Source organism: Streptomyces sp. MH60 (assembly GCF_002939385.1).
Classification (GTDB): domain Bacteria; phylum Actinomycetota; class Actinomycetes; order Streptomycetales; family Streptomycetaceae; genus Streptomyces.
This window is the reverse complement of sequence record NZ_MULI01000008.1, coordinates 52,075-156,949: the sequence shown is the minus strand read 5'-3', so window position 1 is coordinate 156,949 and position 104,875 is coordinate 52,075. Positions and strand designations below refer to the sequence as shown.

128 protein-coding genes (1 of these 128 cut by a window edge) are annotated in these 104,875 nt (G+C 68.9%); 30 read left to right on the top strand and 98 right to left on the bottom strand.

Features of this window, described 5'->3' with window-relative positions:
• The 25 genes from BZZ08_RS08975 to BZZ08_RS08855 form a co-directional block, all read right to left on the bottom strand.
• On the bottom strand, positions 1-236 hold a 236-nt coding region (locus BZZ08_RS08975; RefSeq protein ID WP_133169183.1), incomplete at its 3' end, for a hypothetical protein.
• Positions 236-544, bottom strand: a complete 309-nt coding sequence (locus BZZ08_RS08970) for a hypothetical protein (protein ID WP_104631634.1) — start codon at positions 542-544, stop codon at positions 236-238. The genes BZZ08_RS08975 and BZZ08_RS08970, both read right to left, overlap by 1 nt.
• 89 nt (positions 545-633) lie before the next feature.
• On the bottom strand, positions 634-1,056 hold the full coding sequence (locus tag BZZ08_RS08965; RefSeq protein WP_104631633.1) for a hypothetical protein: 423 nt from the start codon (positions 1,054-1,056) through the stop codon (positions 634-636).
• A 37-nt stretch (positions 1,057-1,093) separates the two neighbouring features.
• Complete coding sequence (locus BZZ08_RS08960; protein WP_104631632.1) at positions 1,094-1,420, bottom strand: hypothetical protein; 327 nt, start codon at positions 1,418-1,420, stop codon at positions 1,094-1,096.
• An 88-nt stretch (positions 1,421-1,508) separates the two neighbouring features.
• Positions 1,509-1,772, bottom strand: a complete 264-nt coding sequence (locus tag BZZ08_RS08955) for a hypothetical protein (protein ID WP_104631631.1) — start codon at positions 1,770-1,772, stop codon at positions 1,509-1,511.
• An 87-nt stretch (positions 1,773-1,859) separates the two neighbouring features.
• Positions 1,860-2,258 (bottom strand): hypothetical protein, encoded by a 399-nt coding sequence (locus tag BZZ08_RS08950; RefSeq protein ID WP_104631630.1) that lies wholly within the window; start codon positions 2,256-2,258, stop codon positions 1,860-1,862.
• Between the two features lie 90 nt (positions 2,259-2,348).
• Positions 2,349-3,440, bottom strand: a complete 1,092-nt coding sequence (locus tag BZZ08_RS08945; RefSeq protein WP_104631629.1) for a hypothetical protein — start codon at positions 3,438-3,440, stop codon at positions 2,349-2,351.
• A gap of 173 nt (positions 3,441-3,613) precedes the next feature.
• Positions 3,614-5,047, bottom strand: coding sequence for a hypothetical protein (locus tag BZZ08_RS39830; protein WP_104631628.1), 1,434 nt, complete (start codon positions 5,045-5,047; stop codon positions 3,614-3,616).
• A 296-nt stretch (positions 5,048-5,343) separates the two neighbouring features.
• A complete protein-coding gene (locus BZZ08_RS08935; protein ID WP_104631627.1) occupies positions 5,344-5,694 on the bottom strand; it encodes a hypothetical protein in 351 nt (116 codons plus the stop codon).
• Entirely contained in the window at positions 5,691-6,692 is a 1,002-nt protein-coding gene (locus BZZ08_RS08930) for a hypothetical protein (RefSeq protein ID WP_104631626.1), read from the bottom strand. The genes BZZ08_RS08935 and BZZ08_RS08930 overlap by 4 nt, the downstream gene beginning before the upstream one ends.
• A 74-nt stretch (positions 6,693-6,766) precedes the next feature.
• Entirely contained in the window at positions 6,767-7,138 is a 372-nt protein-coding gene (locus BZZ08_RS38805; RefSeq protein WP_104631625.1) for an NAD(+)--rifampin ADP-ribosyltransferase, read from the bottom strand.
• Between the two features lie 25 nt (positions 7,139-7,163).
• On the bottom strand, positions 7,164-7,472 hold the full coding sequence (locus tag BZZ08_RS38800) for a hypothetical protein (RefSeq protein WP_104631624.1): 309 nt from the start codon (positions 7,470-7,472) through the stop codon (positions 7,164-7,166).
• Positions 7,473-7,541: 69 nt separating this feature from the next.
• Positions 7,542-8,375, bottom strand: a complete 834-nt coding sequence (locus BZZ08_RS38795) for a hypothetical protein (protein WP_157953330.1) — start codon at positions 8,373-8,375, stop codon at positions 7,542-7,544.
• Between the two features lie 128 nt (positions 8,376-8,503).
• Entirely contained in the window at positions 8,504-9,691 is a 1,188-nt protein-coding gene (locus BZZ08_RS08910) for a hypothetical protein (protein ID WP_104631623.1), read from the bottom strand.
• Between the two features lie 143 nt (positions 9,692-9,834).
• Positions 9,835-11,886, bottom strand: a complete 2,052-nt coding sequence (locus BZZ08_RS08905) for a hypothetical protein (RefSeq protein ID WP_104631622.1) — start codon at positions 11,884-11,886, stop codon at positions 9,835-9,837.
• 260 nt (positions 11,887-12,146) lie between these two features.
• Positions 12,147-12,398, bottom strand: coding sequence for a hypothetical protein (locus BZZ08_RS08900; protein WP_133169182.1), 252 nt, complete (start codon positions 12,396-12,398; stop codon positions 12,147-12,149).
• A 47-nt stretch (positions 12,399-12,445) separates the two neighbouring features.
• Positions 12,446-12,850, bottom strand: coding sequence for a hypothetical protein (locus BZZ08_RS08895; RefSeq protein ID WP_104631620.1), 405 nt, complete (start codon positions 12,848-12,850; stop codon positions 12,446-12,448).
• Positions 12,851-12,953: 103 nt separating this feature from the next.
• On the bottom strand, positions 12,954-13,481 hold the full coding sequence (locus BZZ08_RS08890; protein WP_104631619.1) for a hypothetical protein: 528 nt from the start codon (positions 13,479-13,481) through the stop codon (positions 12,954-12,956).
• A gap of 35 nt (positions 13,482-13,516) precedes the next feature.
• Complete coding sequence (locus BZZ08_RS08885; protein WP_104631618.1) at positions 13,517-13,870, bottom strand: hypothetical protein; 354 nt, start codon at positions 13,868-13,870, stop codon at positions 13,517-13,519.
• A gap of 104 nt (positions 13,871-13,974) precedes the next feature.
• A complete protein-coding gene (locus tag BZZ08_RS08880) occupies positions 13,975-14,391 on the bottom strand; it encodes a hypothetical protein (protein WP_104631617.1) in 417 nt (138 codons plus the stop codon).
• Between the two features lie 104 nt (positions 14,392-14,495).
• A complete protein-coding gene (locus tag BZZ08_RS08875) occupies positions 14,496-15,122 on the bottom strand; it encodes a hypothetical protein (RefSeq protein ID WP_104631616.1) in 627 nt (208 codons plus the stop codon).
• A gap of 134 nt (positions 15,123-15,256) precedes the next feature.
• Positions 15,257-16,636, bottom strand: coding sequence for a hypothetical protein (locus BZZ08_RS08870; protein ID WP_104631615.1), 1,380 nt, complete (start codon positions 16,634-16,636; stop codon positions 15,257-15,259).
• A gap of 118 nt (positions 16,637-16,754) precedes the next feature.
• Positions 16,755-17,003, bottom strand: a complete 249-nt coding sequence (locus BZZ08_RS08865; RefSeq protein ID WP_104631614.1) for a hypothetical protein — start codon at positions 17,001-17,003, stop codon at positions 16,755-16,757.
• A complete protein-coding gene (locus BZZ08_RS08860; RefSeq protein WP_104631613.1) occupies positions 17,000-17,383 on the bottom strand; it encodes a hypothetical protein in 384 nt (127 codons plus the stop codon). Before BZZ08_RS08860 ends, BZZ08_RS08865 begins: the two co-directional genes overlap by 4 nt.
• Positions 17,380-18,480, bottom strand: a complete 1,101-nt coding sequence (locus tag BZZ08_RS08855; protein WP_104631612.1) for a hypothetical protein — start codon at positions 18,478-18,480, stop codon at positions 17,380-17,382. Before BZZ08_RS08855 ends, BZZ08_RS08860 begins: the two co-directional genes overlap by 4 nt.
• A gap of 195 nt (positions 18,481-18,675) precedes the next feature.
• Here BZZ08_RS08855 and BZZ08_RS08850 point away from each other — a divergent pair, with 195 nt between their 5' ends.
• The 7 genes from BZZ08_RS08850 to BZZ08_RS08820 are packed head-to-tail and all read left to right on the top strand — an operon-like array spanning position 18,676 to position 22,921.
• Positions 18,676-20,094 (top strand): hypothetical protein, encoded by a 1,419-nt coding sequence (locus BZZ08_RS08850; RefSeq protein WP_104631611.1) that lies wholly within the window; start codon positions 18,676-18,678, stop codon positions 20,092-20,094.
• Positions 20,091-20,327 (top strand): hypothetical protein, encoded by a 237-nt coding sequence (locus tag BZZ08_RS08845; RefSeq protein ID WP_104631610.1) that lies wholly within the window; start codon positions 20,091-20,093, stop codon positions 20,325-20,327. The genes BZZ08_RS08850 and BZZ08_RS08845 overlap by 4 nt, the downstream gene beginning before the upstream one ends.
• A 2-nt stretch (positions 20,328-20,329) precedes the next feature.
• Positions 20,330-20,959, top strand: a complete 630-nt coding sequence (locus BZZ08_RS08840) for a hypothetical protein (protein ID WP_104631609.1) — start codon at positions 20,330-20,332, stop codon at positions 20,957-20,959.
• Between the two features lie 2 nt (positions 20,960-20,961).
• A complete protein-coding gene (locus BZZ08_RS08835; RefSeq protein ID WP_133169181.1) occupies positions 20,962-21,456 on the top strand; it encodes a hypothetical protein in 495 nt (164 codons plus the stop codon).
• Positions 21,453-21,845 carry a hypothetical protein gene (locus BZZ08_RS08830; RefSeq protein WP_104631607.1) on the top strand — a complete coding sequence of 131 codons (393 nt, stop codon included), beginning with the start codon at positions 21,453-21,455 and terminating at the stop codon, positions 21,843-21,845. The genes BZZ08_RS08835 and BZZ08_RS08830 overlap by 4 nt, the downstream gene beginning before the upstream one ends.
• Before the next feature lie 3 nt (positions 21,846-21,848).
• Positions 21,849-22,724, top strand: a complete 876-nt coding sequence (locus tag BZZ08_RS08825) for a hypothetical protein (protein WP_104631606.1) — start codon at positions 21,849-21,851, stop codon at positions 22,722-22,724.
• Positions 22,721-22,921 (top strand): hypothetical protein, encoded by a 201-nt coding sequence (locus tag BZZ08_RS08820; protein WP_104631605.1) that lies wholly within the window; start codon positions 22,721-22,723, stop codon positions 22,919-22,921. Before BZZ08_RS08825 ends, BZZ08_RS08820 begins: the two co-directional genes overlap by 4 nt.
• On the opposite strand, the gene BZZ08_RS08815 is transcribed toward BZZ08_RS08820, so the two are convergent.
• On the bottom strand, positions 22,905-23,468 hold the full coding sequence (locus tag BZZ08_RS08815; protein WP_104631604.1) for an ATP-binding protein: 564 nt from the start codon (positions 23,466-23,468) through the stop codon (positions 22,905-22,907). The genes BZZ08_RS08820 and BZZ08_RS08815 overlap by 17 nt on opposite strands.
• 220 nt (positions 23,469-23,688) lie before the next feature.
• On the opposite strand from BZZ08_RS08815, the gene BZZ08_RS08810 reads away from it, so the two are divergent.
• Together BZZ08_RS08810 and BZZ08_RS08805 are read left to right on the top strand one after the other, a co-directional pair.
• Complete coding sequence (locus tag BZZ08_RS08810) at positions 23,689-24,555, top strand: helix-turn-helix domain-containing protein (protein ID WP_133169180.1); 867 nt, start codon at positions 23,689-23,691, stop codon at positions 24,553-24,555.
• A gap of 24 nt (positions 24,556-24,579) precedes the next feature.
• Entirely contained in the window at positions 24,580-24,777 is a 198-nt protein-coding gene (locus BZZ08_RS08805) for a DUF397 domain-containing protein (protein WP_104631602.1), read from the top strand.
• An 82-nt stretch (positions 24,778-24,859) separates the two neighbouring features.
• On the opposite strand, the gene BZZ08_RS08800 is transcribed toward BZZ08_RS08805, so the two are convergent.
• The 3 genes from BZZ08_RS08800 to BZZ08_RS08790 form a co-directional block, all read right to left on the bottom strand.
• A complete protein-coding gene (locus tag BZZ08_RS08800; protein WP_104631601.1) occupies positions 24,860-25,153 on the bottom strand; it encodes a hypothetical protein in 294 nt (97 codons plus the stop codon).
• Positions 25,154-26,143: 990 nt separating this feature from the next.
• A complete protein-coding gene (locus tag BZZ08_RS08795) occupies positions 26,144-26,401 on the bottom strand; it encodes a hypothetical protein (RefSeq protein WP_133169179.1) in 258 nt (85 codons plus the stop codon).
• Entirely contained in the window at positions 26,401-26,892 is a 492-nt protein-coding gene (locus BZZ08_RS08790; protein ID WP_104631599.1) for a hypothetical protein, read from the bottom strand. Before BZZ08_RS08790 ends, BZZ08_RS08795 begins: the two co-directional genes overlap by 1 nt.
• 173 nt (positions 26,893-27,065) lie before the next feature.
• Here BZZ08_RS08790 and BZZ08_RS08785 point away from each other — a divergent pair, with 173 nt between their 5' ends.
• The 7 genes from BZZ08_RS08785 (at position 27,066) to BZZ08_RS08750 (ending at position 31,047) form a co-directional block, all read left to right on the top strand.
• Positions 27,066-27,275, top strand: a complete 210-nt coding sequence (locus tag BZZ08_RS08785; RefSeq protein WP_104631598.1) for a hypothetical protein — start codon at positions 27,066-27,068, stop codon at positions 27,273-27,275.
• Between the two features lie 259 nt (positions 27,276-27,534).
• Entirely contained in the window at positions 27,535-27,828 is a 294-nt protein-coding gene (locus BZZ08_RS08775; RefSeq protein WP_104631596.1) for a hypothetical protein, read from the top strand.
• A complete protein-coding gene (locus BZZ08_RS08770) occupies positions 27,825-28,211 on the top strand; it encodes a hypothetical protein (protein ID WP_104631595.1) in 387 nt (128 codons plus the stop codon). Before BZZ08_RS08775 ends, BZZ08_RS08770 begins: the two co-directional genes overlap by 4 nt.
• Positions 28,208-28,807: an RNase H family protein gene (locus BZZ08_RS08765; RefSeq protein WP_157953329.1), complete on the top strand. Its 600-nt coding sequence runs from the start codon at positions 28,208-28,210 to the stop codon at positions 28,805-28,807. The genes BZZ08_RS08770 and BZZ08_RS08765 overlap by 4 nt, the downstream gene beginning before the upstream one ends.
• 20 nt (positions 28,808-28,827) lie before the next feature.
• Positions 28,828-29,778, top strand: a complete 951-nt coding sequence (locus BZZ08_RS08760; protein ID WP_104631593.1) for a tyrosine-type recombinase/integrase — start codon at positions 28,828-28,830, stop codon at positions 29,776-29,778.
• 9 nt (positions 29,779-29,787) lie between these two features.
• Complete coding sequence (locus BZZ08_RS08755) at positions 29,788-30,390, top strand: hypothetical protein (RefSeq protein ID WP_133169178.1); 603 nt, start codon at positions 29,788-29,790, stop codon at positions 30,388-30,390.
• Between the two features lie 57 nt (positions 30,391-30,447).
• A complete protein-coding gene (locus BZZ08_RS08750; RefSeq protein ID WP_104631591.1) occupies positions 30,448-31,047 on the top strand; it encodes a hypothetical protein in 600 nt (199 codons plus the stop codon).
• 57 nt (positions 31,048-31,104) lie between these two features.
• Here BZZ08_RS08750 and BZZ08_RS08745 read toward each other — a convergent pair whose 3' ends face one another.
• Positions 31,105-31,302 (bottom strand): hypothetical protein, encoded by a 198-nt coding sequence (locus BZZ08_RS08745; protein WP_104631590.1) that lies wholly within the window; start codon positions 31,300-31,302, stop codon positions 31,105-31,107.
• Positions 31,299-31,547: a hypothetical protein gene (locus BZZ08_RS08740; protein WP_104631589.1), complete on the bottom strand. Its 249-nt coding sequence runs from the start codon at positions 31,545-31,547 to the stop codon at positions 31,299-31,301. The genes BZZ08_RS08745 and BZZ08_RS08740 overlap by 4 nt, the downstream gene beginning before the upstream one ends.
• A gap of 217 nt (positions 31,548-31,764) precedes the next feature.
• On the opposite strand from BZZ08_RS08740, the gene BZZ08_RS08735 reads away from it, so the two are divergent.
• Together BZZ08_RS08735 and BZZ08_RS08730 are read left to right on the top strand one after the other, a co-directional pair.
• Positions 31,765-32,280 carry a hypothetical protein gene (locus BZZ08_RS08735; protein ID WP_241965410.1) on the top strand — a complete coding sequence of 172 codons (516 nt, stop codon included), beginning with the start codon at positions 31,765-31,767 and terminating at the stop codon, positions 32,278-32,280.
• A gap of 70 nt (positions 32,281-32,350) precedes the next feature.
• The gene (locus tag BZZ08_RS08730; protein ID WP_104631588.1) at positions 32,351-32,542 is read left to right on the top strand and encodes a hypothetical protein; all 192 of its coding nucleotides are present in this window, start codon (positions 32,351-32,353) and stop codon (positions 32,540-32,542) included.
• A 159-nt stretch (positions 32,543-32,701) separates the two neighbouring features.
• On the opposite strand, the gene BZZ08_RS08725 is transcribed toward BZZ08_RS08730, so the two are convergent.
• Positions 32,702-33,343 carry a cell envelope integrity protein TolA gene (locus tag BZZ08_RS08725; protein ID WP_133169177.1) on the bottom strand — a complete coding sequence of 214 codons (642 nt, stop codon included), beginning with the start codon at positions 33,341-33,343 and terminating at the stop codon, positions 32,702-32,704.
• Positions 33,344-33,669: 326 nt separating this feature from the next.
• Between BZZ08_RS08725 and BZZ08_RS08720 the strand changes: the two genes are divergently transcribed.
• The 5 genes from BZZ08_RS08720 to BZZ08_RS08700 all read left to right on the top strand — a co-directional run bounded on the left by BZZ08_RS08720 (position 33,670) and on the right by BZZ08_RS08700 (position 37,002).
• Positions 33,670-34,410, top strand: a complete 741-nt coding sequence (locus BZZ08_RS08720; protein WP_104631586.1) for a hypothetical protein — start codon at positions 33,670-33,672, stop codon at positions 34,408-34,410.
• Between the two features lie 42 nt (positions 34,411-34,452).
• Positions 34,453-35,295: a tyrosine-type recombinase/integrase gene (locus BZZ08_RS08715; RefSeq protein ID WP_104631585.1), complete on the top strand. Its 843-nt coding sequence runs from the start codon at positions 34,453-34,455 to the stop codon at positions 35,293-35,295.
• 547 nt (positions 35,296-35,842) lie between these two features.
• Positions 35,843-36,199 carry a hypothetical protein gene (locus BZZ08_RS08710; RefSeq protein WP_104631584.1) on the top strand — a complete coding sequence of 119 codons (357 nt, stop codon included), beginning with the start codon at positions 35,843-35,845 and terminating at the stop codon, positions 36,197-36,199.
• On the top strand, positions 36,196-36,525 hold the full coding sequence (locus BZZ08_RS08705) for a hypothetical protein (RefSeq protein ID WP_104631583.1): 330 nt from the start codon (positions 36,196-36,198) through the stop codon (positions 36,523-36,525). Before BZZ08_RS08710 ends, BZZ08_RS08705 begins: the two co-directional genes overlap by 4 nt.
• A 123-nt stretch (positions 36,526-36,648) precedes the next feature.
• Complete coding sequence (locus tag BZZ08_RS08700) at positions 36,649-37,002, top strand: hypothetical protein (RefSeq protein ID WP_104631582.1); 354 nt, start codon at positions 36,649-36,651, stop codon at positions 37,000-37,002.
• Between the two features lie 67 nt (positions 37,003-37,069).
• Here the strand turns inward: BZZ08_RS08700 and BZZ08_RS08695 are convergent, their stop codons facing one another.
• The 47 genes from BZZ08_RS08695 to BZZ08_RS08485 form a co-directional block, all read right to left on the bottom strand.
• On the bottom strand, positions 37,070-38,041 hold the full coding sequence (locus BZZ08_RS08695; RefSeq protein ID WP_104631581.1) for a DUF2637 domain-containing protein: 972 nt from the start codon (positions 38,039-38,041) through the stop codon (positions 37,070-37,072).
• A 106-nt stretch (positions 38,042-38,147) separates the two neighbouring features.
• Positions 38,148-38,606 carry a hypothetical protein gene (locus tag BZZ08_RS08690; protein ID WP_104631580.1) on the bottom strand — a complete coding sequence of 153 codons (459 nt, stop codon included), beginning with the start codon at positions 38,604-38,606 and terminating at the stop codon, positions 38,148-38,150.
• A 116-nt stretch (positions 38,607-38,722) separates the two neighbouring features.
• Entirely contained in the window at positions 38,723-39,481 is a 759-nt protein-coding gene (locus tag BZZ08_RS08685; protein WP_104631579.1) for a hypothetical protein, read from the bottom strand.
• A gap of 37 nt (positions 39,482-39,518) precedes the next feature.
• The gene (locus BZZ08_RS08680) at positions 39,519-41,039 is read right to left on the bottom strand and encodes a 2'-5' RNA ligase family protein (protein ID WP_157953328.1); all 1,521 of its coding nucleotides are present in this window, start codon (positions 41,037-41,039) and stop codon (positions 39,519-39,521) included.
• Between the two features lie 416 nt (positions 41,040-41,455).
• Positions 41,456-42,853 (bottom strand): GNAT family N-acetyltransferase, encoded by a 1,398-nt coding sequence (locus tag BZZ08_RS08675; RefSeq protein WP_104631577.1) that lies wholly within the window; start codon positions 42,851-42,853, stop codon positions 41,456-41,458.
• A gap of 263 nt (positions 42,854-43,116) precedes the next feature.
• Positions 43,117-45,315 carry a hypothetical protein gene (locus BZZ08_RS08670; RefSeq protein ID WP_104631576.1) on the bottom strand — a complete coding sequence of 733 codons (2,199 nt, stop codon included), beginning with the start codon at positions 45,313-45,315 and terminating at the stop codon, positions 43,117-43,119.
• A gap of 50 nt (positions 45,316-45,365) precedes the next feature.
• Positions 45,366-45,962 (bottom strand): hypothetical protein, encoded by a 597-nt coding sequence (locus BZZ08_RS08665; RefSeq protein ID WP_104631575.1) that lies wholly within the window; start codon positions 45,960-45,962, stop codon positions 45,366-45,368.
• Position 45,963: 1 nt separating this feature from the next.
• Complete coding sequence (locus BZZ08_RS08660; RefSeq protein ID WP_104631574.1) at positions 45,964-46,245, bottom strand: hypothetical protein; 282 nt, start codon at positions 46,243-46,245, stop codon at positions 45,964-45,966.
• A complete protein-coding gene (locus BZZ08_RS39825; RefSeq protein ID WP_274543258.1) occupies positions 46,242-46,376 on the bottom strand; it encodes a hypothetical protein in 135 nt (44 codons plus the stop codon). Before BZZ08_RS39825 ends, BZZ08_RS08660 begins: the two co-directional genes overlap by 4 nt.
• The gene (locus BZZ08_RS08655) at positions 46,376-46,852 is read right to left on the bottom strand and encodes a hypothetical protein (protein WP_104631573.1); all 477 of its coding nucleotides are present in this window, start codon (positions 46,850-46,852) and stop codon (positions 46,376-46,378) included. The genes BZZ08_RS39825 and BZZ08_RS08655 overlap by 1 nt, the downstream gene beginning before the upstream one ends.
• Before the next feature lie 25 nt (positions 46,853-46,877).
• Positions 46,878-47,516, bottom strand: a complete 639-nt coding sequence (locus tag BZZ08_RS08650) for a hypothetical protein (protein ID WP_104631572.1) — start codon at positions 47,514-47,516, stop codon at positions 46,878-46,880.
• A gap of 18 nt (positions 47,517-47,534) precedes the next feature.
• Entirely contained in the window at positions 47,535-48,524 is a 990-nt protein-coding gene (locus tag BZZ08_RS08645) for a hypothetical protein (RefSeq protein ID WP_104631571.1), read from the bottom strand.
• Positions 48,525-48,586: 62 nt separating this feature from the next.
• Entirely contained in the window at positions 48,587-49,237 is a 651-nt protein-coding gene (locus BZZ08_RS08640; protein ID WP_104631570.1) for a hypothetical protein, read from the bottom strand.
• Positions 49,234-49,527 carry a DUF7236 family protein gene (locus BZZ08_RS08635; protein WP_104631569.1) on the bottom strand — a complete coding sequence of 98 codons (294 nt, stop codon included), beginning with the start codon at positions 49,525-49,527 and terminating at the stop codon, positions 49,234-49,236. The genes BZZ08_RS08640 and BZZ08_RS08635 overlap by 4 nt, the downstream gene beginning before the upstream one ends.
• Positions 49,524-49,910 (bottom strand): sigma-70 region 4 domain-containing protein, encoded by a 387-nt coding sequence (locus BZZ08_RS08630; RefSeq protein ID WP_104631568.1) that lies wholly within the window; start codon positions 49,908-49,910, stop codon positions 49,524-49,526. The genes BZZ08_RS08635 and BZZ08_RS08630 overlap by 4 nt, the downstream gene beginning before the upstream one ends.
• Before the next feature lie 145 nt (positions 49,911-50,055).
• Positions 50,056-50,232, bottom strand: coding sequence for a hypothetical protein (locus BZZ08_RS38790; RefSeq protein ID WP_157953327.1), 177 nt, complete (start codon positions 50,230-50,232; stop codon positions 50,056-50,058).
• Complete coding sequence (locus tag BZZ08_RS08625; RefSeq protein ID WP_104631567.1) at positions 50,229-50,933, bottom strand: hypothetical protein; 705 nt, start codon at positions 50,931-50,933, stop codon at positions 50,229-50,231. The genes BZZ08_RS38790 and BZZ08_RS08625 overlap by 4 nt, the downstream gene beginning before the upstream one ends.
• On the bottom strand, positions 50,930-51,070 hold the full coding sequence (locus BZZ08_RS38785; RefSeq protein WP_157953326.1) for a hypothetical protein: 141 nt from the start codon (positions 51,068-51,070) through the stop codon (positions 50,930-50,932). The genes BZZ08_RS08625 and BZZ08_RS38785 overlap by 4 nt, the downstream gene beginning before the upstream one ends.
• The gene (locus BZZ08_RS08620) at positions 51,067-51,825 is read right to left on the bottom strand and encodes a hypothetical protein (protein WP_104631566.1); all 759 of its coding nucleotides are present in this window, start codon (positions 51,823-51,825) and stop codon (positions 51,067-51,069) included. Before BZZ08_RS08620 ends, BZZ08_RS38785 begins: the two co-directional genes overlap by 4 nt.
• Positions 51,826-51,827: 2 nt before the next feature.
• The gene (locus BZZ08_RS08615; RefSeq protein ID WP_104631565.1) at positions 51,828-52,397 is read right to left on the bottom strand and encodes a hypothetical protein; all 570 of its coding nucleotides are present in this window, start codon (positions 52,395-52,397) and stop codon (positions 51,828-51,830) included.
• Positions 52,394-53,242 (bottom strand): hypothetical protein, encoded by an 849-nt coding sequence (locus tag BZZ08_RS08610; protein WP_133169175.1) that lies wholly within the window; start codon positions 53,240-53,242, stop codon positions 52,394-52,396. The genes BZZ08_RS08615 and BZZ08_RS08610 overlap by 4 nt, the downstream gene beginning before the upstream one ends.
• Entirely contained in the window at positions 53,163-53,672 is a 510-nt protein-coding gene (locus BZZ08_RS08605; protein WP_104631563.1) for a hypothetical protein, read from the bottom strand. Before BZZ08_RS08605 ends, BZZ08_RS08610 begins: the two co-directional genes overlap by 80 nt.
• A gap of 12 nt (positions 53,673-53,684) precedes the next feature.
• On the bottom strand, positions 53,685-54,143 hold the full coding sequence (locus BZZ08_RS08600) for a hypothetical protein (protein ID WP_104631562.1): 459 nt from the start codon (positions 54,141-54,143) through the stop codon (positions 53,685-53,687).
• Complete coding sequence (locus BZZ08_RS08595; RefSeq protein WP_104631561.1) at positions 54,140-54,574, bottom strand: hypothetical protein; 435 nt, start codon at positions 54,572-54,574, stop codon at positions 54,140-54,142. The genes BZZ08_RS08600 and BZZ08_RS08595 overlap by 4 nt, the downstream gene beginning before the upstream one ends.
• Entirely contained in the window at positions 54,571-55,698 is a 1,128-nt protein-coding gene (locus BZZ08_RS08590; RefSeq protein ID WP_104631560.1) for a hypothetical protein, read from the bottom strand. Before BZZ08_RS08590 ends, BZZ08_RS08595 begins: the two co-directional genes overlap by 4 nt.
• Before the next feature lie 30 nt (positions 55,699-55,728).
• Complete coding sequence (locus BZZ08_RS38575; protein WP_133169174.1) at positions 55,729-55,935, bottom strand: hypothetical protein; 207 nt, start codon at positions 55,933-55,935, stop codon at positions 55,729-55,731.
• A gap of 74 nt (positions 55,936-56,009) precedes the next feature.
• Positions 56,010-56,624 (bottom strand): helix-turn-helix domain-containing protein, encoded by a 615-nt coding sequence (locus BZZ08_RS08585; protein WP_104631559.1) that lies wholly within the window; start codon positions 56,622-56,624, stop codon positions 56,010-56,012.
• Positions 56,625-56,641: 17 nt separating this feature from the next.
• Complete coding sequence (locus tag BZZ08_RS08580) at positions 56,642-57,109, bottom strand: hypothetical protein (RefSeq protein WP_104631558.1); 468 nt, start codon at positions 57,107-57,109, stop codon at positions 56,642-56,644.
• A gap of 22 nt (positions 57,110-57,131) precedes the next feature.
• Positions 57,132-57,710 (bottom strand): hypothetical protein, encoded by a 579-nt coding sequence (locus BZZ08_RS08575; RefSeq protein WP_198601364.1) that lies wholly within the window; start codon positions 57,708-57,710, stop codon positions 57,132-57,134.
• Positions 57,695-58,132, bottom strand: a complete 438-nt coding sequence (locus BZZ08_RS08570) for a hypothetical protein (protein ID WP_241965409.1) — start codon at positions 58,130-58,132, stop codon at positions 57,695-57,697. Before BZZ08_RS08570 ends, BZZ08_RS08575 begins: the two co-directional genes overlap by 16 nt.
• Positions 58,133-58,143: 11 nt before the next feature.
• A complete protein-coding gene (dnaE, locus tag BZZ08_RS08565; protein WP_157953325.1) occupies positions 58,144-61,836 on the bottom strand; it encodes a DNA polymerase III subunit alpha in 3,693 nt (1,230 codons plus the stop codon).
• Between the two features lie 136 nt (positions 61,837-61,972).
• A complete protein-coding gene (locus BZZ08_RS08560; protein WP_104631556.1) occupies positions 61,973-62,950 on the bottom strand; it encodes a hypothetical protein in 978 nt (325 codons plus the stop codon).
• Between the two features lie 36 nt (positions 62,951-62,986).
• Positions 62,987-63,733 (bottom strand): J domain-containing protein, encoded by a 747-nt coding sequence (locus tag BZZ08_RS08555; protein ID WP_104631555.1) that lies wholly within the window; start codon positions 63,731-63,733, stop codon positions 62,987-62,989.
• Between the two features lie 3 nt (positions 63,734-63,736).
• Positions 63,737-64,144 carry a hypothetical protein gene (locus BZZ08_RS08550; protein WP_133169173.1) on the bottom strand — a complete coding sequence of 136 codons (408 nt, stop codon included), beginning with the start codon at positions 64,142-64,144 and terminating at the stop codon, positions 63,737-63,739.
• Complete coding sequence (locus BZZ08_RS08545; protein WP_104631553.1) at positions 64,135-65,226, bottom strand: hypothetical protein; 1,092 nt, start codon at positions 65,224-65,226, stop codon at positions 64,135-64,137. Before BZZ08_RS08545 ends, BZZ08_RS08550 begins: the two co-directional genes overlap by 10 nt.
• Positions 65,216-65,515: a hypothetical protein gene (locus tag BZZ08_RS08540; RefSeq protein ID WP_104631552.1), complete on the bottom strand. Its 300-nt coding sequence runs from the start codon at positions 65,513-65,515 to the stop codon at positions 65,216-65,218. Before BZZ08_RS08540 ends, BZZ08_RS08545 begins: the two co-directional genes overlap by 11 nt.
• The gene (locus BZZ08_RS08535; RefSeq protein ID WP_104631551.1) at positions 65,512-66,081 is read right to left on the bottom strand and encodes a WhiB family transcriptional regulator; all 570 of its coding nucleotides are present in this window, start codon (positions 66,079-66,081) and stop codon (positions 65,512-65,514) included. Before BZZ08_RS08535 ends, BZZ08_RS08540 begins: the two co-directional genes overlap by 4 nt.
• Positions 66,078-66,350: a hypothetical protein gene (locus tag BZZ08_RS08530; RefSeq protein ID WP_104631550.1), complete on the bottom strand. Its 273-nt coding sequence runs from the start codon at positions 66,348-66,350 to the stop codon at positions 66,078-66,080. Before BZZ08_RS08530 ends, BZZ08_RS08535 begins: the two co-directional genes overlap by 4 nt.
• Positions 66,347-67,639 carry a DnaB-like helicase C-terminal domain-containing protein gene (locus BZZ08_RS08525; RefSeq protein ID WP_104631549.1) on the bottom strand — a complete coding sequence of 431 codons (1,293 nt, stop codon included), beginning with the start codon at positions 67,637-67,639 and terminating at the stop codon, positions 66,347-66,349. The genes BZZ08_RS08530 and BZZ08_RS08525 overlap by 4 nt, the downstream gene beginning before the upstream one ends.
• The gene (locus tag BZZ08_RS08520; RefSeq protein ID WP_133169172.1) at positions 67,629-68,276 is read right to left on the bottom strand and encodes a hypothetical protein; all 648 of its coding nucleotides are present in this window, start codon (positions 68,274-68,276) and stop codon (positions 67,629-67,631) included. The genes BZZ08_RS08525 and BZZ08_RS08520 overlap by 11 nt, the downstream gene beginning before the upstream one ends.
• Positions 68,273-69,133, bottom strand: coding sequence for an ATP-binding protein (locus tag BZZ08_RS08515; RefSeq protein ID WP_104631547.1), 861 nt, complete (start codon positions 69,131-69,133; stop codon positions 68,273-68,275). Before BZZ08_RS08515 ends, BZZ08_RS08520 begins: the two co-directional genes overlap by 4 nt.
• 45 nt (positions 69,134-69,178) lie before the next feature.
• The gene (locus tag BZZ08_RS08510) at positions 69,179-69,508 is read right to left on the bottom strand and encodes a hypothetical protein (RefSeq protein ID WP_104631546.1); all 330 of its coding nucleotides are present in this window, start codon (positions 69,506-69,508) and stop codon (positions 69,179-69,181) included.
• Complete coding sequence (locus BZZ08_RS08505; protein ID WP_133169171.1) at positions 69,501-69,857, bottom strand: hypothetical protein; 357 nt, start codon at positions 69,855-69,857, stop codon at positions 69,501-69,503. The genes BZZ08_RS08510 and BZZ08_RS08505 overlap by 8 nt, the downstream gene beginning before the upstream one ends.
• A 208-nt stretch (positions 69,858-70,065) precedes the next feature.
• Positions 70,066-70,944 carry a 5'-3' exonuclease gene (locus BZZ08_RS08500; RefSeq protein WP_104631544.1) on the bottom strand — a complete coding sequence of 293 codons (879 nt, stop codon included), beginning with the start codon at positions 70,942-70,944 and terminating at the stop codon, positions 70,066-70,068.
• Positions 70,944-71,435, bottom strand: coding sequence for a DUF7229 domain-containing protein (locus BZZ08_RS08495; RefSeq protein ID WP_133169170.1), 492 nt, complete (start codon positions 71,433-71,435; stop codon positions 70,944-70,946). The genes BZZ08_RS08500 and BZZ08_RS08495 overlap by 1 nt, the downstream gene beginning before the upstream one ends.
• 91 nt (positions 71,436-71,526) lie before the next feature.
• Positions 71,527-72,258: a hypothetical protein gene (locus tag BZZ08_RS08490; protein ID WP_104631542.1), complete on the bottom strand. Its 732-nt coding sequence runs from the start codon at positions 72,256-72,258 to the stop codon at positions 71,527-71,529.
• 91 nt (positions 72,259-72,349) lie between these two features.
• On the bottom strand, positions 72,350-74,455 hold the full coding sequence (locus BZZ08_RS08485; protein ID WP_104631541.1) for an ATP-dependent DNA helicase: 2,106 nt from the start codon (positions 74,453-74,455) through the stop codon (positions 72,350-72,352).
• Between the two features lie 1,014 nt (positions 74,456-75,469).
• Here BZZ08_RS08485 and BZZ08_RS08480 point away from each other — a divergent pair.
• Positions 75,470-76,672, top strand: coding sequence for a MarR family winged helix-turn-helix transcriptional regulator (locus BZZ08_RS08480; protein ID WP_133169169.1), 1,203 nt, complete (start codon positions 75,470-75,472; stop codon positions 76,670-76,672).
• Positions 76,673-76,764: 92 nt separating this feature from the next.
• On the top strand, positions 76,765-76,947 hold the full coding sequence (locus BZZ08_RS38570) for a hypothetical protein (protein ID WP_133169168.1): 183 nt from the start codon (positions 76,765-76,767) through the stop codon (positions 76,945-76,947).
• Positions 76,948-77,139: 192 nt separating this feature from the next.
• Here the strand turns inward: BZZ08_RS38570 and BZZ08_RS08475 are convergent, their stop codons facing one another.
• The 8 genes from BZZ08_RS08475 to BZZ08_RS08440 form a co-directional block, all read right to left on the bottom strand.
• The gene (locus tag BZZ08_RS08475; RefSeq protein WP_104631539.1) at positions 77,140-78,693 is read right to left on the bottom strand and encodes an SNF2-related protein; all 1,554 of its coding nucleotides are present in this window, start codon (positions 78,691-78,693) and stop codon (positions 77,140-77,142) included.
• Between the two features lie 94 nt (positions 78,694-78,787).
• Positions 78,788-80,383, bottom strand: a complete 1,596-nt coding sequence (locus tag BZZ08_RS08470) for a hypothetical protein (protein ID WP_104631538.1) — start codon at positions 80,381-80,383, stop codon at positions 78,788-78,790.
• Between the two features lie 9 nt (positions 80,384-80,392).
• Positions 80,393-81,700: a hypothetical protein gene (locus tag BZZ08_RS08465; RefSeq protein ID WP_104631537.1), complete on the bottom strand. Its 1,308-nt coding sequence runs from the start codon at positions 81,698-81,700 to the stop codon at positions 80,393-80,395.
• 7 nt (positions 81,701-81,707) lie between these two features.
• Positions 81,708-83,318: a hypothetical protein gene (locus BZZ08_RS39820; protein WP_133169167.1), complete on the bottom strand. Its 1,611-nt coding sequence runs from the start codon at positions 83,316-83,318 to the stop codon at positions 81,708-81,710.
• 59 nt (positions 83,319-83,377) lie between these two features.
• Positions 83,378-84,151, bottom strand: coding sequence for a hypothetical protein (locus BZZ08_RS08455; RefSeq protein WP_104631535.1), 774 nt, complete (start codon positions 84,149-84,151; stop codon positions 83,378-83,380).
• Between the two features lie 9 nt (positions 84,152-84,160).
• On the bottom strand, positions 84,161-88,339 hold the full coding sequence (locus BZZ08_RS08450) for a poly-gamma-glutamate hydrolase family protein (RefSeq protein ID WP_104631534.1): 4,179 nt from the start codon (positions 88,337-88,339) through the stop codon (positions 84,161-84,163).
• Between the two features lie 15 nt (positions 88,340-88,354).
• On the bottom strand, positions 88,355-89,692 hold the full coding sequence (locus tag BZZ08_RS08445; protein WP_104631533.1) for a DUF7297 family protein: 1,338 nt from the start codon (positions 89,690-89,692) through the stop codon (positions 88,355-88,357).
• Positions 89,692-91,542, bottom strand: a complete 1,851-nt coding sequence (locus BZZ08_RS08440; RefSeq protein WP_104631532.1) for a baseplate J/gp47 family protein — start codon at positions 91,540-91,542, stop codon at positions 89,692-89,694. Before BZZ08_RS08440 ends, BZZ08_RS08445 begins: the two co-directional genes overlap by 1 nt.
• A 202-nt stretch (positions 91,543-91,744) precedes the next feature.
• Between BZZ08_RS08440 and BZZ08_RS08435 the strand changes: the two genes are divergently transcribed.
• Entirely contained in the window at positions 91,745-92,146 is a 402-nt protein-coding gene (locus BZZ08_RS08435; protein WP_104631531.1) for a hypothetical protein, read from the top strand.
• On the opposite strand, the gene BZZ08_RS08430 is transcribed toward BZZ08_RS08435, so the two are convergent.
• On the bottom strand, positions 92,136-92,564 hold the full coding sequence (locus tag BZZ08_RS08430) for a hypothetical protein (protein WP_104631530.1): 429 nt from the start codon (positions 92,562-92,564) through the stop codon (positions 92,136-92,138). The genes BZZ08_RS08435 and BZZ08_RS08430 overlap by 11 nt on opposite strands.
• A 117-nt stretch (positions 92,565-92,681) precedes the next feature.
• Between BZZ08_RS08430 and BZZ08_RS08425 the strand changes: the two genes are divergently transcribed.
• Both BZZ08_RS08425 and BZZ08_RS08420 read left to right on the top strand, forming a co-directional pair.
• The gene (locus BZZ08_RS08425; RefSeq protein ID WP_104631529.1) at positions 92,682-93,476 is read left to right on the top strand and encodes a division plane positioning ATPase MipZ; all 795 of its coding nucleotides are present in this window, start codon (positions 92,682-92,684) and stop codon (positions 93,474-93,476) included.
• Positions 93,473-94,360 carry a hypothetical protein gene (locus BZZ08_RS08420; RefSeq protein WP_133169166.1) on the top strand — a complete coding sequence of 296 codons (888 nt, stop codon included), beginning with the start codon at positions 93,473-93,475 and terminating at the stop codon, positions 94,358-94,360. Before BZZ08_RS08425 ends, BZZ08_RS08420 begins: the two co-directional genes overlap by 4 nt.
• A gap of 82 nt (positions 94,361-94,442) precedes the next feature.
• Here the strand turns inward: BZZ08_RS08420 and BZZ08_RS08415 are convergent, their stop codons facing one another.
• The 9 genes from BZZ08_RS08415 to BZZ08_RS08375 all read right to left on the bottom strand — a co-directional run bounded on the left by BZZ08_RS08415 (position 94,443) and on the right by BZZ08_RS08375 (position 102,657).
• A complete protein-coding gene (locus BZZ08_RS08415) occupies positions 94,443-94,691 on the bottom strand; it encodes a hypothetical protein (RefSeq protein WP_104631527.1) in 249 nt (82 codons plus the stop codon).
• Entirely contained in the window at positions 94,691-97,171 is a 2,481-nt protein-coding gene (locus tag BZZ08_RS08410) for a C40 family peptidase (protein ID WP_104631526.1), read from the bottom strand. The genes BZZ08_RS08415 and BZZ08_RS08410 overlap by 1 nt, the downstream gene beginning before the upstream one ends.
• A 339-nt stretch (positions 97,172-97,510) precedes the next feature.
• On the bottom strand, positions 97,511-98,161 hold the full coding sequence (locus BZZ08_RS08405; RefSeq protein ID WP_104631525.1) for a hypothetical protein: 651 nt from the start codon (positions 98,159-98,161) through the stop codon (positions 97,511-97,513).
• A complete protein-coding gene (locus BZZ08_RS08400; protein WP_104631524.1) occupies positions 98,137-98,385 on the bottom strand; it encodes a hypothetical protein in 249 nt (82 codons plus the stop codon). Before BZZ08_RS08400 ends, BZZ08_RS08405 begins: the two co-directional genes overlap by 25 nt.
• Positions 98,386-99,039: a hypothetical protein gene (locus tag BZZ08_RS08395; RefSeq protein ID WP_104631523.1), complete on the bottom strand. Its 654-nt coding sequence runs from the start codon at positions 99,037-99,039 to the stop codon at positions 98,386-98,388. It lies immediately after the preceding gene.
• A gap of 3 nt (positions 99,040-99,042) precedes the next feature.
• Positions 99,043-101,286 (bottom strand): hypothetical protein, encoded by a 2,244-nt coding sequence (locus BZZ08_RS08390; RefSeq protein ID WP_133169165.1) that lies wholly within the window; start codon positions 101,284-101,286, stop codon positions 99,043-99,045.
• A complete protein-coding gene (locus tag BZZ08_RS08385) occupies positions 101,286-101,633 on the bottom strand; it encodes a hypothetical protein (RefSeq protein ID WP_104631521.1) in 348 nt (115 codons plus the stop codon). The genes BZZ08_RS08390 and BZZ08_RS08385 overlap by 1 nt, the downstream gene beginning before the upstream one ends.
• A 71-nt stretch (positions 101,634-101,704) precedes the next feature.
• Positions 101,705-102,223 (bottom strand): hypothetical protein, encoded by a 519-nt coding sequence (locus BZZ08_RS08380; RefSeq protein WP_104631520.1) that lies wholly within the window; start codon positions 102,221-102,223, stop codon positions 101,705-101,707.
• Between the two features lie 14 nt (positions 102,224-102,237).
• Positions 102,238-102,657, bottom strand: a complete 420-nt coding sequence (locus BZZ08_RS08375) for a hypothetical protein (protein ID WP_104631519.1) — start codon at positions 102,655-102,657, stop codon at positions 102,238-102,240.
• A 167-nt stretch (positions 102,658-102,824) separates the two neighbouring features.
• On the opposite strand from BZZ08_RS08375, the gene BZZ08_RS38565 reads away from it, so the two are divergent.
• Positions 102,825-103,112: a hypothetical protein gene (locus BZZ08_RS38565; RefSeq protein WP_133169164.1), complete on the top strand. Its 288-nt coding sequence runs from the start codon at positions 102,825-102,827 to the stop codon at positions 103,110-103,112.
• Positions 103,113-103,195: 83 nt separating this feature from the next.
• On the opposite strand, the gene BZZ08_RS08370 is transcribed toward BZZ08_RS38565, so the two are convergent.
• Positions 103,196-104,641, bottom strand: a complete 1,446-nt coding sequence (locus tag BZZ08_RS08370; protein WP_157953324.1) for a hypothetical protein — start codon at positions 104,639-104,641, stop codon at positions 103,196-103,198.
• Positions 104,642-104,871: 230 nt separating this feature from the next.
• Between BZZ08_RS08370 and BZZ08_RS08365 the strand changes: the two genes are divergently transcribed.
• Positions 104,872-104,875: the start of an HD domain-containing protein gene (locus tag BZZ08_RS08365; protein ID WP_104631517.1), read on the top strand. The gene runs 521 nt beyond the window's last position; the window shows 4 of its 525 coding nt (coding positions 1-4); the start codon lies at positions 104,872-104,874; the stop codon falls past the right edge of the window.

Below are 104,875 nucleotides of genomic sequence, written 5' to 3'. Positions count from 1 at the left end.
TCCCAGTCAATGCGGGTGTCGGCGTACCAGCCGTCCACGATGCTCACGGTCATGTTGACCAGTTCGGTGGTGACGTCGTCGGCGGTGCGCGGGGCGTAGTCGGCGCGGTCGGCGGCGGCCGGGGTGTAGCGGGCGCCGGTGGGGGTCTCGAAGGGGGGCGGGATGTCGGCGGGGTCGATGGGGTTGCCGTAGCCGGGCGAGTCGCCGAGGGGGCGGTACGGGCTGGTGTTGGTCATCAGGGGCGCTCCTGGGGTCGGTGGGCGAGGCGGCGCGCGGCTGCGCGCTGCTCCTCGTTCCAGCGGCGGGTGATGAACTCGGGGGCGGGGCGGCCGTTGCGCAGTGCGCGCAGCACGGTCGTGGTGTCGGCGTGGCCGCGTTCGTACCGTTCCAGTGCGCCGCGCCAGTCGGCGAGGATCTGAGCAGCGCCGCGCGGGGTGAGTCCGCCCCGGCTGGAGTCGGCCAACTGTCGGGCCGCCTCCTCGGGGGACAGCTCCTCGGCGTCCACGGCGCGGCCGTAGAACTCAATGTCGTTGATCAGGGCCATGGTGGGCGCTCCGTGGTCGTGTGGCGGGCTGGCGGGGTCGGGGAGCGCCCGGCGGTCGGCGGGATGCCGCCGGGCGTTCCTGGGGGCTGTCAGGGGGTCGGGATGGTGTGCTGGGGGAGGCGGGCGACGTACTGACGTCCGGCGCTGCGCAGGTTGTTGGCGACCGGCGTCACGGGGACGTCGGCGCCGCAGCCGGGACAGGTGACGTGCTCGCCCTCGGTGTACGGGCCGGGGTCGGGCTTGTCGTCGTCGGGGGCGAAGAGGAGGTTGGTTCCCTCGTGCCATCGGTCCACGGTGCCGCCGCTCTTGGGGCACGGCTTGGCGGCGGGGGCGGTGCTGATCATGTATCCCTCCATGGCCCACTGCTGAGCGGCGGCCATGATCGTTTCCTCGGCGTCGGTGAGGTTGAGGGTGCGGTCGTGGACGTCGGCAAGGGTGGCGGCGACGACGGTGCGCAGGCGCTCGCGGGATGCGGCGCGGGCGTCGGTCTCGGTGGTGGTCGGCGTGCTCATGGCGGGCGCTCCAGTGGTCGTGTGGCGGGCGGTCGGGTCAGGCGTTGTCGCGCCACTCGTGCACGGTGGTGACGTGCACGGGGCGGTCGGTGTGGCCAAGCCACGCGGCGGCGGCGCGTGCTGCTTGGTCGGGGGTGGCGCGGAGGACCGTGTGACTGTCGGCGGGGTCGTAGTCGTTGACCGCGTCGAGGGTGGCGCGGCGGGTGCCGCCGGTGATGTGCCACTGGGGTTCGCGGTCGTTGGAGGGGGCGCGGTCGGCGGGGGTGATGACGTTCATGAGCCCGGTGAGGCGGGTGCCGTCGCGGCGGGTCCAGACGATCTCCACGCGGACGGGCGCGGGGATGGTGTCGGCGGTGACGGTCACGGCGGGCTCCAGGGCGTCTAGGGCGGGCTGGCGGGCGGTCGGTGGGCGCCGGGGCCGGTGGGGTCGGCCCCGGCGCTCCTGGGGGCTGTCAGGCGTTGACGCGGAAGCGGGGGCGGCGCGGCGGGGTCACGTCGTCCCGCATGCCCTCGGCGCGCAGGGCGAGCATGTCGGCGGCGCGGTCGGAGCGGTCGGCGGCGGCGCGGATCTTGCCGGAGCGGTTGACGTCCTGGGCGGGGCTCATGCTGAGTTCAAACCGGAGGGCGGATGCGATGCTGCGGCGCTGGCTGATCAGGGCGGCGTCGGTGTGGTAGCGCATTTCCTCGGTCCATCCGTTCGGCTGGAACATGCTCATGGGGCGCTCCCTGGGGTGTGTGCGGGCTGGCGGGTGGTGGGTGGCGCCGCGCCCCTCCGTCGGCGTGGGAGGGGCGCAGCGGGGCTGTCAGGCGGTGTGGCGGGTGAGGTGGCGGCGGGCGGCGGTGATCATGTCGGGGATGGTGGCGGGGTCGTGGTCTCCGGCCTGCCAGTCGAGGAGCCACTGTCCGGGGGTGAGGCGGTAGTCGTCGGTCAGGTCGGGGTCGGTCTCGGCGGGGGTGGGGAGGCGGAAGACGTCGACCGCGTACGCGTAGTGCTCGCCGGGCTGGCGGCTGGCGACGATCAGGGTGGTGTCGGTGGCGTGGACGTCGGTGATTTCGGCGTGGGGGGTGCCGATGAGGGTAAGGGCGGTGCGGGCGGCGGCGTGGGCGCGGTTGCGGGCTTCGATGTCGTACAGCTCCTGGGCGCAGCCGGGGCAGGTGCGCATGAAGCGTCCGGCGGTGGGGTGGCGGCGGCAGGTCATCATGCGGGGCGCTCCAGGGGGTCTGGGTGGGTGTGTGGCGGGTTGTGGGGGCCCGGCCGGGGTGACGGTCCGGCCGGGCCCGTGTGGGGCTGCCTAGCGGCGGGTGAGGCGGTGCGCGCCGGTCTGCTCGATGGTGACGGGGCCGGTGTATCCGGCGTGGCGGGCGCAGTCGGCGGCCAGGGCGTCCAGGCCCCAGGTGCGGGCGACGCGGCGGGCGGGGCCCGCGTCGGCGGTGGGGTCGTGGGCGACGTGGTCGGCGAGGGCGCCCCGGGCGGGCGTGGCGTGCTCAATGTGGGTGACCTTGTAGGTGGCGCCGTTGGGGAAGGTCATCGTGCCGTTGTGGTGGCCCGCTACCGTCTCGGACCACTCGACGTGGGCGACGACGGGGGCGGTGATGGTGCGGGGGGTGTGGGTGTCGTCGTCGGCGGGCTCCTCGGTCTCCTGGGCGGCCGTGGCGGGCTGCTGGGGGGCCTGCTGCGCCTGGTGGGCGGTGAGGGCGGCGCGGAGTTCGCGGCGGGCGGTGGTGGCGCGCTGCTTGACGGTGTGGGCGGCGTCAAGGTCGCGCTGCGCGGCGGCGGTCTGGTCGGCGCCTGCGGTTTCGTCGTTGGCGTCGTCGTAGGCGGCGTCGGCAAGGGTCTCGGCGTACTCAGTGATCGTTTTCAGGATGTCGGGGTTGCTGGTGATGATCTTGGCGGACCGGCCCTGGGCGGTCTTGCGGGTGGCGGCTGCTTCGTAGGCGAGGCGCAGCGCCTTGCAGTCGGGGTCGGCGTCGTCGTGCCCGAGGGCGAGGCTGGTGCCGTCGAACCAGGCGCAGAAGGGGGCGGGGAGGGTGATGGACACGGTGGGCGTGGTGTCGGGCACGGGGGTCTCTTCCTGGGCGGCGGGGGCGGGGGTGCGGCGGATGTCGGCCATGGCGCAGTAGGCGTAGTCGTCGGGCAGGTAGCTGTAGTCGGCGCAGGTGGCCGTGTAGGTGAGGGTGTAGCGGCCGTCGAGGGCGGTTGCGATCTTGCGGTATGCGTCGAGGTCGCGGTCGTTGTCGCCGTAGTTGAGGGTGATGACCGGGCCGGTGCCCTCGTCGATGACGTCCCAGCCGTGGGCGGCGCTGCGGTGCTGCTTGCCGAGGATGCGGCCGATCATGCGGGATACGTCGCTCTTGCGGAGGGGGCGGCGGGTGGTGGTGGTCATCGTGGGCTCCTCGGTGCGTTCTCGGCGGGGCAGGGCCCCAGCCTAATGCATATGGATATGCATGGGGGCGGGAAGGGCCCAAACAAATCAAGTCGACGGAATCCGCAGCCACAGGGGCGCACCACAACGAAATCCGTGGCACGCCCCCTACGGGCAGACAACTAAATCCGCACCTACACCCACGCCGGGCGCAGCACCCGCACCCCACCCCCACGCCCCACCAGACGAATACCGCCACGCCCGTCCGTCTCCACACGGCGACCAAACCCACACACGAAAGCCGCCACGGCCGCCCGCACCTCCTCCACGCCCGCCACGTACCCCGTCGGCCCCGGCTCCACGTCGTCCCACACCGTAGTGAGCGTCTCCGCATACCCCCGGGCGCCACCGCCCACCAGCGCCCACGCAACAGCCTGCCCGTCCGCCTCACTACGGTCCGGCGTCCCCGCCGTGTGCAGCGCCCACACGCCCCCCTCAGCGCCCTCCCGGCACTCCTGCGACTCCACGGCCACCGACGACGCTCCCGGGCGCTCCACGGCCCCCTGGGACGCCTCCCGCTGCTGCCGCGCGTCGTACATACGGAAGAACTGTCCCGCACGCCACAACGCCTCCGCCGGACCGTTGCCGTTCGCCACGTCCTCACGCGTGATCCCGCCGTACTGCTGCCCCTCACCCTCCACGACCGCCGGGGCGCTCACGGACTCCTGCTGCGCCCCCACGGCCGGAAGCGCCACCCGCTCACCCGTCCACCCGTCCACAACCGCCAGACCATGCACACGGATGCACGCACGGCACGCGTTCACCTGAGTACCCGACCCCTCCCGCACCGCCGTGAACGTCTCCACCGGCGCACAGCAGTCGTACGAGCACCCACCACACGCGTGCACATCGCACTGCGCCACGCTCGGACGCCCCTCGCGCTGCTGCGCCTCAGCCGCGTTCACGGAGACAAGGGCGCGCGGCACCGCAGCACCGTAGCCGTCACGAAAGATCCCGTCCCAACCCTCGTACCATCGCACGCCGTTCCGATCGGTGATGATCTCCCGCTCACGCCTGCCCGCCTCCACCTCACGGTTCAGCGCGTCCAACTCCGCAACGATGCGCCCCACACCGACCGCCGGGCGCTCCTCGGTCGGCTGCGCCTCCACGGCCGCCGGGGTCGGCTCCACCCACGCCCCGTCATCGATCAGCGACGCGTACGACGACATGACCACCTGGTACCAGCGTTCCGTGTACCGCCCGAACCCTTCCTCACGGGCGGTCTCGTCCGCGTTGTCCCCAGCGCTCATGTAGGCACCGTGGGAACGGTCGGCGTGACGGAACTGACGCTCAGCGTCCAGAAACATCACGTCGTGCGCGGTCTCGTGCACGGTGCCGTCCAGCTTGGCCAGGTACGCCCGGCCCGCGTCCGTGATCACGCAGTACGTCAGCGCATGGACGCTACGCCCCAGCTCGCTCCCGTGCTTCCAGTCGGCCAGCCCACGGCCCACCAGACCCTCGTGAGTGCGCTTGTCGGCGCTCACCTCCACGATGCCGTCCTCGTTGTCCAGGGCGGTACGCAGCGCTTCGACCTGGCGGGGGGTCGGCTTGCGCTTGATCTCGATCATTCGGTGCTCCTCGTTGCTGCTGTCGTTCTTGGCGGGTACTCCCGCGACCCTAATGCATATCGATATGCATTGGAAGCCGAACGGCCAAGATCCTTCCCCCGGCCCCCGCCACACCCCCGCCGCTGCGCCCCGTCGGCCGCCCCCTCGTGCACGCACGCGAGGCAGCGCAGGCCCGGCCCGCATTCGCACCCGTCTCCAGGGTGGTGGACTCACCCGATATCTGTACCAACCACTACATAAAGGCAGGGGCGGGATCGCTGTCCTGCCCCTGCCTCCACTGCTCTGCTGCCCCTGGGTTATCCCACCGTGAGACCCGCCATGCGCACGGCCCGTTCCTGATGCTTCCTGATCTCCTCAGGACTCCAGGCCACCATCCCCGTCACCCTCACGTCCCTCACGCGCACGATGCACCCGGCGACCCCGTAGCCGCTCACGTACTCCGCCTCATCCTGGGTGCAGAACACGAGCCGCTCCCTGTCCGGGCCGGTGCGCTGCTGAGTCTCGTAGAGCAGCTCTCCGAGGATGTCTGCGAACGGGGAGCGCTGGCCCCCTGGCGGCTCCGGCGGCGCCATACGCTTCAGCCATCCGTCCACGCGGTACGTGTGCCCCTCGTGTTCGAAGGTGGCCCCCGCGTCTGGAGCGCTCATCCCTCGTGCACCGTCTTCCCGTTCACGCTGAACTCCACCGGCATCGTGTCGTCCTCGACGGTCTCCACGCTCACGATCAGCTTCCCGGCGTCGCGGTAGGTGTACACGTGCGCCGTGCCAATCTCCACGGCCGGGCGAGTGTTCTCGTCGTGGGGATCCTGCGGGAGGAAGCGCGCGTTGAGGTTGGCGCGGGTCTCGTCGTCGGCCCCCTCGGGCGCGTGGTCGCCGTAGCCGTCCCACGGGGCGGGCAGGCACTCGATACCCCCGTCGGTCAGGATGCGGTCCATGAGATTCCACGCGGCGGCGAACGTGCTCCCCTCGGGCAGCTCCCCCACGTGGGCGCGGAGCACCTCCAAGAGGTCGTCGGTCCCCATTTCGCCCAGGGGCGTGGCGTCGTCGGCGGGCGCGAGCATGGACACCACCTCATCCGTGGTCATGAGACGTTCGGAGACCTGCTCGCGGTACCGGCCGGGCGCGGGGGCCTGGCGGTCGGTGTACGCGTCCCACACGGCGGGCGTGGTGGCGTCGGTCCGGTAGACAACCGTCCACCCCGGCGTGACGACGTGATCCACACTGGTCAGGGGGTTCAGTCCGGCGGCGGCCAGTGCCCGGTACAGAGCAGTCATGGCGCTGTCGCGCATGTGGCGCTGCTTGTTGCCGGGCGTGGCGTCCACGTCGTGGCGCTCGATGATCTCCTGCAAGTCGATACCGCAAATCGCGTGAGCGATGTCGAAGTCGCCGATCGCGTCGGTGTAGTCGGGGTCCGTCTGGTGGAGTCCGATGAACTCGTTCCCAGAGATGGAGATCCCCCGGGGGAGCGCCTCATCGATGGCAGTGCGGTAGTCGGCGGCGATCCGGTCGAACGCGCCCGACTCCTCCATGCGCTCCAGCCAATCGCGCGGGCCGCCGGACACGGCGTCGGCGATGCTGGCTTCCACGCTCACGTTGTCTCGGTCACCGTGGTTGACCCACGAGCCGTAGCCGGTAGTGATGTTCATGGTCTGTGTCTCCTCGGCGGGATGATGATGCGGTGTGGTGGTGACTGGTCTAGCGGACGGGTCTGACAGCGGGCCTACTGCCAGTCGGCGGGGGCAAGCCGCCTCACGACAGTGAGCGGGTGAACGCTCTTGTACTCCTCGCCGCTGTAGCCGATGGTGAAGTCCCCCGTGGGCTCCACGACGTACACGTGGCCGCCGCTCTGTCTGGCGTAGGCGGCGGCGACGTCCAAGCGCGTGGTGAAGTGGACGTAGCGGCTCCTGGGCCCCTCGTCGCCCCACGGGTTGGTGCGGCGCCCGGCGGTGAGTTGTGCGCCCTCACGGAGCCGTCGGCCGCCCCCGTGGTACAGCGGGCCCTCGACCGTGAACGTCTTCTCCACGTACCCGCCGTTCTCCCCGTAGGTCTGGGCGGTGAAGGTGTAGCTCTTGGGCTTGTCTGCGGTGCTCACTGCTGCTCCTCGGCGGGGTCGGCGGTCAGAGGGCGATGGTGGCGCGGATGCGGTCGACGAGCGGTCCCGCCCAGTCGGGGGTGTCGTCGGCGGAGAGGACGAAGAGCACGTCTCGCGTGCGGCGGCCGACGGTGCCGTCCGCCTTCCTGGCGGCGCCGGTGATGCTGATGCTGTTGGCGAGCCACTTGCCGCCGCTGTACGTGAACCGGCACTCATACCGGGTGGCGACGTACGTGCCCCCGGCGCCGAACGTGATGGTGAACTCCGGGCGCTCCCCCGTAATGGCACCCCGGGCGAGATAGGTAATCAGGTCGTTGTCGGGGGTGATGTCCATGGGGGCGCTCCTGGGCGGTCGGCGGGGGCGCCGGGCGGATGTGGTGGCCCGGCGCCCCGTGGGGGTTGGCTAGAACGTGGTGGCGGCGGTGAACACCCGGGCGCGCTGCTCCTCGGTCCAGTCGCCCGTGAGGCGCACGGTGGTGTGCGTCTCCTTGGCGTTGTTGTGCGGGTCGGTGTAGGTGCCGGACAGCCACTCGTGTTCGCGCGCCGTGTCTCCGATGGGGCTGGAAGACACCTCGGTCGCGTCGGTCTTGGAGCGGATGTAGTCGGCGGCCCAGGCGACCGGGTCCCCGTCGTGCGCCTCCAGGTCGTCCGCGTCGGCGGCGATCTCCTCGGTGCTGGGCTCCTCCAGCTCTCGCACGTCCCCGTCCAGCGACAGGCAATCGCCCGTGCAGTCGTGGTCGTCCTCGGCCGCGTAGGCGCACTCCTCGGCTTCGGTGCTCACCACGCGCGTGGTGACCTCGATGGTGTAGGTGGGTTCCTCGGCGGCGTGCAGTCCGATGCGGTCGTTGAGCCTGCCCGGTCCCAGGGTGCGGCCGTAGCTGCGGACGCGGAAGGTGCCGTACTCGTACGCGTCGGCGTTCGTGTCGTTGGCGTTCAGGAAGGCACGGACGCGGGGGAGGTTGGCGCGGGCGTCGTCGTCGGTGAGGTACGGGCCCAGGGCGTTCGCCATGCGGGTGCCGTCGTTCACGGTCACGTAGTGCTCGGGGTTGCTGTCGGCGGCCGGGGCGGGGCGCTGGGCGGCGGCGAACGTCGCGGAAGAGTGGGAGGCGCTTTCCTGGTCGGTCATGATCTTGTCCTTCTGGGGGTTCTGGCCAGACTGAACGGCGGCGAACCGGGCGGAGACGGCCGCCGCGTTGTCCGGGGTGTCAGCGGGCAGGCGCATCGTGGTGTTCGTCATCGTGTGCTCCTGTGGTCGTTCTCGGCGGGTACGGGGACCAAGCTAATGCATATCGATATGCATTGTCTAGCGGGTGTCAGGAATCCGTCCCACGGCGCCCGGCGGGCGGGCCGGGCGCAGGGACAAGGTCAGTCGGCGGGCACCGCCGTCTTCCACCCCTCCACGATGCGCACCCGGCGGCCGTACTTACTGCGCAGCATGTCGCGCAGCGATTCGAGACCCGTGCCGTACCCGATCGCGGCGGCGCCGTTCACGGCGTAGTCGTAGGTCCACCGCCACGCCGGACCACGCCGGGCGACTTCCGGGTACAGCTTGTGCCGGGTGATCAGGACGGCAGGCGTGCCGTCGGCGGCCGGGCCGGGGGGCGGCGGGCACTCACCCTTGGGGTGCCGGGCGGCCCACGTGCCCTCGACGCGGATGCGCTCCCCCTTCTCCGCCTCGACCAGGACTCCGCAGAGCGCGCACTCTCCCGCGTACTTGTTCGGCATGGCCGGGCGCTCCTCGCGCTGCGGCGCCTTCGGGGCGGGCGCGGGTGCCTCCTTCGGCTCCTGGCGCTCCTGGGGGCACTCACCCGGCTTGTGCTGAACCTTCCACTGAGTGTCCCCCTCCGGCTTGAACCGCTCACCCTCACCGGTGGGCACGAGGGTCTCGCAGAGCCAGCACTGCCCGGGGTACAGGTTGGCAGGCAGGGGCTTGCGCGCCTTGCTCTTGGGCTTGCGCGGCGCGGGCGGCACCGGGGGCTCCTCGCCGTCCAGCCACGCGCCCTTGAAACGGCGGGCGATTGCGCGGCGTGCCTCCTCGCGGGCGGCCTGTGCTTCGGGACCGCCAACGGTGAGTGCGAGGGTGGTGTAGATGGTGTGGAAAGCGCCCTTGTTCCAGTAGGCGGGGTGGTCGGACGACTCCGCCGTCCACGACTTCCCGTCCTCGAACGCGATCTCGGCGCGCACACACGGCACGTCGACATACCTGTCGTTCTCGACGCCTCGCCCGGTGTACTCGGTCACCTCCACCGTGGCCACCGTGCGCCATGCCGCCTTGTAGTCCCACGGCTTGTTGCCCGCCACGCCGCCGTGCGCCTGGGACATGATGCGCATACCGGGCTTGACGTCGCGGACGGCCACGGTCGCGGCCGAGTCGGCGAGCGCCTTTTCGTACGCCTCGAACGCGGTCTTCCCCCGGCGGGAAAGGCGCACCTTCTTGCCGGAGCATCCCCAGCACACGTGACCGTCACGCTGGTTGTAGGAGTACCGCCCGGTGCCGTTGCAACGGCCGCAGGGCTCCTCCTCGAAATGGATCTTTACGGTGGTGTCGGTCATGGTGTGCTCCTCGTGCTGTCGTCCTCGGCGGGACCGCCAGACTAATGCATATGGATGTGCATTGAAAGTCGTCCGGGGAAGGATCTTCGGAGGACGAGCGCCCGGGGGCGGGCCGACGACTCCCGCCCCCGGGCGCTCCCGCTCTATGCCGCCAGGGACACCGTCACCGTCTCGTCGTCGTGGCGCAGCACCAGGGACTCATCGGTACGGGTGTAGCGGGCGCCCGCCCGCATCAGGCACGCCACCATGCCCACCACGAACGCCCGCTCTTCCGTGGTCACGTTGTCGTCCATCCCGCGCACCACCCGCACCGTGAGTCGGTCACGGTGAGGCGTGACGTCCTCGGCAAGCGCCCCGGCGGCATGCTCGGACACGTCCAGGATGCTCGCGGACGCGGGCGCGTCGGCGGGCGTGGCCGGGTCCTCGACGGCGGCCGGGGCGCCCGTGGCGGCGGCGTACGCGGCCCGCTCCTCCTCGGTCGGCTCCTCGGGCACGTCACCCTCGTACGGCTCCCACAGCAGCACCACGGGCGCGGACGGGTCACCGACGGCGACACCCGACGCGATGGCCTGACGCAGCGCACGGGGACCGTAGTTCGAAAGGGTGTCGTCGTAGTGCTCGCGGCACTCCACCAGACCCGGCGCCTTGCGCTTGCCGCAGTAGCGCTCGCTGTACGCGCCCATGCCGTACTGGGTCTGATGGCCGCAGACCTGACCGCCGCGCCACGGCTCGCGGGACAGCTCCACCACATCGGCGCCGGTGCGGATCACCGCACCGGCGGTGACGACGGGCTGAATCGTGTGATCGCCCTGGAAGCACCGCACCCGCAACTCGCCGCGCCCCCAGGTGTGCGGCGCTCCGGCGTCCAGCCACAGGGCGAGCGCCTCGCGCGCCTCACCACGGAGCACGGTGCGCGTGGACGGCTCACCGCTGAAGCGGTCCGGCGACGTGAGCGCGTAGGCGGTTGCGCCCTCGAACGTGACGTCGCTCAGCAGGCCATCGGCGCGCTCTCGGGCGTGGTCGCGCTCCGCCGTCGGCGTGCACTTGAGCGAGTCGAACCCGACCAGGGTGGCCCGCTGGTCGCAGCGCGAGCAGGTGAAGGCGTACGCGGTGCCGCCCTCGATGCTCTCGCCCGTGTTCGTGATGCGGTGCGCACCCGACGGCATGCCCTTGTCGGCGGCCGGGGCCGTGGCGGCGTCCACGGCCGCGCTCCACTTCTTTGCCAGCGCGCCGAGCTGGGCGTGCCCCGCCTCCATAAGTGCACGGTGCCCGTCGGCGGCCGGGGACTCCTCGTACAGGGAGCACGTCTGGGCGTGGTGGGGGTTGGCCATGCTGGCGGCCGTGTCCGGGATGGCCTCGCCGCACTCGTCGCACTCGTTACCGGCGGCCGGGGGCTCCTCGGCGGCCGGGCGCTGCGGAAGGAACCAGACCGGGCACGGCTTGCCCGCGTCGTTGTAGCTGTGATGGATCTTTCCGGCGCCGTTGACTTGGATCACGCCGTTGTCCCACACGGTGACGTCGTTGCCACGCTTCCGGGCGCGGGCGATCGCGTCGCGGACGGAAGCGCGGTTGTCGTCGCACACCCGCAGCGCCCAACCAATCCCGTACGCCCCCGTCATACGGGTGTACATGACCGGCTCCAGCTCGATCGGCGAGACGTCGGCGGGCGCGTGCATGCGGCTGTACGCCTCGGTGTGAGTGGGCAGATCATCGGTAGCACCGTCGGTGAAGTCGACACGCACCACGCAGTTCGGGCCATTCCTAACGTTCGTCTTCTCTACGGTCTTCCATGAGCCGTCGGCCTGCCGGATCTGCCATCCCGGCGCGATGTGCTCCACGGGGCGGAAACGCTCGCCGTCGTCGGTGATCAGGGTGGCCGCGTGAGCCTCCGCCGCCTTAACCCGGTCGACGACAGCCGGGGACTCCTCGGCCGTCTCGCCGTTCATCTCGCGGACCAGGGCGACGGCGTCGGCGGTGAGGTAGGTGCGGGTGACGGTGCGCACGGGCTTGCGCGTCTCGTAATCGCGGACGGTGACGACCTCCCCCAGTTCGGCCATGCCGCGCGACTTCAGCGCCTCGACGGTGCGGGGGTTGGCCGAACCGGGGGCGACCTCGAACCGGCCCTCGGCGTCGGCGCCGGTCTCGTAGGCCGTGCGGATGGTGCGGATCATCGGCTCACTGAGCTTCTTGCCCATGGTGGCGCTCCTTGTGGTGGGTGTCCTTGGCGGGAACGACACCAACGTAATGCATATCGATGTGCATAGGAAGCGATTCGCTGAAGATCTTTTCCGGGCACGCGAACGGGGCAGGAGCGGGCGCGTAGCCCTGTCTCCTGCCCCGTTCTTCCCCGCCATGGCTGCCGTCTAGGCGACTCCTCTCCTGTCTTGGCCGTCGGCCCTAGTGCGGGCGTCCGGGCCTCTTCGGTCGGCGCGGTCGGCGCGGGTGGCTCATCCGATCACCTCCCCGAGTCGCTGATGTGGTCGGCGCCCCTGAACCTCTCGGCCTCCTCGCGGATTTCGCGGCGGGCGTCGGCGGTGTTCTCCACCATGAACCGGGCGAGGGCGTAGGCGGCCCGCCAGGGCATGCGCGGGTGCAGTCCCTTGATGTCCCCGGCGAGCCCCCGGGCGATCCTGGCGGCCCCCTCGGGGTCGCCGCCCTCCCACGCCTCCACGGCCCGGGACAGACGTCCCTCGGGGTCGCGGATCATCGTGTTTAGCGGCTCCGTATCGAACCAGAGATCGAAAGTCTGGGCGGTCACAGCTCGCCCTCGACGCGCACGAACGTCGTTTCGCCAAGGAAGCGCTTGGCACCCTCGCGCCGGTAGTGCTGCTGAAGCCCGGCGATCCCCTCGCGCTGCTGCTCGGGCGTGAACAACAGGCGCTTGATCAGGTTCCGCCGCCCCCGGCGCAGGTGCTTGACCATGTCGTCGTCGCTCTCGTCCAGCTCGCGCACAAGGGTGCCGTCCTCGTTGATGCTGCGCTCGACGTAGTGACACAGGATGCCCTCGGCGAACATGCGCTCGGCGTCGGCGTGCTCGTCGGTCCGGCCGTCCACGCCGATGGCCGCCTGTGCCTTCTCCCGCGTCGCCTGCGCGTTGGCGACGGCGGCACGGGCCGCCTCCTCGAACCTCTTCACGATGGTGCTGTTGTGCTCGCTCATGACTCCCCATGGTGTTCTTGGCGGGTGGTGGAGTGCCCCGGGCAGGCATCGAACCTGTCTCGGACCGTCGCCCCGGCTGGATGCCGGGGCCGGGGCGGTGGTGCTAGAAGTCCTCGGCGGCGGGCGGGGTGGCGACGACGCGGGCGGCGTGGTCGTCGGTCTGCTCCTCCAGCTTCACGCCGGTATATCCGGAGTCCCTGAGGACGTCTGAGTACGGGTAGAGCGCGCGCAGGTGAGGGGACCGCTCGCGCCCGTCGTTGTGGTAGACGTACACGGCGGTGCCGTCGGTCTCGATCTCGTATCCGCTGCTTGCCCGGCTGCGGCCGAGGTTCTTGGCGTCGCGCAAGATCGTGTCTGCCTCGGCGGCCAGGTCGCGGGGCTCGGTGTCCCACTGCTCGATCATCTTGCCGAACTCGGCGTAGAGGTGGCGCACCTGGGCCTGGCCCAGCTCCAGCGTGCCGCCCTGGTTGATGTCAGGAACGGGGGCGTACAGCTCAACATCGGCCCTCAGGCGGCCGATCCGTCCAACCGTGACCCGGCGGACGCCCAACAAGCTGGGCTCGACGGTCGGCATGATGGTGCGGTCTTGCTCGGTCCAATGCGGCTGACTGCTCAGATCGATGTCCGGCATGGGTTCCCCTTGGTGGTGGTGGGATGGTGGGCTGGTCAGTTGTTGTGCAACTCGTCCATGGCACGGGCAGAGAAACCTTCCGGGTTGCCCGCGCTGCGCGCGTACCCCCGGGCCTCCTCGCGCGGCGTCTCGTTGAGCTTGCGGGCGATACGCTCGGCGGCGGCCTCGGTCATCTGGCCGTCCACGTCGTAATCGGTGTCGAGCGCCATGTCATTGACCTGCTCGACGGTGGCGTAGACCGTGTGCCAGCCGTCATAGTGCTTATTCTTGGTGGAGATCACCCACAGGTCACCGGCGGGTCCGTGCTTGCTCGGCATGGGAACAAGGACGTTATCGCCGAAGAGAGTGGCAAGTTCCTTGACGTGGTCGGCGGTGATGGTCAGACCCATGATCTTCTCCTCGGCAGGTGGGATGGTGTGGAGCGCCCCGGGCCGGAGTCGAACCGGACCCGAACCGTCACGCCCCCTCGCGGGGGCGGGCCGGGGCTGCGGTGCTAGCTGTTGGCCTGGCGCCGGTTGTGGGCGCGGAAGGCCGCGCGCCGCTCCTCGACCGGAAGGGACTCGTCCTTGATCTTGGACTTGTTCGCCTCGATGGACGCGCGCCCCTCCTTCTGGCCGTCCACGAAGCTGGAGGCCGCCGCGTTTCCCCCGGTGTGGATCTCCTCGCGGATGGCCTGGATCTCCGCCGGGAAGGGCTTTTCCGGGCCCAGGTAGGCGCGGGCCGCGCCGAGGTAGTACGCGATAGCCATGATGGCCGCGTTACGCCCCTTCCAGGACAGGGCCATCCTGTGACCGTCCACGTAGGTGCGACCGTCGCCGGGGTTGTTGTGGTAGCCGAGGGCGAACCTTCCCTCGGTGACCTCCTTCACGTAGTCGGAGACCTGCTCTACGGTGCGGGCGGTGATGCGCATGATCTGTTCTCCTCGGTAGGCGGGATGATGGTGGAGTGCCCCGACCGGGCATCGAACCCGGCTCGGGCCGCCCCGCCCGTGGTGGGCGGGGCCGGGGCCGTTGGTCAGTCGTCGTGGTCGGCCATGGCGTACTCGTCGAAGCGGTCGGCGCCGAACAGCGCGCGCAGGTCCTCGGCCATCTTGACGTTTTCGTCATAGGTCTCGCGGGGCATCCACTTGGCGGGGTCGCTGCTGAAGTCGCTCGCCCACTCCTCGTAGTTGTCGGCGTAGTAGGCGGTCGCCGACTGGCGGACCAGCATGCCCACGGTCTCCACCAGCTCCGGCGCGTCGCCCTCCTCGCCGCCGTGCTTGACGGTCTGGGTGTAGGTGCGGCCGTCGTAAGCGAGCGTGACGCGGTACTCGCGGTGCACCCAGCCCTCGGCGTCGGCGCCCGTGGCGATGTGCTCGGAGGAGATCGTGACGCCGTCGCGGCGCAGCAGGAGGGACAGGGGCAGGTCGGAGACCTTGCCGCCGATCTCGCCGTCGTTCGGGTCCTGCTCGCGGGTCCACTCGTCGCACGCGGCCTCGAACGCCTCCTGCGTGCGCTCGATCGCGGGCCCCTCGTACTTGCCGTCGTCGCTGATGTGCCAGACGTTGACCACGGCGCCGGTGTTGGTGTTGACGTACTCGCCGCCCTCCCACGTGAAGGTGAGGCCGGTGCGGTACTCGGGGGTGTAGGTGAAGGCGGACATGCTGGTCTCCTCGGTCGTTCTTCCCTGGCGGGCTCAAGAAGGAATCTAATGCATATCGATGTGCATTGTCTAGCCGGTTCCGGGATTCCTCCCGGGCGGGCGCGCCCCGGTCGTGGGGCGCGCCCGGGGCGGCCCTACTGGGGGCGGTCGTGCTTGCGGAACTTCCAGGCGGAGGTGACGGAGACGCCCTGCCCGCACTCGGGGCAGGTGCCGCGCTTGCTGTACAGGCGGCGCTCCTTCTCCGTCATGTAGTCGTACGCGTTCGTGCGCGAGCCGGGACACTCCGTCTCGGGCACCTGCCGCTCGGTCCACTCGGTGGGCGCGTCGGGGTAGCACTTCGTGCACATGATCGCCTCGGTGCCCGCCGTGGCGCCCTTGATCACCAGCCGGTACGCCTCGCGCCACTCCATCCCGGAAACCTCCGGGATCCACTTCAGCGGGGTGCGGAGGCCGATGCTCGGGCAGTCGCGGCCGGTGTGGACGTGCCCGCCGTCGGACGTGCACAGGTACATGCGCGACCAGCCACCCCGGCGGCGGAACTCCTCGTCGAGGATGACGAGGGGGCCGTCCATGATGATGCGCGTCTGCATGCGGGTCGATTCCAGGTGCCCGACGGCCGCGCGGAGCCGCTTCGTGTAGGCCCCGGGCGCGGTGAGGCCCGCCTGTACACGGGCCATCTGGTCAGGGGTGTAGCCGCTGTCGAGGTGCTGACGGGCGATGCGCTCGGCCTCGGCGAGCGTCGTCGGCCAGACCTCGGAGTAACCGCGCCCCTGGCGCTTGCTCACCTTGCGCTGGAGGAGCGCGCGGTGAACGCCGTCGGCCGCCTTGTCCGCCTCACCGGCGAGCCGGGACAGCTCGTCGGCAACGACGGCGTTGTACCGGTCGACTTCGACGGGCGTGAGGTTCGTGAGCTGCTTGGGCCGGATGGTGAGCGCCTCGGTGAGGGTGGGCGCGACGGTCGGGTCGGGCTGGCTGGGCCGCAGGATACGGAAGCTGTGGCCGTCGGCGGCGGTGAGAACGGCGCCCTCGGCCATGGCCTTGACGCTGTTGGCGCGCCCCTCCGGGGAATCAGCGGCGTAGCCGAGGCCGTGATCGTCCAGCATCACCGTACCGAAGTAGGACCGCGTCGCACCCGATGCGGTGATGCCGTTCGTGGCAGCCTCGACGGTCTCGCCGTGGCTCACGGTGATCCATCCCAGACCGCTCGCTGTGGGTGCCTGGACCTGGGCGCGGTAGTGGTTGGCCGGGACGTCGGTGTGACCGAGGGGGCGGCGGTGCTTCTCGGGCACGCGGGCGACCATGGTGGTCTTCTTGACGCGGAGGACGGACTCCGTACCGGTCTCGGCGCTCACCTCGTGGATCTTGAAGAACTTCGGCGAGGCGTCCACGATCTTCACGACCTGGGAGACACTGCCGTAGTTGTACATGATCTGGTCGCCGGGCTTCAGGTCATCGGCCGGGACGGCCGGGACCCGGCCGACGGCCTGAAGGTGGATTGTCTGGGTCTCGTGCATGGTCGTTCTCTCCTCCTTGGCGGGATGATGCGACCAACCTAATGCACATGGATATGCATTGTCTAGCCGTGAGTGAAGACGGCGCCGCCCCCTGGGAGAGGGGGCGGCGCCGGGGCGGTCAGCCGTCGTACCGTCTCCAGGCGGTGACGGCTTCGGCGGCGGGGCCGGTGTGGTGGTGGCGGGTGGTGCGGGCGGCGATGGCGGCCAGGGCGCCCCGGCCGGTGCCCTGGACGACGGGCAGCGGGTCGGCGGCCCACACGGTCCCCGTGGCCCGCTCGCGGTGGTATCCGGCGTTCTGGTGCGGCTTCCGGTCGCACACAGTGCCGGGCGTGTCGGGGTGCTCGGCGCCGCAGGTCTCGGCGCTCACACGATCGCCTTCGGCGTGAGGGCCTCGAACGCGTGGAGGGCGGCGAGTGCCTCGGGGTACCGCTCGAACTCCGGCCCGTACGCCTTGACGACCATCCGGCGCGCCCACTCCAGACGGGCGACGACGGCACGGCCGACAAGGCTGCCCTCGTCGTACTCCTCGGCCTCGTGGATGTAGTCGGCGACCCTCGTGATCAGTTCGCTTCCGTGGCAGGCCAGCTCGTCGGCGACAGCCTTGCGGACAGCACGTACGGACAGCTCCGCCCCCAGCTCCTCGTTCGAGTGGTACAGCGCCAGTGTCAGCGCCCGCAGGTCCATGCGGTGCTCGGTCCGGACGGGGACCATCATGACTCCGTCGTGATGCCGCTTGTAGATGGTCATACGTGACTCCTGGCGAGGGCCGCGACGCCGGGCGCGGAGGCGTGGTCGACGGAGGGGCGGTGAAGGAGAAGGTACCGGTTGTCGAAACCGGTCTGGGTGCGGACGGGGCGGCCGTCGACCGTGGTTGAGTGGACGTGCATGCTGGTGCGCTGGGGGTCCAGCACGCCCGGCTGCTGCTGCCAGATCTCCTCGACGGTGGCGACGTTGCTGTACGGGGTGCCCCAGGCGGCGATGACGGTGTCGCCGACGACGAGTTCGGCGGCCGACCGGAGTTCGACCGCGCGGGGCTCGGTGGCGTAGAGCAGGCCCTGACGGCCGGAGTCCTCGACCTCGATGCGGTCGCCCTCGCGGCTGGCCCACGTCAGGTGGAGGCCGGTGTGCGCGGACGCGGTGAGGACGGTCAGACGCAGGGTGCGGCCGTCGGCGTGCCGGGTGACGGAGTCGACCTGGAGCCGCCCGCCGCCGGGCATGAGGATGACGTCCCGGTCCGTGAGCTGATCGGCGGTGCGGGCGGGGACCGGGCGGCCGTCGGCGTACAGGTGCGGGACGTGTCCGGCGGGCAGGTAGACGTGCCAGCCGACGGAACTGGCGTACGCCGTCGGCCTGACGATGGTCTCGATGCTGCGCGTGGGGAAGGTGCGGATCTCGGTGTGGCCACTGGCGGCCGTCACGGCCTGCTGCCACCTGGAGCCGTTGAACTGGAAGGCGCTGGAGCCGACGCCGAGCCTGTCGGCCGTGTAGGGCTGGAGGACGACGCGGTCCCCGACGGCGGGGGCCTCGGGGATGACACAGCGCGGGATGACCGGCACCTGGTGCAGGGCGGCCCTGCTGGCGCGGGCGGCGTAGACCTGCACCGGCCGACCGGCGTGGAACGGCAGGCTCAGGGCGTGGCCGCCGTGGAGGTGGCGCACGGGCACGGTCATCAGCTCGGCGCCGTGCTCACGGCGGGACGTCGGCAGGCCGGTGACGATGTGGCGGTCCCAGGTGTCAGACGCCAGGACGTGGCCGGGCGCCAGGTCCTCGACGAGCGACAATTCCGTTTCCGCGTCCACGGAACGCAATTCGTCCATGAGCCGGGAGAAATTCACGGGGTCCATAAAGGGGACTCCTGACGGTGAGGATGTGGCGGGATCCTTACGCGGCGGGCTGTTCACGCTACGCACCTTCCGATTGGCGGCCGGAGGGCGAGATGAAAGCAACTCGACGAGGACGACTTTGGCACAGCACTTGTGCACACGCAAGTGCTGTGCCAAAGTCGTCTCTGTCACCACCACCCGCCGAGGAGACACCCCATGGGAAACTCTGGCCGAGGCCAGCGCCAGCCCTACCGAGCCCTCACGATCACCCCGCCCAACGAACACCTGCCGAAGGGCCGGATCTTCTCCGCCTCGTCGGCGAACCTGAGCGCCATCGACCACCAGGCCCAGGAGAACGCCCGCCACGGCGGCACCTGCGAGGTGCTCTGGGTGCACGAGAACGGCACGTTCTACCGCCTGTTCGTCTACACCCCGGACAACGTCGCCGCGTTCGGCGAGGACGCCGAGCGCGTCGGGCTCTACCGGAACGAAGACATCATCCGCTGGTACCGCAAGCACCACGGCGCCCCCGAGCTGCTGGAGGGCATCACCGCCCGCAACCTCCGCACGAAGAAGCGCCCCACGCCGACGGGCACGCCGACGGACAACGTGGTGCCCCTCCAGTACCCGCAGGACGACGAGACCGACGCGCCGCCACTGGACGGCTTCCGCCGACCGCCCGCCACCGAGGAGACGACGATGCCTGAGCAGGACCAGGCGCAGCCGACGCCGACCTCCACCCCCCGCAAGATTGAACTGCACTTCGACGTCACGGGCTTTCCCGTTGTCGAGGCCAAGGACTTCAAGCCCGTGATCGCCCAGATCATGGAAGTCACCCTGTACACCCGCAAGGACGGCTCCCGCTACGTGGGGCGGATTCAGCTGCGAGGTACGCAGGCGAAGAAGGACGGCACCCCCGCCAACGCGCCCGGCAACCTCTGGTTCGACCCGGGCGCGCCGCACCGTGACGACACGCCCTCCTGGCTCCTCGACTTCGCCAACGAGCAGTGCGCCCCCTACCTCACCCCGGTACCCGCCGACGACATGACCGACGGGGAGCTGTTCGACAGCCCCGTCGGCCACCGCCTGCGCCACTACATGGACAAGCTGCTCGCCGCCGAGGGCCTGCGCATCGAGATCAGCGCAAAGCGCCAGTGGGAGGCACACGTCCGAGCAGGCGTGGAGCGCGCCCGCGCCATCGTTTCTCCGCTCGGCGACCCGAGCCCCATCAACTATGGGTTCGACCCCGACGCCGTCCTGCGGCCGGACGTCGACCCCTGGGCTGACTGGCAGAGCCCCGAGGTGGCGGGCCTGCGCGAGGCCATCGAGGCGACCGACGGCACTATCCCTGCCGTCCAGGAGGCCGCGAAGGCGTACATCGCCAGCCTCCAGGGCGACGAGCGCCCTGCGGCTGAGGAGCCGACCCAGGAATCCCCGGCCGACGTGGTGAAGCGATCGGCCACCCCCACGGACGTTGCGGGTGCCCTGAGCTTCATCCTCACCGGCCACGCGGCCTCCGACCGAGGCCCGTTCGCCATCCACGACGCCGACGGCTTCCACGACGAGCCGTACGTGATCCTCCCCCTCGACTCCATGAGCAAGGTCCTCGACGAGATCTCCCAGGAGCGGTGGTGACGGTGCAGTTCATCAACTCGCGCTTCGCGCACAACGCCGTCTACCACCGAGGCATCCCGGTGAACGAGTCGTCGCACTACCAGGCCAGCGGCCCCGACGACACTGAGCCGGTGCCCGCCTGCGGTGCCCGCCTCGACTTGGCCAACGCCAACTACACCGAGGCCGACGAGCCCCGCTCGTACTGGCCGCTGTGCCGCAAGTCCCGCTGCTTCGGCGGAAAGGAAGGGCGCTGACGATGTCCGGCTACCGACCCCAGAACCGGGGCAACAAGAAGGAACTCCGCCTCGGCCCCGGCGTGACCCGACGGCTGAAGGCGGCCGGGGTCAACGTCTCCCCGAACGCCGCGAAGCACACGCGGTACGGCATCTTCGTCTCCGCCCGGGGCGAGTACATCTCGGTTTACGTCGACCTCGGCGGCGAGGACGCCGTCAGGGAAGCCGCTCAGGAAATCGCTCGCATCGTGACGTCATGGGGCCTTGCCCCCGAGATCAGCGAGATGACGCACAAGGACGGCATCCTGACGGCGCATGTGCGCTTCCGCCACCCCGCCCCGCCCCCGCCCGCCGAGCGCCGCAAGACGGCACCGGCCGAGCCGGACCCGGAGTGGACCCGGCTCCAGGCCGACGCTGTTCAGGCCAACCTCATGATCGCGGGCTACTGGAGACGCGACGGCGTGACCGTGGAGCAGACGGGCCCCACAACCGTGACCGTCCTCGTGGCCGACGACGCCGCAGACGAGGTCCTGACGGGCGTCACCGAGGCCCTACGCCGCAAGAAGTACACGGTCAGCCTCGACGGCCGCACCGTGACCGTCCGCAAGCCCAAGAAGGCCAAGAAGCCCCGACCGCCCCAGATCGGATGGTGACCATGCCAACCCTGGACACGCTGAAGCCCGGCGACCGGTTCTCCTGTCCGATGTGCCACCGCCACGTGACGGTGTACACCGAGGGCACCCACCGGGGCGGCCTGCGCCCGCACAAGGCCGGGCACGCGGGCCGGGAGAACGTCGGGGGCGCCTGCCCCGGCGCGGGGTTCAGCCCCTTCCGCCCCGCCTTCCCGCAGTACGTGCGCCTGTACGGCCTCGCCGAGGCCATCGAGGACGTGCGCCGCGTGCACGGCAAGCCGGACTGGACGCCGGAGCCGAGGGAGCCGGGTGAGCTGCAGGACTTCGTGTGGGCCGTGTGGCCGCAGGCCGACCGGTTCGAGATGGCCCCGCCCACCGGCGTGAGGGGCGTGACGTTCACCATCGGCCCGCGCCGCTGGTACTTCGCCGCCCCGGACAGCTACCTCAGCAAGCAGTTCGCCAGTCGGGCGGACGCCGGTGACGCGCTGTACAAGTACCTGAGGGAGATGGAGACGTGAGCAGGTACACCGACGACCTCGCGAAGGGCCTTGGCCTCCACAACGTGGTTGAGATCGCCCGCAGGTACGACTGCCCGGTGATCAGCTTCCGGACCGCCCACGCGCACGCGCAGGGCCACTGGGACTACCGGGCCGAGGTGAACGTGTGGCGTGACGACAGGTGGCGTCGCAAGACCCTGCGCGCGCACACGGGCGTCGGCCTGACGGAGAAGCGCGTGGCGAACCTGGAGCTGGCCCAGCGCTGGGTCGCCGACCACCTCGACTACGCGGGCGAGTGGGCGCCGACGGGCCTGCCGAACTCGTGGATGCCCAAGGACGCCAAGGACCGCATGACGGCCGACCTGAAGACGTGGCGCCAGGCGCAGTGCCAGGCAGCGAAGGAGAACTGACCCATGAGTAACCCGAAGGCCAAAGAGGCCGCCGCTGTCGCCCTGGAGGCGATCCGCGACGCCCACCCCGCGCTGCTCACCCTGACTCAGGCCGCCGAGAGGGTCGCTTCCCACGCCGACGTCACTACCGGCACCACCCGCAAGTGGCTGCGCGCCGCCGTCGAGGAGGGCGACATCCTCGAACTCACCCCCTGGTCGCGGAAGTTCATCATCAAGCTGCCCGGCACGGAGGCCGCCGGTCTCGGCCCGTTCTACATCGCCCAGGAGTGGACGGGCACCGGCCGCGAGCACCGCAAGGTGATCACCACCGACGACTCCAAGATGCGCCCCAGCTCCTACGGCCCCGGCAATACCACGTACGTGACCGACCCCGAGCAGATCCGCGAGTACGTCCAGCAGCTGGTCGACGAGAAGAAGGCCAAGGAGGAGGCCGAGCGGCAGGCACGCCAGGACGAGAAGAAGATCGAACGCCAGGAGATCAGCCGCCGCTTCCCCGGCCTCCAGCGGTCCCTGCGCACGCTCCGTATGCTCAGCACGGACGTCCGTGAGCACCAGGACCGCTTCGCCTCCATGGGCACCAGCGTCTACCTCGAAGACCCCGAGCGGCACAAGGAGAAGGTGGCCGCCGAGGAGCGCGACGTGAGCGTGACCATCCACGCCTGGGGAGACGAGAACGTGGCCGTCCTGCAGTCGATCCTGACGGCCGGTATCTCCGCGCTCCTCGCCGAGCAGCCCGTCACCCACTGTAAGCACTGCTCGGGCCGCATCCTGCTCAGCAACGGCCCCATCGGCAAGGGCTGGTGGCACGTCGACACCGTCATCGCCTCCTGCGGCAAGGACACCGACACCAAGGCCGAGCCTGCTGAGGAGGTGTCATGACTGACGAGCGAGCCTCTCGGCGGCTCATCACGGTCAAGGGGCTCGCGAACCGGGTCGGCCGCACCCCGAACCACGTACGGAATCTGATGAAGTACAAGGGGGCGCCGGACCCCCTGGAGATCGAGGGCGGCACGGAGGCCGTCTACGACCTGGAGACGGCTCTCCAGTACCTGCACAGCGTCATGGCGAAGGTGTAGCCGACGAGGCCCAGGAGGCCACGCGGGGGCGGAGAGAGTGCCCCGGCGTGGCCTCCTGGCCGTCCAGGGGCCAGCGGCACCATATGATCTTGCCGTTGAAGAACGGGCCGTAGTCGACTCCGGCGTCCGGGGCGCACGTGGCGACCATGAGCAGACCCCGGCCGTCCTCCCGGTCCTCGTCGAGGTCCATGAGCAGGCTCATGGCCTTGTCCCGGTCGGGGAGGCGGGGGATGTGGTCGCGGTCGCGGTCGTGGACGCCGATGCGCAGCCAGCGCTGCCGGGCGCCGACGATGGCGCTGGTGACCTGGAAGCGTGGCCGGTCGCGGACGTCGCAGGCGTGCCGGACGACGTTGGTGGACAGTTCCGATAAGCACAGCAGGGCGGCGTCGGCGATGTCCCGGTCGAGCCCGCTGCGTTTGGCCCGTTGGCCAAAGTCGTCCCGGACGGCGGCGATACTGTGTCCGTCGGTGAGGTAGATGCGCCGGTAGATAAGGTTGCGGAGCGATCCCAGTGGCGGTCTGGGCGCCTGGTGGTGCGGGGAGTGCATGAGGTAACTCCCAGGCAGGAGTGGCGGATGAGTCCGGCTCACACCGTTGCGGTACCCAGCGTAAGCAGGTTGGCACCTACCGTTCCGGAAGATCTCGCATTCTGCAAGTCCTCATGATGAGAATGTGCACGAACGTGTGGCTGGCCTGATCACCCGCCCGGGGTGCAGACTGATCCCTACCCAGGCCACCAACGCCCTGGCCGACAAGGGGAGGAGAGGCATGGCATACGGCTCGCAGCCGAACATCCGAACCCAGATCCTCGGCAAGATGCTCAAGGCCGCTCGCGAAGAGGCGGGGATGACCGCCGCCGAGGTGCAGGAGAAGCTGGGCATCTCCAAGCCGACCCTCTACCGCTACGAGTCTGGCCACACCACCCCGAGGAAGGCGCTGATCTGGCCCCTGTGCGACCTCTACGGGATCGACAAGGAGATGCGGATCCGGCGTCTGGAGGAGTGGGCCGACCGCGCGAAGAAGCGCACCCCGCTCGGCGCGGCCAGCAACGTCGGTCCGACCTACACCGACTACGCGGAAGCAGAGGTCCTGTCGACAGCACTGCGGACGTGGGAGCCCTACGTGATCCCCGGCCTGCTCCAGACCGCGCGGACTTCTGAGGAGACCATCAACCGAGGCTTGCTTGCCCAGCCCGGCCAGCCCCTCGTGAGTCCTGACGTTGTCGCAGGGCACATGGCCCTGCGCGAGTCGCGCAAGCAGCTCCTGGATGCGGACGTACGTCCGCAGGTATGGGCCATCATCGGAGAGGCGGCCATCATGACGCCTCCCGCGAAGGGCGACATCGACGCCCACCGCGAGCAGATCCAGCACCTGCTCAACATGGGCGAGACGAAGGCCAGCATCCAGGTCCTCCCCTTCAGCTCCGGCATGCACGCGGGAACATCGGGGTCATTTGTCCTGATGACCGTCGTTGACGTGGAGTTGGCCTACCGCGAAGGCTACGGTGACGGCATCTTCGTGGAGAATGGGAGTCAGGTCGCCATGTACCGGGCCCGGTACGACCGGCTCCTGAGCGAAGCTCTGAGCGTCCAGGAGTCCCGTCAGTACCTCCACAACTTCCTCGGACGACTGTGAGCCGAGGACAGAGAAAGGAACACCGTGAAGTTCACCAATTTCCACAAGTCGACCCGCAGCGGAGTGGGTGAAAACTGCCTCTTCAAGGGCGAGGCCCGCGACACCGACGGGACCCTTGCCAAGGTCGGGTTCTACGACAGCAAGCAGCAGGGCAAGGAGCGCGTCATCATCGGCGTCGCCCCGGCCGCCTGGACCGCGTTCGTGAACAGCGTCCGCGCCTGACGTACCACCTCACATAGGAAGCCCCCGGCCAGATGAGTTGGCCGGGGGCTTCTCCTGTATCAGGATCGGCCAGCGGAGGCGGTTACTCAACCCCGCCGGTACGGGGTCCCTGCGGGGTTTCCACCCGCTCCCAGACCAGGCAGTTGCTGCTGTCGAAGAACTCGCCCGCGTGCAGCTCGACATACGCGTCGCCACGGGACGTGTTCTGCGCGATGACGGACCGGACCTCGCCGCTGGCGTCCTCGGCGCGCGTCCAGGTGCAGGGGCGGGTGTTGCCCGTCGAGTGGTAGAGCCCCGGGCGGACGTCGGTGTGGTCGGTCCTGCCGACGAGGAACGTTCCGTCGCCGGGGATCGTCGTCTCCGTCGGTGCGCCCACGTGTGTGACGCTGGGGGTCGGTGCCGGAGGGATTGACTTCGACGCTATGGAGAAACCGGCGAATATCCCGACAACAAGCAGAGTCGCCCCTAGCACGTAGGCCCGGGGCGGCATTCTCCTGGGTCGCTCTGTACGGGAGTCCGAGTCGCCGTCGACCTCGGTGGATTCCCCATTCATGAACCAGCCTTTTCCCTGTCGGCACGTGCGTGAATATCGCCTTCATTCACTCGATGGAGAATTCGTCCGGTGGCGGGTGGCCGAACGACTGCAGAGTGCATCGAGATCGGTGGTTGAATATGCAGGCAAATGGAACCTACCCCATCTCTGGGGTGGCCGCAACGCTCTGGCCACGGCCTTGACGATCATCCGTCCGTTCACCACTTCAACATCTTCATGTCGACACAGTTCTGTCAGAACGATTCTCCGCTCCGGACGACCGCGCACCTCCCTCCGGTTCCCCGCCACCGTATCGAACACCTATTCGAACACGCGAGTGAAACGGTGGCGTGTCGTCGCCCTGGTCAACGAACAGACCTCGAACAAGGTCACGCCGGGTGGCGTGACCGTTCCGTGAAAGAGACGTGAGGACGGCAAGGAGCCACTACCGTGAGGCCACCACCGTGGGGAGGGTTCCACGCTGACGCCTGCGCTCGCCGGGCGCCGGTGCTGGGAGCCGAGCCCTCACAACTCCCCACGACGGCGCGAGCAGTACGGCCCTCACCGGTCTCGACGGAGAGGGCCGTACGCGTCTCCGACGCAGAGTTAGTTACGCCCAGGAGGTAACTAACTCTGCAGGGTGCTACGTTGGTCGTGCTCCTGCTCCGAAGTACGCACGGACCCGGTCACGGCCGGGAGGTGAGGAACGGAGTAACCGCGCCCTGGTCTGCAGGGGCTGCGGCCAGCACCCCGGGTGAAGCAGCACGCGACCACGGCCGTGTGTGACGTGAGGGATCCGACGGTCCGTGCCACTGCCCGCAGGAAGCCCGCCCATCACAGCGATTCTGGGCCGGGGCGGAGCTTCACCAGTGTCACCCGCTCTGCAGCAACCGAGGCGTCTCCCATGCGATGCCCTGGCGCGTAGACCGACACCGTGTACTCGCTGGCACCGTCCGGCATCTGTGCGAGCATCGCGTCCCGGACTCGCTCCTTCGTCCGGCGCAGCGCCTCCCCGGGAGTCTCGCCGGTGACACGGCCGAAGCCGATCATCCCGTGCACCGACGTGACCTCCACACCCCACGTACGTGTCATCAGGCGGACTTCTCCCACAGGTCCAGTCCGGCCTCGATCAGCAGACGCAGGGCCTCGGCCTCCGTCATGAGCTTGTCGCCCTTGGAGTTCTGCTCGCGGTAGGCCGCCACGCGGGCCAGGGTCTGTTCGCTGAGGTTGACCTTGCGCTTCGGGCCGATCGCCGGTCGGCCGCCGACGGCAGGTCCGGCCTCCTCCTCCAGCTCGTCGAAGTACTTCTCGACGACGTCGTGGTGCTTCTCCGTCAGGAGCCACTGCCGGGCCTCGTCAGGGGTGACGAACCAGTACTTGGCGACGCTGCCCTGCCACTGGTCCCAGTCGCAGCGCACCCACCGGCCGCCCTTGGTGCGGTACAGCTCCTCGTGCAGGCGGGTGTCCTCCCACATGTCGTTGTCGGCCGCGTTCAGGAACTTCTCGGCGGAGGTGTCATCGAAGTGTCCGGCGTACTGCCTGCCCTCGATCTCGTCGTAGCGGTAGACGTTGATGCGCCCCATGGCGGAGCCCCCTCTTCCCGTCGGTTTAAGGTACCCAGAATCCTGGCCGATGTTTTGGGTACCGTCAACCCCCTGTCGGCGCGTCGATAACTGGCATTATTGACGCGAACCCACGGGGGGTATGTAAAAATCTCTCGCATGACCACCACTGCCAGGCACGCGGGAGCAGGACCGTGACAGCGCTCAGCGAACAGGCCAAGGACATGCTCACCAACGCCGAGCCTCGGATCGGAGGCAAGGTCGGCATCGGCAGTGAGGAAGCTGAGGCAGAGCTGCGCGCCGCCTCCCTCATCAGCCCCAAACGGAGACTGACTCGGCTCGGCCTGCAGTTGGCTCGCGAGTACCAGCGTGACTTTTTCGGAGGGGAAGACGAATGGCTGTGACCCCCACGAACCCGTTCAGGGGAGTCGGCCGACCCAGGCCGACGCTGGCATGGATCGGCAAGGCCCTCGCTACGTCTGGGCGACAGGGCGAGTTCGAGCTGGACCGCAGCTCGCTCACCCCTGGCGGGCGGCGCGACCAGCTCGACGTCATCCGAGAATGGTTCCCCGTCGCATTCGAGACTCGCGCCGGACGGCCTCCCACCCAGCAGGAGTTGGAGACGTACGGCGACGACCTGCTCAGTACTCCAGAGGAGCGCTCGTGACGACCCCCGCCAGCAAGACTCGGCTCCGCAAGATCGACACGGTCGACGAGGACTTCGCCGTAGTCACCTACGAGGCCAGCCGTGACGGCAAGGTGCTCGGCACCATCACGAAGTACGACAGGCCCGCCCACAAGACGGTGATGACCTGGAAGTCGGGGCGGCCCGAGCCGAGGGTGCGTGACTACCGCGAGGTCTACTGGGCCTGCGACCCCGATCCGTACCAGGAGGGGTACGAACTCCGCGCCGACTGTGTCAAGAACCTGGAGCGCATTGCAGGAGTTGAGTCGTGACCTTCGAGGTGAAGCTGTGGCAGACGTACGTGCCGTGCCGCCCACCGAGCTATGCCTATCCCGGCAAGCCGTTCGTCGTGACGGCCGTGGACGGCGACAAGGTCGAGGTGTGGGATCCCACCGGCGGCCAGCGCATGGGCGGCTCTCGGTGGGTGGCGCGCCGCAACCTGCACGAGAGCGGCACCACCGCCCACGGCAAGGAGCGGCGGACCGGTTTCCGCCTGCGCTGCGGGCCGCCGACGTCGAAGGACCAGGAGCTGTGCGGCTCCTGCTTCCTCTGGGTCGACCCTGACCAGCTCGCCGTCGGCGCCTGGACGCTCGGGCACAGCACCTGCAAGCCCTGCAAGGCCGAGATCGAGGAGAGGTACGGAAAGCTGCCGTGACCGGACAGATCAAGGAATACGGCCTGGTAGAGGGGTACCAGTGCGCGGAGCGCCTGGTCGTAGCTACTGACGCATCAGTCAACGACACTCACGTGGCAATCGCCTATGTCAGCAGCCAGGGCCACTATGGCATGCGCGCTCACCCCTACTCCCTGCATCTCATGGGCGGCAGGCACCGATCGACCGTCAACGAGCTGCGCGCGGTCATGGACGCTCTGGAGAACCTCGTGGATGAGAGCGACCGCAAGCCGATCCGTGTACTGACCGACAGCGAAGACGCGCTGAGCTACCTGACCAAGTGGAAGGAAGGGGCGGAGGACATGCCGCCCGGATACTCGCTGCGCTCACGGTCCCAGGGCGGGGTCGCCACCCTGGTCGCCCTGCAACGCAAGGTGCGCCGCCTCCAGGAACTCAGCTTCCGCCTCGTCCCGGGCCACACCGGTCATCCGCTCAATGAGACCGCCGACTCGCTCGCCAAACTCGGCTTGCGATACAGCACGGGCAAGGTCAAGGGGGACGTCGTCCGACGGCATGCTCCGCAGTGGGCCGCCCTCGCAGTCGGCGACTTCAGCCGCTATACAGCGGAGACCATGTGAGCCCGAGGCCCATCAGCACAGTGACCACAGACCTTGTCGTCGCCCCGGCGGGCACACTGGTCCGCGACGAGGACGAGGCGTACGTCCGCCGGGTGTGCGAGGAGATCGAGCGGCAGTGGGCGCTGGAGCTGAAGAACGCCCATACCAAGCGGGCCTACCGACGGTGCGTCGGCAACTGGTTCGACTGGACGCTGGACAACGGGGTCTCGCCGCTGGCTGCCCGGCGCCAGCACTCCGCGCAGTGGTCGGCGGACCTGCAGGAGGTGCTCGGCGCCTCGGCGGTGAACCAGGCCCTGTCGGCCATGAACTCCTGGTACGAGTACGGCCTGGACGAGTACCCGCAGGCGTTCGAGATCGAGCACACGCCGTGGCGGAAGAAGCACCGGGTCGAGACCTCTGACGAGTCGCAGACGCTCGGGCTGGACAAGGAGGAGGCCCAGCGGCTGCGGGCGATGAGCTGGGAGTACGGGGCGGCCGACGCGGCCGTCATCGAGATCCTGCTGGGGATGGGCCTGCGGTCGGCCGAGCTGGAGGCCGCGAACGTGGCCAGCTACGGCGGGGCGCGCGGCCACCGGACTCTGCAGATCGTCCGCAAGCGCACCAAGAAGCAGACCCTGGTGGTGCCGCCGGACGCCGCCCGCGCGCTGGACGAGCACCTCGCGCGGCGGCCCGGTCGCCGTGACGGCGACGCTCTCGTGCTGTGCGCCGACGGCAAGCGGCTGACCAACCGGCGTATCGCGGGCATCGTCCAGCGCTGCTGCAGGGCTGCCCGCATCGACAAGGCGCTCTCCCCGCACGGCCTGCGCCACACCTGCGCCACGCTGATGCTCGACGCAGGTGTGCCGCTGCGGAAGGTGCAGCGCTTCCTCGGTCACGCCGATCCCCGCACCACGAACCGCTACGACCTGGCCCGGCACGACCTGGACGGCTCTCCGGTGTACGACCTCGCCGGATACCTCGCGAAGGCGTAGGAGGAAGCCATGTCTCGACGAGGAAGGAAGCCTGGCAGCCGCTACCTCTCGGTGGACGTCGGTACGGTGCCAGAGGGCAGCACGCTGTGGGCGTGCGACGCCTCCATGCATGCCGAGAAAGACATGGCGAGGGTGGCCATCGTCCCGACGAACCGCTGGGGAGAGGTGGACGGCCCCGCACACCTCATACGGGTGCCCGTGCCGTCTCCGGCGTCGGCGCAGGCGGAGCTGCTCGGCGTCATCGCCTGCCACATCATGGCGCGCTCCGCCGGGGAGCGGTCTCCGGTCGTGCTCAGCGACTGCAGGGGCACCCAGGGGCTGCTGCGGGACTACCAGTACGGTCGCACGGCACAGCGGACGAGAGCGTTGCCGTTCCTCGCCGAGGTGGTCGAGTCCCTGGGGCGCGAGATTCACCGGGTGAAGCCGCCGGTGTTCATGTACCGACGCACGACAGCGTCACTGGACTTCGCCGATGGCCTGGCCAGCCGGATCGGTCAGCGGGTGAGGAGGATGGGCGAGTACGACGATCTTCCTCCCAGCATGCTGCTGGACATGGCCACACGGCTTGGTATGGCTCGCGAGGGCCGGACACCGGCAATGAAAAAGAATTGAACGTCTGAGCCGCTAGAATGGTGATCTGCCCACCACACGCCGAGGAGACCGCCACTCATGGCCAGCAGTGCAGCCCGCAAGGCCCGTCGCGCCGCCGAGAAGGCCGCCCAGCAGAAGGAGCAGGCCCCTGCCGCTCCGAAGCCCGTACAGCCCGTCCTGGCGGCCGTGCCGGAGCCCGAGCCGGAGGAACTGCACTGTCCTGACTGCGCCCGGGAGGGGGTGGTGACTACGTCTCCCCAGCCGCAGGCCATGGAGCGGCACCGGCGGGAGCAGCACGGCAGCGCGCGTGCACGACGTCACAAGCCGGAGCCGGAGGCCGAGGAGTTGAACTTCATGGTGCCGCCGGGCGACCTGCTGCTCCCGGAGGGCGTGTACGCGGCGGACAAGCAGAAGCCGCTCGTGGTCGACTATGCGCTCGACGCGCACTGGCAGATGTTCAGGGTGCGCAACCCGGACCTGCGGATCTTCCAGAAGACGATGCGGGCGATGATGCGGGTGCTGATGCGCGAGGAGCACGCGGCCGTGGAGGCCGCCCGCGCGGAGGCCCGGGAGACGGGTGTTCCGGTCCGGCCGGTGGTACCCCCGCTGCTGAAGGCGATTCGCGAGGAGCTGCGGCAGATGAAGGCCGAGGAGACCGGCGCGATCTTCGACGACTGACCGTACCCGCCAGCGAGGCCCCCTCTCCGTTTGTGCCTGGAGAGGGGGCCTTGTCGTTCACGGGCGCTCGGGCGTCATCTGCTGCATCAGGTGGATGGCGAGGTCGACGGCCGCGCCGTTGAAGGAAGCCAGCGCCCGGGGCCGGTGGACGGCGAGGTGGTTGTGCAGGCGCTGCAGGGCCGCCACGGTGTCGTCGTGGAGGGCGGCGGCCGGGTCCTGGGCCGGGGGCGCCGGGAAGGCCCCTGGGGCGGTCACCAGCCGCTCACGAACGGGTCGTCGGCCACCGGCTCCAGCTGGTCCGGGTTGCGGTTCTCCCACGCGAGGCGGGCCGTCATCGACGTCGCCACGGACTGCGAGGCGTGCGGGCCCCGGTGCCCCTCGACGACCTCGCAGGAGTGGATGGCGAACTCCCCGGAGACCTGGTCGCGGCAGGTCCGCTCCGGGAAGACGGGGAGGCGGATCTGGGTGCGGGCGGGGGACTTCTTGGCACGTGGCGGCATGGCGGACTCCTCTCTACCCCCTGGCGCCCCGGACGCCCCCGCCGACAGCGGCCGCACCCTGGCCGAAACACGCGCCGTCCGGCGGCCGGGCATATGCCAACCATCCCGGGGGTCTTTTCTCGATCTGAGAATGTGTCATACCTTCATCACGTCAGAGCACACGCAGTGATCCCACGATCACCGCGTGCCGCCATGCTCCACGACCGAAGGGGAATCCGTGACCGTCACCCAGCCCGAGGCCGAGCCGAAGTCCTCCGCCCTGGACCTGCTCACCCCCGACGAGGCCAACAGCGTCGCCTCCCTCGTCATCCGAGACAACCCGGAGATCACCGACCTGGCCCTCGCCCTGAGCATCGTGGACGAAGCCCTCAAGTTCGTCGCCGCCGCCGCAAAGCACCCGGCCGACCCGGCGGTCCGCCCCTCCCGCCGCGTGGACATGGGCTGGCACGCCCTCATCCTGCACACCACGATCTACGTCAAGCTGTGCCAGGGACTCGGCCGCTTCGTCCACCACGTTCCCGAGGGCCCCGAGACCCGCCGCCCGGTGGCCGTCACCCAGGACGACAGCATCAGGGTCATCAGGGAGATGGGCTACGAGCCCAACCTGGACCTGTGGGGCGGCGTCGGCGATGCACCCCTGGGCGGCGACTGCCACACCGAGTGCAACGTGGAGTGCAACAGCTGCACCAACCCGGGCTTCACCCCCAGCCCGCCCCTCCCCGCCACTGCCTGATCCCGCCAAACCCGCTCACACACGGTACGGGCGACGGTACAGTGAGTGCCATCCACCCAGGAGGAACCCGATGGCCCTCGCCTCATGGACCGACCCCCGGTACGCCGACCTGGTCGAGACCTACGACCAGCTGCGCCAGGAGCGTCCCGTCACCCGGCCGTGCCGCTCCTGCCTCCACGGCCTCGGCTCCGTGATGATGGTCGACCTCACCACGAGGCAGCCCATCACCGTGCCGTGCTCGGCCTGCAGGTCCGCCCAGTAGCACCGCCCGACCGCCCCGTCCGTGCGTCGCCCCCGTGGCGCGCGGGCGGGGCTTCCTGCTGTGTAGGACCGTGCACGCCGGGTACACGCCCTCCAGGCCCCGCCGACGCAGCGCACGCCCCCCCCAGCGCTTCCGGCGGGGTCGCTGGCGTGGCGGGTGTCAGTCTGCGGGCAGGAACTGGCGCAGGCCGGTGCGGTTCATGCGGGTGATGTCGGCCGGGATGGGCGCGGGCCGGGGGCGCGGGGCTGGCCGGACAGGGGGCGGGGTGCGGGTCCAGGTCCAGTACGGGATGTCTTCCAGAGCTTGCTTCAGGTGGCTGCCGAGGCCCTGGGGGTTCTCCCGCCAGCGGTCGAGGACGCGGCCGTAGGCGATGCCGGTGGGGGTGGTGGCGCCCAGGGGGACGAGGGTGTGCAGGCGGTCGGCGGCGAAGGCCTCGACGGCGTCCAGGACGGCCTGGTGCGGACGCAGGGCCTTCTGGCGTGCCTGCTCGAATTGCTGCGCCTCGTGCTCGGCGTGCTTGAGGGCCTTCAGTGCGCGGCACTGGGCCTCGGCCGCCAGGCGCTCTGCCTTGATCTGCTTCTCGGTGCGCAGGTCGGCGCCGAGGGCGCCGAGGGCGAGGATGTCGGCGCGTTTGATCTCGGGCATCTCACGCAGGTGGGTACGGACGGAGGACCACCAGGCGCTGACGTCCAGGCCGTCCACCACGGTCCTTGGCGGAATGCGGCTGTGGCCGTGCTGGTCAAGGAATTCCTTCACGTAGGCAATGCCGATGCGGTGTTTGCGCATGCCCTTTTTGTTCATGTCTCCCTCCCGGGTCGGGCTCGGTGCTCCTCATGCGGGGGAGCCTACCGGTCGTCAGCGCCGTGGTGTTGGCGTTCGTGGTGGCGGCCGTGGCAGGATCGGGGTCTCCGCCGTACCGGCCCGCCAGCCGGAGTTCTCCTCCTGATCCACCCCGGGGCACCCGCGTTTCCCCTCGATACGGTCACTTTATACAAAAGCCGGACACCACCCTCTTACCCGCACACGCGCGGCGTCGCCCCGCACGTTCCGCACTGTCCTCAGCCGACCCGGCATCGGGGTGAGGGTCCGGCTTTTGTATAAAGTCGATGCTGAGTAGAGTGCGGTCCATGCACTCCACTGTCACCAGCGAGCTGCTGTGCCTGCGCTACAGCGACGGAGTCCTCTGTCGGGAACCCGCGTGCTATTACCCCGCTGGAACGCAGCCGTCCTGCGAGGGGCACCTTGCTGAGGACGAGAGGCAAGATCTCCACGACCAGCAACGTGCCGAACAGATTCAGCAGGCCGCTGCCACTCTGCACAAGCTGGCAGACATGACGACCATCGACTCAGCCCTGCCCTCCCCTGCATTCCCGGCTCCCGCCTCGCTCCGACAGATGGCCGAGGCAGTGGCCTCCATGCTCACCGAAGAGGGGGAAGACTTCGCCCGCCGCCTCAACCAAAAGAGGGTGATCCAGAAGAAGCCGAACCTGCCCCTGAGACTGCCGGAAACACTGAGGGACGACATCAAGGCCGCTGCAGTAATCTCCGGAGCCAGCCTTGACGGCGAGGCACACCAGGCGCTGCAGGAGTTCCTCGCCGGACGGTTCACCCCTAAGCAGCCCGTACGAGCAGCCCGAGGCGACGGGGCGAAGTCGGTCAACCTGAACATCCGAGTGGACCCCGCCTTGCGGAAGCAGGCCGAGGACCTAGGGCACGAACTGCTGGCCCACGGCAAACTGACGTGGGCCCCGAAGGTCACACAGATCATCCGAGCATGGCTCGTAGAACGGCTCGACGACGAATTCCGCAACCCGCAGCGCTACAACTTCCGTCCCCCAGCCATCAACGACCGCAGCAGCAGCACCTGACGCTGCGCCCCCTGTCGTAGCCGCATGCCAGGATGGTGCGCCATGGACGCGCGCACCGTGCTGGCCACCTGGCTCGACGAACACAACCCCGACCGCCGGGGCAAACAGGGACGCCTCCTGCAGGGCACCAGCCCCGAGCGGTACGCCGAGCACGCCAAGGCATGGCTCGACTTCATCGAGGACACCGTCCACATCGGCGCCTGGCGCGCCCAGCCCTCCCACTTCGTCACCTGGCTCGACATGAAGGGCGGCGGCGCACGCACCCGGGCGCTGCGAGTGTCGGCCGTCGGCGCCTTCTACGCCTACGCCCGCGAGAAGAACTGCGTGCAGACCACGCCAGTGCACCCCAAGATGGGCACCGGCGCCTGGAACGCCCCCAGGACCGAGAAGCTCACCGACGGCCAGATGGCACTCATCCGCTACGGCGCCGACCAGCTGCCCGCCCGCGACCGGCTCCTCGTCTACCTGCTGCTGGTCGGCCTGCGCTCACGGCAGATCACCGAACTGACCGTCCAGGACCTCGTCTTCGAGCAGCACCGCATGACGGCCGACGTCTGGCAGAAGGGCGGCGGCACCCGCCGCCTCGCCTTCCCCGACGAGATCCGCGCGGCCGTGAAGCAGTACCTGGACGTGGACGACGACGGCAGGCCGGTGCGCACCTTCAAGGAGCCGCACTCCTACCAGGACCGGGGACCGCTGCTGGTCAGCTACCGGGGCCACGGACTCGACTCCAACGCCACCCCGCGCACCGTGCTGCACCAGGCCGTGGCCGCCGCGCTCGCCTGCCCCGACCCTGACGTGCCCGAGCTGCCCGCCCGGATCAAGCCCGACATGGTCGCCCTCTCCCCCAGTCCCTTCGGCGAACTGGAAGAAACCAAGCCGTAGCGGGCACACTGGGCGCCGTGACCCGCCACACACCGCTGCACCCCTACGCCCGCGCCGCCCTGGTCCTCATCGGAGGATTCTGGGGCACCGTCCTGCTCCTGGCCGCCGCCGTGGTGATCCTGTGCCGGACATGAAGAAGGGCCCCGGAAGAGGTCGGGGCCCTTCACCTCCGCGTGCGCGGAGCGATCTTGCTGACCACGTGGCTTGCGCCGTTGCGATCCACCTCCGCCGGAGCGGAGCCACCCCCGCCAGTGCGGGGACTACTCGAAGTACCAAGCCGAGCCACCCCCGCGTCGGCGGGGAAGAGTCTCCGGGCACTCAACCACCGTGCTCGTCAACCGGTACACCCCCGCAGATGCGGGGAACAATGCACCTCTGCCCTTAACGAGGGCCATCCCCGCAGGTGCGGGGAGCAGTTGTGCACGCCCCTGAGGCTGGGGCCATCCCCGCTGTCGCGGGGAGCACGTCTACGAAGTTAGCAGAATCTCGCGCGGCCGGAGGAGCTTCCGCGAGATGATGGGGGCTCACTTCCCGCCAGGAGGAACCGATGAGCGAGACCGAGACCGCCGCCGATGTCCGCACCGCCACGGCGCGGGCCGACAAGAAGGGCCGGTGGTGGCTGACCGTCGAGGGCACCGGCATCGACGACGAGTACGTGATGGTCGTTGAGGACAGCACCGGCCCGGACTACATTCCGGGCGGCGGGCTAGGGTACCGGCTGATCGAGCGGGGGTTCATGCCGGATCGGTCGGCCGGTGACCCCCAACGTTTCGACGACCCGGTCGACAAGCTCAGCGCCGTGGCGACGGCTGGGTGGACGCGGACCGGGCCGGACACCTGGACGATCCCCTGCAGCCCGATCGCCGACTTCCCCGACCGACCGAATGGAGCACTGCCGCGATGAGCACCCTCGACGCCAAGCTCGACACCCTGACCTTCGAGGAGAAGCTGGAGGTGGCCCGGCGCGTGCACGTCGGCTCGCTCACGCTGAGGGAGGGTGACCGGGTGCAGGCGGTGCGGCGGCTACGCGGCTCGTACATTGACGAGGACCTGGAACAGGAGGGTGAGGACTGCCGGGTCCCCTACGACGTGCCCGCCGGGGCGCCGGGGCGCATCACGCTCGTGCGCCGGTACGTGTCCCCGTTCCCGTACCGGGTGCTCTTCGACAACGACGTGGAGCTGAGCCTGGCGGCGACAGGCGACGTGGAGCGGATCGGCGACTCTGCCTGATCCGGCAAGGTTTCCTGAAACGGCCACTTTCCTCGGACAGGAAAGTGGCCGTTTTCGGCAAGTTCCGAGGCGAGTGCTTCAATGTCCCCACGCGGGCTGGGGAGGCCCGGCAGGAGGGTGGGGATGATGCGCAGATCGGGTCTGGCCGTGGCGGCCGCCGCCGTGGTGGTGCTGGTGTCGGCATGCGGGGGCTCCGGCGACGGCGGGGAGAGCAGTTCGGTGCCGTACGGGGCGCGGACGTGTTCGGACTGGGCCGGGCGGATGGATGACACCGAGCGGTGGGATGCGGCCGAGGAGCTGCTGGTGAACGCGAAGGGTGCGGACGGCGCGGAGGGGGACCGGGCGCCGTCGGCGAGCACGCTGAAGCAGTTCTCGTCGGATCTGGACACGCTGTGCGGCCGGAAGGCGGGGGACGACATGCTGGCGCCGCTCGCGGACGAGCTGTACACGCTGAACCGGGCGTACTACAGCATCTGAGAACGGCAGCAGGGCCCCGGTGAGCCGTCACGCTCGCCGGGGCCCTGCTGTGTTCATCGTATCGGGATCAGGCGCCGACGGGGGCGGCCTTCTTCAGGCGGGAGATGTAGCTGGGGTCGACGCCGAGGAGGGCTCCGAGGAAGACGCCGGTGACCTTGATGTCGCGGGTGTCAGCCTCCTGTTCGACGAGGGTTACGTAGTCGCGGGCCTTGTCGAGGGGGCGGCCCTCGGCGGGGGCGGGCGGCAGGGCGGCGAGGAAGTCCATCATCTCGTCGGTGGGGACCTTGTCGCGGGAGGACTGGCGGTAGAGCGTGACGGCGAAGGCGGCCTGCTTCTGGGAGTCCTGCTGTGCGCGAGTGCGGGCCTCGGGCTCGTCGTTGTCGGCCGGGGTGTCCAGGAGGACGCGCTGCCAGGCGAGGGGGATGTCCTTGTTCTTCGCCTGCAGCTTGGTGGCCTCGTGGCGGATGACGGCCTCCTGGGGGACCTCCCACAGCTTGGTGCGGCGCCAGACCTTGAAGGTGTGGAACGGGTCGAGGAGCCACCAGGTCAGGCGGATGGCCGGGAGGGGTGCGGGGCGGAGGCCGTCGGCGATCTGCTGGTCGCGCTTGGCGGCCTTGGCGTCGCGGAGGTCGCCGCGCAGCATCATCTCGTGGCCGATGATCCAGACGGCGGGGGGCAGGGCGTGGAAGGTGACGGAGAGGGGGTCGGGCCAGGCGTCGCGGAGCTGGAGGCCGAAGGTGGCGAGGGAGAAGAGGGCGACGAGGGTGCGGATGACCCGGGCGGAGCGTCCGGCTCTGACCTCGCGGACGGCCTTGCGGGAGTAGAGCAGGATGGCGAGGTCGGCGAGGGCGGCGACGACAACGGCCTGGTCCTGGGGGAAGCCGACGGCGAGGGCCTGGGTGTGGAGGACCTGGTAGCCGACGTAGAAGCCTCCGAGGCCGAGGAGGTAGATGCCGCCGTCGGTGAGGGTCTTGTCCCAGTCGGTGGTGGTGATTGTGGCCTTGGCCGTGTCGGTCCAGGTACGCTTGGAGGCGGTCATCACTTCTCAGTCTTCCTCGGCGGGATGATTGCGGTGGAGGTGGCGTTCAGCGTCCCTGGCTGGGATCCGGGCAAGGAGTTCCAGTCGGGGACGTTGTTTTGTGTGCTCAGACGCCCATGATCTCGCTGCAGGCGCGGGCGTGGAGGTCGGGGTACTCCTCCTCGCGCTGCTCTGTCAGCTTGCTGATGGTCCAGGAGGTGGCGCTGAGGGAGGCGCGGATGGCCTGGAGGCTCTCGGGCGAGAGGTACTTGGGGACTTCCTGGGGGACGATGTCGCCGATGCTGCGCTGGCGCTTGCCCTTGGCGGCGACGGTGATGCCGCGCCGCTCCTTGAGGTACAGGTAGAGGGTGGAGCGGTAGGTCATCGGCCTGCCCTGGGCGCGGAGGACGTCTGCGGTGGCCTGCCTCTCGGTGAGGGCGAGTTCGCTGCCGTCCAGGGTGAGTTCTGTGATCTGCTCGCCGATGGCCTTCAGGGCGTTCTGGATCTCAGCGAGCTGGCCCAGCGCGCCCATGGCGGGAGTGGTTTCCGGGGCGGGCAGTGGCGGGGCGGTGTTGTTCTCGGACATGAGATCTCCTCGGCGGCGGGTACGGGAGACCCCCACCTTAATGCACATGAGTATGCATTGCAAGAGATCAGGAAGGGCGCGCCGGTGGCGCGCCCTGTCCTGGGGTGGTGGTGGTGTTACTGCTGGTCGGCGGCGCGGCAGAGGGCTTCGATGTTGGCGACGGTCTGGATGGGGGTCTGGTTTCCGTTGGTGGCCTCGGCCGTCACCTTGTCCTTGAAAGCACGCAGACGTGCGTTCTCGGCGTGCAGGGTGGCGGTGTTGGCGGTCTCGCTGCCGACGGCGTGGACGAGGGCGGCGACGGCGGCCGACACCTTGTCCGGGAGGCCGGAGGTGGCGGGCGTCACGATCTGCGGGCGGGCGTCCGTCTCGGCGGCCGGGGCGGGGGCCTGGGCCGGGACGGGGGGAGGAGTCGGGCCGGTGGCCGGGTCTGCCGAGGGGCTCTGCTGGTTCTTGGCCGCCTTGATCTCGCGCTTGCGGATCGCCTCGTCGCTCATGCCGACGACGCCGTGCTTCATGCGCCGGTGCAGGCCCAGGGCCTGGGGGCGGGCGAACGGCGGGTGGTCGCAGTCGGGGCAGGCGTGGCCCGTCTTCTCGGCGGTCTTCTTCGGCTCGTCCTTCTCGGCCGGGGCCTCGGCGGCGCTGGGGTCGTACTTCACCTTGGCGAGGAAGCCGTGGCGGGCCATGCTGGAGCGCAGCTGGGGTGCGGTGGGGTACGGGTTGCGGGGGATGCTGAAGGTCTGGCCCCGCTTGCCGTTCGCCGCGCTGATCTTGATGCTGTTGGTGTTGCGGACTACCTCCAGCCCGGCGTCGGTGGCGGCCTTCATGATGCTTTCGACGTAGGGCGGGATCTCCCGGGCCTTGGTCTCCGTGGCCATGCGACTGTTCTCCTGACTGCTGTTGCGTGGTGGTGGGTTACAGGGTGGCGGGTGTGCTGGGTCGGCCGAAGAGGCGGGCCGGGTGGCGGGTGCCGCCGATGAAGGTGACGACTTCCTCGGCGTCCCAGTGGTGCTCGTCCAGGCGCGGCATGAAGCGGTGGTGCCGGTCGACGTAGGCGAGGGTGAGGTGCGGGGTCCAGCCGTGTTCGGAGGGCAGGCGGTAGCCGTGGCCTTCGAGGTAGTGGGCGAGGCTGGAGTGCATCTGGGCGCCGTCGGGGATGTCGGCCGCCGCCCACAGGACGTGCTCTCCCTTGAAGGCGTTGTTGAAGGTGCCGATGCCGCCGATACGGACGTGGACGGGCTTGCGGCGGACGGCCCAGGCGCCGACGATCTGCGGGAGCAGCTGGAGCTGCTCGCGGGTGTAGTCGCTGGTGTTGCCGAGGTAGGCGAGGGTGACGTGGAGCTGGTCGGCGGGCTGGCCGTCCTCGCGGGCCAGCTGCTCGGCGACCTCGCGCGGCGGGACGAGCGCCACCATCACGCCCTTGTCGTGGAGGACGGCTGCTGCCTGCCGCTGCAGGAACTGCTGCTCGGCCGCCGTGGCCTGGAGGGTAGCGGTGTGGTGGGTCGGCTCGACGAAGTGCTCGGGCTTGAGGTGACCGGCGTGCACCCAGTAGTGCTCCTCGCCGGAGGGGAACTCGTCGTCGATGTTGGCGATCTCGTGCGGTACGCGCACGTGCACCACACCTTCGCCATATCCGCGCCCCTGAGCATCTTCCTCGTCGCCTCGGAAGGTGGAGAAGAACACCGGCCGGTCGTTGCCGATGCGCTCCTTGGAGGTCATGCGCTTGTCGCGGTAGATCGCGGCGGCGGCCTCCGGCGTGGTGCGGTGGTAGAGGTCAAGGTGCTCGTCGTCCATGGAGGCAGTCTCCTGCAGGCTGGCCTCGCGGAAGAAGTCCGTGAGGCTGGAGAGCCGGTTGATGGCCTTGTCGTAGTCGTGCAGGCCGACGTAGCCGATGTGGAGGGTGCCGTCGTGCGCGGTGGCGGTGTGGTGCTGGCCGTCGGTGTGGACGGTGGTTCCGGCGGGCGGGGTGAGGGTGTGCCAGTTCTCGCCGTCGCCGGTGTAGTGGATCTCGTGCAGGGGGATGTGCGAGTGGTCGGGCAGGTGGGAGTTGCCCATCAGGCCGTCATCGGGGTTGTCGTCGGGGTTCCAGCCGTGGGGGCGGTGGCCGACGAGGACGACTCCGGCGGCGCCCAGGACGTTCTCGCCGGGCTCGGCGTGCGGGGTCCAGTTCGAGATCGGTTCGTGGGGCTCGGCGTAGGAGCGGGGCTCGCGGAGGGAGCCCGGGTCCGTGGTGCTGTGGGTCGACCAGTAGTGCCCGACGTGGTCGGTGTCGACGTGGCCGAGGACGTCGTCGTGGGTGGCGGTGCCGTTCAGGATGCGGTGGGCGACGTCGGGGTGCCAGCCGCCGTCCGGCTCGATCTCCATGCCGCGTGAGACGTGCGCGTGGCCGGGGTCCTGGTGCCAGCCGTTCGAAGCGGCTGCCGCACGGAAGTGCACCGTGGCGCTGTGCTGTGCCCACGCTGCCCCGTCGTCTGTCTGGTCTGCAGAATGCACCGGCTTGGGAGTCACATCCAGCGAGTGGGCGTAGCTCCACAAGGCGGAGGCGATACCACGGCGTCGGTAGCTGGGCAGCACCTGGACACCCTCAACCTCACCCGCCGGGTGGGAGTGGTGCCCGTCGGGGTACTCGTCGTCGCACGTCTTGCACCACCCGTCTTCGGGCCCTGGCCGCTTGTGCTTGAACCACGAAAGCGACCCGACGGAGACGTCACGCCTGTCATCTGGATGCGCGAGCACAACGTGGCCATCTGCATGCTCTCGGTGGGAGAAGGTCAGTCCGCTGGGCAGGTCTCCGTTGGCACCGGCCAGTACCGCGCCAGTCATGCGGAAGAACGCCGTGGCGCTGTGCTCGGTCATGCGGCCTTCTCCTGGTCCGTGGCGGCGGCCACGCCGTCGTGGGCGTGCTTCCAGTCAATCAGCTGCTGCAACGGTGCGTCGGGGGCCTTGTCGAGGGCTTTCCAGACGGCGTTGCTGGGGTCGTAGAGGCCCGTTCCTTCGGGGCCGAATGCGCTGTGGCGGTCAGCGTGGAGGTAATCGTACAACGCTGCGCCTTCCCTTTCGCGCACTCCGTCGGGAAGTTCCCGGACAGCGCCGATCAGCTTCTGCAGCGCCTCGAACACGTCCCAGGTGGACTCGGGGAGCTTTTCGGGGCTGAAGTCGTCTGGTACTTCAACAGGTTTCACGGCCCATTCGTCGCGGGTGATGTCGTAGGCGGCGTAGGGCTTGATGTCCCGTATGTCATAGCTTGACGGGTTTACATACCAAGTATTCTCCCAGGGGCCGGTTTCCTTGCCGTCCGGGCCGGGGAGCATGCGGGCCTCGTCGTTGAGGCCGTGGCGCAGCTCGTCGGTGAGCTTCTCGTCCACGGCGGCCGGGGGCTCGCCGGTGAAGGTGTCCACGTGGTGGTTGAGGGCGTCGTGGTCGATGCCGATGAGGATGTCGAGGTCGCCGTTGCCGTAGAAGTGGCTGGCCTCGGATCCGGCGAGGTAGACGCGGGCCCAGGACTGCCAGGAGTCGCCGTACTTGGGCGCCCAGAAGCTGTTGAGCAGGCTGAGCAGGTGCTGGCGGACGATCGGGTGCATGCGCTCGTGCTCGTCGAACAGGCGCGGGTCCAGACCCTTCTCCCCCGGTGCGAAGAAGTGGTCGCGGGGCAGCCAGTCGTGCTCGTGCTGGTAGGGCTCGTGGTTGTCAGGGACAGGCGTGGTGAAGGCCGTCTTGCCTTGGCCGCCGTCGGGCAGGCGGCCGTCACAGGTGGCGTCATCGGGGCTGTCGGCGGGGACAGTGAGGCCGCCGTCGCAGTGGAAGCACTCGAAGCCCGTGTCGTGCTCGCCGGTGCCGCCGCAGCAGGGGCAGGGCTTGGTGGCCGAGGCGATGGTGCGGCCTCGGGTGACCTTCTTGCCGTCGGTGTACTTGTCCCACCACGCCTTTCCCTGGTCCGTCCGGTCGCCGTGATCGATGGGGGTGCCGGGGTGGCGGCGCTGCATCTCGTCCATGAGGGCGGAGCCGACGCCCTTGCGCTGGTGGGCCTCTTCGGTGCCAAGGTGTTCGATGAGGATCTTGTCGGCTTTGCGGCGGGGCACGTGGTAGGTGAGGGTGCCCATGCGGTCGCCGGTGCCGGGCTCGACGGCGTGCAGGTGGATCTTGGTAGGGCGTTTACTGCCACCGGTGTCGACCTCTTCGTGCTCGAAGTCGAGCCCCGGGGGGTCGGCCGCCGCCTGGCGGAAGAAGCTGGTCGCGCTGATGTCCGTCATCCCTGGCACCTCCAGTCCTTGGCGCTGGAGGTGAGGTGGTGGACACAGATGAGCGGGCCTCCCGGTGGATCCTGGCCGGGAGGCCCGCTGGGTCATCGTGGGACGTTTTAAGTGGGGTGATCCCGCCAAGAACGACCCTCACGCCTGAGCCGACCTTGCGGTCTGTCACCCAGGTACGCCGCTGGCTGCATGCAGCAGCCCTATCCACGAGACAGGGCCATCGTGCCACGCGTTTTTGGGTTCGGCAAGAACGCCTTTCCTGGTCAACGGCGATATCCGGTCCGGGTGCGGCCGAGTCCCTGTTCCCATCCGGGGCGGCCGGTGCGGGTGCGGGTGAACTGGCGCAAGGCGTCGAGGCGGCCCTGGAGGTCGTGGTCTGCCGAGGTCATTTCGGGGCTGTGCGGGCTGGATCCGTGCAGGCCGCCCTGCATGGCGCCTCGGGCGCTGGCGGCGTTGAGCTGCTCCTTGTAGCCGCTGATCCAGTCGCCGATGAGGGCGTAGGTGGTGATCATGATCGCGTCGGCGATGTCTTTGGTCTGGACCGGTCCGACGGTGGGGTGGTCGACGCGGTTGATGCCTGGCGGTTTCTGCAGGAACTTGAGTTCCAGTTCGCCGTCCTCGTAGGCGGGGGCGTGGACGAGGCCGAGGTTGATGGCGGCCTTGAAGGTCTCGGCGTACTTCCAGTTCAGCTGGTTGGTGGCGGTGCGCTCCCAGATGTTGACCCGCTTGGCCAGGCGGGCGCGGGCGACCTGTTTGACGAGTTTCTGAATGCTGCCGACACTCTGATACTGGTCGAACGTGAAGTCCTCGGGCTGGTAGACGCTGATGATCTCCTCCCAGATCCAGTCCTCGACCTCTTCGTAGTCGATGGTGTGATTCGGGAAGTCGGCCGGATCGAAGTGGTGGATCTTGTCGAAGACGGCGTGGGGGCGCCCCTCGTCGTCGGTCTCGGTGTGGCCGACGGCGATGCCGAAGCGGCAGTTCACGGAGCTGGGGTCGGCGTGGCCCTTGTAGACGTAGGCGAGGACGCCGCGCTCGGTGGGGACGATGAGGGGGCTGCCGTAGCGTTCGGGGCGGGCGTACCAGGGGGAGAAGACGGCTTCGACCTTGGCGGGGTCGAGGTAGGCGTCGAGGACGGTGGCCCACTGGGCGCGGCGTTCGACCTTGAAGGTGTCGGGGTCGGCCTTCTCCAGCTTGCGCATCTCTTCGTCGTAGGTCTGGATGGCGCCCTTGAGGACGCGGAAGCCGGGGAGGGGGGCGTTCTCGTACTCGGCGTTGTCGCCCTGGAAGCCTTCGGGGAAGAGGGGCAGTTCGTGGGCGATCTGCCAGTCGAGGTAGATGTCCCAGCTGGGGAGCTGGATCATCATGACGGCGGGGTAGGTGGGGGTGCCGTCGTCTTCGAAGCTGGTGGCGCGCAGCCAGTTGTCGTAGAACTTGCCGCTCATTTCCCACGGCGAGCTGGGTTCGACGATGAAGCCGTCCTTGCCGAACTGGTCGAGGGAGGGGGTGGAGGCGTCGTAGACCTCGCCTGCGGAGCGGTTGGCGCCCGCGTTGACGACGTGGGCCATCTCGTCGAAGCCGAGGATGAAGGAGGCGGGGCCTCGTCCGGCCATGACGGTGGATTCCTTCGGGAGGATCTCGAAGGTGGCCATGTCCATGGCGGTCTTGATGCCCTTCTTGCGCATCTCCTCCATGCGGACGAAGTCGTGGGGGGCGTAGACGGACAGCTTCTCGCCGAGGGAGCTGGCGATGTAGGGGGCGAAGCAGGGGGCTCCGGTGACGACGTTGACGAAGTCGCGCCAGAGGTTCTGCTTGGCCTGGTCGCGCTTGCCCGCGAAGATCAGGGCGGCGAGCTTCTTGTCGCGGTCGACGCCGTAGTGCTCCTGGGGGTCGCCCTTGGCCATGTAGCACCACAGGACGTACGCCATGGCCAGGGCGCTGATGTGGCCCTTCCCGGCGCGGCGGCCCATGACCAGGAGGATCTCTTTGAACCAGCTGTAGCCGAGCGCCTTGCAGGCGCGCATGCGGCCGAGGATGTCCGGGGTGCCGGACAGGGGCATCTTGGGGGCGTCTTCGTTGCCTTCGAGGAGGACCTGCTGGGCCAGCTCGTCGAGGGCGTCGGTCATGATGTCGTCGACCTCGGCCGCGAGGGCGGCTTCGGGGTCCTGCTCTTCGGCGAGGGCGGCGGCGCGGGCGGCGCGCTGCTCGTTGGCGCTCTTGGCGGTGCGGTAGGCCTCGTCCCACTCGGCGACGACGCGGTAGTCGTACTCGGTGAACAGGTCCTCTCTGAGAAAAAAGCATTTCAGAAGGGTGGCCTGTCGGGGGTACAGGTTGGGCCTGCTCAGGTACTTCGGTGAGACGACGAAGGTGATCGGGTCGGGGACGTCGAGCCCGAGGAACAGGTGGTGGATCGCGGTGGGGTCGAACCCGGCCAGCGGCGATGTGTCTTCCGGCGTGCTCATGAAGGCGCCCTCCTCGCCTCTTGGGGCGGGGAGGGCGCGCGGGGACAGCGTCAGGCCGCCGCGTCGTGGTGGACCCGCAGGATGTAACCGGGGCGGGCATGGACGGCGGCGCCCGGCGGCAGGTAGACGTCCAGGACAGGCAGTTCGTCCCGGCCCTGCCCCTCCAGGGCCTGGGCGGGCTGCCTGCAGCAGCCGGGGTAGGCGCATGAAGGCTTGACGCCAGGGTCGCTGGTGATTTCTGCACGTTCCAGCAGGGTGCGGAGCTTGAGGACCCTCTGTGCGGCCATCTCCCAGAAGGAGGGGTCGCTAGGTGGCTGCTGACGCAGGTCCTCTCTGTTGAAGGCGATCTCGGCGGAGAGGGCGTCCAGGGACTTCGCCATCCATGACTCGACGCCTCTGACTCGGTAGATCCTGTAGGCGTCGTCGCCGGTCAGGGGCACGCCTTGGGTGATTGCGGCACCCGCAAGCGCAAGCGCGGTAAAGCCTCCGTGCTTGTGCCCTCGGTTGATGCGAACCCCGCAGAACTTGCTGTCGGTTGCGTGACTGACCAGGTACTCACCTTCGGGGTAGGCCGGATAGCTGGGGTAGTCTGCGTCGATTCGTTCGATACTCACGATCTTGCCGACGCACTCGCTGGCAGCGGTCACGCTATTCCCCTTTCAGGTTTTCGATGCTTTTCTTGTGTTTGGGGCAGGTCTTGAGGCGTTCCAGGATGACGGCGGTGCGGACGGCCGGGTAGGCGGTGCGGTACTCGCCGCCGCAGCACAGGGTCTTGCCGACTGTCCGGACGCCGACGAAGTCGCTGGTGCCGGAGACGACGGCCTCCAGGCTCAGGTGGACCTTGTCGTTGCGCTCGCCGCAGGAGTTGCAGGCGTGTGGGATGACGGTGACGGTGATGCTGTCGTCGTCCCAGTCGAGGAGCCGGTTCATCGGCCGCTCCGATCAGGGTCAAGCTGCTCGTACCAGCGCCAGAGCTGGGCGGTGGAATACGCCCAGTGCCAGTCGGGGTTCTCGAACCCGATCGTGAGCTGACGGACGAGGAAGGTGCGCAGGAAGCTCATCAGTGCGGGTGTCCCCCGCGCGCGGCCTCGCCGGATTCGATGACGCCCTGGGTGCCGAGGTCCGCGATGTCCCGGGTCACCTCGAAGACCTTCTGGTCGTGGTCGAAGGCCTTCTTCTCCACGCGTCCGGCGATCTCGATCTTCGGGCTGAGCTTGCCTTCGATGATCCTGCCGGTGGCGGTGTCCATGACGGGCTTCCAGCTGACGGTGATGGCGAGGCCGAGCTGGGAGTGGACGCGCTCCTTGGCCTCGCGCTCGAAGACGTCAACGTCGAACGCCTTGGCGCTGTAGCGGTACAGCATGTCCTCGAAGATCGCCTCCAGCTGGAGGATCTCCGAGTCGAGGATGTCGCCCTGGGCGGTCTCCTGGCGCTTGTGGACGCCGCCGTACTCGCGGTCGAGGTAGTCGGGACCGGCGGCGGCCGGGGACTGGACGCCCGGCGGCAGGATCAGGCCGGAAGGGTGGTCGGTGCTCATGAGGCTCCTCTTGGCGGGGGCGGGATCAGGGGCGGGCGGAGGGGTGGTCGTCGTAGCCGCGCGGGCGCATGCGGACGGCGCCGGGCGCGAGCCGGTCGTCGTGGACGATGGGGTAACCGAACATCTGACCGATCGGCGCGCCCAGGCGCTCCTCGGCGCCGTGCAGCTTCAGCTGGCTCTTGAGGATGTCCACGGAGTCGGGGTGGACCGCGATCTCCTCGACCGGATGCACGGTGGTGACGGTGATGTCCGGCTCGGTGGCGGGCGGGGTGACGCTGGTGAGGATGCGCCGGGTGAAGCAGGGCGAGTAGCACCTGCAGGTGACGCACACGCCGATCTCGTTCGCGCGATGGAGGTGGAGGGCCTCTCGGATGCAGGCCTGGGTGGCCTTCTTCTCCATCTCGACCTGCATGAGGTAGGTGGAGAGGTCGAGGGCCTCTTCGAGGGCGTCCCGGACGGCGTTGCGGCCGTTGAAGGTCTGCAGCGGGCGACCGTAGCGCTGGACGCCGAGGTCGCGGCGTTCCTTGATCAGGTCGATGAGCTTGTCCTGGACGTTCTCCTGGCCCTCGGCGGGCAGGGGCTGGTCTCCGGAGCGCTGACGGAGACTGTCCCCGCGCTGGCTCAGGCGCTGGAGGCTCTCGAAGTCGAGGCTGGAGTCGGGCATGGCGTTCTCCTGTGACGGTCAGGCGGCGACGAGGGCGTGGCAGGAGGCGCAGCGTTCGGCCTCGTCCACGACGAGGGCTCCGGCGGTGGTCTGGAGCCTGATGCGGACGGCGCGCTTGGTGGAGTCGAGGGTGAGCTTGGGGCTGTTGGCCGCGTTGCCGATCGCGAGGGCGAGGTCGAGCATGGTGGGCTCGTCGCTGCGGGAGAGGGCGATGGTGATGTCGGAGAGGGGCCGGACGGGCAGGCCGTGCTCGGCGGCGACGCGGTGCAGGCGGGTGATGCGGTCTCCGGCGATGGAGATGTTGGCCAGGCGGAGCAGGTGCTGGGCGTCGGAGTGGAGGCGGGCGGCGGCGCGGAGGGCTTCGGCCGCGAGGCGCTCGGCGATCTTGTCGACGGAGATGCCGCGTGCGTCGATCTTCAGGGAGGGGTCGGGGATCTCGATGACCGTGGTGGTGTCCTCGTGGAAGAGGAGCGGTGCCACGGTCGGCGCCAGGTTCTGCTTGCGGTTCTGGCCGAAGCGCAGACCGCCCCTGATGCCGTCCTCGACGTCGTGGTTGATGACGTCCAGGCGGAGTTCGTCGGCGGTGACCCAGGCGTCGAGGACGGTGGCGCTGGCCGGGAGGATGCGGTGGGCGATGCGGACGAACTCGTCGGCCTCGACGCGCGGCTTGGTGGGTTTGCGGACGTCGGTGATGCCGAGGTCGTTGTAGGTGATCGTGATCTCGCCCTCGGCGTGGTCCATACGGGCGTTCATCACGAAGTGCTGCTCGGCCGGGGTGATCCGGCGGAAGTACGCGGTGGGGATCTGGTAGAAGGCGCACAGCCGGGCACTGGCCTGCTCGTCCAGGGTGATCTCGTGGTCGCCGAGGATCAGGATGGGTTCCTGCTGCGGGGCGCGCGCGTAGTCGGCGCGGGGGACGCAGGCGTCGGAGGTCCATTCGCGGTCGTGGTGCTTCCAGGCGACGGCGACGTCGGCGAGGGTCCTGGTGGGCAGTTCGCGCAGGTGCATGGTGGCGGTGTTCTCCTCTGGCGGTAAGGAGTGGTGGTCCCCGGCTGGCGGTCCGGAAGAATTTAAATGTTGTTCTGCTGTGCGTTCTTCGAGAGGGCGGCGAGAACGGGGCTTGCGTCGAGGGCTGCTGCGAAGTCTTTCCGGCGGTCGACCGGGATGAATCCGATGGCGATTCGCATGTATTCCATGAGGGCGTCTCGCCAGACGTTGGCGTCCACTCCCCCGCTGACGGTGGTGTCGATTTTGTGCTTGAGGTCGATGGCTTTCATCAGGGTCGCGGCGTCGACCTTGATGGTGCCCTTCTGGATGCCGTCGAAGCCCTGCAGTACGACCATATCGAGGGCGGAGAGGTGGTCGGCGACACGGCCGCCATATTTTTCGATCTCCTCGCCGAGTTGTCCGGCGCGGCGGTCGAGGATGGCGGTCTGGGCGCGGACTTCCAGGGGCAGGTGGCGGTCGGTGTGGCCGCGCAGTGCCTTCTCGGAGGGGTGGCCTGCGGGGCCTTCCTCCATGTCTGCGAGCCATTCGAGGATGGTCGGCCGGGTGTAGCCCTCGATGATCCAGGAGTCGATCTTGGCCCGGTGGGGGGACTGGCAGACGCGGCAGCGGGGGCCGGTCTTGGCGGGGACCGTGCGGTCGCCGATCTTGACCAGGACCATGCTGGTGGGGCCGTCGCTGTCCGGGTCGGCGAGGGCGGGGAGGTTGTCGCTCACTCGTCGGCCTTCAGGGGGATGCGGTGCTGGGGCCGGGCGGCGCCCTCGGTGGCGTTGAGGTGCGGGTAGCGGCGGTTGATGCTGCGGTGGAAGCTGCCCTTGCGGACGGCGCCGTCGGGGGTGCCGCCGGGGACGAAGACCTCGCGCTTGAGCCGGTTCTGCAGCTTGTACTGCGTGAGGATCAGCGACTTGGCCTCGGGGTCGGGCTGGTCGAGGAAGGACTGACGCAGGAGGGCGTCGGCCTGGGCTTCCAGCTCGGGGTCGACGCCGTGGCGTACGCGGTTGCTCATGCGGCCACCGCCTCGTCCTCGCGGTCGCCGACGCCGGGGATGACGCCGGTCTCGATGAGCTGGTTGAGCCGGACCAGGCCCTGGGTGGCGTAGGAGGCGACGGGGTTGTCCTCGGAGACGCCCATGATGCGGGCAACTTCCCGCTCGGGCCTGTTCTCGATAAGGAACAGCTGGATTGCTTCGCGCTGGCGCGGGGAAAGCAGGTGCTTTCCGTTGGCGCCGCGTCCGTTCACGGCTGTCAGGTAGAGGTGGACGATGTCGTGGATGCAGTACTCGGACCGGTCCGGGCCAGTTATGGTGTCCTTGCCCTCGATCTCGTAGAGGGCGTTCCATGCCTGGAGGTTCCGGAACAGTTCCCGGAGCAGGCGTACGGGAATTGTCACAGGCGGGTTCCTTTGCTGACGCGTGGCGGTCGCGCCTTACCTGGTGCTCATGTGGCGGCAGTGCACCTGGGATTTCTGTCAGCATAGGTGTGGTCCCTCCTGCAACTCCAACTTTTCGTGGCAGGAACTTTGGGGCGGGACAGGATCAGGCGGTCGGCGGGTCTGTCAGGCCGCGCCACCTCTCCAGCAGAGCCCAGTCCTCATCGACGAATCCGTCGCGGTGGCACATCTCGTCCGCTGCCTCGTCGAGGGCGAAGGAGAGGAACTTCCGGTCGGCTTCGGTCAGCGTGACGGTCCTGTCCGGCCGCTTCTTCTCACTCATGCCGTCAACGAGTCCTTCAGTCGCTGGCCCAACAACTCCATCCCGGACACGAGGTGGTCGGCGGCGCGGGAGACCTCGGCGAGGTAGATGGCCCAGTAGCGGTCCTGGGCGGAGTACTGGCGGCCGCGCTGGGTGCGCTCCTCGACCGTCATGCGGCCGGTGGGGGCGACGAAGCCGGTGGCCATGGCCTCCTCCCAGCGGCCCTTGGCGAGCATGGAGGGCAGGCGGTGGGCCAGGTCGGCCTGGCGGCGCCACTCCAGCAGGCCCATGGTGATGCGGAGCAGGAAGTCGTCCTTCTCGCGTCCGGTCAGCTTGGAGTAGTCCTCGGCGTAGGCGCCGGACGGCAGTCGCTTCCACAGCGGCCAGCCGAACGCATCGGTCGCGATCTCTCTGGTCTTCAGGTTGACGATCGGCTCACGGGCGATGGCCCAGATGTCGTTGAGGATGAGGAAGATGCCGGGGAACTCGCGGTGGATGACGCCGTTGGCCTCGGCGACGATTCCGGCGATCTCGGCCTCGTCGCCCGGCCGCCACTCGCGGCGCATGCGGGAGAAGTTGGGGGTGTTGACGCGGGCCCGGTCGGGGGCGATGTCGGGGGCGAGCAGCTGGTCGGCCTCGCGGGAGACCTCGTCTATGACGCGCTTGGCCTGCTCGGCCAGCCGGGTGTCGTCGATGAGGTCGCTGTCGTTGATGTCGCTCATGTCTGGTCCTCGTCCGGCGGTGGGCAGTTCTCGTCGCAGTGGGGGTCCGGCTCGCCGTCCCCGGTCTCGGGGTGGGTACGGCGGCCGGAGAAGCAGTCCCAGCAGCAGTCCATGCCGTGGGCGTGCCGGGCAGTCACGCGGCGGCGGCCAGGAACTGGGCCTGGGACTGGACCTGGCGTTCCTTCTCGTCGAGGAGCCAGGCGAGGGCAAGCATGCAGGCGTCGCGGATGTGCTCGTTCCAGGGCATGTTCTTGCCCTGGTCCTTGGGCGGGGTCAGGTAGGCCTCGACCATCTCCTTGACGTGGGCCTTCTTGACCGGGTTCTGCTTCGTTCCGGCGCGGCCGATGAGGAGCTTCTTGGCGTGGCGGTTGTCGACCATGATGGCCCGGCCGCCGGTGGCGCGGTGGACCTCGCGCCCGGCGAGCAGGATGGACTCGATGCGCTGGCCGTGAACGGGCGGGCGCTCGTAGAGGACGGCGTCGACCGAGGAGGCGTAGCCCCGGCGGTGCTGCATGATGCCGCTGGAGATGTACTCGGCGCGGGCGAAGTTGCCGTCGGTGGAGGGGATGTCGAGGATCTCGGCGGGCGGCCGGATCATCGCGGTGGACAGCAGGTGCAGGCCCAGCTCGTTGGACTTGAGCAGGACGACGCCGGTGTTGGCCAGGGACTGGTCGTAGGCCTGGACGGTGGCGTGGGCGAACTGGTCGAGCGTCGGCGGCTGGAACGGCACGTGGCGGATCGCGGTGTCCAGGCCGGGGATGGAGGGCTGGGCGGTCTTCATGGGGGCTCCGTTGGCGGTCGGAGGGGCGGGGTCGACGAGGCGGTCGCCGACGTAGATGTCCCGACCGGCGGTGTCGAGACCGAAGTGTTCGAGCAGGCTGCGGATGGTCATGCTCAGCCGGGGCAGTTGTCGGCGCTGCAGGCGGTGCGATCCTCGGGCGCGCAGGTGCAGGAGCGGTGGATGGGGTGGCCGAACCGCTCACCGCAGATGCAGCGACCTACGATGGCCATGTTGTGGCGAGCCTGGTGCGGCTGGTCGGCGGTGGGCGGGAGGGGGCACCAGGACTCGTAGCCGTAGGCGACGCCCTCGCACGCCGGGCAGTCGGCCTTGGGACCGGCGACGTGCCCGGCGTGCTTGAGGTCGTCGTTGTCGGCAAGGCGGATGCCGTAGTTCTTGCCGCGCTTCTGGACGACCCACCAGGTGTCGGCGGTGCCCTTGTAGAGGTTGGTGGCGTTCTGGACGAGGCTGACCATGTCGGTCATGAACATCTTGTAGACGTGGCCCTTGTCGCTGTGCCAGACGAACCGGGCGGCCGACATGCCGCGCTCGGTGCCCTGCAGGATCAACATGGCGGGGAAGGGCTTGTTGTCGCGCCACTCGTGGGGTTCGACGGTGCCGACCCAGTCCATGAGGCTGCCGTTGGAGCGGTAGGGGGCCTTGGCGAGGCGGGTGCGCTTGCTCATGCGGCGAATCCGATCTTGACGGAGCAGGTGCTGGCGGGGCACTTGCGGGCTGCTGCCTTGGCGGTGCAGCAGGCGACGGGTGGCGGAGTTCCCATCTCGACGTACTGCCTGACGGCACGGTACTTCGCTTCCAGGCGGGCGATGTACAGGTCGTCGCGCGGGATGGTGAACTCGACCATCTTCCATCCGTCGCTCATGGCGAGGAAGAGAATCAGGGCCTTGAGTTTGCCGGTGAGGGCCATGTACTCCTGGGCCTGGCCGTAGTAGTAGGGCCACTTGAGCCTGAAGGCGTCCAGGTCGTGGCTCTCGATGCCCCGCAGGGAGGAGGGGGCGGCGGTCTTGAGGTCGAAGATGCCCGCGCCGGGCTCGCACCAGCCGGGGATGTCGAGGAGGCCGTCCATGTGGCCGCGCCGTCCGAGGAGGTCGTCGCGTACGCCCCACTCGTCGCACTTCCCCTTGCCCTTGCCGTGGGGCTTGCCGCAGGCGACGCAGGTGCCCTTCGGGGCGACGAGGAGGCCCATCTTGATCATGACGGTCTGGACGACCTCGTGCATGATCGTGCCGACGAGGACGGACATCCGGGGGCCGTAGTCCCACTCGGGCTCGTTCCACTTCTCGGGGTGGGCGAGGTAGTAGTACAGCTTCCGCTCGTCCATCGTCGGATGGGTGCTCGGGTGGAACCAGCCGTCGGGCTCGCGCTTGGCGGCGTACGACTCCAGGCGGACCACGAAGTTCTTGGGGAACGCGCACTGCTGGACGGCGTTCTCAATCAGCGGTACGAGGACCAGTTTCTGGCTGTCCGCGACGACTCGGCGGAAGCTGGGGGTGAAGACGGGGGCGGCCACCGGGGGCTCCCTTCTCTCGGTGCATGTCGTCTGCCTTCTCGGGGTAGAGGGCGGCGACGCGGCTGGCCCGGACGAGGAACGAGGCGGCGGCGACGTGGTGGCCGCCGTGGGCGTCGGGCAGGACGAGCTTGGCCATCTCCAGCGCCAGGTCCTCGACGGTCTTCGCCTCCGCCTCCGCCTCCGCCTTGTCGCTGCGGACCCAGGAGACGTAGTTCCAGGTGTAGAGGGCGAGCTTGATGACGGCCGGGACGAGGAATCCCCACTGCAGGGTGGCCAGCGAGTAAATGACCCAGACGGCCTGGGTGAACATCGCCCAGATCCAGCCGACGGCCTTCTTCTGGCCGACGGCGCGCAGGGCGACGAGGCCGACGAGGTCGAGGCCGCCGAGGATGTAGTTCCAGGAGTCGTCGAGGTTGACGTGCAGGTTCACGGGGGGCTCACTTCACTGATGGTCGTTGATGAGGTGCCGCGCCAGCTCCACGAGGACGGGGATGCAGCGGGGGCTGCGCTCGATGAGCGCTTCGAGGACGGGCTTGGCCTTGTGCCAGCGTTCGGCGTCCTCACGCATCTCGGCGAAGTCGAGGAGGTCGCAGGCGGCGAGGTCGGTGTCGACCTTCAGGGAGGCGTCGGCGTAGAACCGGAGGGTGAGCATGGGCCGCTCTCCCCCGGCCTGTTCGACGGCCTTGGCCCACATGGCGCGGGTGATGGAGACGGACTTGCCGAGGGTGGACTTGCCGTCGTTGGCGAAGGCGAAGACACACTCGGTGCGGTCGTGCTTGGAGTCCATCTGATCGCGCCACTGGTTGCCACTGCCGCGCGTCTGGCGCTGGCCGAGGACGCTGGCGACGTACGCCTCATGGGCGTCGCCCATGCGCTTGTTGAGGCCCTTGTCGGTGCTCATCCGGCGTTGTATTCCTCGGCGCAGACGAGCTTGGCGGGCTGGTGCCAGTACCAGATCTCCGTGCCGTCCTCGATCGGCCTGTCGTGGCAGACGCAGTTCTCCCGCTCGTCCTCTCCTCGGAGGTACACCATGCGGGAGGGCGGGAAGGTGGGGTCGATCGGAAGGGGTTCCTTCGCCTGGGGGGCTTCGGGGAGGTAGCGGGACACGATGCGCCAGACGATGCCCCCGGCCACGACGCCGAGTCCCAGGGCGGTCGCGATGAGCAGGGTTGCGAGGCGGAACCCTTCCGTGTCGGCGGCGGCGGCGATGTCGAATTCGTCGTGCAGCTCGTACCAGGCGGCGGCGAGGACGAACAGGATGATCGCTCCGCTGGCGTAGAAGAAGGTCTCGGTGCCGGTGGCGGCCCACGCGCGCTTCAGGGTGTTCTTCATGCTGCGGCCTCCGTGATCTCGCCGGTGGTGGTGTTGACGCCGTCGGGGGCGTCGTCGTAGGTGACCTCGTGGTCGTCCTTGATGTCGGCCGAGATGGCCTCCAGGGCCTTGAGGCGGACCTGCTCGACCAGCTCGGGCCGCTCGGCGATGGCGGCCTCGACGCCGGGGCGTCCGCCCTTGACGGTGGTGCCGTCGGGCATCTCGTAGGAGACGGTGGACAGGCGCTTGATGGCGCCGGTGGCGATGCCGAGGGTGATGGCCTCGTCGGCGCGGTCGATGCCGACGGGGCCGTACTTGCTGCTGGCCTTGTTGAAGAACCAGTAGTCGGCGACGCGGCCCTGGGGGGCGAGCTTGTTCCGTTCGACCCTGGCCCGGATCTGGCGGCCGACCTCCAGCTCGGCGGGGGCCTTGGAGACGGCGTCCGAGATGGAGACCTTCTTCGTGGGCTCGCCGGTGCGGCTCATCTTGATCTTGGTGGTGGTGTTGTACTTCAGGGCCGAGGGTCCGGCGGACTTCTGGCCGCCGCGCGGGTTGCCGATGTCGGCGCGGTACTGGTTCACGAAGATCACGGCCGCGTTCTGCTCGCGGCACAGGCCCGCGACGCGCTTGACCATGCGGGAGATGACCTGGGAGTTCTTGCCCATGGCGGAGTCCTCGGCGCGCTTCTCGAAGGCGGCCTTGGACTCCATGCCGCCGACGGAGTCGACGGTGACGAGGCAGATCGCTCCGTCGCGCAGCAGCATGGTGATCTGGTCGGAGACGTCCTCGGAGTGGTCCGGGTAGACGTGGATGAAGCGGTCCTCGTCGAGGTCGAGGCCGAGGCTGGCGGCCCAGTCGAAGTCGAAGGACTGCTCCATGTCGATGACGGCGACGCCCCGGTCGGGGAACTTCTTCTGGGCGTCGACCATGGCGAGGATCGTCTGGGTGGTCTTGCCCATGCCCTCGGGGCCGACGATCTCGTGGGTGCGCTTGAGGGCGAAGCCGCCGCCGAGGGCGTAGTCGAGGGTGAGGGATCCGCTGGAGATGAAGTCGGGGCGGGTCATGGTGTCGCGTCGGGTGACGCGGTCGCCGTAGACCTTGGTGAGGTCGGCGCGCAGCTTGGCGAGGCGGGACTTGGGCGGCATGCGGGGCTCCTTGGCGGGAGGAGAGGCTGGTCAGCCGATGGCGGTGATGGCCCGCGCGAATGCGCTGGCGAGGCCGTCGTAGGCGTCGTTGACGTTGATGTTGCTGACCTCTTCGACCCTGGCGAGGAATCGCACCGCCTGCCGGTAGCCGTCGATGAGTTCGGCGTCGGCGGCGCGCTGGAGCTGAGCCACGTCGGCGGCAGCAACGTCGGGGGAGGGTACTGATGGGTCGGGCATGTAGGGCTCCTTGGCGGTAGGAGTGGCAGCTGTGGCGGTCAGCTGTTGGCCAATGGCGGTTGGCTGAATTGAGCTTACGCCGTGCGACTGACAGTGGTGCCGTCGAGGATGATGCGGGCTTGTCCGGCGTCCCACTCCAGGGCCATCTCGATGAGCGGGAGGCGCTTGAGCATGTACTTCTCGGAGTTGTAGTCGCCGGGCGGTGCGGTGCGGGGGTCGCCGTAGACGCGGCCCTCCTCCAGGCGCATGACGGTCTTGCTGGTGGACTTGATGGCGTAGGCGAAGACGTTGCGGGTCATCTTCAGAGCGAGGCGGCCGTTCTGGATGGCCTTGCCGAGTCGGACCCATGCGCCCTGGCTGTACTCGGAGCGGTCCGGGGTGAAGCCTTCGGTGGAGGGGTTCCAGGTGGGGGCTGACATGACCTTGATGGATTGGGCGACGGTCTCCTGTGAGGTGCCCTCGCTCCAGTCGAGGGCGTAGTCGAGCTGCAGGAGTTCGAGGCGGCCGAGGGCTTCGGCGACGTCGGGCGGGATGAAGCCGGACTCCAGGGCGGCGTACTCGCGGACGGAGAGGCCGACCTGCAGGGCGACCTTGGCCTGGGAGATGCCGAGGCGGGTGCGGCTCTCGTGGGCCTTGACGCCGAGGAGCCCCCAGTACGGGTGGCGGATGGAGGGGATGAAGCTGGGCATGACGGCTCCTTCGGGGGTTACTCGCCGCTGGGGGCGTGGGGCAGGGAGGCGGCGTTGGCGACGGTGTCGAGGGCCTCGATGATGGCCTCGGAGTCCTGGTCGACGAAGACCCGTTCCGCGAGGCTGCGCTTGCGGTCGGGGTCCTCGGGGAGCGGCTCGAAGACCTTGCTCATCCAGGTGCCGCAGCGGGTGCAGAATCCGGCGCCGTTGCGGTACTGGCGGCGCTCGAAGGGGCCGTGGGGCTCGCCGGTGCCGTCGCAGGCCGTGAAGGTCTGGTACTGCTTCCAGCACTTCTCCTCGGCCTCGGCGAGGGTCTTGCCCTCGCCGCGCAGGAAGGTGCCTCCGGGGAACGCCTCGAAGAAGGCAGTCTGGTAGGCGCCGCCCGGCCCGCCGACCACGACGCCGCGTTCGCCGCCCTGGATGAAGACGTCGTCGGGCCAGTCGTGCTGGGCTTCGGTGCGGGTGTTCTTGATCAGTCGGGCCATGGCGGCGCCTCCAGAGGGCGAGCTAGTTCTTGATCTTGGTCTTGCCGAGGGGGACGGCGTCCTTGAACTGCGGCAGGTCCATCGGCTCGGAGTAGAGGAAGTACGACTGGTTCGCGCCGACGCTCCACTCGACGTAGGCGCCGCTCTCGGCGTCCTGGCCGTAGTACGAGGTGCAGTTGGACTGGCTGGAGTAGGTGCCGTCCATGGAGGGGCCCTGGACGACCAGGTCGCCGTCGTACTGGCCGAGGTCGCCGCGCGTCTTGGTCTCCGGCGGGAGAAGGCTGACGCAGTAGGTGACGGGCAGGCCCTTGAGGACGTAGTAGCCGTACTGGCCGTTGGCGTTCTGGATGTAGACGTAGGACAGCTTGTTGGCCTGCTTGCCCCAGGTCTTGATCCAGAAGTTCTTCGTCTCGCGGGTCGGCGAGTAGTCGAGCTTCGCGGCGGGCTGCTTGGCGACCAGCTCGTCGTAGTTGCTGTTGCGGGCCTTGTTCTCCTTGGACCGCGAGGAGGGCTTGGACTCCTCTTCGCAGGCGGTGAGGCCGACGGCGAGGAAGACGACCGCGAGGGCGGCGAGGATGCGGTGGGTCAGGCGGCTGCGCACTGGGTCTCCTGGGTGTTCAGGTCGAGGGTGTAGGGGAGGTCGGTGTCCTGGAAGGCCTGGCGGTGGTTCTGGGCGGCCTTGGAGTTGTAGGTGGTGATGGAGTCCGCCCGGACGTTGCGCTGGGCGGTGATGACCTGCTGGAGCTTCTCCGCGCGGTCGGCCGGGGGCTTGGTGGCCAGCTCGGTCTCGGCGTTCTTGATGGCGGCCTCGGCGGACTGGACGGAGGAGCAGAGGTCGAAGAACTGCTCGTAGGTGCCGATGCGGAAGTCGCCGTTGGCGACGGTCTTCTCCCGGGCGTCGGCGGCGCCGCGCAGGTCGGCCGTGGCCCACTTGATGCCGAAGGCCACGACGGCGATGACGGCAGCAGCGCAGGATGCCAAGGCGACGATCTTGATCAGGAGGTTGCGGTCGGATCTGTCCACGAAGGGGCTCCTCAGAGGGGCTGGTAGGTGACGAGGCTCAGGCCCCGGTCGGTTTTGCGGAGTTCGGCCAGGCACAGGGCGCCCTTGGTGAAGCGGCGCTGCTCGACGGTCCAGGCGTCGCGGAACACGGCGGCGCGGAGAGTGGAGACCTCGGTCTCCAGGGTCAGGAAGCCCATCTCCCCGGACCGGTGCGGCCGGGCTCCGGCGACGATCGCGGCGACGTAGTAGGTGCCGTTCGGGCCGGTGGCCAGCAGCTCGGCCTGCGCGCGGAGGGTGGCGCGGTCCTGCTCGCCGAGGTCGTCGAACGGGGTGCTGGAGAGGTAGGTGCCGAGCATCTCGTGCTCGATGGTCCGTACGTCGACCGGCGTGTACGGATCGATGCTGTGGATCTCCATCGGCGGCGGTGCGGTGTACTGGCGGCATGCCTTGGTGCAGCGCTTGGGCAGCGGCTTGCGCTTGAGCAGCTTGCCGGTGCGCGAGTTGATCGGCGCGGGCTCGCTGGCCCAGTCGAAGGTGCACCAGACGTTCTGGATCTGCAGTGCGCCTGGGGCCGTCTCTATCCTCTTGTGGACGCACTGGGCGTCGTCGCCGGTCTTGGCGGCGAGCAGCTTGGCTTCCAGACCGCGCCGGTTGTCGACGAGGGTGTCGAAGGCGCCGACGCGGGCGAGGAGGGCGACGACTCCTGCGTTGGCCTTGGGGCCCTTGCGCTCGGTGAAGTCGTCCCAGGTTGTATACGGCTGGCCCGCTTGTAGGTCGGCGACGGCGGCCGACCCCACGCCCTTTACCGAATCGAGACCGTAGCGGACCGCGTAGGCGTCGGGGTCGGGGCGGAAGCCCGCGCCGGACCGGTTGATGTCCGGTGGGAGGACGTCCACGTCGAGGCGCCGGGCCTCCTTGACGAACTCGGGGACGCGGTCCTTGTCGACGGTGCTCATGGCGGCGACGAGGAACTCTCGCGGGTAATTGACCTTCAGGAACGCGGTCCAGTACGCGAGGAACGCGTACGCGTAGGCGTGGGACTTGTTGAAGCCGTACTTGGAGAACTCGGCCATCTGGTTCCACAGACGCTCGGCAGCCTCCTGCGGCATGTCGACTCGCTCCAGGAACGTCTGCCCGGCCTCGGCGATCGCGGAGACCTTCTTCTTGCCGAGGATGCGGCGGACGTAGTCGGCCTCGGACTCGTCGTACCCGGCCAGGAGCCGGGTGACGGCCATGACCTGCTCCTGGTAGATCATGGCGCCCCAGGTGGGCTCCAGAACGCGGCGCAGGCGCTCGTCGGGGAAGGAGACGGCCTGCTCGCCCGCGCGGCGGCGGAGGTAGGCGTCGGTCAGGCCCGAGTTCATGGGGCCGGGGCGGACGATGGTGACCATGTCGGCCAGCTCGGCGACGTTGCCTGGGCGCATGCGCTCGCACAGGCGGGTCCCGGAGTGGGTCTCGACCTGGAAGACGCCGAGGGTGTGGGCGCCCTGCAGCTCGTCCCAGACCAGCGGGTCCTCGAACTCGGCCTCGAAGGCCTCCAGGTCGATCTCGTAGTGGCGCTGGTCACGGACCAGGTCGAGGGTCTGCTGGATGGTGTCGAGGGTGCGCAGGGTGAGGATGTCGAACTTGACCAGGCCGATGGCCTCGACGTCGCCCATGGCCCACTGGGTCACCATCTGCTCTTCGCCGTCGATGGTGCGCATCGGCAGCCAGTCGGTGAGCGGGGCGCCGGTGGAGATGACGACTCCGGCGGCGTGGCGGCCGTAGGACTTCAGGCGGCCGACCAGGCGCTCGGCCATGGCGAACAGCTCGGGGTAGCGGTCGGCGAACGGCTGGAGCTGGTCGGCGTGCTGGGCCCAGAGGTCCTCCCAGGACATGCCGAGTCCGGCGGTCCCGGCTTCGGCCTCGTCGATGAGGGTGGAGACCTGGCGGAGGTCGGCGGCGGCGCCCTCGGGGAGCTGGGAGGCGAGCGCGCGGACCAGCTCGTTGATGACCGCCTTGTTCTTCAGGCGCAGCTCGGAGCCGATGGAGACGACCTGCTTCTCGCCCCAGCGCTCGCGGAGGTAGCCGAGGATCTCGGCCTTCTTCGAGGCGGGGAAGTCCACGTCGAAGTCCGGCAGGCCCGCGCGGCCCCGGGTCAGGAACCGCTCGAAGAGCAGGTCGTGGCGGACCGGGTCGAGCGAGGTGATGCGGGCGAGGTAGGCAACCAGCGAGCCGCCGCCGCTCCCCCGGCCGGGGCCGACGAGGATGCCGTGGTCCTTCGCCCAGCCGACGTAGTCTGCGACCATGAGGTAGTAGCCGCAGAAGCCCTTCTCGACCAGCAGGTCCATCTCCCGCATGTAGCGGTCGCGGTAGATGCGCTGTGAGCCGGATGCGCCGACCTGGGCGCTGGCGGGCAGCCGGTCCCAGTTGGCGATGCACAGGGCGTTCAGCCGTCGTTCGTCCTCGGCCGGGTCGCCGGTGAAGGAGGGCGTGGTCGTGTCGCCTTCGATGCGGGCGTTGCAGCGGTCGGCCAGCGCCGTGGTGTTGGCGATGGCCTCCTCGACGACGCGCTCGCCGAGGTAGGCGAGTCCGGCGCGGACCTCGGCCTCGCCCATGACGTAGAGGTTCAGGTCCTCGGCGAAGAGGTCGCCTTCGTCCTGGACGTCCTTGTTGGTCTGGCAGGCGATCCAGACGTCGTGGGCGTGGGCGTCGTCGGCGGTCGGGAAGTGGCTGTCGACGGTGGCCAGCAGCGGCAGGCCGAACTCGGCGGCCAGGGAGACGAGGGCCTGGTTGAGGTTGACCTGGTCGGGCATGTCGTTGGGCTGCAGCTCGACGTACAGGCGGCCCGGGTAGAGGTCCATGAGCCGGGTCAGGCGCTGGCGGGCCAGCTCCATGTCTCCGGTCTTGATGGCGACGGCGACGGGGCCGCGCAGGCAGCCGGTGGAGGCAATGACGCCCTCGCTGAAGCGGCCGAGGGTGTCCCAGTCCATGCGGGGCCGGAAGTAGAAGCCGTCGCGGAAGGACTCGGTGCTGGCGGCCCAGATGTTGCGCAGGCCGGTCTCGTTCTCGGCGAAGAGGCAGACGTGCCAGTAGTCGTTGCGGAGCTTGTCCTGCAACTCCTTGTCGCCCTTCTCGGCGCGGATGACGCGGTCGTCGCACAGGTACGCCTCGATGCCGAAGACCGGCTTGACCCCGGCCTTGTCGGCCGCGCGCTGCAGCTCGGGGTGCCCGGCGCAGGTGCCGTGGTCGGTGATGGCGACGGCGGTCTGGCCGTGGCGGGTGACCTCGCGGAGGATCTCGTCCATGCGGGACAGGCCGTCGAGCGGGCTGTACTCGCTGTGCGTGTGGAGGTGCACGAACCCGGAGGACGTCTTGGGCGGGTCCTGGGCGGCTTCGAGCTGGTCCAGGACCTCGTGGTAGGTCGGCGCGTCCTCGAAGGCGGCAGTGGGCACGTTGCTGAGGTCGAGGATCTGTCCGGGCTGGGCTCCGCTGTGCTCCTCGACAAGGTGCGCGGGGACGGCCAGCACGCCGTTGACCAGGTGGATGAGGATGCCTGCCGCTCCATCGCGCTCAGCCCGGTTCCAGAGCGGAAGCCTCGCGCCGAGTGGGTTCGTTGCTGGCGTCAGGAACCAGCGGGTGCCGTCTCCGTCATGCTCGACGAGGGCCGGTGCAGTGGTGCGAAGGTCGCCGACCTGCACATAAGGAGCGTCGGCGGGTGCGTAGGAGGTAATGAGGCGCAGCACGGTGGTGGTCCTTGCGCGTGAAGGGTGGCGAAAGGTGGTCCGGGCCGCCCCGGGCGAACAATCCAGCCGCTTGGCGGAGCGACTGGGGGCCGTATCTGACGGCCACCCGGGGCGGACCGGCGTGTGTGCGCCTGGATCAGGCGGAGGGCGCGCCGAGGTTGGCGATCTTCGCGCGCAGGTCGTCCGAGATGTCGGCCGGGCCGTCGGTGCTCTGAACGTTGATCATGCCCACGGCGCCCCCGGCGACGGCGACGACGTTGCCTTCCTTGTCGACCGTCTTGGACGGGTCGAAGAACCTCGCGTAGTACGCGTCGCTGGCCTTGTCGGCGACGATGGAGTCCAGGCTGATCTCGCGCTCGGCGACGGCCTGGAGGTACTTGTCCCAGGCGGGGGTGCCGGGGGCGATGAGGTTCTGCTGGGTGGCCGGGTCACGGATCGGGTCGATCGCGGCGAACTTGTACTCGGTGTCGGTGCCCTTGCCGTCGCGGGTGATCTGGAAGTCCCTGTCGACGACGGTGCCGTTGAGGCCGTGGATGGCCTTGAGGTGGCTGAAGAAGCCCTTCATCGGCTGGTTGATGACCAGGATGCGGGGGTAGTTCAGCTTGACGCCGGTGGGCTTGCCGTCGGCGTCCAGTTCATCGATCTCGTCGATCTTGTCGCGGACGCCGATGACGACGCCCTGCTTGGCGGGGCCGCCGAGGGCCTCGCTGCCGTCGCCGCGCACCAGTTCGCGCTCGACGACGAGGGCCCAGACGCGGACGCGGGAGGAGGCGAGCTTGCCCCACTTGCTCTTGATCTTGGCGTCGCAGATGTAGCAGTCCTTGTAGTGACCGCCGAACGCTTCGTCGTAGCGGCAGACGCTGGTCATGGCCTCGGGCCACTTCTCGGCGTCCTTGGGGCCCGGCTTGGTCGGGACGAAGGAGTGCTGCTTGACCCAGATCCACTCGTCGTGGTCGGTCAGGAGGCGCACGACGAGCGACTCGCCGTCCTCCTTGATGCCGAAGAAGTCCGGGCCACGGCGGCCGGAGGAGGAGACGTTGTCTTCCTTCTCGGCCTGGGCTGCGGCGGATCCGCCTCGGCGGAAGTTGATGGCGGGGCTCGTGTTGGCGGTCACGATGGCTCCTGATGATCTTGATGATGCTGATGGGTGTCAGCCAGCGGCAGTGGCGGCTGCCGCGATCAGCTCCTCGGTCACCGGCTGGTCTTCGTGGAGAAAGAAAACGGGGGTTCCGAGGTCTTTCGCCACAAGGAACGGCGCGTCCCCGGCGGCGTGGAATCCAACGGTGAATCCGCTGATTTCCCGTCCGCGCAGGGCCTGGGCGAGTCCTTCCTGCCACTGGGCGAGCCTGGCGACGTCGTCGCAGGTAGAGCCCAGGAGAAGGTAGGAGTAAGCCCAGGTGTCCGGGGGGCTGGATGAGGGTTGGCGGTCCCTCGTCTCGTCATCATGAAAGCCGTCCGCCGGGTCGGAGGCAAGAAATTCGAGGAGCGGTTTTCCGGTGGCGTCCGTGAGAGTTGAAAGAATGTCTCTGGCCGTGGTCTCGGTGCCGTATTCGGCGTTCTGGCGGGCGGCCTGCAGGGCGGCGGAGCGCATGATCGTCTCGACGGTGGAGGCGTCGAAGTGGGTCGTGCCGGGTTGCTTGGCGTCGTATGCGGCCCGCCGGTCGGCGTTGATGAGCGTCTTGAAGATCCGGGTCAGCTCGGCGCTGCTCTGGCCGTCCCGGGCCTGGTACGCCTCGCGGATCTCCCGCTTGGTCGCGGTCGGTGGCACGCCGAGCCGGGCGTAGTAGCCGTTGACGTCGTGGACGACGGGCGCCGGTCGGGGCGGGGCCGGTACGAGGGCGGTACTGATGGAGAGGATCGCGCGTTCGGGACGGCCGACGAGCTGCAGTCCCGGCATCCTCTACTCCTCCTCGCTGTCCGTCTCCTCGGCCTCGATGAGCACGGACGCCCACTCCTCGGGGGTGAGCGCGCTCCCGATGCGGGATGTCAGCCCTTCCTCGGTGCCGCCCGTGGCTTCAGTGATCGTTCCGGTGCCGAACTTCTTGAGCATACGTGCCTCCTTGGCTTCGCAGGTCTCTACCTCTTGACGGTGAGAGGAGTGCAGCCAGACACGATTGCCGTCCCAGCACAGGGTGTCCTCGGGCTGCATGGCGAAGCGCTCCTGGCCGCGCTGGACGATCCCCCAGCGGTAGGGAGGGTCGGTGAGGGCCATCGGCTCCCAGTTGGCCTTGTGGCTGTAGAGCCAGCGCAGAATGTTGCTGACGTTGGAGGTCCAGGCAATCGGGACGGTCTCGTGGCTCATGGACATGCCCCCTTGTGGGCGGGCCTGAAACAGCGGACGCAATAGAGCACCTTGGGGCGCTGCCAGACCTGCCAGGGCACCGCGCGGTCCTTGATGAGGATGTCGACCATCTCGTCCGGCATGTCGGCGGGGTCGGCGTCGAAGGGGTTCTCGACGACCCAGTTGTCGCAGTAGGCGGAGGCCCGCTGTGGGGCGCCGGGGAAGAACCGGCCGTTGTGGGTGCGGCCCTCGACGGCCTGCCATCCGGCCTGGTCGTTGTCCATGAACCAGATGAGCTTGCGGCGGCCCTTGACGAGGTGCTGGATCTGCAGGTCGGTGACGACGAAGCCGAAGGTAGCCTCGATGTCCAGGTGGTGCTGGTGACGGAGCTGGCTCATCGGCGACTCAACGACGACGACCTCGCGCCGGTAGGGGCGGTAGTCGAAGATCGTCTCGTCCCGGGGGAAGGCCGGGGTGGACAGGTACTTCGGCGCGCTAGGGTCGGCGCTGGGCAGGCGGCGGGACTGCCAGCCGACGAGCTGGCCCTTCCACCAGTGCGGGATGACGGCGCGCGGGCCGGTGCGCACCCGGTCGACGAATCCGTCGGGGTCGGTGCCGATGCCCATGTGCACGGCCGTGGTGATGGGGATCTGGCGGTCGTCGAGGATGTAGTCCGGAATCTCCGCCCAGCGCTCCAGCATGCGGTCGCTGTAGACCGGCATGGGCGGGCGGGTGTCCTTCTTCGCGTAGAGGGCGTCGAAGAGCTGGAGGAGGGCCGGGAGTTCCATGGCCCGGGTGAGTCCGGCTTCGCCGTGGAGCCAGTCGCGGGCCTGCTCGACGGTGGTGTCGCCGCGCACCGTGGCGATGAGCCAGAGAATGGTGCCGCTGGCCTGGCATCCCAGGCAGTTGAACAGCAGCTTCGAGGTCGACAGGGCGGCCGTGGGGTTGCGTTCCTGGTCGTTGTGGAAGGCGCCGACGGGGCAGGGGATGATCAGCTCGTCGCGGATCTGTCGCTTGACCGTGATACCCAGCTCGTCGAGGACCTCCTTGGCGAGCTGGGTCTTGTGGTCGTCGGGCAGCGCGGCGAGTTCGTCGAGGTCAGTCGTCATCGTCGCCGGACTCCATCACGCGGGCCATGTCCTCCGGGCCTGCCACCCGCTCGCTCCAGGTGTATCCGCAGGAGAAGCAGCCTCGGCACAGGTGCTCGGTCGTCTCGTCAGGGACGTCCCACGGGGTCTCGGTCATGGCGACGATCGCGTCCCGGCGTTCCTTGCACATGCCGACGACGGCGGTGTCGTGGTGCTCGGTCTGGACCGTCTTGGCCAGGCACTTCGGACAGCGAGGCTTCGGCCTGCCGCTGAAGCGTCTGAGCCAGGGCCCCCGCGCGGTCTCGGTCATGCGCCTGCCTTCGCTTCCTTGTCAGTAGCGCGCTGTTCCGCGCGGTAGGCGCGGCAGGCTTCTCTGCAGGTGCAGTCGGGGTGGGGGTCGAGCCGTAGTTCAGTGCGCTTCTCGTGGGCTCGGTAGCCGCGAAATGTGCCGCAGATCGTCCGGAGAGGGGCATGGTGGGGGTTGATCCGGCTGCCGGGGATCTCCTCGTATTCTTGCCGCTTCCGGCGCCGCTCAGCAGCGGCTTCGTCTTCGGCCTCCTGGCGCTTCTCGTCGGCCAGGGTGCACTCCTCGCACTCCTCACCCAGCTCCCGGTGGCGGCGGGACGCCTTCTCGGTGCCGCACTCCGGCGGGAGGATGTCTTCCTCGGTGATGCCGAGGTAGGCGAAACGCTCGGGCTCGGTCTCTCCACCCCAGATGCCGAATTCGTGTCCCTCGCGGCCAGCGCGGCGGCAGGCGGGCTGGACGGGGCAGTTGGCGCAGATCCGCAGGGCTTCGCGGACGGCCTTGACGCTGCGGCCCTTGCCTGAGCCGAACAGATGGGGCTTGGCTGCGCAGGGGAAGGCGTAGGCGGTCATGGGCGGGCCTTACGGGTCGCGGGGCAGGTCTCGGGGGCGCCGCAGGGGGCCGATGCCGTACCGATGATGTCTGTGCGCTGGAAGGCGTCCGACTCTTCTCGCGTCTCAACGGTGATCTGTGAGTCCGACCTGCTGGTGCACGGGTAGACGCGGGCCAGGGTCTGCAGGGCGTGTATCCGGACCATGACCCGAAGGAAGTCCTTGGGGTCCCCGTCGATGAGCCGCTGCGGAAGCTCGATCGTGTGGGCGGACGAGACGTGGGTGGTCACAGGGTCACCTCGCTGAGGACCTGCTGGGTGCCGTACCAGGGCTCCCAGGCGGCTCGCCAGTTCTTAAGGTCCATGCGTCGGCTGGCGAGCATCTGGAGGGTGGCCATTCCGGCGGCGACCTCGGTCTCGGAGCGGATCAGGCCGAAGACCCAGCTGGCCCAGCGTTCGATTGCCGAGGAGTCGGCGAGGTGCCGGAGTTCGAGCTTTCCGGCCTTCTGCGCGGCGGCCTCGCCCTCGCGGTTGATCTGGACGTTCAGGAAGAGCGGCGGGTTGCGGCGGCCGGTGGTGATGAGTTCGGACAGTTCGTTCATGATCTCGGCGATCGTCTCGTGCTTGGGTCGGCGGCCGTTGGGTGCCGGGTGGTGGATGTGGGAGAGCTGGTCGATGATCACGCTGTCGGCGCCGTAGGACTGGGCCTGGCGGATCAGGGCGGCCGGGGTGCGCACCTCCGGGGAGAGGATGTGCAGGCCGTCCTTCAGCTCGGCCTCGTTCTGGGCGAGCCAGGTGCGGACGCGTTCGATCTCCTCGGGGCTGCAGGTGCCCTTCTGGTACTCGCGGTAGTCGACGCAGCAGATCTGGCAGGCGAGCCGGTCGTAGGACATCTTCACGCTGTTCTCCAGCGTGTAGAGGACGGTGACCCGGCCGCGCTTCCACTCGGTGTGGCTGACGTGGGTGGCGGACCAGCTCTTGGCGCCCTTGGGCGGGGCGGCCCAGACGGCGATCTCGCCGTCGTGGATGCCCTGGGTGTGCTCGTCGACCTCCTTCATGCCGACGGACATGCCCCGGACGGTCTGCGGGGCGGCGGCGCGCTGCTCGTAGCGGGCCAGGGAGTCCTTGAGGCCCTGGATGCCCTCGACTTCCTGGGAGCGGTCGCGGACGGACATGGACAGCTGGTGGAAGGCGGCGGCGGCCTCGTGGACGGCCTCGACGCGTTCGCCGGGCTCGGCCTGGGCCATGGCGACGGCGATCTCACGTTGGAGGCGCTGGGACTCGGCGAGGACGTGCTGGGAGCGGAGGTAGGCGATCGCCGACCAGACGTCGTCGATCTCCAGGTCCTCGTCGGGCAGTTCGATGTTGCACTGCTCCAGCCGGTGGCCCCACTGCTCCTGGAGCAGCTCGCGCGAGGGCGCCTTGGTCCGGCCGGAGCGGTAGAAGTAGTCGACGGCCCAGGTGACGACGTCGCGCATGCCGGTGGTGGGTATGCAGGCCGGGTCGAGGCCGGTGTCGGCCAGCTCCTCCAGCGCGTCGACCTCGGTGAGGGAGGCGTAGAGGACGGTCTCAGCGTGCATGGTCGCCCTGGGGGATGTTGTCGATCTCGGCGGCGGTCATGCGGAGGGCGATTGCAAGACCAGCCAGCTCCAGGTTGTCCGTCGCGTGCTTCATGATCTCTGAAGAGAAGTAGCGGATGGTGTCGCCCGGAGAGCGGCGCGTGAACACGACGGGGATGTGCGAAGCCGTCCCGGCGGCCACCGTGTCCTCGGGCTTCGTGGTCTTCAGCTCAGCCAGCTTGGCCTCAAACTGCTCGGCCTTCGTCTTGGCCTCCTCGGTGCGCCGCTTCCACATCTGGCACTGCTTGATGAGCGACGCGTTACGGCGCTGCAGGTGCGCAAGACCGTCCCTGGCCACAGCCAGCTCGTTGGCGGGGGCACGGAGGTCAAGGATCAGATCGCGGACGATCGGGTCCAGTTCGCTGAGTACGCGCTGAGATGCACTCAGATGCGTATGGAGCGCGTGTAGGGCTCCCTTGGTCGTCTGGAGCTTGTCAGCCTCTTCGGAGGCCGTCTTGTCGGCGGCGCTGGCGTACTGTCGGTCGACGGTGTTGTCGGCGGTGGCCTGCCAGGCGACGGGCAGAGGGTCATCTGACGGCGGCAGCTCGCTCGGCGGGACACTTGCGGGGATGAAGTCGTACAGGTCGCTCATGGTCATACCGCCGTGATGGGTCGGGCCAGGCCGAGGTCGGCTTCCTGGCGTGAGAGTTCGCGTCGTGCGGGCCGGAAGTCGGCGCCGGTGACCTCGATGAAGTCGGCGGCCTCGGTGAGCAGGCTCATCGCGTAGACGCCGTACCCCTGCTGGATCTCGTCGGGGGTGAGGTTGGTGGTGAAGATCGTGGGGGCGGCGTCGGCAACGCGGGAGCGGACGATCTGGTCGACCATGGACTCAACCATCTCGATGCGGCCCTTGTTCTCCTTGCCCCAGTCGTCGATGGCGAGGACGTCCACGTTGCGTACGCGGCGGGTCCACTGCTCGCGCTCGTCCTTGTCGCGCCAGCTGGAGGTGAAGAGGTCGATCACCTCGTTGAACTGGGAGAAGTGGACCTGGAAGCCGTTAGCCATGAGGAACTTCGAGAGCAGGGCGAGCAGGAGCGTCTTGCCGGTGCCGGGGCTCTTGGACCACAGGACGAGGTTGCGCCCGAGGGCGATGTTCCGGACGGCCTGGAGGGCGTAGCCCATGACCTGGTCGACGACGGGCTGGGGGACGGACTTGACGTCGTCCCAGCCGAGGCGCTGGTAGTTCAGCGGGATGCCCGCGTTGAGGAACCAGAGGTGCATGAGCCACTGCTGCTGGCAGTTGCACTCGTAGGTGACGATCTCATCGGTGCGGCGGCCGGTGGCGTTGTCGGCGTACCAGAGGTAGGTCTGCGAGTCCTGCAGCCCTTCCCGCTTCAGGCAGGTCAGGCACGACTTCTTGGGGTCGGTCCACAGGCGGGGCCTGGTGGCCTTGAGGCGCCGGAAGTCGGCGTCGGCCAGCGGGTGGCAGGACGGAGGGGGCGGGGGTCGCTTCAAGGTGGCGGTCCTTGATGAGGGCCCGGTGGCGGCCGGGCGAGAGATTCAGGAGAACTCGATGGTGATGTACTCGGACGGGACGAGAAGCCTCACCGGAACGTCCACGACGACTGGCAACCTGGTTCCAGGCGGCAGCACTGTTCGGATGTGCTCGTCGAGCAGGCTCTGCTCCCAGCGGTACATCTGCCGGTGCCAGGCTTGGCGATCCTGCGGCACGTGGGTCTCCGGCCGGGCACAGCAGACGTCGAAGCCGCCGTGGCGGGGGCACTCGATCTCCGGGACCTCGGCCGTGAGGCAGAGGTAGGCGTCCGGACAGCAGGTGGGCTCACTCTGGGGCGGCGTGATGGCGTCGGCCGCGAAGATGGTCTCAGGCACCGAGGCGCTCCGCGATGGGCCGGGCGAAGTAGTCGTCGTTGCCCTTCGTGAAGCGGCGGATGTCGACCGGGGCCGAGCGCCAGAAGCCGTCCTGCTGCTCGAAGGCGAAGCGGGCAATGGGCCCGGCCTGGCGGGCCCAACGGCTGGCGAAGGACTTGAAGATCGAGTTGACCTTGGCGCTCTCGTGGCGGGGCTGGGGGCCGTGGCGTTCGGCGACGGCGCGCATGACGTAGTCGCGCAGCTGCTCCCAGGACCAGTCGGCGGGGGCGTCGAGAAGGTCGGTGGCTGCCATGGTGATGCGCACGTGGGCCGGAGGCGTCTGGGCGACCTCGTAGGGCGCCCCGGGCATCGGATGAACGCGGGCGGGAGCGGCCGTGGGAACAGACACGGTCTGCACAGCTGCCTTGCCGTAGGCGGCAGCGGAGAAGTCGAGCACAGGGGTCTCCAACCTGGCGGTGGCTGGGTACGGCGGATGGCGGTCTGCCGTGGAGGGAGGGCCTCTGGCGGGAGGCGTTTTGACGCTAACCGTCGGTGCCAGGTCAGAGCAAGGAATCGCTCTACCAGAGTTCTCCGGCCAGCAGGCGGCGCTCGATGTCACGGAGCTGCAGGTCGCTGAGCAGCTTCCACAGGCCGTGCCAGGCGGCGTCCGGGCCGGGCGTGACGGGCATGAAGGGGCCGACGCCGGTGGGGATCATCTCGTACGGGACGTCGCGGAGGTCGACGAGCTGGCGGTAGGTGTTGACCTCGCCCTTGTCGCGGGCCTCGGCGATGGCGGGGTGCTCGATCGCGTCGAGTTTCCAGTCGGCGGCCGTGAGGTGCTTGAGGGCGAACTTCGGGCCGATGCCGCGTACGCCCGGGATGCCGTCGGAGGTGTCGCCGGTGAGGGACATGACGACGGGGAGCTGGGCGGGGGTGCAGCCGTAGTGCTTGGTGACCTTCTCCTCGTCCCAGCGGTCGGTGGGGGTGTTGGAGGAGGAGATGCGGATCTGGGTGCAGGGGTGGCCGGTCGGGGTCTTGCCGACGAGCTGGAGCATGTCCTTGTCGCTGGAGAGGATGACGACCGGCTCGTGGGCGTGGCGCCAGTGGGCGGCGATGAGGTCGTCGGCTTCGAAGCCGTCGAGGTGGCCCTGGGGTATCCGGGAGCGGACCAGGAAGTCCTTCACGAGGGTGCGGGTGGTGCTGCGGTACTCGTCGGCGACCTGGGGGCGGTTGGCCTTGTAGGCGGGGTAGATCTGGTTGCGCCAGCCGGGACCGCTGTCCCACAGGACCATGACGCGGTAGGGCTTCTCCTCGCGGATGTAGCGGCTGATCGTTTTGATGAAGACGACCAGGGCGCTGGTGTCGGTGCCGTCGTCGCTGTGCATGGCGGCGCGGCGGGTGGCCTCGACGGCGCGGATCAGGATGTTGTTGCCGTCGATGAGCAGGGTCGGTCGCATCACTCGCCTTCCTTGCGGTGGGCCTTGTACTGGTCGGCGACGGCGGCGAGGATGCGGCAGATGCGCTGGAGGTCGTAGCCGTCGATGTCGTTGCGTTCGTACAGGGCCCAGGCGAGGCGCTCAATGTCGGGCAGGGTGAAGCGTCGCTCGCCGCCGCGTCCTCCGACGACCTGCCTGAACTTCAGGCGCTTCCCCTTCAGCAGCAGGGGCGTGGTGCGCGTGGCGCCCTTGATGGGCTTCCACGGCTTCCCCTTGAGCTGGTGCCGGAGCCAGCTCACTCTGCCTGCAAAGACCCAGCAGGCCACGTCCTGGACGGAGAAATGCGGGACACGCAGGGGGTTGGTCGGGTCTGCCACGGCGTACTTGGGTGAGCCCTCGACGGGGAACTGGTAGTCGTACAGCTCGTAGTTGCGTCGACGGTTGGGCTCGGTGGGTGGTCGCTCGGATCCTTGCGCGTCCATGATGATCGGCTCCACGGCGATAGGGGGCACGGGTCGTCCTTCCATATGCCACTAGCTCCGCCCGGTATACCGAGCGGAGGCTGTGACGTTCGTATTGTCGGTGATGTTCTGGCCGGAGGTACTACTTGCCGCGCAGGTTGATGCTCAGGTTGCCCGGCTTGATCTCGGTGATCTTGTCGAGAATCGCCTGGGTGCGCTCGCGCTTGTTCTTGTTCAGGAGCTGACGGCGGATCTTCGTCTCGTCGATGGTGCGGGTCGTCGTGGTGAAGCCGAGCAGCTCGGCCCGGGTGATCTCTCCCGCCTCGTACAGGGCGAGCAGCTTGTCCAGGTTGAGGACAGCCTTGTCGCTGGCCTTCTCGCGGGTGAAGTAGTGGCCACTGCCCTCGACCGGCGCGGTCTCGGCGTTGCCCGGGGAGGCCAGGAGGTAGTGGCCGTTCTTGTCCAGCCGCGTCTGCTCCGTGACGCGCTTCTGCTTGTCGGCGAGGACGTCGAAGTGGACCGAGACCATCTTGTGGATCTCGTCCTTGCGCTTGGTCAGCGCCTTGATGGCCGTGTCGATCTCGATCTTCTCGTCCCTCAGGCTGACCAGTTCGGCCTTGGTCAGCTGGCGGCGACCGCGCGGCTTGATCTGGCCGAAGACCTTGGGGATGGCCTGGATCGCGCTCATCAGGCCGTCGGTGACCAGCTCGACGGCGGTGGCGGGCTTCGGCCGGTTCTTCGGGTCCGTGGGGGGGAGGGTGGCCAGCTTGGCCAGCACGTCAGTGAGGCTGAGGTTGGGGTCGCCCTTCAGCTCGACCTCGGTGGCGGCGAAGTCGAAGGTCGGCACGATCTCGGTGGTCTTGGCGGTAGCCACGATGGTGCTCCTGTGTTCTGAGGTTTGTCGTTCTTGGCGGTGAACGTGGTTACAACCTACCCCAACTTTGGGGTAGGTGACAACGGGGTCGTCACGCCGCCGGAAGCAGTCCGCTGCCGTCGGGCTGCCAGAAGAAGTCCCGGACGTCGGCCAGGGACGTGGTCGCGCGGGCGGGCGGGAGGGCCTTGACGATGCTCCGGCCGTACCCCTTGCTGGCGAGGCGGGAGTCCATGATCGCGACGGCACCCCAGTCCTCCGTGCTGCGGATGAGGCGGCCGAACGCCTGCTGGAGCGTCAGGGTCATGGACGGCACGACCAGGTCGCTGAAGGCACTGCCGCCCTGGCGCTCGATGGCCTCGGAGCGGGCCTTGTGGATCGGGTCGGTGGGGACGGCGAAGGGCAGCTTGTCCACGACGACAAGCCGGTTCGTGTTCCCGGGGAAGTCCATGCCGGTCATGAAGCTCCGGAGGCCGAACAGGACGCTGTTCTCGTCCTCGCGGAAGCGGTCGGCGATCTCCTTGACGCTCATGTCGCCGCCCTGGACGAAGGAGTTGATGCCGTCGGCCCGGAGCAGACTGCCGAGGGTGTCGTGGGCGGCGTTCATGGCCTTGCGGGAGGTGTAGAGGAGCATGGCCCCTCCCCCGGCTGCGCGGACGAGTTCGAGGGTGGCGGCGTGGAGCCAGGTCTCCCACTCGCTGCGGGTCTTCCCGGCCGGGGCGGGCACCGAGGAGTCGGGGTGGAAGAACAGGGCCTGCTTCGGGTAGTCGAAGGGACTGCCGACGTCGAGGGTGGCGGCGGTGTCCTTCAGGCCGAGGCGGCGCGCGAGGTAGTCGAAGCGGCCTGGGCCGGTGCCCGCGCTGAGGGTGGCGGACATCAGCACGGCCGGGTAGCGGCTCCACAGCTCCTCGCGGAGGTAGGGGCCGACGTCGATGGGGGCGGCCCTGATCAGCCAGCGCCTGCCGATGCGCATGCGCTCGTGGCCGTACATCTCGGCCCAGCGGACCATCTCGTTCGGGTCGGCGAGGAGGACGGCCTTGACGCCTTTCAGAAAGTTGGTCCCGACGGTCAGAAGCCGGTCCTTGATCGCCTGCTCCTTCTCCACGTGGGAGCTGTCGGCGATCTTGCGCTTGCTCACGCGGGTGCGGAGGGTCTCCAGCGCGTCGTAGAGGGTGACGAACAGGTCGGCGTAGTAGGTGATGAAGTCGGCGTCGATGGCGCCGGTGTCGTCGTGCTCCAGGTGGTCGGCGATGGGCCGGGTGAGGGCCTCGACGGCGGCGGTGACGCGCTCGTGCACGGCGAGGGACTCGCCCTGCCGCTGCTCATCGACGTCCTCGTGGATGGCGAGGAAGGAGGCGGCCTGGTCGGCCCACTTGAGCAGGCCGCCCTGCTTGATGTCGAAGCCGAGGTGGCTGGTGGCCTGCTCCTCCAGCTCGTGGGCCTCGTCCACGATCAGGCCGTCGTACGGGCCGAGGAGGGGGTGGCGGCGTTCGGCCTCGGGGTCCCCTCCGGCGGTCTCGCGGGCAATCTTGGTGTCGGTCAGGAGGATGGCCATGTTGGTCGCGACGATGTCGGCCTCCATGGCGGCGTCCTTGTGCTTCATCGCGAAGCACTGCTCCCCGAAGGAGCACTTCGAGCGCCCGGGGCACTCATCGCTGGTCGAGGAGACCAGGTGCCACTCGGTGCGCTGCTCGATAGGCGTCTGAACGTCGTCGCGGTCGCCGGTGTGGTGGTAGGTGCCGTCCTTGTCCGGGGCCAGCTCGTCCAGGAGCTGCTGCACGTTGGCGATCGCCGGGCGCTCAGCGAGCTTGGCCAGGCAGGCGAAGTTGGAGACACCCTTGAGCGGGGCCCAGGTGAAGTCGATGCCCGCCTGCCCCAGAACGCCCTCCAGCCACGGCAGGTCCTTCTTGACGTACTGCGCCAGGAGGGCGTTGGTCGCCGTGGCGACCACGTACCGCTTGGGCTCGTCTCCCGCGCGGCTGGCCAGGATCGCGGCGATCAGGGCTGCGTAGCTCTTGCCGGTGCCGGTGCCCGCCTCGGCGAGCAGGTGCATGGGCTCGTTCTCTTCGAGGTCCTGACTGAACGTCAGCTCGATGGCCTGCGCGAGCTGTTCCTGCTGCGGGCGGCGGCGGTAACCCGGGAGGTTCTTCGCGAACAGCTCCTGGAGGGACAGAAAGGTCGCAGGCGGCGCGGACGTCATGAAGGGCCCCTTGAGGGTGGTGATGCTGCTCTTGGCGGTGAGCAGTGAAGGTCCTTGGCGGTGGTCGCGACGCTACACAGGGCCAGGGGCAGTGTCGCGTTTTTGCTCCGGCGGATTTCCCGGCCGGGCCGACAGGACGTCAGATGATCCCGCGCGCGTGTCTCCTGCACCGGTTCCGTGCGTTTGGTCCACCAGAGGTACTAGGGTGACCTACGCGACCTTCGTAGGTATCCCGCCCCCGGGTCGCGTCTGCTTCATCTGGCTCCAGAAACACCAACGGCCGCCTGGTCGGACTGGGATCCCCATCCCGGTCCTTGGCGGCCGTCCGACAGGAAACTTTGGCCGGTCTCTGTCGGTGGGGCCAACAACCTCATATCCAAGTCCGAAGTTCAGCTTCTCCGGAGGTCGCTGGCATGACCCAGCCTACCCAAAAACTGCTCCCGGTGTACAAGACCCGGTCGAGCGACACGCCGCTGCAGGCCAGCGCCCGCAGTCCGTTCGGGTGCCGACTCCCCGTTTCGGCCTCGCATGATGTTGAATGGCCTTCGGACCGAGACCGCCACTCCTGGTCCACCACCACCACGAACTCCCCTCGGGCCCACGTGCGCCCGAACCCGCCGAAGGGGGCTGGCTGCTGTGAAGAACGTCCTGGAAACGCCGGAGGGGCGCCTGGAGTCCATCAACTCCGTGGCGCCCCTCACCGCGTGATGCGGTAGCGAGGATCCTCTCCGCCAAGAAACGGATCCTCTGGGGAACTCTCAGATTCCCCGCCAGGCAACGCGACCTGTTCGGTCTGACCATCGCCTTCACGGTGGCTGGGCCCCAACCTCAGAACGGTATAGAAAGGCCTCGCCAGCCGTGCCAGAGCAGTCTACGGGTCCCGCCCCCGTGCCGCACGCCAACCGTGGTGAACATCTCAGCCACATTTCTTCATCTGCAGGACTGACTGTCGCCTCGCGCGACGCCCTGCACCCCCAGCACTGGATCCGCCAGTTCCCCGCTCTCTCACCCTCCATGGAGAGGTTGCTGATCGAGGGCGACGTGGACGGCGTCTACGGCATCACGGCACGCAAGCGGCGCGACAAGTCCCTCTCCGACGTCCACGGCCACTCCATCACCCGGGCGCTGGCCGCTGCCGCGTCCCGGTACGGCTGGACGGGCCTGCAGTTCGAGAAGGCGCTGCTGGAGACGACCGCCAAGGGCGGCAACCATGTCCGGAACAAGGCGCACCGCAAGGGCTACGACAAGGGCGCCAAACCCTACCTGGACCGGGTCTGGGAGGGTGCGCAGCAGTTCATCTCGGCGCACCCTGTCGCCGACCGGCACGGGGCCATCGAGGACCTGGTGCGGCTGCGCTATCGGATCGGTTCCCTGTCCTGGCGCGGGGTGTCCCGCAACACGGCTCTGCGGCTGCTGATGGCCCACTGGGAGGCCGCCCGGAAGGCCGGGGGGCGCACGTACACGCTGTCGTTCCGGGAGGCCGCCGAGATCGCCGGGTGCACCCTCGGTACGGCGTACGAGGCCATCACGAAGCGGCTGGGCGGCTGGATCCGGCAGGTGAAGACCGGGACGGACGAGCACGGGACGACGTGGAGGCTCCTTGACGGGCCGAAGGGCGCGGTGGAGGCCGGAGGGATCGACGCGGCCGTCGTCGGCCGCCTGATGGGCCTGGACGCGTTCGCGCACCGGGGTCTCGGCTCCTCCTCCCTCAAGATCATCGCGGCTCTGAACCTGGAGGACGGGCAGGACCTGCTCGACCTGGCCGACGCCACGTGCATGAGCCGGGCGACCGCGTACCGCCACGTGAAGCTGCTGGAGGGCTTCGGGTTCCTGGAGGGCCTGGACGGCGCCTGGTACCTGTCCCAGCGGGCCCGTACGGCTCTCGCGGGGCAGGTGACGGAGTTCGACCAGGCGGCCGAGGAGATGGGCACCCAGGGGACCGCTCAGCGCCGCGTGGACATGCACAAGGTGCAGCGGGTCACCTGGCTGACGAAGGTCCTCCCCCGGCTGCGCGAGCGCCGGATGCCCGACGTCCAGCCTGTCCGGGGTGACGAGGTTCCCGCCGACCTCGTCCGGGGCAGCATGGTCGTCGACCCGGTCACCGGTGAGGTCCTGGAGGACTTCGCGGTCGCCTCGGACGGCCGGTTGATCGTCGTCGAACCCGAGCTGGACTACGACGAGTTGGTGCACAGGGCTGCCCTGGCCTGCGCGTCCTGACTTTCCAGTAACCCTTCATGTAGGACTGTTTTCCCAGCTCAGACGGCACATCCCTGTTTTCTTCAGCCCCTCCAGTACCTAGGGTAGGGGCCATGCGTGATGCCCGCCGACAGACCGATGCCCTGTCCAAAGAGGAAGCCGTGCGCCGGTGCACGAAACTCGCCCGCGAATTCACTGCTCTGGGGCTCACCAAGGCTCCGGACCGGCAGTCAGTGACCTACAAGCGGTACGGAGACGGGTGGGCGGTGTACACCGGCTACCAGGACTCTGACTGATCACAGGGCTTCTGACCTGCACAGTCTCATCTTTGGAACATTCGAGGGGCGGGGGGAGGCTGCGCCCGCCTGGGGGTGTTCGGTTGCTGAGACAGGGATATGCTGCGCGTTGCCTGAGTGGCTCGACTGAGAGACGCCCCCGTCGACCTGAGCCTGGGCTAGAGGCGATGAAGGTTGCGGGGGCGTTATCAACTAGGCCACCAGGTAGCTCCGGCGCCGCTGCATAGCCGCCACGTAGCCGTCCGAGCCGACGTCGCCCAGGAACCGCTCGGTCATCTCGTTCCGCTTCAGCATGGTGTCGACGATGGCCTCCTCCACGGTGCCCTGCAGGACGAGCGTGGTGCAGGTGATGGAGGGCGCGGTCGAGGTGATGCGGTCGATGCGGCCCAGGCGCTGGGTGCGGGTCTCGTAGGTCAGGGCGGACTCGTACTCGACCAGGTAGGTGGCCTCGGGCAGGTTGATGCCGTCCTTGCCCGCGTCGGAGGTGAGGAAGACGCAGGGCTCGGGGTCGGCGCGGAACTCGCGGCGGGCGCGCTCGCGCTCGGGGCCGTCCATGGCGCCGGTGTAGAGGTAGCTGCGGATGCCGTTTCTGCGCAGGGCCTCGGCGAGCAGGGGCAGGACGGACGGGCCGAAGGCGGAGAAGACGACGGCCTTGTCGCCCTGGTCGTGCACGATGGGTGACAGGTACTCGACAAGTTCGTCGGTCTTGGCCGAGGGCAGCGAGCGCAGATGGTCCTCTCCGAAGGCGCCGAGCAGCTCGCGGGCGAGCCGGGAGTCTCCGTGGACGGCTGAGTGGACCAGGGCGGCCGGGTGCGCGGCGATCTGCCGCAGGGCCGCGTGGAGGCCGGGGACGGGCTCCGGGGAGCCGCCCTGGAGCGAGGCGACCTGGTCGTAGAAGGCGGCCTGGGCGGGCGCCATGCGCAGCGTGCGGAACTCCTCGATGCGCTTGGGGAACAGGGCGCGGACGTCGGGGTCGGTCTTGCGCTTGCGCCACAGGTGCGGCCGGGCCAGCCCGATGAACCAGTCGACGCCGGTGTCGCGGTAGCGCGGGCGGCCGTAGTCGTCCCGGCTCTTGATCACGGTGTCGTTGAACTGCTTCACCGTGGGCATGGCGGCCGGGACCGCGAGGCGCAGCAGGTTGAAGCCGTCCTCGTAGTCCCGGCTGATCGGGGTGGCGGTCAGGCCGATGACGCGCAGGTCCTTCTGGACGCGGCGCAGCTGGCCGAGGGCGTAGTGGTGGGCCTTGTAGAGCTGGCTGGAGCGGTTGCGCAGCTTGTCGGACATCTCGTCGTAGACCACGAGGACGCGGCGGCCCCGGGCCTGGGCGTCGAGGAGTGCGGTCAGGAGCGGCCCGGGGGCGGGGACCTTGGTGCGCTTGCCGGGCGGGATGGCGAAGCGCGTGAGGTCGGCGCGCAGGGTCTCGTACGTGGAGATCAGGACGTGGGGCAGGCCGTCGCGCTCGCGGGCCTTCATGCGGGAGGGGCCGTGGTGGACGGCGGCCGGGAGCGTGGTAAGGGCGCCGAAGTCCTCGTGCCACTCGGTGAGCTTGTTGGCCTTGCAGACGAGGAGGACCAGGTCCTCGGCGCCGTCCTCGGCGAGCAGGGCGGCGAGGGCCATGGCGATGACGCTCTTGCCGATGCCGGTGTCGGCCACCAGCAGTCCGGAGCGCTGCACGTAGGCGAACGCGGTGCCTTCCTGCTGGCACGGGTAGAGCCCGCGCGGGCTGCGGAAGGCGGGCGCATCCATGCAGGTCAACGTAGCCACTCGTGGGGTGAAAGGTGGATTGGGAGATTTATCAACTTCGCGCTTGGTCGAGAAAAGAATCGAAATGCTGACAGTGCTAACCGCCGAAGGGGCCCTGGCCGAAGCTGCCCTGTCCGAAGCCGGTGACGGACGTGGGGTCGACCGGGCGGACGACGATCCGGCCGATCTGCGGTGTCCACGCCTGGCTGTTCAGGTCGAGGGTGATCCGCAGGTACTGCATTCCGGCAGGCAGTGGGCGGGCGTTGCCTGCCCAGGCCTGGTTCCAGTCGTCCGCTGTCGGGCTGAGCGGCTGCCATGCCAGGGGGACGGGCGTCCAGGCGGCGTTGTCTGGAGAGACGGCCGCCGTGATTTCGTTGACGTGGTTGTCGGGGTTCCAGTCCTGCCACCAGGTGAAGGCCCTGATGCGGAAGTCGCGGATCCCTTCGGTCTGGTGGTAGGTGATGGTCCCGGGGCCGATGGCGTTGCGCTTGGCCCGGTTCAGGTCGCCTGCCTTCGAGCCGTCGTCGCCTGTCTCCAGGCCCATGTTCGCGTCGTGCGCGAAGGCCTTCGACCAGTCGCTCAGCTCGTCGTCGACCGCCCCGTCCAGCAGGTAGACCATGCCGAGCCGGTCGAGGGCGGACATCAGCGAGAGCAACGCAGCGCGGCCCGGAGTCGAGGTTGACACTCCAGCGGTACTGAGCATGGGCTGCAGCCCCCCGGGTGCGCCGAACGCCCCGACAGTGCTGAGCGGACCGCCGAGTACCGCGCTGGCGCGGGCGCCGAGGAACCGGCCGATGACGGCCTTGCCCAGGACGGCCACGTACGGATCCGAGCCGAGCCAGCTCAGGTCGGGCAGCGCGCCCCGGCCGAGGGCGACGTTCCCGCTCTCAGTGATGTGCGCGCCGCCGCCGACGGTCACCATGTCGCTGGCGGCGGCGACGGTTCCTGCACCGATCACGACGGCACCCCTGGGCGCCGCAGCGGCGCTGGCATCGGAGCCCAGGGCCACCTGATCCGTCGCAGTCGCCTTGGCCCGAGCGCCAAGCGCTACAGAGGACCCTCCTGCGCCAGAGGAGTTGCCGACCGAGACGCCGTTCTCCGCCGCGTCGGCACCGGAGCCCACGGCGGCTGCGCCGGGCCCGTTGGGTACGGCGTTCCGTGCGATCGCCGTGGCGCCCTCGCCCTGGGCTCCGGCGAAGGCCGAGCCGAGCCAGGTCTGGCCGGGGTAGATGTCGGTCAGATTCGTCATCCCCAGCATCGTCGACTCCGGCGCGTCGCCCTCGTGCCGGTGGTACCGGAGCGCGTCGAGAACCTGCCAGATCGCCTTGCCGCCAGGGGACACGACGAGCATGGCCGAGCTGTCGAGTCCGGCGGAGGAGCTGATGTGCACGGGCCTCGTCGTGCGGACCGTGTCCACCGGCGCCGGTGCAATGTCCACGCCGGTGCGGGTGAAGGTGGTGCCACCTGGCAGCAGCGCCTGCACGGTGATCCGCATGGGCGTCTCGGTCCACAGGTTGATGACTGCCGGGTTGATCAGGAGCGGCCACTTCTGCGGAGCGCCACCGGTCGGCTGCAGGTACACCGGATCGTCGACCGGAGCCCCGGTCTCGGCATCCAGCAGCGTCACCTCCGCGTACGGATAGGTGGCACCGGAGGAGTCGATCAGCGGCAGGTACAGGTGGCAGCGGTCCACGGTTACCTCTCAGGCGGCGGGCAGGACGGCGTCGGATGCCATCGGCTGGAAGGCGATGTAGGACCACTGCGTGGAACCGGCGGAGGAGCTGCGGAAGCCGATGCCCTTGCCGCCCGCGTGCGAGTCGACGCTGTAGTACGCGACCGACACTCCGTTGATGAACACCTGGATCCTGTCGGCCCAGTTGCGTATGGCGATGTGGTCGCCGACGGCAGGGGGCGTGGTGAAGACATGGAACCGGGTGAGGACCCCGGCGACATTTTTGTAGATGCCAGCCGATGACAGCTGGTAGTAGTTGTTGGCGTCCACGCGGCGGAAGACCACGGCTCCGCTGGCGCCGGTCCAGCGGGTGCACAGCACTCCGTAGGGCCAGGTCACGTCGAACGTTGCCGACCCGCTGGCGGTGATCGCCAGCCCGTTCTTGCTGGCGGTGACCGTCCCGGTCTTCACCCACGTCTCCCCTGACGGGGTGGTGGTCGGGGTGTACGTGGTCGCCGGTGGGGTCTGGATCGTCAGGGCACCCATGTCGTAGTAGAAGAAGTCGCCGCTGGCGGGCTGCAGTGCCGTCCAGGAGTTGAGGCAGTTCCCCGATCCCCGGCAGTCGTAGCCCATGTATGGGCCGGTGCCAGGCAGGTTCGAGGAGACCGAGGTATCGATCCAGCCCGCAGGGTCGCGGCGGTAGGCGCGCGGTGCCCGGAACGGAATTCCGACAGTGCCGTCCACCAGGCAGAAGACGTTCTGGCCGAAGGCTGCGACCGCGACCGAGTGCGGGTTTCCGTCCCACAGGTTCACGGCGGCAGGCAGCGGGACGGCAGCCGAGTCGGCGCGCTCGGCATCCCACGGGCCCTCGGCGGCCGGAGTCGTGAGCCGCATGCCGACGGAGTTCCCCGCCTGGGTGAATGCGACGTACGACCGTACGTCGGTAGCCGTCCAGGCGTCGCTGCCTGAATGCCGCACCGGGACGACGAAGTCGCGCGGCGCCCAGGTGGAGTCCGGGCTCCGGCCGCCCTCCGGGTTCGCGGCCAGGGTCCCGGACTCCTGCAGGGTGACGCTGAGCCCGACCGAGCCACGGTCTGCGCCGGTCGACCGCAGGACGCCGTACCCGTCAGGACTGCCCTTGATCGCTGCAAACTGGTCGGACCGGAACTGGTCGATGACCCACTGCGGCGAGGACCCGGTGTCACCCAGCAGCGGGGCATAGGTGTACGGCACGAGAGAATAGTCGGGCAGGCCGAGCGTGCCGTCCTCGGTGTCGTCGCGGAGGAATCCGTCGATGGGGCCTGCCGCGACCTGGCCCGGTACAGAAGTCAGAGGCATGGGCTGCTCAGTTCGTGGTGTTGTTGGTGATGAGACCCAGCCCGGCCAGCGCGCCGAGCAGATTCCTCAGAGCGAGGACGCCTCCGTCCGACCCGGTGACGACCGGCCGCACAGTGCCTTCCGCGCCGAAGAAGCCCAGCCTGCTGCTGGCGTCGGTCCCCAGGTTCACGGCTGCCAGCGCGTACAGGCGGTTCGCGATGACGACCGAACGCATCGGAGAGTCGGCGTCGCCGATCATGACCTGCTCGGCTCCGGTTGTCCTGGTCCCGCTGCCGACCGCCGTGGACCCGGAGTGGGTGGCCGCCACCACGGAGTCCGGCCCCAGCGCCGTGGCGCCCGGTGCCAGGGCCTGCGCGTTGCGGCCCAGCGCGAGGGCATTGGCCGCGCCGGTCCCGACGTAGGCGGCGGAGCCGATGGCCGTGCCGTTGGCGCCGTAGACCTGGGCCGACCGCCCGATGGCCGTGCCGTCGGTGGAGTCGACATAGGCGTCGGCCCCGAGAGCGGCCCAGCCGGTTGCGGCCAGGGAACCGCCGGAGCGGGCGCCGATGGAGATGGCCTCCTGCGAAGGCGAATTCGCGTTCTCGCCGATGGCGATTGCGTCGTCGGCCAGGGCCTGGGCTCTGCGTCCGATGGCGATTGCGTCACCACCGGTTGCCTTGGCCGTGGCCCCCATGGCGACCGAGGCAACGCCCGAGGCGTCGGCTGCGGCCCCCAGGAGGACGGACTGGGCTCCGGCACCGGAGTGGGTGTGCGCGGGGACCTGGCCGCCGTACATCGCCTTGAGCCCGGTCATGCGGACCTGGTGGCCGGTGCTGCCGCTGAAGACGGCCGCCCCTTTGGATTCCACCGAGAGGGACTGGTAGGTGCCAGCGGCCAGCGGATAGCGGTAGAAGCCCCAGCCCCGGGTCGCGGTCAGCGTCTCCAGGACGGTCTTCGTGCCGTCCTTGGTGACCGCGACGACGACGCTCTCGCCAGCGGCCAGGGTGGGGCGCAGCCACAGCGACACGAAGCCTGGCTCGATGAACGTGAAGCCCGGGGAGACGAGGACAAGACTGCCCGCATTCCCTGTGTGTGTGGCCTCCAGTGCATAGGTGTAGCCCCGGTCGGCGGGTACGTCGGCGACGTAGCCCCGCTTGCTGGTCGCCGCCTGGGTGAAGGACCAGCCCGCCGGGTCCCGGCCCAGAGCGAAGTCCTCGGCGATGACGGTGACCTGCGGGGTGACGCCGGAGTTCGACGGCACCGGGCCCCAGACTGCGACCCCTGGACTGTTGCCCGCCAGCAGCACGTTGCCTGGGACCTGGGAGCCGGTGATCAGCAGAGGAGAGTCGGAGCGCGTCGTCTCCTCCGGCGGCGGAGCCGCGTCGAGGTAGACCAGGACGTCGGAGTGCTGCTCGCTCTCCACGAGCACGGAGACCCGCTGAGGGGTGTCCACCCAGAAGTCGATCGTGCCGTTGGCCGTGACGTACGGATTGGTCAGGCGCTCGTCACCGGTGGGGCCCTTGTACATCGGCTGGGCGAGCTTCACGGACAGCCCCGCCTCGCGCACCGTGATCTGCGCGCCGTACAGCAGGTCTCCGTTCTCGCCGATGATCGGCCGCATTACGTGTGCTCGCGCCACGATGCCTCCCTCTGCTCACTCCTTGGAGGGCGAACAGGGGGAGGCACACAGCAACCGGTCTACTCTCCGCCGCCCTCGTCGGGCGGTGTCGGCGGAACGTACGGGGGCAGCTTCTGCGTGAACAGCATGCCCGTGTCGGTGACACCGAGGAGGAACGGGATTCCGCCTGGGCTGCGCAGGGTGACCGTACCGGGGATGTCGACCTGGTCCTGCTCCGTGCCGAGCCGGACCTGGTTGGGCCGGTCGGTCGCAGCGCCCGCGCCGATAGCCGTGGAGTGGTCGTAGACGGCCTGGGCGGCATCGCCGAGCGTGGTGGCCTGGGCGCCGGACGACAGAGCCGACTGGCCCACCGCAATGGCCCCGGCCTGCGAGGCGGCCGCCTGGGAGCCTACGGCGATGCTTCCGGCCTCGCTGGTCGCCGTCTGGTATCCGAGAGCCGTGGAGAGGTCGGCAGTGGCCTGCGCGCCGGTGCCCAGGGACGTCGATCCCTGGCCGGACGACAGGGAGTCCGCGCCGACCTGGGTGGAGTCCGCTCCGGTGCCCGGGTGGGAGGAGTCCGCGCCGACCGCGAGGACATCGACGTCGTCCCAGAGCTGCTCGGGGTCGGCGCCGACCGTGATACCGATCTGCAGCCGGGTCGGCGAGTCGAGGTAGAAGTCGACCTCGCCGCCGACGGCCTCCCACGGGTTGGTGTACGTGGCGCCGCCGGTGGCGTTGGTGTAGACGGTGTCGGTGAGCAGGTCGGTGCTCCCGGCGACGCGGAGCCGGATCGTGGCCGTGTCGACCTGGTTGCCCTCCCTGTCCAGGAGGGCACGGTTGAAGTGGGCGCGCACGGGGGCTCCTTAGCGGTTGAGGACGAACGCGTCGGTGAGGGAGCGCTTCGCCGGGGACGGCGGGTTGCCCTCGTCTGTTCCCTCGGCGACGGCCTCGGGCAGGGTGATTGCGGGCAGCGGGTCGGTCTTCGGGGCGGTCTGCCGCAGCCACTGGCGCGAGGCCAGCCACCAGTCCTGCGGGATGGGGTGCTGCCAGCCCTGGAACAGCGGGTCGGCCTCCACCGGCGGGTAGTAGTCGGCGAGCGACGACGGCGAGCCCGCCGCCTGCAGCGTGTCGAGGTAGGGGACGGCGCCGGACAGCGTGGCGTACCAGGGGCGCAGGACGACCGACGACACCGACAGATCGGGGGCGTAGCCGGTGGCCCGCCACCGGAGCTGGGTGCCGCCGGAGCGGTCGACGGCGGGCAGTTCGGGGAACTGGAACACGCCGCGCGGGTTGTTGCGGATGTTCAGCATCTCGTACCAGGTGATGCCTCCGTCGCGGGAGATCTCCCAGATGATGGGGTCGTTGAACACGGCCAGGCTGTCGGTGTGCCAGGCGTCCGTTCCCGCCTCTCCCTGCTGGATGACCCGGACCCGGACGTCATGGATGTTGTCGACGTCCCAGTCCTGGGTGACGTCGCCCCACATGCCGAGGGCCTCCACCCCGCCCCAGGTGCGGGTGCCGCTGGCGGAGACCGTGTCCCAGGTGACCGAGCCGGACGGAGCGCTGGTGCGGACGGTCACGCCGACGTACCACTCCGCGATCTGGGCGGCGTTGATGGTCTGGGATGCCTGCGCGAGGACCCGGCCGTCCCCGTTGACCAGCTGCAGGAGGAGAGGCTGCTGCAGCGGCCCCGTGGTGTAGACGCGGGCTGCCCCGTACAGGCGTCCGCCCGGCGCGGGCTGGACGGGCTGCAGCGACTCGATTCCGCCCAGGTCCGCCTCGCTGGTGGAGTTCTCCACCTCCCACCACAGAGGCCGGTTGGGCAGGGGGTTGGACTCCTCGAAGTCGCCCCAGGTCGGGAACCGGGACTCCAGGGCTCCCCAGGACGACACGGAGTGCCCGCGCGCGACCTCGGCCATCCGGCCGATGGTGGACGCGTACCGGTCCGAGGACTTGATGGTGGCGTCCCCGACCGGCCGCCAGTACCGCAGGCTCGGGTCGTCGAAGTCCGGGTCGGCGACCAGCTGCTGGGCCTCCGAGGTCTGCGCCGCGAACTGCACCGCCAGCACCCGGCGCTTGGAGATGAACGCCTTCGACGTCATCCGGGTGCCCGTCCACGGCGGCTGGCCAGTCGTGACCATCGCGGACCCGGTGTGCTTCCAGCCGCCCTGCTCGCTGTCGGTGTACCCAGTCAGGTACGTGGTGTCGTGGAAAAGCTCCACGTACTGCTCGGTGTCCCGCTGGGCGACCGGGTCGGCGAGGTAGGCCAGCACCTGGCTGATCGCCACGGTGTAGCCGACCTTCGTATCCATGGCCAGCTGCATCGTCTGGTACCGGTGACGGCCGGTGCTGGTGAACCGGGGTGAGCGGGTGCCCGGCAGCGGCATGTACGGGAACCGCTGGCCCGAGCGCCGCAGCTGCTGGGCGGCGAGCGGGTCCGGCGCGTACAGCGCCTCAGTCGACTTGTACGGCACATCGCTGGCGGCGCCGCCGACGATGCGGTTCGCGTCGATGTACTGGTAGACCGCCCCCTGCTCGGTCGCCACCCGCGCCCCGGCCGGGGCCGCACCCGACACCGACGTGCCCGTGGCCATCACCCCGGACGGCTGCCCGCTGTCGGGAGGAAACAGCTGCGTCTCCACCAGCGGCGAGGCCTGCGACGGGGTGAGCACCATCGGCTGCAGGTTGGTGAACTCCATCTTCAGGTGCCGGGCCTTGACCGGCCGGAACTTCAGCAACCCCTTGCGCAAGGTGTAGTCGCCCGGGACCGGCGTCCACACCAGCTCGTCGGTGGCGACCGGAGGGCCACCGATCAGCCCCCACGGACACACCGAGTCGGCGCCCGGGGTGATGAGCACCGGATCCATCCGCAGCAGCGCGCTGGCGCTGGTGTGCGTGGTGGGGTCCACGTTGTGTCCCGGCGGCAGCGCGTAGGCGGCCGGGCTATCCCAGTACTCCTCGATCGTGGTGACATCGGCGGCCCGGCCGCGCGCGAGGAAGAGGTTGACCAGCCGCATGGCACCGCCTTCGCCCTGCAGCGGCCCGCCGAGGCGGATGATGTTCGGCGGCGCCATGCCCTGGACGTGGGTGTGCTCCTGGATCCGCGTGTCCCACGGGGTGCGCACGGTCAGCGTCGAGCCGTCGTAGGCGACGGCAAGCGGGATGCGGGCATTGAAGCCGAAGAGGGCCCGGTCCAGCTCCACCGTCCGCTCGCCCAGGCGTACGGTCAGCACGCCATCGCTGATCATGACCGTGAGTGCAGGCGTGTCCAGGATGGTCCATTGACCGGTCTCGTCCGAGGTGAACTGCGGCTGGACCGTCATGGCCAGCAGGAACGGCTCACCCGGATCGAACTGGCAGGCCCGGTTGTCGATGTCCAGGTACGAGCGGGACGTCTCGAACAGCAGCCCCTCGGAGTCCGCCGTCGGCATCTCGGACGCGGCCCGGACCAGGGGCAGGGTCAGCGGGGTGTCGCTCGGGACGAACCGGTCCGGCACCACCGTCTCGTCCGTGTAGTACAGGTTCACCGACGGCCCGGAGGTGACCGGGTCAACGTACAGCCGGTCCACGACCTGACCGGCGCCCTCGGACGTCCTCAGATCCAGGTACAGGCTCACCACGGCGTTCGGTACCGGCTGCGGAGCACACCGCCAGATACCGGTCGCGGGCGGCACCAGGTTCGCCGCCCGGTTCCGGCGCAGGACGTAGTCGACCTGCGAGCCGAGGATGTCGGTCGACCCGGCGATCGGCACCGTGTTCTCGGCGTCGACCTGGGGAAGCCACGGCAGGTCGGCCAGGGACGCGGCCCGGTAGGACACCAGAGCATCCTTGACCCCGAGCGAGTAGGGCACCGTCTGCCCGTCCAGGGCGCGCGGCGCCGACGACGACGGCAGCCGGGTCATGACGATCCGGAACCGGCTCGCGGTCACCGGCTCCACGTCGACCAGCTGGGGCATCCAGTGCCCGGCCCCGAAGTGCTGCGGGTGCAGCTTCACCTCGTCGGCCACACCGGTCGGGATGACCGCCGGGACCGAGTCCATGATGCTGATCTGGACCGGACCGCCGCCCTTCTGGAGCAGGGGGTGCCACAGGCCGTCCCGGTCCCGGTACTGCACCCAGGCCCGCTGCGGGAACCGTGCCAGAGAGAACGCCACCCTGTTGACCGGCCGGTCCGAGGCCAGAGCGAACTCGAAGACCTCCCGCACCGGATCCCCGTTGGGCCGGGGCGCGCTGGACCAGAACCGCTCATTGTCCGCGCTGACCTGCCGCTTGCTGGCGAGCCTGACCGCGTCCTTGAGCGAGTCAAGGGGCATGCCGTCCACGGTCAAGGGCGCCAGCGCCGGGATTCCGTAGTCGCCCGAGACCGAGCCCGTCGCACTGACCGGCCGAGCCGAGGTGCGCGCCGACGTGCCCACTGCCTTGACCGGCACGTCCAGTCCGTTGAGCGCGGTCTGGACCGCCGTGACGTAGGCGTAGAACAGGGCGGTCCGGGGACCGCTGTCCCGGCCGTCTCGGCTGAAGTCCTCGAAGAACGCCTCACGCAGCGCGGCCGTCAGCTCCAGCTGCACGCCCTTGGCGCGCGAGCCCTTGTTCACGACGTTCGCAGGGTCCGAGCTGTTCAGCTCCGTGTCGCCCGCCTCGACCGCGAACCCGGCCCGCGCCAGCTCGTCCTGCAGCCGGGACGCGATCTCGGTGTCCAGGCCCCCGACGTACGTCACCTGTTCGTCCCCGGCCGTTCCGTGCCAGGAAATGACGTAGTCGCTGGCCGCGACGAGGTCCAGGACCTGCGGCTCGTCGTAGTTGGTCGAGGTGATGTACAGGTCGGAGTTGCCCGACGTCAGCATGCCGTCGAACGCGTAGAAGCGGCTGGCCGACCCGGCCAGGTAGTCGGCGATCTCCAGCGTGCCCGGCTCGATGCCGCCGCCGTGGATTGCGATGTGAGCCAGCCGGGAGCCCGGAGGAGTACGCACCAGCAGCCGGTAGTCCACGCCGATCTGCCGCGCGGCGGCCAGCGCGGCGTAGTCCGGATACAGGTCGGCCATGAGATCCCCTACGGCTTACTCGGTGGGAAGGACAGTGCGGCGGTCGCCGCTGTAGGCGTTGGCGACGAGCACCCCGTCGGCACCCGCCCGCGCGGCCTGGCTCAGCAGCGGGTCAAGGGCCCCCAGCGACGCCCGGTAGACGGTCGACGTCCCGTCACGCCAGACCACCGTCTGGTCAAGCGAGTCAAGACCGAGGTCCGGGACCGCTCCAGGTTCGGTGAAGTTCGTCGGGTCATCAGGGTTGACCGCGTACGAACGGCAGGTTGGCATCTGCGAGCCGTACGACCACTCGTCACCCAGCCGCGTCGTCAGCGGCGGACGCGGCAGCGCCCGCGCGGAGGCCGGGTCAACCCCCTCCTGCTCCTGCACCGCCGACAGCGGGTAGGGGTTCGTGCCCAAGGGGACTTGACCGGGCGTGACCTGGGTGACGATCTCCCAGTTCTCGCTGTCGGCCCGCACCCCGGCGATCCCCCGCGCCGCCAGCGCCGAAGCCCCGTCAGTGTCGACCGTGAGCAGGACATGAGCGGGCTTGACCCGCTCAAGGACCCGCACCAGGGCCGACTCGTCACTCGCTCGCTGCGCCCGTCCGGCCGGGGTGGCCGCGTAGTCACGGTTGACCCGGACCAGGACCTCCGACCGGGTCAGGACACCGGACCGGCCGTAGAACGGCGTGCCCTCCAGCGTCCCCCAGATCTGGCCGTCGTACTCGCCCCAGGTGCCGCCCTCCATCCACTCCCAGGTGTGCCCGGCCTCGTCCGGGTCCCCGGCAGCGTCCAGCAGCGCCCAGGACTCGTAGATGTCCGCCTCGACACCGGTGACGGCCTCGGCCGCCGCCTGCAGGCCCGGCAGCGTCCCGCCCATGGCGATCGAGTGCGCGAGCGCCGTCATCCGGTCCCGGAAGCTCGCGTCGGCCGCCTCGATCGAGTCCCACTCCGCCGCCGTGGCGGTCGACGTCTCCATCGGGTTGATCGGCAGCTGCTCAGCACCGGTCCTGGTGGCACCGAACAGCGCACCGTAGAACCGGTCGAGATCAAAGAATCTGGCCCCGGACGACGACAGGCTCTCCAGCTGCGCGATCAGAAGCCTCTTGCGGAGCTGCCCGACACCGGAGTCGCCGAGCAGGGCCTGCATCAGCCGCACCAGGTGCGAGGTGGGCCGGAGGTCGTAGATCTCCTCCGGGAAGTGCCGCAGCTGCTCGGACACGGCCAGGTCCGCCACCAGCATGCCCGTGCCGCTGGCCAGCGCCGTGGACTGCGGCACGGTGATGTCGGCCTGGAGCGGGATCAGGCCGCCCGGGATCACGTCCCTGCCGTAGTTCCCCTGCCCCTGGTGGAGCTGGTCGTCGGTCGCCATCACAGGACTCCGAAGCTGTTGCGGGCCAGGGTCTTGAAGGCGATACCGCCCAGGACCGGCAGCTCGTCGTCGCGGAAGTAGACGTCCTTGGCCCGGCCGGTCGACGCCTCGACGTGAGACTTGAGCGCGGCCGAGTCCGGGGAGGAGTTCGGCACGATCTCCTGGATCCCGACGACCGAGGCGTTCGGGTTGGCCGGGTTGTACCCGGTCACGTCGCCGCCGTGGAGCAGCCGGACGTTGTCCACCCCGGGCACCTGGTGGATGACCGCGAGGACGTCGGAGATCTGGATGCTGGAGTTGAAGTCCATCCGGTTCAGGTAGTCACTCAAGGCCGTCCTGATCGAGTCCTGGACCGAGTCAACCGCCCCCGTGGAGGACGCCGCGTACATCACGCCGAGCGAGAACCTGAGCCACCGCTGCTTCGCCTGGTGGACCTTCGCGTCGATCCCGACCAGCCGCCACCGGTTGACCGCGTCCTGGACCGAGGCGGGCACCTCGTTGTACGTGTAGTCGCCCGCGTTGCCCACCGCCAGCGGCGTGCCGTCGGCGGGCAGGTAGGTACGGTGCCACTCCAGACCGAACCGGCTCGTCGGCGTCCAGCCCTCCACCGTGTCCTCGTGCACGACCTGGTAGGCGTACGTCACCCCGTTCGCGATCGTCCCGAGCGGGTTCGCCTTCGTGGCCAGCCCGTACGTCGTCGCCCCGACCACCAGCGTGGACGGCACCGTCAGGATCGGTCCGAACGGCAGCGGCACGAAGATGTTGGCCGCCGTCGGCCGCGTCTGGTCCGCGCGCAGCCAGTCCCCGGTGAACAGGTCCAGCGTCGACACCGTCTGGAACTTCTTCTCGGTCTGGAAGACCAGGCTGGCCTGCGCCCCCTGCGCGCGGATGCCGCCGGTGAAGAGGTCGATCCGGTTGGTGATGTTCTGGTCCGGATCGTTCCGGCTCACCACCGGCAGGTACTGGTAGTCCACGGTCAGCAGCTCACCGGCCGCCGGGAACGTGGACGACAGCCCACGGATCTGCGGCGGGTTCGCCGGGATCCACTCGTAGTCGTAGTCCTTCAGCAGCGGGATGCCGTCGGCCTTCGTCACCTGCACCGGCGACGAGTAGACGTACCGGGCGTCCTCGATCTCGCAGACCACGTCCCCGCTGACCGGGACCTGGAGGATCTCCGACCGCGTCCGGGAGGAGCCGACCACGGACACCGCGTAGCAGTCCGTGTCATCCAGGGCCACGCCCCGGTACATCTGCTCGGTCCCGGCCAGCGACCGGAAGACCGTGGACTTCCAGCGGGTCCGCAGCTCCGAGTCGGTCTCCCGCGAGGTGCCCCCGGTGAAGGCGGCCGTGTTGACCACCGAGTTGACCCCCTGGATCGGCGACGTGATCAGGGTCGCCGTCCCCGCCCCCAGGTTGCCCTCCGGCCCGGCCGTGACCGCCTGGACCGGCACCGTGACCGACGTGACCCCAGGCATGAGCGTGCCGCCGGTGACCGTGGTGACCACGATCGCCGAGTCCGCCGCCGACGAGATCTCCGTGCCCACGGGGATGAACACCGTGGCGGTCAGGTCGCCGGTCCGGGAGAACGTGACCGTGCCGACCGCGCGCCGGGCCGGGATCCGGGCGATGCCGAACAGCTGGCAGAACGAGTCCAAGTCCTGGTCCACCTTGCTGTCGATGTCGTAGGCGTACGACAGCAGGTGGTTCTCGACGTAGGCGTCCGCCAGGCTGGCCGCGACCGCGTCCAGGATCTTCCGGGCCGGAGTGCCGATGGACGTGTCCAGCTCCGGGTCGGAGACCAGCAGCGCGTCACGCATCTGCGTGACGATGTCCTCCCGTGAAACACCCATGCGCGGCGCCCTCCCTCTCGTCACCCCTTGAGGACGAGCGGGAGGCTCCTCACAGCAATTCCGTGACCACGCGGCCGATGCCGCGTACGTTGCTCATGGGTCGCCTGCGGGTCGCCACCGTGGGGTCTGGAGATACGGGCGATGGCATCAAACCAAGCTGGGGTTCGAGTCCCCGCCGACCCCCCTCACAAGGAGCAGCAGCATGCCCGACTACGCAGACTTCGACGCCGAGAAGGTCGCTCACGGTATCCGTCTCGGAGGCGGAGGCGCCACGTTGGACGCCTACGTCGGCGAGGCCCTCACTGTCGCCGACCTGGAGGACCTCCTGCGCCCAGACCTGCGCGACGACGAGGACTCCCCGGCTTCCTCTTCGCGCCTTGGCCAGCTCCGTGTCCGCGACATGATCGACAGCTTCACCATGGCGTGCGACTGGTACGGGTACCTGCCCGGCCACTACGAGACCCGTGACACAGCCCTCGTCGCCTACGGCTACATCCTCGGCGGGGAACAGGCAGGCTCCCTGAACGTGATCGCCCGCCCCCGGCCCGAACCGATCACCGAGCAGGAGCTGGAGCGGTTCGCGCGAGACATGGCTACGTCGTGACCGTCCGAAGCACCTTGACCGTCGCACCGGACTGGGTCTTGAGCGCGATCGTCACCTTGAGCGTGTCGTACTGCAGCTCCGTGTTGATCGACGTGACCTCCTTGACCACGTCCTGGTAGCTGAACCGGGACCGTGACCGGGACAGCGCGTCGGCCGCGATCTGCGCCTGCTGCGCGTCCACGTACTGCTGGATGACCCGCACGATCTCCGACCGCACGAGCAGCTCCAGCTCGGCCGTCAGCGGCTCACCGATGTGCGAGGCCAGCACCGAGCCGAACTCCGGGTGGTACGGGTCGTGCCCGAACGGCTCGGCAAGCGCCAGGCCCAGGTCCTGCCGGATCCGGGGCGCACCCGTGACCGTCCGGTAGCCGCCCTCACCGAGGGCCAGGTCTCCGCCAACGAGCGCCAGCGTCTTCATGGGCCACCTCCTCACCCCTTTCTGGCGCCGATCCGGCCCGAAACACGGCCTCCTGGCCCACGGACGCAGTGCCGTACGGCAAGATGTGGGGCGTCATCCCGCCTAGGAGTTGAAAACATGTCCAACTGGAGACACAAGCCGGACAGTGAGAAGGAACTGCGCCGACTCATCGCCCCCATCCAGGCCATCGTGAAGTGGGTGAAGACCCGCCGAGGCTTCGTCATCGGCGTCGGAATCTTGAAGGGCGGCACTGGCAAGAGCACCACTGTGCTCTACCTCGCCCTCTACTTCTCCCTGGTGCTGGGCCTCGACGTGGTCGTGGTCGACACCGACGACAACTCGCAGTCCATCGCCCGCTGGTACGCCATGCACAAGAGGATGGGCGACAAGATCCCGTTCAAGCTGGTGGTGCACCCTTCCACGGGGCCGGATGCCATCTCCCTGAAGAAGCGACTCCGGCCGCTCCGGGAGAAGCACGACGTGGTCATTGTCGACCTCGGAGGAGGCGACAAGGAGACCTTCATCGACCTGTGCGCGCAGGCACGCCTGCTGCTCATGCCCAGCGCGCCGTCTGGGTGGGAGACCGACCGCATTCAGGCGACCCTGCAGACGGCCGCCAGCGCGGCGATCCTCAACCAGGAGGGCCTCTCGGTCTACAACTTCTTCACGAGGTGTGATTTCACCTCCACCCTCGCCGAGGAGGAGCGTGAGGCGATGGCGGAGGACCTCAGTGACGAGGACGAGGACTTCGTGCCTCCGCCCTTCCTCGACCCCTACTTCGACATCAGCAAGGCCCCCCACCACGGTCGGTCCTGGAACGTTATGCCGAAGAGGGGCGATCTGGAGGAGTGGGGACTTCTGGTCCGTCACGCCATGAAGGGCATCATCGAAGAGGAGGACGAGGTCGCGTGAGTACCGCAGCCAAGAGCGGCGGGAAGAGTCCCGCCGCAGCCAAGTTCGGCGGCCGGGGAGCCCAGGCCGCAGCCGCCCGCAGAGCCGCAGGAAAGCCGGTCGCCCGGCGTGGAGAAGAGGCGCCTTCCGAAACCGCCGGAACAGGTGCCACGGCCGAGGAGCCCCAGGTGCCCAACCCGGCTGCTCCGGCGCCGATCGAAGGTATCGTGCACGATCCCGAGCCGGAGGACCCCTTCACGTACGTTCCGGCGCCGAAGGACATCAGTGACCTTCAGCACCTTGCCTATGCGGAACGTCAGATCCGCAAGGTCGGTGAGGCAGCCGGAGACAGGTTTGCCCGGCTGGAGGCCAACTACTGGATCATCACGGGGCGCTGGTTCTCCGAGGTCCAGAAGAAGGGGAGCTACAAGGCGGGCGGTCACAAGTCCGTCGAGAAGTTCGCCAAGTCCATCGGGTTCGAGCGGCACATCTACTACCGCGCGATTCGGCATCACGTCGTCTACTCGGCACTCGAAGGCCTTGTTGAGTCTCCTCTGGCCCAGCTGGTCGTGGAGCAGCTCTACACCCTGGGCAAGGACGACCCGGCCCTCCTGCGGGAGAAATACGTCGAGTTGGCAGCCAAGGGGCCAGTGACCGTGGGAGCCGTGAAGAGCCTGCGTCGCCTCATGGACGCTACTGCTCTCGCTGCTCAGGAGCCAAAGGCGATTGAAGGACGCCAGCCGCGCCCCGTCTCGGAACGCCTCAGGGAGGCCCGCGCCGCAGGAAAGATCGACTTGGGGCTGCTCAAGGAGCTGGTGAAGGTCGGCGACCGGCAGTCCGCGCAGGAGTACGTGGACGAGATGAAGAAGCGGGTGGCCGAGGCCGAAGGGCTGCTCGGAGGCTGACCTGATTCTGTGACATGCATGTCACAGATCTGGGGCGGTCGGAAACTGTGACATGCATGTCACAGAATTCGGCCGCCCCTCCTTATGCCCCGAACTCCAGCCTCGCGGCGAAGGACCAGACCCCGTAGGTCCGGTCGACGACCCAGGTCTGGCCGACCTCCAGCTCGATGCCGGTGCGGTGGATGGCCGTGGTGGCCTCCAGGTACTGGCCCTCGGTGTCGATGCAGATGGCCATCCGCTTCTCGGGGAGGATCTCCTTCACCTTGACCTGCTTGATGGTCCAGCCCAGGCCGTAGGAGGCCGCGTTGCCGGGGCCGCGCATCGGCATCATCAGTTGCCTCCCGCCATCGGCAGGCCGAGGAGCTTCTTGCCGCCCGTGAGCCGGGCCGGAGCGGCCACCTGGACCGAGGTGTTGAAGTAGCCGCTCTCGCCGAACTTGAAGGAGTGCGTCACCGTCGTCACGTACGCCTGGAAGTTGAAGGCGGGGAACTGCAGCAGCATCCCCGGCCACACCTCCGGCATCCACGTCAGCGGGATCGACGCGCTGTACTGGTAGGCGAACTGGCGCAGGAACAGGAAGATGGCGGAGAAGAACTGGGCCTTCGGGCCGACCAGGCCGGGCAGCTGCTGGTAGTCCGGCCGGGCGCCGAACCGCTGCTTGATCCAGTTCGCGTACTCCTCCGCCTCCTTCTCGGACATGTCCATCCCGAAGAGGGCCTTCCACACGCCCGGGAAGTCGATCGTCACCACACCGCTGGTGAGGATGGCGGCCTGGGCCAGGTAGCTCTCGCCGACGGAACTCTGCACCGTGCCGGTCGCCGGGTCGAAGAGGTTGCCGCCCAGCGGTGCCGTCACGGCGAACTGGTGCGTGACCATGTAGTCGTCGCTCCAGGACACCTCGAAGTCCTGGACCTCGATCGGCTCGATCACCATCTTCGCGGCCGTGCCCCACATCCCGTAGTAGTCCGGGTACCAGGCGATCAGGTCGCCGTTCGGGGCCGAGCAGAACGAGCGCATCGTCGAGTTGAAGAGGTTCTTCAGGTACGGCAGCAGCGGCTGGTCGTTGAGGAGCGCGCGCGGACCGACCAGGGCCTGCGCGATGAAGTAGTTCGGGTCGTTCTCGGCGGTGCTGATCGGCAGCCACGCGTTGTCGCCGAACATCTTGTCGAAGGGGTCGTCCGGGTTGTAGCCGGGCGCGTCGGCGCCGGTGACCAGCTCGACGCCCGGGTCGGTCGGCTCCGGGATCTCGGTGCCGCCGTCGTTCTCCCCGAAGATGACCCCGCCCGCGCCGGTGGTGTAGGAGATGCGCGGCAGGAAGCCGCCGTAGTCCCAGTACGAGGCAGGCAGGGTCGGACCGACACCGACGTTCGGGTTGGCCCGCCTGCTGTGCGCGCCGATCGTGTCCTTGCCGTTGCCCAGGCTCATCTCGACGTGGTGGATCCCGCTCGGGCTGGAGCCCTTGAAGAGGAGCGCGCCCGGCGTGTCCAGAGCCGTCTTGACCGAGATTTTTTTGCAGAAGGCGTACTGGGCGGAGGCGACGCGCGGCACGTTGTACAGCGCCCCCAGCCCGCGCAGGTACATGGCCTGGATGAAGCTGGAGCAGTCCAGGCCGGGCGGCGGCTCGGCCTTCAGGATGCTCATCTGGGTGCCGCCGTACTGCTGGGTGTACGGGATCGACGGGTACTTCTTGCAGAAGTTCACCGCGAGCTGCGCGAGGGCCACACCGCTGATGGTGCCCTGCGGCTTCGAGTCAAGGGCGTCCTTCGACCCGCCGCCCTTCTCCAGGTCGCGGACCATCGCGGTCGCGGGCTTCTCATGCTTCTCGTACGCGCGGGGGAAGGCAGAGCGCTGGACCTTCTGGCAGACCTCCCACATCTCCAGCCGGTCGCGGCCCTTGAGCTTGAAGAGTGTCTCGTAGAACTTCCCCGCCGCGTACTCGGGGTTCATGATCTGCTCCCGGGTGCCCCAGCCCTGGCTCGGGCGCTGCTGGAACAGGCCGACGGAGTCCCGGTCGCCGTGGGTGAGGTTGTTCAGGCCGGACTCCTGCATCGCCGTCATGATCGCGATGATGCAGTCCCGGGTCGACGCCCCGCGCTGCTTGCCGACGGAGTAGATCGTCGCCGCGTTCGACTTCTGCTCGGAGCTGTTGAACCCGCCGTACGTCCCCGTCAGGGCGGACGCGTCGGCGCCCCCCGCTCCCACGGACGCGGTGCCCAGCGATTCGAGGAGGGTCCGCGCGACCTCGTCGGCCTCGTCCAGCTCGGCGTTGATCTGCTTGGCCAGGGCCTCGATGACCGAGTACCAGTTCCCGGGGATCCGGGCGATGTGCACCTTCGACTCCGGCCAGCCGACGACCTTCTTCAGGATCGTCAGGACGACGTTGGTCATGCCGCCGTCGGAGATGGTGTTGTCCTTGGCCGCGTCCGAGAGGGCCTGGCGGACCATGGCCTGCGAGGCCTCGGCGTGAGAGTCCCAGAACCAGTACTGCAGGCGCTTGAGGCTGCACGAGGCGGTCACGTGGACGACGCGCGGCCACGCGGTCACCAGCGGCACTTTGTTGAGGTAGCCGGTGAAGACCTGGACCCACTTCAGCCGCTTCATCTGCACGCTGATGCGGTCGTTCGGCGTGAGCACCCCGTCGTACTTCCGGCGCGCGTTCTGCAGGGCGAACCGGAACGTGGAGACGCCGTCGGAGCGACGGACCAGCTCACCGTCGACCAGGTCGTCGGAGACGTCGATGATCCCGTGCTTCTCCGTCGCGATGTAGACCTTCACGCCCGGCGCACTCACGAAGTTCGGAATCAGGACCACCTCCGCCCCTTGGGGCGAATGGCGGACGAGGAGACACGAGCCCCGCTACGCTGAGGGCGCTTCCCGTCGTTGGGAGTCGGCCTTCGTCCGGCTGAGCGGCCCGCCCGTGCCGAAGAACGTAGGGCGGGCCGCTACCATGAGAGCAGAGGCAGCTGCCGTGGGCGGCTGCAAGTGGGGCCAGGTGACCCGGGGCAGACCGGGAGCCTGGCCCCGCGTCATTCTGCTGACAGACCAGTACGAGACCCCGTAGCCTTGCCCCCAGGACCGGCCCAGCTGGTCGCGTTGTTGGAAGAGAAGCCGCTCCCGCGCTCCGGCCAGAGACTCAGGGGGCGGCTTCGCTCATTCCCCGTAGTCGTACCGCTCGCTCGGCAGGGTGCCCTCGTTCATCCCGATGTTCGGCGGTGTCTGGCCCGGGTCGGAGCCGCCGTCGCTGCCATCGATGATGTTCTGGTAGTTCCCGGAGGGCACCGCGTTGCCGCCGAGCTGGGTGCCCATCGGCCAGAAGTACTTCATGTCGGGGTCCTCGGCCGCCACGAACGAGCTGGCGGCCCACTTCTCGGTGTCCTGCGGCTCGCGGGTGGTCTCGAAGGTGATGGTCGGCGTCCAGAGCATCGCGCCGATCTGGTCGCCCCACTCGAAGCCCGTCAGCGGCACGCCCTCGCGGTCGAAGTTCCGCGCCGGGATCAGGACTCGCATGTCGGGGAACCGGTCTCCTGCGGGCAGGCCCGGGTCCATGACGTAGTCGGCGTAGCGCTGCATCCAGTCGGCGAACGCCTTCCGCTCGCTGTACCCCTTGAGCAGGACCCGCAGGTAGAAGCGGGACGGGGTCGCGCGGTGCGGGTAGTAGGCGCGGGAGTTCCGGCCGCTGGAGCTGTCGGCGACCATCACCATGCCGTGGCCGACGGCGTCGACCCGGGCCCGGAAGACCTGGTTGGCGCCGCCCCGGGGGTAGGTGAGGGTGCAGTTCAGGCCCTTGCGTCCGTCTGCCACGACTCGTCCTCCTCGGGGTCGGGGACGGTCTCCACGCGCCGGTCCAGCGGGTTGAAGGGCGCGTAGGTGGGCGTGGCCAGCCGCTCGTGGTCGGCGGCCGACAGGTCCGGGAAGAGGCCGTCCACGGTCATGGTGAAGCCGCCCATGTCCACGATGCCCTTCAGGTCGCCTGGGAGCGGCTGCGGCATGGACACGGGTACGTCGGAGCCCCACTGGTTCGCCATCTACTCCTCCTGCCCCTTGTCGGTCTCCTCGCCGGGCTTTCCGTCGATGAGGCCGCCGTTGTACTCGGTCTGCTTCCAGCCGATGCCCTCGCTGATGCGGGCGATGTACGAGGAGATCGCCTTCTCCTGCGCGGCGTCGACCGCATTGTTCGACGAGCCCGCCTTGACCAGCGAGTCGCTTCCGGCCTGCACGATGAACAGCTGGATGCGGTAGCCGTGGGAGAACTTGCCCGTCCGGTGCTCGATGCTGGCCTGGCCGTCGAGGTCGGCGACCTCGGTCAGGTAGACCTTCCAGCGCCAGTTGTGCGGCGGGTAGTTGAAGACGGCCGGGGCGTGCATCTTCCCCAGGGTCCGGGAGTCCCTGGACTGGTAGTCCATGATGGCCCGGCACTTGGCGACGAACGCCTCGTGCAGGCGCCAGCTGACCCCGGCGTGGTCCGTGTTCCCGTCGGGAGACGGTCCCGCCTTGCGGTTCTCGCCGAGGTGCCCGGCCACCGTGATGTCGCGCAGGGTCGCACCGGTGACGTGCACGACCCGGCCGCCGACCGTCTGCGTGACGGTGGTGTGGATGTCGAATCCCCAGTCGATCGAGTCGGGGTTGATCCGGAAGGTCACCTGGGGGCCTCCGGCGAAGCCCAGGGATGCCAGCGCCATGGCCTACTCCTGGTAGCTGGGGTTCGACGGCCACGGGCTCAGCGGAGGCTGCGCGGTCGCGGCCGAGCCGCTGACACCCGTGGAGTCCATGACGGTCAGCAGACGCCGGGCCTCCGCCGACAGCGTGATCTCCAGCTTCTCCCGGCCCTTCTTGTCCTTCTCGGTGTGCTTCTTCTCCCACTGGGCGTACGACTCGCCCTCCTTCTCCGTGGCCTTGGCCTCCTTGGAGAAGTCCCGCAGCGGGTCGACCTTGTCCTTACCGACGATCTCCTCGACGGTCTTGCCCGCCTGGTCGCCCTCGACGACGACGGCCTTGCCGGACGCCAGCTCGTTGCGGTGTCGCTTGATCGCGTCGGCCAGCGGGATGACCTTCTTGCCGTCCTTTGTCGACACAGCGACCTTCGAGTCGTTGTCGCCCTTGATCTTGTTCAGCAGGTGGTAGATGACCGGGTCCTCCTGGCCACCCTTCTTGTCGTGCCAGGCCTGGTAGGCGTTGTAGGCGTCGGAGTTGTGGCCGCCGAAGCCGAGGAAGCCGCCCTCGTGCTCGCGGTCCAGGTCGCCGCCGAGCGCGTTCTTGCCAGCGCCCGGCCCCCGGTCGTTCTGCGGCGCCCGCATCAGCTCGCCGACGCCGGTGGCGACCTGGTTCTTCTTGCTGGTCTCCTTCTGCTTCTTCTTGTCCTCGGCCGACGTCTTCTCCGACTGTGCGGCGGCGCCCTTCTCGTTGTACTGCTGCACCAGCCACATGGCCGCCTTCACCGGGTCGCTGCCCAGGTCCGGGAGACCGGAGAGCGTCGCGACGGCCTGCGCGAGCGCCGGAGAGTCGTTCGGGTAGAACTTCCGGATCATCTCCTCGGCGATCTGCTGGACAACGTCCTCGGAGAGGTTGCCCGCGCCGCCCGCCTTGGAGATCTCCTCCTTGATCCACGCCTCGACGCCCGCCTTCAGCACGGTCCGGGCGATCGTCTGGTCCAGCTTCGCGTCGGCCGCGAGCTTCCCCGTCACCCCGGCCGTCAGGTAGTCGGACACGCTCATGCCGGTCGTGGAGGAGGCCATATAGGCCCGGTTCAGGCCCAGACGCTGGGAGACATCCACGTCCTGGAACGACCGCCCGTACCCGATCTTGATCTGCTGCTCGGCCGAGGCCACGTCGGTCGCGGAGGAGCCGTAGCCGTTCTTGATGGCCGTGTTCATGAGCTGGGTGAACTCGGCGCGCTGCATCTGAGCGTTGATCCCGGCCTTGCCCGCGCTGTCGGAGACTGCGTTCAGGGCGTCGTTGAGGTCGTTGAGGCTGCCCAGGGCGTTCTTCGAGTTGACCTGGAGCTGCTGCAGGCCCTCGTCCACAGTCTGCCCGCGCCGGGTCTTGCCGTGGTACAGGAAGTTCAGCGCGTCCTGGCGGCCGATGCCGTCCTCGACCTTGGAGTTGTAGCCCAGCTTGGTCACGCCCTTGAACGCCTTCCGGGCCTCCTCCGACGAGAACACCATCGGCGTCGACCAGCGGTACAGCTCCTCGTGAGCCCGCTCGGCGAAGCCGTCAACGTTCGAGCCGCCCTCGATGGACTGGTAGTAGGCGTTCTTATCGCGCTGGGAACGGATCTCGGCCGGGATCTGGGTCGCGGCCGACAGCGCGGTGCCCGCCACAGCGCCCCACGGACCGAACGCCAGCCTGCCGACGGCGGGCAGCATGGCCCGCGTCCAGGACCCCGCGCCGGTCGATGAGCCACCTCCGCCTCCGCCAGGGTGCGAGGGCGCGACGATCGGCCCCGGGTACGGGCCGGGCTGGGGACCGTTGTACGGCGTGGGCCCGTACGGGGTGCCGTAGGGAGAGCCATAGGGCATGCCGTACGGGTACGGATACGGCATGCCGGGAACGGGCGGCGGAACAGCCGGAGGACCCGGCGCGGGGGCTGGAGAGGTCGGCCCGGACGGCGCCGGAGGCTGGCCAGCGGGGTTGCCGCTCCGGTGCTGGGGCTGGCCGAGGATGACCTGGCTCAGGAAGGACGCCGCCTGCTGCTGCAGCCACTGCCCGGTCGGGGCCACCGCAGGCGGCACCTGACCGCCCAGGAGCGCCTGCGGGCTCAGGATGTTCTGGCGGGCCTGACGCAACGCGGTCGCCGCGCTCGACGGCAGGTTCTGCTGGCTCTGGTTCTGGTGCATGAGCGCCTGCAGCTGCATGACCAGCCGCTGCAGGGAGCCCGTGAGCCCCTGCGGTGCGCTGCCGTCCCCAGAGGGCGGCGGAGGCGTCGCCATTACTGCCACTCCCGATCGAATCCGTCGCTCATGTCCGGCACCGGCGGGGCGTCAGCACCCGCGCGCCCGGCCCCAGACACCGTGACCCGCGAGGAGGACAGGACCTCCTGCATGCGCTCCCAGTCGTCTGCAGACGCATCGCTCTGCCAGTCGACGGCGGAGTAGTCGAAGTCCCTGTCCTCGTCGGCCGCCGGATCGAAGTCGTCGTCGGAGTCCGGCTCCCGCTCGATAACCTCCAGCGGGTCGCGACCGGCCGAGACGAGCGCCAGCCGCAGCCGCTCCTCCTGGTCCTCACCGGCGGCCCAGCCGTCCGCGAGGATGAGCAGCTCCAGGCCGAACTGCTGCACCCTGGACAGGCGCCGCCCCGAGAGCAGGCCCCGCCGCTCAGCGATCCGCAGATGGCGTTCCAGCCACGGGTCTACGCGGCCGGGCCGAAGGCTTTTCCCATGGCCTCGACGACCTCGGCCACCTTGTCCTCCAGCTCCAGGTACTCCTGCCAGACGCGGTTGATCGTCGGCTGGTACCAGTTCGCCTTGACGTACCCGAACCGCCGGTGCGCCCACTCGGCCAGGTCCTGGTCCTCGCCGTACGGGGACGGCAGCGACTCGCCGTCGACCGAGTCCACGCACATCGCGACGACCGCCGTGGTGTACGCGAGCTGCTCGCCGCCGTCCTTGTACTTCGCCGCGACCTGGGCGATCGCGAGCTGGTCGTCCAGGCCCAGGGTGCGGATGACGAAGGTGTGGCCGAGCCAGGAGAACTCCTTGGTCAGCGCGCCCAGGTAGGTGAGGCCCTTGAAGGGCTCGGCGTAGCCCTGGTCGAAGGACGGCAGGTCCGTGCCGTCCGCGCCCTTCAGCGGGGCCGACGGCTCCGGCGTGGTGGCCTTGCGGCCCGGCCGGTCGGCGGGGTCGTAGGTGCCGTAGGTGGTGTCCGTCATCGTCGTGCTCCTGGTCAGCGCAGGCGGGTGGAGTGGGTGTACGCGCAGACCACGGGCTTGGCGACGTCCAGGCCGCCGACCGTCAGGGTGTCGCCGTCCATGATGTCGACGATCGTGACGTTGTGGTAGATCTTGCCGCGCCAGCGCGAGGGGTTGGACTCGGTGCCCGGCGGCTTGATGATCGTCTGCGCGGTGACGTAGTTCGCCGTCCGGGACAGCCGGTCGAAAATCTCGACGATGTTGTTGGTCCCGGCCATCCCGGCCATCTGCTCCCAGTGCGCCTGGTTCCACAGCTCCTGGATCGTGAGCTGCAGGGTGGCGCCACCGAGAACCCGGGACGTCGCGATCTCCACCGGCGTCCGCGCGCCGAGGGGCTGGATGAATGCGTAGGGCTGGCCCTTGTCCGACCAGGCGCGCTGCCCGGCGTCCTCCACCGAGTTGAGGAACGCGATCGGCTTACCGGCATAGACGAAAGTGGAATATCCACTTCCAGTTACGCGGACCTTTCCTGCAGGCACGCTCACCACCCCATCCGTAGGTCTCACCCACTGGGGCGGGATGGGCGGCGACGGACAGCAGCGGGCCGCGCTACCGTGAGGCCATGCGTACAACCATGGTCAGAGCACAAGACCTGGCAGCGAGGTCCTGGGGCGCCGTCGAGCACTTTCCAGGAGTCCCGTCGGAAGAAGGCAGACGTCTGGAAGCGGCCTATCAACGTGCCAAGGCGGTGCACGACGAGGCTCCAGACGAGGGCAGTGCTGCCATCCTCGCCATCCTCGCCGACGTCGCCAGGAAGCGGTCCCGCAGCCGCCCGGCGAACTACGCCGACCGTGCGGCGGTCCTGGCCGACCGCGAGCTGTTCACCCGGATCGGACTCCTGAAGGACTGACAGCAGAGGACCCCCGGCGCCCTCACACCAGGGGTCCTCCATAAAGCGCGGCAGGGGCCCGTCACGACGCCTGCCGCGCGGGCTCAGGCCGCCTCCTCCGTCGCCTCCGTGGTCGTGTCGCCGGTCGACAGGTCGACCGCGAACTTGATCACGATGTAGTTCATCGGGATCGGCGGCTTGTACGAGAACGTCCCCTCGATGATCGACGGGTCCGCCGACAGCTGCCGCACCTGCACGTTGGCGTACGAGACGATCACCTCGTCCGACACCGCCTGCTCCAGCAGACCGATCAGCGACGACTTCACGCTGATTGTCATCTCCGTCGTGATCGGCTCACCGATCAGCCCCGAGTTCTGCATGCCCGTCTGCAGCATCTGCAGCAGGGTGTCGCCGACCCGGGTCATCGAGATCTCCTGCGTGAGCACCGACGTCATCAGCGTCGACACCCCGTGCCGCACGATCAGCTGCGACGCCTGGTTGATCTCCGCCACCGCCACGCCGGACTTCGACAGGTTGTTCTTGAACGTCCGGGTCATGCCCTGGGCGATCGTCGCGGGCAGGCCGGTGAACGACGTCAGCGACTGGTTCGTCAGCCCGCGCGCGACGGGGTTGCGGGCCAGCCGTCCGGCCATCGCGGCCGCCAGGTAGAACCCGTCGATCTCGGTGGAGGCGTTGACCGCCGAGTTGAACGCCAGCAGCCGGTTCGGATACACCAGCGCGAGACGCTTGCTGCTCTGCTGGACCGCCAGCTGGTCGTGCCCGGTCGTGTTGTCGTACGTGGTCGCCACGCCCGTGAAGGCGATCCGGCCGTAGCCCTCGGCCGCCGCCGTCTCGCAATGCAGCTTCACGTCCGTCAGCAGGTTCGCCACGTTCGTCGGCGTGTGGGCGTCGTACGCACCGTCCACGAGCAGCGGCACCAGGAGCTGAGCCCGGTAGTCCGTCTCCAGCTTCTTGTACGCCGCCTTCAGCTGCGCCTGGAAGTCCCCGGCCGTCGGGTCCGTCGCCACGCACAGCACGCTCGACGCGCCGTTCTCCAGGGCGATCTTCGCCGCCAGCGTCAGCGGCGACGCCACCTGCGAGGCCGTCGGGTCCGTCGGCGCGACCGATACCAGCGATGGGCCGTACGTGGCCACCACCTGGTCGAAGTCCTCGAAGACCGTCGGCTCGTAGTACGTCGCCGACGTGAAGGCGTACGTGACCCGGACCTGGTCGCCGTCCTTCAGCCCCTTCGGACTGGGCTGCGTCAGGTCGCCCTCGTCCGCAGACAGTCGCCGGATCTGCGTGATCGCCGTCGGCGCGCCGCCGGACCCGGCCACGACCTCGAAGGTGTAGTCGGTGCTGTACTCCATCACCACGCCCGCCAGGGACGTGACGACCGGCGCCGCGATCGCGGGCGGCCCCACCACCGCCGTCGTGTAGACGCCCTTCTGCGTCAGCGGCGTCGCCGAGCCGGAGTAGACCGTCACCACCTCGGAGAACGTCTCGTAGCCCAGCGCGGGCCCGATCAGCGTCACGGTCGAGGTCGACACCGAACGCGGGGTGACCGTAGGAGTCGATTCGTCGGAGACGTAGACGCCAGGCGGCGTGTACGTCGCAGAAGAGATATCGGGCATGCCACCCACCAGTCGCGTCGGCCAGTTGTCACCCCTTGAGGGCGACAGCAGGCCGACGGACAGCGAGACCGCACGAACTACTAATCTGGGAGAAATTAGTAGGTCAACTAGTAGTTCCAGTAGGAGTTCGTGGTGGGATTGGCCCCATGG

Coding starts and splice junctions, on each gene's coding strand:
- BZZ08_RS39830 (WP_104631628.1), bottom strand. CDS start 5,047: ATGATCGAGATCAAGCGCAAGCCGACCCCCCGCCAGGTCGAAGCGCTG.
- BZZ08_RS08740 (WP_104631589.1), bottom strand. CDS start 31,547: ATGCCGCCACGTGCCAAGAAGTCCCCCGCCCGCACCCAGATCCGCCTC.
- BZZ08_RS08755 (WP_133169178.1), top strand. CDS start 29,788: ATGTCTCGACGAGGAAGGAAGCCTGGCAGCCGCTACCTCTCGGTGGAC.
- BZZ08_RS08850 (WP_104631611.1), top strand. CDS start 18,676: ATGGGAAACTCTGGCCGAGGCCAGCGCCAGCCCTACCGAGCCCTCACG.
- BZZ08_RS08730 (WP_104631588.1), top strand. CDS start 32,351: ATGGCCCTCGCCTCATGGACCGACCCCCGGTACGCCGACCTGGTCGAG.
- BZZ08_RS08880 (WP_104631617.1), bottom strand. CDS start 14,391: ATGCGCATCACCGCCCGCACCGTAGAGCAGGTCTCCGACTACGTGAAG.
- BZZ08_RS08485 (WP_104631541.1), bottom strand. CDS start 74,455: ATGACGTCCGCGCCGCCTGCGACCTTTCTGTCCCTCCAGGAGCTGTTC.
- BZZ08_RS08465 (WP_104631537.1), bottom strand. CDS start 81,700: ATGCCTCTGACTTCTGTACCGGGCCAGGTCGCGGCAGGCCCCATCGAC.
- BZZ08_RS08670 (WP_104631576.1), bottom strand. CDS start 45,315: ATGAGCACGCCGGAAGACACATCGCCGCTGGCCGGGTTCGACCCCACC.
- BZZ08_RS08860 (WP_104631613.1), bottom strand. CDS start 17,383: ATGACCATCTACAAGCGGCATCACGACGGAGTCATGATGGTCCCCGTC.
- BZZ08_RS08395 (WP_104631523.1), bottom strand. CDS start 99,039: ATGGCGCTGGCATCCCTGGGCTTCGCCGGAGGCCCCCAGGTGACCTTC.
- BZZ08_RS08525 (WP_104631549.1), bottom strand. CDS start 67,639: ATGCACGCTGAGACCGTCCTCTACGCCTCCCTCACCGAGGTCGACGCG.
- BZZ08_RS08655 (WP_104631573.1), bottom strand. CDS start 46,852: ATGAGCACCGACCACCCTTCCGGCCTGATCCTGCCGCCGGGCGTCCAG.
- BZZ08_RS08910 (WP_104631623.1), bottom strand. CDS start 9,691: ATGACCGACACCACCGTAAAGATCCATTTCGAGGAGGAGCCCTGCGGC.
- BZZ08_RS08875 (WP_104631616.1), bottom strand. CDS start 15,122: ATGTCCGCCTTCACCTACACCCCCGAGTACCGCACCGGCCTCACCTTC.
- BZZ08_RS08545 (WP_104631553.1), bottom strand. CDS start 65,226: ATGACGACTGACCTCGACGAACTCGCCGCGCTGCCCGACGACCACAAG.
- BZZ08_RS08840 (WP_104631609.1), top strand. CDS start 20,330: ATGTCCGGCTACCGACCCCAGAACCGGGGCAACAAGAAGGAACTCCGC.
- BZZ08_RS08720 (WP_104631586.1), top strand. CDS start 33,670: ATGCACTCCACTGTCACCAGCGAGCTGCTGTGCCTGCGCTACAGCGAC.
- BZZ08_RS08480 (WP_133169169.1), top strand. CDS start 75,470: ATGGAGAGGTTGCTGATCGAGGGCGACGTGGACGGCGTCTACGGCATC.
- BZZ08_RS08380 (WP_104631520.1), bottom strand. CDS start 102,223: ATGACGGACACCACCTACGGCACCTACGACCCCGCCGACCGGCCGGGC.
- BZZ08_RS08555 (WP_104631555.1), bottom strand. CDS start 63,733: ATGCCGGGACTGCAGCTCGTCGGCCGTCCCGAACGCGCGATCCTCTCC.
- BZZ08_RS39825 (WP_274543258.1), bottom strand. CDS start 46,376: ATGAGCTTCCTGCGCACCTTCCTCGTCCGTCAGCTCACGATCGGGTTC.
- BZZ08_RS08725 (WP_133169177.1), bottom strand. CDS start 33,343: ATGAACAAAAAGGGCATGCGCAAACACCGCATCGGCATTGCCTACGTG.
- BZZ08_RS08550 (WP_133169173.1), bottom strand. CDS start 64,144: ATGTCCATGAGCCACGAGACCGTCCCGATTGCCTGGACCTCCAACGTC.
- BZZ08_RS08715 (WP_104631585.1), top strand. CDS start 34,453: ATGGACGCGCGCACCGTGCTGGCCACCTGGCTCGACGAACACAACCCC.
- BZZ08_RS08505 (WP_133169171.1), bottom strand. CDS start 69,857: ATGCCCGGGGCGCCCTACGAGGTCGCCCAGACGCCTCCGGCCCACGTG.
- BZZ08_RS08835 (WP_133169181.1), top strand. CDS start 20,962: ATGCCAACCCTGGACACGCTGAAGCCCGGCGACCGGTTCTCCTGTCCG.
- BZZ08_RS08890 (WP_104631619.1), bottom strand. CDS start 13,481: ATGCCGGACATCGATCTGAGCAGTCAGCCGCATTGGACCGAGCAAGAC.
- BZZ08_RS08540 (WP_104631552.1), bottom strand. CDS start 65,515: ATGACCGAGACCGCGCGGGGGCCCTGGCTCAGACGCTTCAGCGGCAGG.
- BZZ08_RS38565 (WP_133169164.1), top strand. CDS start 102,825: ATGCGTACAACCATGGTCAGAGCACAAGACCTGGCAGCGAGGTCCTGG.
- BZZ08_RS08430 (WP_104631530.1), bottom strand. CDS start 92,564: ATGAAGACGCTGGCGCTCGTTGGCGGAGACCTGGCCCTCGGTGAGGGC.
- BZZ08_RS08475 (WP_104631539.1), bottom strand. CDS start 78,693: ATGGATGCGCCCGCCTTCCGCAGCCCGCGCGGGCTCTACCCGTGCCAG.
- BZZ08_RS08905 (WP_104631622.1), bottom strand. CDS start 11,886: ATGGGCAAGAAGCTCAGTGAGCCGATGATCCGCACCATCCGCACGGCC.
- BZZ08_RS08435 (WP_104631531.1), top strand. CDS start 91,745: ATGCCCGACTACGCAGACTTCGACGCCGAGAAGGTCGCTCACGGTATC.
- BZZ08_RS08645 (WP_104631571.1), bottom strand. CDS start 48,524: ATGCACCTGCGCGAACTGCCCACCAGGACCCTCGCCGACGTCGCCGTC.
- BZZ08_RS08935 (WP_104631627.1), bottom strand. CDS start 5,694: ATGAGCGCTCCAGACGCGGGGGCCACCTTCGAACACGAGGGGCACACG.
- BZZ08_RS08600 (WP_104631562.1), bottom strand. CDS start 54,143: ATGAGCACCGACAAGGGCCTCAACAAGCGCATGGGCGACGCCCATGAG.
- BZZ08_RS08855 (WP_104631612.1), bottom strand. CDS start 18,480: ATGGACCCCGTGAATTTCTCCCGGCTCATGGACGAATTGCGTTCCGTG.
- BZZ08_RS08820 (WP_104631605.1), top strand. CDS start 22,721: ATGACTGACGAGCGAGCCTCTCGGCGGCTCATCACGGTCAAGGGGCTC.
- BZZ08_RS08950 (WP_104631630.1), bottom strand. CDS start 2,258: ATGATGACCTGCCGCCGCCACCCCACCGCCGGACGCTTCATGCGCACC.
- BZZ08_RS38575 (WP_133169174.1), bottom strand. CDS start 55,935: ATGCCCGACCCATCAGTACCCTCCCCCGACGTTGCTGCCGCCGACGTG.
- BZZ08_RS08710 (WP_104631584.1), top strand. CDS start 35,843: ATGAGCGAGACCGAGACCGCCGCCGATGTCCGCACCGCCACGGCGCGG.
- BZZ08_RS08520 (WP_133169172.1), bottom strand. CDS start 68,276: ATGACCATGAGCGACCTGTACGACTTCATCCCCGCAAGTGTCCCGCCG.
- BZZ08_RS08970 (WP_104631634.1), bottom strand. CDS start 544: ATGGCCCTGATCAACGACATTGAGTTCTACGGCCGCGCCGTGGACGCC.
- BZZ08_RS08700 (WP_104631582.1), top strand. CDS start 36,649: ATGATGCGCAGATCGGGTCTGGCCGTGGCGGCCGCCGCCGTGGTGGTG.
- BZZ08_RS08445 (WP_104631533.1), bottom strand. CDS start 89,692: ATGGCGACCGACGACCAGCTCCACCAGGGGCAGGGGAACTACGGCAGG.
- BZZ08_RS08625 (WP_104631567.1), bottom strand. CDS start 50,933: ATGAGCGACATCAACGACAGCGACCTCATCGACGACACCCGGCTGGCC.
- BZZ08_RS08660 (WP_104631574.1), bottom strand. CDS start 46,245: ATGAACCGGCTCCTCGACTGGGACGACGACAGCATCACCGTCACCGTC.
- BZZ08_RS08615 (WP_104631565.1), bottom strand. CDS start 52,397: ATGAGCAAGCGCACCCGCCTCGCCAAGGCCCCCTACCGCTCCAACGGC.
- BZZ08_RS08695 (WP_104631581.1), bottom strand. CDS start 38,041: ATGACCGCCTCCAAGCGTACCTGGACCGACACGGCCAAGGCCACAATC.
- BZZ08_RS08590 (WP_104631560.1), bottom strand. CDS start 55,698: ATGCCGCCCAAGTCCCGCCTCGCCAAGCTGCGCGCCGACCTCACCAAG.
- BZZ08_RS38795 (WP_157953330.1), bottom strand. CDS start 8,375: ATGACGAACACCACGATGCGCCTGCCCGCTGACACCCCGGACAACGCG.
- BZZ08_RS08690 (WP_104631580.1), bottom strand. CDS start 38,606: ATGTCCGAGAACAACACCGCCCCGCCACTGCCCGCCCCGGAAACCACT.
- BZZ08_RS08810 (WP_133169180.1), top strand. CDS start 23,689: ATGGCATACGGCTCGCAGCCGAACATCCGAACCCAGATCCTCGGCAAG.
- BZZ08_RS08390 (WP_133169165.1), bottom strand. CDS start 101,286: ATGGCGACGCCTCCGCCGCCCTCTGGGGACGGCAGCGCACCGCAGGGG.
- BZZ08_RS08535 (WP_104631551.1), bottom strand. CDS start 66,081: ATGACCGCCTACGCCTTCCCCTGCGCAGCCAAGCCCCATCTGTTCGGC.
- BZZ08_RS08815 (WP_104631604.1), bottom strand. CDS start 23,468: ATGCACTCCCCGCACCACCAGGCGCCCAGACCGCCACTGGGATCGCTC.
- BZZ08_RS08415 (WP_104631527.1), bottom strand. CDS start 94,691: ATGATGCCGATGCGCGGCCCCGGCAACGCGGCCTCCTACGGCCTGGGC.
- BZZ08_RS08930 (WP_104631626.1), bottom strand. CDS start 6,692: ATGAACATCACTACCGGCTACGGCTCGTGGGTCAACCACGGTGACCGA.
- BZZ08_RS08895 (WP_104631620.1), bottom strand. CDS start 12,850: ATGAGCGAGCACAACAGCACCATCGTGAAGAGGTTCGAGGAGGCGGCC.
- BZZ08_RS08900 (WP_133169182.1), bottom strand. CDS start 12,398: ATGATCCGCGACCCCGAGGGACGTCTGTCCCGGGCCGTGGAGGCGTGG.
- BZZ08_RS08425 (WP_104631529.1), top strand. CDS start 92,682: ATGTCCAACTGGAGACACAAGCCGGACAGTGAGAAGGAACTGCGCCGA.
- BZZ08_RS08440 (WP_104631532.1), bottom strand. CDS start 91,542: ATGGGTGTTTCACGGGAGGACATCGTCACGCAGATGCGTGACGCGCTG.
- BZZ08_RS08595 (WP_104631561.1), bottom strand. CDS start 54,574: ATGAAGAACACCCTGAAGCGCGCGTGGGCCGCCACCGGCACCGAGACC.
- BZZ08_RS08955 (WP_104631631.1), bottom strand. CDS start 1,772: ATGAGCATGTTCCAGCCGAACGGATGGACCGAGGAAATGCGCTACCAC.
- BZZ08_RS08825 (WP_104631606.1), top strand. CDS start 21,849: ATGAGTAACCCGAAGGCCAAAGAGGCCGCCGCTGTCGCCCTGGAGGCG.
- BZZ08_RS08400 (WP_104631524.1), bottom strand. CDS start 98,385: ATGGCGAACCAGTGGGGCTCCGACGTACCCGTGTCCATGCCGCAGCCG.
- BZZ08_RS08705 (WP_104631583.1), top strand. CDS start 36,196: ATGAGCACCCTCGACGCCAAGCTCGACACCCTGACCTTCGAGGAGAAG.
- BZZ08_RS08885 (WP_104631618.1), bottom strand. CDS start 13,870: ATGGGTCTGACCATCACCGCCGACCACGTCAAGGAACTTGCCACTCTC.
- BZZ08_RS08585 (WP_104631559.1), bottom strand. CDS start 56,624: ATGCCCAGCTTCATCCCCTCCATCCGCCACCCGTACTGGGGGCTCCTC.
- BZZ08_RS38800 (WP_104631624.1), bottom strand. CDS start 7,472: ATGGACATCACCCCCGACAACGACCTGATTACCTATCTCGCCCGGGGT.
- BZZ08_RS38790 (WP_157953327.1), bottom strand. CDS start 50,232: ATGAGTGAGAAGAAGCGGCCGGACAGGACCGTCACGCTGACCGAAGCC.
- BZZ08_RS08750 (WP_104631591.1), top strand. CDS start 30,448: ATGGCCAGCAGTGCAGCCCGCAAGGCCCGTCGCGCCGCCGAGAAGGCC.
- BZZ08_RS08635 (WP_104631569.1), bottom strand. CDS start 49,527: ATGAGCAACCGCGTACGCCACGGCGTCGACCCCGAGCTGGAAGCCCAG.
- BZZ08_RS08675 (WP_104631577.1), bottom strand. CDS start 42,853: ATGACGGACATCAGCGCGACCAGCTTCTTCCGCCAGGCGGCGGCCGAC.
- BZZ08_RS08790 (WP_104631599.1), bottom strand. CDS start 26,892: ATGGGGCGCATCAACGTCTACCGCTACGACGAGATCGAGGGCAGGCAG.
- BZZ08_RS08500 (WP_104631544.1), bottom strand. CDS start 70,944: ATGCGACCGACCCTGCTCATCGACGGCAACAACATCCTGATCCGCGCC.
- BZZ08_RS08965 (WP_104631633.1), bottom strand. CDS start 1,056: ATGAGCACGCCGACCACCACCGAGACCGACGCCCGCGCCGCATCCCGC.
- BZZ08_RS38570 (WP_133169168.1), top strand. CDS start 76,765: ATGCGTGATGCCCGCCGACAGACCGATGCCCTGTCCAAAGAGGAAGCC.
- BZZ08_RS08870 (WP_104631615.1), bottom strand. CDS start 16,636: ATGCACGAGACCCAGACAATCCACCTTCAGGCCGTCGGCCGGGTCCCG.
- BZZ08_RS08650 (WP_104631572.1), bottom strand. CDS start 47,516: ATGCCCGACTCCAGCCTCGACTTCGAGAGCCTCCAGCGCCTGAGCCAG.
- BZZ08_RS08450 (WP_104631534.1), bottom strand. CDS start 88,339: ATGGCCGACCTGTATCCGGACTACGCCGCGCTGGCCGCCGCGCGGCAG.
- BZZ08_RS08795 (WP_133169179.1), bottom strand. CDS start 26,401: ATGACACGTACGTGGGGTGTGGAGGTCACGTCGGTGCACGGGATGATC.
- BZZ08_RS08580 (WP_104631558.1), bottom strand. CDS start 57,109: ATGGCCCGACTGATCAAGAACACCCGCACCGAAGCCCAGCACGACTGG.
- BZZ08_RS08685 (WP_104631579.1), bottom strand. CDS start 39,481: ATGGCCACGGAGACCAAGGCCCGGGAGATCCCGCCCTACGTCGAAAGC.
- BZZ08_RS08620 (WP_104631566.1), bottom strand. CDS start 51,825: ATGACCATCCGCAGCCTGCTCGAACACTTCGGTCTCGACACCGCCGGT.
- BZZ08_RS08945 (WP_104631629.1), bottom strand. CDS start 3,440: ATGACCACCACCACCCGCCGCCCCCTCCGCAAGAGCGACGTATCCCGC.